This is a genomic window from uncultured Halopseudomonas sp., assembly GCF_963977355.1.
Classification (GTDB): domain Bacteria; phylum Pseudomonadota; class Gammaproteobacteria; order Pseudomonadales; family Pseudomonadaceae; genus Halopseudomonas.
Map to the genome: position 1 here is coordinate 1 of NZ_CAXBOV010000019.1, position 94,714 is coordinate 94,714.

A 94,714-nucleotide genomic window follows, 5' to 3' on the forward strand; every position below is an offset into this window, starting at 1 on the left:
GGGTCTTGATGGCATTGATTATTTGCGGTGACACCGCGGTAGGTTGGTGATCAAAGCCCACCAGACGCAGAACGCCCCTGGTAGAGCGAATCGAATACCAGTTGTCTGACAAATAATTGAGATGAATAAACAGGTAGCCCGGAAACAGCGACTCCTCCAGGCGCACACGCTTTCCGTGGCGTAAACGTTCAACCTGATGCACAGGCCGGTAGCAGATAAACCCCTGGTTCCTGAGGTTCAACTCAGCCCTCTCGTCCTGCCGAGCCTTGCACTGAATAAGGTACCACTGGGAAACTTGACGTTTGAGAGCTGGCATCCTGTCCTGCTTGCCGCAGGCGCGGCGCTGGTAAGTGAAAAAAGAATGGAGGCGAATCTTTCCTGAAACAATCATCCAAGCTGAGCAATATTAAGGTGCCACCTGTGACACTTACAAGTCTTGACACATTATTGAGAACCTATACCACTCAAATGAGTTCCGTTAAAACTGCTCTTTGACGAACATTTCATTTGCGCGGGACAATCACTGCAATTGTCTTGCCAGCTTTGACTGCCTGTTCTTCAAGCAAACCGGCCAAGGTCGCCTTGGCCTCATCATCACCGTGCACCAGGCGCACCTCCTGTGGCCAGTGGCGCATGCCGGTAACAAAGCCGACCAACCCTGCCTGGTCCGCGTGGGCTGAATAGCCACCCAGTGTATGAATACCCGACTTGACCTCATATCGATCGCCATCCAGGTCAACGTAGCCGCCCTGCGGGCCGTATTGCTGAAGCTGGGCCCCAGGCGTACCGCGTGCCTGATAACCAACAAAAACAACATTATGCCGGGGGTCGCCCAGCATGGCCTTGAGGTAATTGATGACGCGACCGGCGGTACACATGCCGCTGCCAGTAATCACGATGGCGGGTTGGCGGGTCTGAGCAAGGCGATTAACCATGGCCGTATGTTGTGCGTGGGTTTCAACCGTTAGTAGTTGCTCAAAGCCCAGGGGGCGGCGGCCCCTGGTAACGCGCTTCAGGGCTTCGGCATCCCACCAGGGCTTGAGTTGACGGTACAAAGCAGTGAAGCGAGTGGCCAGGGGTGCGTCCAGGATGATGGGGATTTTCTGCCAGGGATTGATGGACGGAGTCCGTGCATTCTGATTCCCGACGGGGCCGTCGGTCCCACCAGATCGAGGGCTGCCCGTGGCCCTGGTTATGATGTCTTCCAGTTCGTAGAGCAGTTCCTGAGTGCGGCCTATGCTGAACGCCGGGATGATGACGGTACCGCCATCTTGCAAAGCGTGCTCTATGACCTTCTGAAAACGCACCCGGCGAGTGCGACGGTTTTCGTGGAGACGATTGCCGTAGGTGCTTTCAAGCACAACCACGTCTGCTTTGTAGGGTGGCTTGGGCGCAGGGAGCATTGGGGCATGGGGTGCGCCCAGGTCGCCGGAGAATACTATTCGCCGAGTACGCTGCTCCTGAGGGTAGAGCACCTCGCATTCCACGTAGGCGGAGCCAAGGATGTGACCGGCACGCTGAAAGCGGATACGACAAACCAGATCCTTGCGCTCGATCAGCGTGACCCAGGTTTTGTAGGCATGCCCGTGCAGGCGCGGGGCTACCAGGTCAATAAACTTGGCAGCCAGCCGCTTGTCCCGCTTGACCCCAACCAGAAAGGCATCCTCCAACACGGTGGGCATGAGCAACGCGGAGGGCTCGGTGCAATGGATATCGCCCTTGTATCCGGCTGCGAGCAACCACGGGATACGGCCAATGTGATCTATGTGCACGTGCGTGGCGACCATCGCCCTGACACTGTCAAGCGCGAATTCGAGGGCCAGATTGTTCGCGTTGGCGCCCTTGCCTGAGCCCTCCCCGCCCTGGAAGAGCCCGCAGTCGATCAGCAGACTGTCTTGTGCGGTCAACCAAAGCTGATGACAGGAGCCCGTGACGCCCTGCACTGCTCCATGGTGTTCTATATGGGGATATTGCTTGTTCATTCGCACTCCTTTGCAATTTAACTTGCTTTTTGCTCACTAATTACTTTTACTTGAGCGCATACTAATCAGATCAGTCAGCTGACGACGTGATCGAATACTCATTTTTTAGCTTGCTCTTTCAAGCAACGTTTTGCCTGCAGGGTTTCCATTAAGGGATATCTGCGTATAATCATTTATGAATTTGCAAATTCGGGAGATTTAATTATGAAAAAACAGGTTTTCGCATTGGTCGCTAGCGGCCTTCTGCTGGCCTCAGGCGCTGTACTGGCTCAAGATCCACCAACAACACCAACTAACCCACCAGCTACAGCTGCAGGTACCGGCACTGGTGCTGGAGCTGGAGCTGCTGGCGCAGCAGGTGGTTTATCAGCCACCACGCTAGTTATTGGTACTGCCATAGTTGGCGGAGCAGCAGCTGCGGCTTCCGATAGCGGCGGCACTTCTGGTACTACTGGTACTACCGGCACAACTCCGTAAGGGTTTGTTTGCAGGTAGACAAGCCACCTGAAACCTTGTTTTAGGTGGCTTTTTTATGTTCGATTCCAAATTTCCAATAAAGACTCCATACGATGACCAGATTCCCGCAAATCGCTTTGGGCGCCTCAGTTCTTCTTCTGCAGGCGTGCATGTTCTCTCCCGGCATGCACATGGACACGGACCGTTTGATCAGCGACGACTCTGCTGAAGAAAGCATGGTCGAGATGGTGCAGATCACTCCCAAATTGATCGCTCAGGATCAAGCCAGCGCTGCGGAAAGAACCATGATTCCGCCAGAACTGCTCGCCTACGAGCCGGAAAACTACCGCATCGGACCGAACGATGCGCTCTTTATCACCGTATGGGATCACCCCGAACTGACAACTCCCGGCGGCCCCCAGCAGACCGATGCAGCCAACGCGCGTGTTGTTCGAGATGACGGCACGCTGTTTTATCCATTTGTGGGTAACGTGGAAGTAGCTGGGCTGACCCTTGAAGAGCTGCGCGAGATCATAACCAAGCGTCTGGCCCGCTACATTGAACAACCCCAGGTTGATGTAAACGTACTGGAGTACAACAGCCAGAAAATCATAGTCAGTGGCGCCTTTGAAAATGCGGGTTTCCTGCCTGTGGACTCACGCCAGTTAACGCTGCTTCAAGCGGTAGGCATGGCCGGCATCGACCAGCAACGGGCCGATCTTTCCAATCTTTTACTGATTCGCGATGGCGTGACTTACAACCTGGACTATGACCGACTGAGCAGCAACGATAGCCGCATCGGGCAGATCTACCTGCGCGCAGGTGACAAGCTGCACCTGGGTCTTAACGATGCCCGCAAGGTATTTGTGATGGGCGAAGTACGCATACCCGAGTCCATCCCCTACCGTACCAGCCGCATGACCCTGACCGAAGTGCTGGGTACTGTTGGCGGACCCCTGCCTACATCCGCCAGCGGCAAGGATGTCTACGTGATTCGGGGTGTCGAGAATCTGGCCACCGAAAAAGCAACTGTTTTCCAGCTTAACGCCGCATCACCTTCGGCCTTTATTCTGGCTAACAAGTTCGAAATGCAGCCACAGGATGTGGTATTCGTGGGCGCCGCGAACATTACACGTTGGAACCGCTTTATCAGCCAATTGTTCCCATCAGCCAATATCCTGCGTACGTCAGTGCTGATCAACGAAGACATCGGCAACAACGGCAACTAATCAAGGGAATGACCGCGTAGTGAATAACCTGTCCCGCCTGGGCGCCTGTTGCCTGGCTGCTTTACTGCTGCCAGGCTGCAACTCGCTGATGAACGACTCCTACCAGACAATCAAGCTGGCGATCAGCGGCCCTGAGCCACTGGTCACCGCCGAGTACGTCAACACCCTTGGCAGGCCTGGGTTGGTGGTTCGCCTGGCGCAGTCCGAGGCGCTGCTAGTACGTGCAGCCGAAAACCGCGGTGTTGCCGAATGGCATGGGTTGGAACAGATGCTGGTGACTCACAACGGCCGCGTGGTTCAGGGAGCTGGCCTGCCTGACGCCAGTGACCTTGTTGCCCCGCTCACAGCCAACGATCCCTTTAGTAATGATTTGCGTCAGATTGGGCTTACTGAAGTGGTACGGCTAGTGGATTTTCCTGAACGATTTCTTACCGGCATTCCGCAAATTTCAACTTATGAGCTTGGGCCTCTGGAAGGCGTCGAGGTAATGGGCGCAGAGTTGCAACTGCAACGCCTTGACGAATATGTTTCCATGCCAGCCATCGGCTTTTCTGCGACCAATTTTTACTGGTTTGAGCCTGCCACCGGCAGGGTAGTAGCCAGCCGCCAGCATCTTGCCCCGGGGCTACCCCCCATGCGTCTGATTGAAGTGCGGCCTGTGGGGTTTGAAGAATGAAGTGCCTTTTATCGAGTCTTGCCGGCGCGGTACTTGCTGGCCTCATGTGCAGCCAGGCGGTAGGCCAGCCTGAGTCTGACAATCTTGTTGTGCATATTGACGGCCAGGTACTTAACCCCGGCAGCTTTGCCTTCGCGCCAAGCGCCCGACTCAGCCAGGCAGCCGCCACCGGTCAGGTCAGCTCCAGTGCCTGGTTTCTGGGTGCAGCATTGCTGCGTGAAAGCGCTATCGAACCGCAGGTTCGACTGAAGGCTGGGGTTATTTTCGAGCTTGAGGTCAATGCGGTGCATGCAAAAGCCACGGGCAACACGGCATTGCTGGAGCTGGCTCAGCGCCTGCATGCGCTCGTCGCACCCTTTCCGATCACCGGCAGGGTGGTGGCCGAGATGAATCCTCTCAAACAACTGCTGCTGCCCAACAACGAGCTGCTGGAAAACGGTGACCGCCTCTTGTATCCCCTGCGAACTGATCAAGTGCGGGTTGTAGGAGCCGTTGAAAAGAACTGCATTCTGCCCTATGTGCCGGGCATGCAGCCTGTCGAATACCTCGAGAGCTGTCCCAGGCACGTCATGTCTGACCCCAGCAATGTCTATCTGGTGCAGCCCAATGGAACAGTAAACCTGGCGCCTGTTGCCGCCTGGAATCTGCGCCCTGCCAATGTGGCTACCGGCGCCATTATCTATGTACCCTTGCGCAGGAAAATGTTATCCCCAGAGGCCACCGGGCTGAATGAAGATATGGCTGCGCTACTGGCGACCCAATACCAGCTCGGGGGGCGCTTTGATGAGTAAAGCTACCCTCTCTCAGCTGGCCTTGACCCTTGCGATCACTGGACTGGCCTTGCCCGGCCTTGCTATTGCAGACCGCTATAGCACCTCTCAACATGACTTTGGTGGCGTAGGTTTGCTGCAGACGCCTACGGCGCGAATGGCGCCCACCGGTGAGTTCAGCTTCAACGCAATCAGGGTAGCGCCCTACAGCCGCTACAGCATCTCGGTCCAGCCTGTTGACTGGGTTGAAGGTACTATTCGTTACAGCACGATTACCAACCGGGACTACGGCCCGGAAGCATTCAGTGGCGATCAGAGCTTCAAAGACAAGGGCGTCGACCTCAAGGTCCGTCTCTGGCAGGAAAATTACTGGTTGCCGCAAGTCGCGCTGGGCTTTCGAGATCTCGGGGGTACAGGCCTGTTCTCGAGCGAATACCTGGTTGCTAACAAGCGCTTCCATGATCTGGACCTGAGTCTTGGCGTGGCGTGGGGTTACATTGGCAATCGGGGAGACATGGATAATCCATTGGGATTGATTGCCGACCGGTTTGATGATCGTGGCGAAGTGACCGCTAACGTTGAACAGGCCGGCCAAGTCAGCACCAACAAGTATTTTCGAGGGCCAATCGGCTTTTTCGGCGGCGTTGAGTACCAAACACCCTGGGAACCCCTCAAGCTCAAACTCGAGTTCGAGGGCAATGACTACAAGTCAGAGCCGCTACTTAACAACCAAACCCAGGATTCGCCTATCAACATAGGCGCAGTTTACAAGTTCAGCGACACTATCTCCTTTAGCGCGGGCTGGGAGCGCGGCAATACCGCCATGTTCGGTATTACTCTGCGTACCAATTTGACGGATGCTTTACCTCCGAAAGTGCTGGATCCCGAGTTGGAGCCGCGCAAGGCACTCCCCGCCGGTGTAAGTGCTAAAACTGTGGATTGGACAAACGTAAGCGAGCGCCTGCGTGATAACGCTGGTTTCGCGGTGGAGTCCATCGAGCGCAAGGACCGTGAGCTGATTATTACTGGCGAACAGACAGTCTTTCGCAACGAAGCCAAAGGCGTGGCCCGTGCCAGCCGCATCCTCGATAACAGCACCGACGAAGGCACCTATGACTGGTACACACTGGTCAACAAGCCACGCGGCATGGCGGTTACCGAAACCAGTATCGATGCCAGCAAGCTGCGCGATCTGGAGCAGAACCGTATCGACATGGCTGAAATGCGCCGGTCCGTGGTCAGTGCCACGCCCAGTGTTCTGGATACCGAGGTGCTGCATACCGAGCCTCTGGACAAATTTACGTATGGGCTGTCGCTAGGTTACAACCAGAACGTGGGTGGCCCGGATGGTTTCATTCTTTATCAGTTCCTGGCGCGGGCGACCAGTCAGTACCGTTTCAACCGTAACGCCTGGGTCAATGCCAGCGTGGCTGCCAACTTGCTGGATAACTTTGACAAGTTCCGCTTTGATGCGCCGAGCCAGTTGCCGAGGGTACGAACCAATATTCGTGAATACCTGACCAGTTCGGATGTGGTGCTCGAGAACCTGCAATATACCCAGACCAAGCGCGTGGACCGTGACTGGTATGCGATGGGTTATGGCGGCATGCTGGAGAGCATGTTTGGAGGCGTGGGTGGTGAAGTGCTGTTCCGTCCGCATAACCAGAACTGGGCAGTGGGCGTGGATATGAACTGGGTACGTCAACGCGGATTCAAGCAGGATCTCAGCTTCCGTGATTACTCGACCCTGACCGGTCACGCCACCGGCTACCTGCAAACCAGCTTCTATGATGTACTGGCCAAGGGCAGTGTGGGGCGTTATCTGGCAGGCGATTATGGTGCCACGCTGGACCTGTCCCGTCGCTTCAAGAATGGTATTACCGTCGGGGCCTGGGTAACCCGGACGAACGTATCTGCTGAGGAGTTTGGTGAAGGTAGCTTCGACAAGGCTGTGTACTTTACCTTCCCGTTCGATGCGTTCTTCGCCCGGTCAACCACTTCCACTGGCACCATCGCCTGGAACCCGCTGACCCGTGATGGTGGTGCACGCCTGGCACGCCGCTACCAGCTTTACGATATTACCAAGGCCGCTGACATGAGCCATTTCAACGATGGCTTCAGCAGCTTAAGGGAATAACCGTGCACTTATGTGGGTAATGCTGATGCGACAATGGGCGCGGTACCGCACGGTGTTCAAGGTCTTGTTTTTTGCCGTGCTCGGGTTAGGTCTCTACCTGGGCATGAGCCCCACTCCTCCCCCGGTAACGGCCAGTTGGCAGGCCTATTTCTACCATTCCGGGGGACTGTTTGCCTGCACTATCCTGAACTTCCTGGCCTTCCCCAGGTGGTATTGGTGGGTGCGCGGACTACTGATGTTTATGGTAGGGGTGGCCGTGGAGTACGTGCAGAGCTTTCACCCGACGCGGTCTGCTGATCTTAACGACATTTATGCCAATACCGCTGGTGTGCTGGTGGGATTGGTGTTGGTTGGGTTGTTTCAGTGGTGGCGCAGACGCAATGGATTCCCGCGTTCGCGGGAATGACAGGGGAGTCAATACGTCATCCTCGCGAATGCGGGGATCCAAGCGGTCTATAAGAAAAACACTACCTCCAGACCCCAGGACCAGCGCCTGGCTGTCAGACCGGTTGCCCTCTCATATCCCACCCAACACGTTCAGCTGCGCTTCTTCGGCGGTGCCAGCCCGTCTGATGTGGTCACTACTTGGCCCTGGGGCGCGGCGGGCTTGCGTTTGGCGGCAGGCTTACCGGTCTTGGGGCGTTTCTTGCCGTCTTTTTTCTTGTCGTCTTTCTTTTTCTTGCTGCCTACCGGCTTGCCGGAGGCTTTGGTTTTCTTCGGGCCTTTGTAGCTGCCGACCAATTCCTTGATCGTGCGACGCTCAAACTGCCTGCGCAGGTAGCGCTCGATGCTGCACATCAGGTTCCATTCGTGGGGCGCCACGAGGGAAATGGCAATCCCTTCCGCCCCTGCCCTACCCGTGCGGCCAATACGATGCAGGTAATCATCGCCACTGCGCGGCATGTCGAAGTTGATCACCAGGTCGAGCTCGTCGATGTCCAGGCCGCGGGCGGCAACGTCGGTGGCGACCAGTACGCCAACATGACCCTGCTTGAGGCGCTCTATGGCCAGCTTACGGTCTTTCTGGTCTTTCTCCCCATGCAGCACATATACCCGCATATCCATGGCCCTGAGCACGCCGTTGAGGCGGTCAGCCATGACACGGGTATTGGTAAAGACGATGGCCTTGCCGGGGCTTTCGTTAGTCAGTATCCACTTGAGCAGCGCTTCCTTGTGGCCCTGATCGTCGGCGGCGATGACTTGCTGGGTAATCGCCGGCGTGTCATCGCGTACGGTGTTGAGCTGCAACAGGCGCGGGGTACGCTGGACTTCTTCGACTACGCGCCGGAGTGCGGCACTGCCCTTGGTGGCCGAGAACAGCAGGGTCTGGCGCTCTGGCGGGCAGGCATTGGCGAGCTTCATGACGTCTTCGGTAAAGCCCATGTCGAGCATACGGTCAGCTTCGTCGAGGACCAGGACCTGAATGTCGGATAAAATCAGGCTACCGGCGGCCAGATGTTCGAGGGCGCGGCCTGGGGTAGCAATGATGATATCGGGGTTCTTGCGCATCTTGGCAGCCTGGACCTTGAAGTCCTCGCCGCCAGTAATGAGCTCGGCCTTGATAAAGGTGAACTTGGCAAACTTCTGCACCTCACTGATGATCTGCCGGGCAAGCTCACGGGTGGGCAGGAGGATCAAGGCGCGAGGCGCCATGGCCTGGCTATCGTCGGTCATCAGGCGCTGCAGGAGAGGCACTACAAATGCCGCTGTCTTGCCGCTGCCGGTCTGGGCAATCACATGCAGGTCATCGCCGGCAATCGCGGGCGGGATCGCTGCCTGTTGAACCTCGGTGGGTGTGTCGAATGACAGTTCTTCAAGGCCTTTGAGCAGACGTTCGTGCAGGGCAAATTCGCTAAACAAGGGTGCTTCCCTCTGGGACGGCGGTGATCGGGTTTGATGGCGGGTAGTGTAACACTGTGCTGCCAAAGTCACCGTCATCCTCGCGCACGCGGGATCCATTCGGGTTCAAAAAGCGCTTTCCAGCACGATGTAAATGGGGCCCGATCTGCGAGAACGACGAATACCAGACAAAAAAAGGGACATCCGAGGATGTCCCTTAAATACCAAACGTACTACTTGAGCAGCTTTACACCTTAACGAATACCCGAGGAGCGCAGGGCTGCCGGAGTAAACTGGTTGTAGCTTGGCTCGAAGTCAAACTGCGGTGCAGAGACTTCTTCGGTGTACATGCCCAGGGCGATGTAACGACCAGCCAGAAGGTCATACAGGGTCTCGATTGAGTAACCTGGGATCTTCTCGTTGTAGTTGAAGGCGATGTGACCTTCACCTACTCGCCACAGGGTGCCACGACCGTCATAGTGATCAGCCAGGTTGATCATCCACGAATCTTCGTCCATGAAGAAGTTACGCTGGGCGTAAATGTGGCGCTGACCGGCTTTCACGTTGCCCTGCACTTCCCACACGCGGTGAAGCTCGAAGCGGGTGTGCTCGGGATTGATGTGGCCTGCTTTCAGCACGTCGTCATAGGTCACTTCGCGCTGAGTCATCTTGTAGCTGTTGTACGGTACGTAGATTTCCTTCTTGCCAATCATCTTCCAGTCATAGCGGTCTGGTGCACCGTTATACATGGCGAAGTTGTCAGAAGTACGCATACCGTCAGAAGCGGTACCTGGACCGTCATACGCTACCTGTGGTGCGCGACGTACGCGACGCTGGCCAGCGTTGTAAACCCACGCCATGCGTGGCTCTTTCAACTGATCCAGGGTGTCGTGTACCAGCAGTACGTTACCCGCCAGACGTGAAGGCGCATTTACACGCTGCTTGAAGAACAGCAGGGTGTTAGGAATTGACGACTCATCGACGTCATCCATCAACTGCGGGTAACCCACTTCCTCTTCAAGCTTGATGAGGGTGTAGGAACCGTTGGTCTGAGGCATGGCTTGCATGTACCAGCGCTTGATGTTCACACGGTAGCGAGTGTTGTGGTTCCAGACGACTTCAGCACCCGATTTTGGAATCGGGAAGGCAAAGGTGCCGTGGGAGAAGTTGTCGAGACCATCACCACCGTTAACCAGCTTGGCCTGACCGGCAGTCTGCTTGACCTGGTCATAGACAGCTTGCTTGTAACCTACAGAGCGGTGTGTTTCGTACACCGGGATCTGGAAGGTTTCAGGATAACGCTCGAACATCGCGATATGCCCTGGGGTCAGGTTCTCGCTGTACTGCTGATAGTTCTGCGCAGTAATGATGAACTGAGGCTGCTCGTTGGCGTACGGATCCGAGGAGAAGTTATCGGCCAGATCCTGACCTGCATCCGGTCCCAGACCACCTGTCCACTCCGGAATAGTACCCGCTGCGTTACCGGCTTTTTCGGCACCGATTGGCGTCAGGTTGTTACCCAACTGATTGATTTCGTCCTGCGTCAGGGTCTGCGCCATAACGCTGGATGCCAGGAGGCTTAAAGCCAGACCGCCGGCACCTAATAGAGTTTTTTGCATACGCATCATTATTTTATCTCTCCAGTTGCCAGTCTTAGAACGTTACGCTGAGGCTTGCCGATACAAAGTCGCGATCGACGTTGGTGTTGTACTTACCATCGAAGAAATCGGTGTAACTCAAGCTGGCGCTGTACTTGTTAGCGTAATCAGCACCTAGGCCAATGCTGATAGCTTTTGCATTTTCAGTGAAGTTAGGGCCGTAACCATCAACATCGTGTGACCAGGTCAGGCTCGGGCTGAGGTTGATACCGGCAAAAACGTTGGAGTAGTTCAACGTTCCACGGAGGCGATAGCCAGAAGACCATTCAGTATAGAAACCATCGTCTTCACACCAGCTAGCTGCGTTAGGCGAACCACCAACTGGAGTACCTTCGTTGGAAGCACACTGACCAGGAGTCAGAGCACCAGCACTATCACCTACCTGTACGGGGCTTTGACCGAAGAGTGAATCACGGCCAAATTTGGTGGTATCACCCAATCCACCGATGTAGTTCACACCAGCTTCACCCACCAGGGCAAGGCGGCTAGCACCTAGCACACGCTCAATGAAGTGAATAGCGGTTACCTGAACCTGATAGAACTCTTTGCGGACGTAGCCCGGGATTTCACTGCCGATCCCACCCAAACCAACGGTCAGACCGCGGTGAGTGTTGTCCTGTGTGGTAGCAGGATTGACAAGCGCTGTACGGCTTTGGTCACCAGTGTTGATCTGCATTGGCATATTCGGACGATAGCTCATCTCACCACTAACAGCGGTACCACCAATGTTGGTTGCGAAGCTAACGCCATACAGGCGGATATCCTCTGGATATTCAAAGAAGTAGCCTGCAGGGCCGAAGTTACCGTCCAAACCCTGGATAGGGTTACCCACGCCTGGCGGCAGACCAGCGATACTGGAGTACAGGGGTGCGCGGCTATGGTAGTTCATACCATAGAAACCAAACTCGGTATCATTCAGGGCTGCGGCATAGTAACGGAAAGCCACACCGAACTGACCACTGTCCTTCGCGTCCTTGTCCTTTTGCGCACGCACGATAGTCAGCGCAGATGGCTGTTGACCTTGTGGGTTATCAACGCCCGCAACAACCAGACGATCGTTACAGCCGGTAGCCAGTGTGTCGGCTCCGAAGAAGGTGCCGCAGTTATCGATTGCGAATGGCGCCCATTTCAGCTGGTAGAACGCTTCCATCGACAGGTTATCTGTCAGGCCCTGGGAGACATAGAGCATCTCAACCGGCAGCAAGCCTTCCTTGATTTCTGCACCAGGACGACGGAAAGCCGCTACGTCAACCGGGTTGATCGAGTTGATCGAGTTCTGGATAAAGGTACTTTCACCCCAGCTCACAACCTGGCGACCTAAACGAACGTTGCCTGGGTTATTACCGATGGTGTAGTTGTGATAGACGAATGCATCAAGAAGAGCAGTGCCTGCGCCTTTCACCAATGGTGGACGGCCATCATCATCAACATCGTAGAAACGCTGGCTGCCGTCTTTGATCTCGGCGTCGTACCAGTACTTACCACGGAAGAACGCACCGGAGTCACCGTAGCTCAGCTCGAGGTCATGAACGCCGCGGAAGATCTTGGAAAAGACGTCTCCGGCTTCATAGTTCTGACGACCATCGTCAGTTGTCCTGGCTGCTGCTTCGCCACCGTTGGCAACACCGATGAAGCGCTTGTCAGCACTCTGGGTTGACATACTGGCGCCAATGGAAAGCTGGGAGTCAAACTGCGCCTGGACATCACCAATGTTGAAAGCTACTGCACCTGCTGAACCCGAGAAGCTGGCCAGACCGATTGCCAAAGGCAACGCTGCGAGCGACCAAGCATGCATTTTTTTTGTCATTGTGCTGCTCCGTTAGATTGAATCATGGATACCAGCAAGCCCGGAGGCGTCTGGCATCGGACATAAGTCTGTCACGGAGAATGAATTTGATTTGTCCGAAAAGGACTAATTTTTGGCCCCAGAGGGACATTCACTTGATGAATGTCCTCTCTAAATCACCTGCAATTATCTGTTCCATTGTTTTGCATAATAAGCTGTTTTGGCATATGTTGACCCAAGAAAGACCCAATGTGAGACAAAAAATACAAGAATAAAGAACAAGAGACTCCTCAGCATGAACCAGAATCTCCATCCGCTACCGTGCGCACGGTTGCAAGAACGGGCTTTTTGGGCTCAAGGCATAGGCCAGACCCTTGCTAATGAATATGGCAAATCCATAGCTGACTTGCCGGACGACTTGCAGCAGTATCTCGAGCCGACAGATCTCAGCGCGGTGCAAATCAGTCAAACGGATATGAATCGCCTATGGCACGCCGCAGCCGAACTGGCCAAGGACGACTGCTTTGGGCTTCAAATGGGGCAGGCATACTGTTCCAACACACTCAAGGTGCTTGGTCTGGCGGCTGTGTCGAGCGCTACAGTGGGCGAGGCCGTGCAGCGTGTTATCCGATTCTTTTCGGTGTTCAGCACCCAGGTCCAGCTTTACTCGGTAGAGGACGACCAGCACGTGACGGTCTACTTCCAACCCAGAGGCACTCCCCATCCAATGCACATGGAAGCTTTACTGTCTCACTGCCAACACATCTGGGAAGCCCTGGAGCCAACCAACAGGCCGATGGTGATTGAGACACGGCTGATTGGCGACCATGAAAAGACCCGTACGACCTGCGAAAGCATCTTTGGCAAACGTATCCGTCCAGGCAGCAAGCGCATCGCAGTGAAGTTCAACAAGCAGACGATGAATATTCCGCTCACGAACGCCGATGCTTTTCTGGCCAAGCGGCTGGATGCAACCCTGGAAGATATGTTGAGCGCCGTGCCCAATGTGGATTTTGCAGAACAGGTCAAACAGCGTATCCGCGTGCTGGTATCAGAACGCGAAGTATCAGAGGACCTGGTAGCCACCCCATTCAATATGAGCCCTAGGCATCTGCGCCGCAAACTCAGTGAGACCCAGACAACATACGAAAAGCTTCTGGATGAAGTGCGCATGGAACTGGCGATTCGTCTGATTCAGGACGGCAAGCTGAACCTCGGGCGTATTGCATTCGAGCTGGGCTTTCTGGACCCCAGCAGCTTTACCCGCGCCTTCCGACGCTGGACCGGCATGAGCCCCACCGCCTTCAGAACCCAGTCGCGCTCGGGTGGCAGTGTTAGTGCTTGAGAATGGGTGGGCGATAAACGAGATGCAGCTGGGTTAAATCATCATTCTCAATCCAGTTGCTCGCGATGGCGGGGCTGGTAGGTATTCGGCAAAAGTAGACAGCCCAACTGAAAGTCCGCTTGGATCCCCGCGTTCGCGGGGATGACGATGTATTTTTAACTCTCGGTGCCTTTACAAGCTTTCGCTGCCATCCCCCTCCTCGTCATTCCCGCAAATGCGGGAATCCATTACTCCACGCCCCGTCATCCTCGCGAACGCGGGGATCCATTGCCCTGCTCCCTGTCATCCTCGCGAACGCGGGGATCCATTGCCCTACTCCCCGTCATCCTCGCGAACGCGGGGATCCATATAGGTTAAAAAACGGTTTTCAGCATTCAGCTTGCAGAAAATACAGACAAAAAAAGGGAGCCTTTCGGCTCCCTTTCTTATTGCCCGAAGGCGACCAGCTTAGCGGATACCCGAGGAGCGCAGGGCTGCCGGGGTAAACTGGTTGTAGCTTGGCTGGAAGTCGTACTGTGGTGCAGAGACTTCTTCGGTGTACATACCAAGAGCGATGTAACGACCAGCCAGCAGGTCGTACAGGGTCTCGATGGAGTAGCCCGGGAGTTTCTCTACGTAGTTGAAGCCCACGTGGCCTTCACCTACGCGCCACAGAGTGCCACGACCGTCATAATGGTCAGCCAGGTTGATCAGCCACGAATCTTCGTCAACGAAGAAGTTACGCTGGGCGTAGATGTGACGCTGACCTGCCTTGACGTTACCCTGAACTTCCCACACGCGGTGCAGCTCGAAGCGGGTGTGTTCGGGGTTGATGTGACCGGCTTTCAGAACGTCGTCATACTTCACTTCGCGCTGAGCCATCTTGTAGCTGTTGTACGGTACGTAGATTTCCTTCTTGCCAATCATCTTCCAGTCATAGCGGTCTGGTGCACCGTTATACATGGCGAAGTTGTCAGAAGTACGCATACCGTCAGAAGCGGTACCTGGACCGTCATACGCTACCTGTGGTGCGCGACGTACGCGACGCTGGCCAGCGTTGTAAACCCACGCCATGCGTGGCTCTTTCAACTGATCCAGGGTGTCGTGTACCAGCAGTACGTTACCCGCCAGACGCGAAGGTGCGTTTACACGCTGCTTGAAGAACAGCAGGGTGTTGGGCATGGTCGACTCGTCCACATCATCCATCAACTGCGGGTAACCCACTTCCTCTTCCAGCTTGATGAGGGTGTAGGAACCGTTGGTCTGTGGCATGGCCTGCATGTACCAGCGCTTGATGTTCACACGGTAACGAGTGTTGTGGTTCCACACGACTTCTGCACCCGACTTTGGAATCGGGAAGGCAAAGGTGCCGTGAGAGAAGTTATCAATACCGTCACCGCCGTTAACCAGCTTGGCCTGGCCCGCTGTGCGCTTGACCTGGTCGTAAACAGACTGTGGATAACCGACTGAACGGTGTGTCTGATAGACCGGCATCTGGAAAGTTTCCGGATAACGCTCGAACAGTGCGATCTGACCAGGGGTCAGGTTTTCGCTGTACTGCTGGTAGTTCTGAGCGGTGATAACGAACTCAGGCTGCTCGCTGGCATAGGGGTTGGACTGAAAGTTGTCACCAACCATGCTGCCCGCATCCGGACCCAGACCACCAGTCCACTCGGGAATGGTGCCTGCAGCGTTACCGGCACGCTCGGCGCCCACTGGAGTCAGGTTGTTACCCAGCTGGTTGATTTCGTCCTGCGTCAGGCTCTGGGCCATAACGCTGGATGCCAGGAGGCTCAAGGCCAAACCACCGGCACCCAACAGAGTTTTTTGCATACGCATCATTATTTTTATCTCCAGTTGCCTGTCTTAGAAATTCACACTAACACTGGCGGATGCGAAGTCGCGATCCACGTTGGTGTTGTATTTGCCATCGAAGAAATCGGTGTAGCTAAGGCTGGCAGTGTACTTGTTGGCGTAATCGAAGTTCAGACCGAAGCTGACTGCCTTGGCGTTTTCAGTGAAGTTCGGGCCGTAACCTTCAACGTCATGCGACCAGGTCAGGCTCGGGCTGACGTTTACGCCGGCAAATACGTTGGAGTAGTCCAACGACGCACGAGCGCGGTAACCCCAGGACCATTCGGTGTAGAAGCCATCGTTCTCACACCAACTTTCCGAGCGCGCTCCACCTGCTTGCTCTACTGCAGTATTTGAAGCGCATGTACCTTCAACACCGGTATCGCCTTCAACATAAGGACTCTGACCGAACAGGGAGTCACGACCAAACTTGGTGGTATCGCCCAATCCGCCAATGTGGTTGACGCCAACCTCACCGACCAGTGAGAGGCGACTTGCACCCATTACACGGTCAATAAAGTGAATGGCTGTAACTTGCGCCTGCCAGAACTCCTTGCGTACGTAACCGGGGATGTAATCGCCAGGATTAACGTTGCCTTCCAGCCCGCGGTGGGTATTGTCACTACCAGGTACAGCAAAGCCACCCGGAACGACGGGGATGCTAGCAGCCAACAAAGCAGTACGGCTCTGGTCGCCTGTGCTGATTTGCATCGGCATGTTCGGACGATAGCTGATTTCACCACCAACTGAAGCTGGACCAACCATAGTCTGGAAGCTCATGCCGTAAAGGCGGATATCTTCCGGGTACTCGAAGAAGTAACCAGCTGGGCCGTTAGCTCCATCGATTCCCTGCACGGGTTGCAAGGTGCCGAAAACGCCAGGTCCAAAGACACCGGAAACAGCATTAGGACCCAATACCCGACCAGCGATGCTGGAATAGAATGGCGTGCGGCTGTGGTAATTCATGGCGTAGAAGCCAAACTCGGAATCATTAAGCTCTGGTGAGAAGTAGCGGAAAGCAACACCGAACTGGCCATCATCGCTAGCTTCTTTATCTTTACTAGCACGTACTATGTAATCCGATACGCCGAGTCCACCCAAAGCACCTGCCTGCAAAGTAGGATCACCCTGTGGGCGATCTGTGCCAGCCACGACCAGACGATCATTACAGCCAGTTGCAAGAGTATCCGAACCGAAGAAGGTACCGCAGTTATCGATTGCGAAAGGTGCCCACTTGAGCTGATAAAACGCTTCCATGGACAGGTTGTCGGTCAGGCCCTGGGAGACATAAAGCATCTCAACGGGAAGCAGACCTTCCTTGATCTCCGCGCCGGGACGACGGAAAGCGGCTACGTCTACTGGGTTGATCGAGTTGATCGAGTTTTGGATGAAGGTACTTTCACCCCAACTAACTACTTGGCGACCCAGACGTACGTTACCGGGATTATTGCCAATCGCGTAGTTGTGATAAACGAAAGCATCGAGAAGCGCCACACCCGCGCCTTTAACTAGCGGTGGACGGCCACTGTCGTCAATGTTGTAAAAATCCTGGCTACCGTCTTTAGTTTCAAAGTCATACCAGTACTTGCCACGGAAGAAAGCACCGGAGTCACCATAAGTGAAGCCCAGGTCGTGCACGCCACGGAAGATCTTGGAGAAAACATCACCCGCGTCGTAGTTCAGGCGACCGTCATCAGAGGTACGGGCTACAGCCTGACCGTTCTCGCCCGGAGTTTGGTAGTGGATGAAACGATCGTCGGCGCTTTGAGTCGACATGCTGGCGCCGATAGAAAGCTGCGAATCGAACTGACCGCGCACTTCACCCATGTTGAAAGTAACTGCGTTAGCTGAACCGGTAAAACTGGCCAAGCCGATTGCCAGTGGCAAGGCCGCGAGCGACCAAGCATGCATTTTTTTTGTCATTGTGCTGCTCCGTTTGGGTACATGAACCTGTGTATCTGAAGACACGTTCAGGACGGGAGCAGTCTGGCATGCACTCCCCGTTGAAGACTTGACTTTGCAGGCCAATTTAATTGACTCTACCGGCCATTCAACGGATGAATCCGAATAAAATTTGTGCTTTCATGCCTTGACATTCAAGGTCTTGGAAAAGAAACCGCTTCACGTGCCATTGGACCCCATGAAATCTGATGGAGCCTTCTATGGCGGGTGTTTCGAAAGGTAACACCTTGTTCAGGGAAACGGGAGTAACTCTTTAAAGCTTCTTATCAGAGGCTAACCCAAACGGGTTAGAAGATGAAAACAGCAATCTGTGAAATCATGCTTGATAGTTCCGCTTGGCGGAATGCAATTTCATGCAGTTGGCAGCTAAAAACTCAAATATATTAATCGGGAAAAGGCAGTTTTGACTGCCAGTTTACCGATTATCTACTACCCACCAGGAACTGAACATGCTGGACGGCTCGAACACGCAGACAAGCGCTAGAACAGGTGAAAGGGCTCTCTGGGTGCCGTTGATTAATCAGGCCCTGCGTCAGTACGAATCTTCCCTTGCCGAATCCAGCGTGGTGCAAAGTCTGTTCGGAGGATTGCCACCCTCTTCCGGCTTTATAGACCAGGCTTCATGCTCTCTGCTGTGGACAGAAGCCGTACAACTGGCCGACGACCCCCTCTTCGGCATGCGTATACACCGACTGTTCAATCCCACCTCCCTGAATGCAATTGCCTTGACCAGCCAGGCGAGCCCAACGCTGGGAAGCGCCCTGAATAATCTGATTCGTTTTTTCCCGATTGCCAGCACTCAAATAAGGTTGGAGACCCGCAAGGGTGAGGATGCCATGCTGCTGGTGTTACGCGCCCAGGGCGAGCCCCATCAGCAGCATGTCGAGGCGCTGATCGGCTATCTATGCCGCTTGCTGCATCAACTGGATCAGGACAACCTGGGATTGCTCAAGGGGGTGGCGCTAATGCGCAGCGATTCCAACGAACTGGAGCAATGTACGCGGCTGCTTGGCTGCCCGGTCAGTGAAAGCACCCAGGGCTGCTATCTGATGCTGGAGGAAACTCTGCTCGCCAAGCCCTTGGCCAGCGCAGATTCGTTCTTGCTACCGCGATTTGTTGAGGCCATGGAGGATCTGCTGGCGAACATGCCGAGCAACGATCTGGTAGAGCAGGTCAAGCGGCGCATTCAGATGTTGCTGGGATCGGGGGACATGTCCGAGGAACGTGTGGCAGTACCGATGAACATCAGTCCGCGGCATTTGCGCCGCAAGCTGAATGCCGAGGGCACCTCGTACGAGCTTCTGGTGGACGAGGTTCGCAAGGAAGGCGCCATCAGAATGATCAGCCAGGGACAACTATCCCTGACCAGCATCGCCTATGAACTCGGCTTTCTTGATCCCAGCAGCTTTACCCGCGCGTTCCGCCGCTGGACCGGAATGAGTCCCACCGCGTTCAGATCAATGCAGCGCGGCGCTGACGCCAGCCAATCCACCGGTAGCTGACAGCGAATTTCAGCAATTATTCCGGCTTGACGAACAGGAGCGTCATCCGGTCGCTCTCGCCAATCCCCATATACTCAATGCGGTTATCGTTGCCTTCTCGCAGGGTGGGAGGCAGGCTCCATACGCCCTCGGGATGGTCGCGTATATCCTGGGGGTTCTGATTGATTGCACTGCGCGAAACAAGTTCAAAGCCCGCTTCCAGCGCCAACTCAGTGATCAATTCCTCTGACACATAGCCGGTATCGATCATCTCCTGCAGGTCTACACCGGGTCGCGCCCGATGCTCTACCAGACCGAGCATGCCACCGGGCTTGAGTACATCGAACATCTTGGCAAAAACGGTGCGGGTTTCATCCATGCCGACAGCGAGCCAGTTATGCACGTTACGGAAAGTCACCACACGATCTGCGCTGCCTGACTCGGCTATTGGGTTGCCGGGATCGTAGTCGAGGGTGGCCATCTCTACTGCGTTGTATACATCACGGCGGGTGAGCAGGCGCTGATAGTCGGCACGCGATTTCTTGAAAAACTCGACGTCGCTATCTTCCGGGAAGTGCGCGGCGATCAGCTTGCCGTCTTCATGCAGTAGTGGCGCCAGGATCTCGGTATACCAGCCCTGACCAGGCCAGATCTCTACCACTGTCTGGTCTGCGCGAATACCGAAGAATTCCAGTGTGGCCTGCGGATTACGGTGCGCGTCACGCATGATGTTCGAGATGGAACGGGTAGCGCTGCCCACGGCATCGCGAATGGCTGCTGTCTCTTCAAAACTCAGAGCCGGCGCCTGCGTGGTGGACAGCGTGACCGAGCTGGTGTCGGCCGTCTGCGCCATGACCGGAGCAATACCCGACGCCACACACACACATGCAATTCCAACTAAAAGATGACGCATTATCTTCTCCTGCCTAGTAACGTTTTATCCGAAGCCTAACAGTTGGATACACAAGGTTCATGTTTGCCATGGGTTTTTTGCTACCAAGCTGTAACAATCATCCCAATTGTGTATCAAAGAAATATGCCCGGGCTGACAGTTCAAGGGCAACTCATTCAAACGGAGCCTACTGTGCGCGATACGTTACCGCTTCTGGACAATCTATCGTTCCCGGCGATTGCCCGCTCAGGCTTGCAGACCCTGCAGGTCAATCTCACTTACACCTGCAATCAGCGCTGCCTGCATTGCCATGTGAACGCCGGCCCTACCCGCACCGAGGCCATGAGCGATCAGGTGCTGGCTACCCTATATGACGTCATAGATGCTCACTCGGTTCAGATTCTCGATCTCACTGGTGGTGCGCCCGAAATGCATCCACGGTTTCGCGAGATTGTCGCCCACGCCCGTCGCGAAGGCCTGCAGGTGATCGACCGCTGTAATCTGACCATTCTGACCGAGCCCGGTTATGAGGGCTTGGCAGAGTTTCTGGCCGAGCATCAGGTGATTGTTTCTGCCTCCCTGCCCTGCTACTCCCGCGACAACGTCGACAAGCAGCGTGGAGATGGCGTGTTCGAACGCAGCATTCAGGGCCTGCAGATGCTCAACGCGCTGGGTTATGGGCAGCCGGAGAGCAATCTGCAGCTCAATCTGGTTTACAACCCCCAAGGCCCGAGTCTGCCGCCACCCCAGGCAGCTCTGCAGGCTGATTATAAAAGCCACTTACATGAAGACTTCGGCATCGTCTTTGATCAGTTGCACACGATCACCAACCAACCCATCGCCCGATTTGGCAGTACGCTGGTCAGCAAGGGGCAGTTCAACGATTACATGCAACTGCTGCGCGACAACTTCAGCGAGCAAAACATGGCATCCCTGATGTGTCGGTCGATGGTCAGCGTGGACTGGCAGGGTTACCTGTATGACTGCGACTTCAATCAGATGCTCGATCTGCCGATGAATCTGCTGGCAAGTGACCGTAGCCACCTGAGTGACCTGCTGGACAATGATGTGGAAAACAACCCCATCGTTACCCGCGACCATTGCTTCGCCTGTACCGCTGGTCAGGGCTCGAGCTGCGGCGGCGCTCTTGGTTGATGGCTTTAACTAACAAAAACTAGCGACGGACGCAGCATGCAATTGACCAGTTGGACGGGCCTGTTTTTTTGGGGTTTTCTGGTGGTGTACGGGGCGATGATGTATTGGATGTCGCCACGCACAGTGACCATTGGCGGCTTCTTCAATGGAGAAGACAGCGCCGGCGGCAAGGCGTCCCCTTTCCTGCTGACCACCAGTATTTTCATCAGCTGGATTTTCGCCAAATCAGTCACCAACGCCGCTAACCTGGGTGCCGAGTTCGGCCTGGTCGGCGGGTTGGCCTATGCCACCTACTGGTTGTCGATTCCTTTGTGTGGCGTGGTCATCTACCGTTTGCGCCGCCACTTCGGCGCCACCGGCATGGTGCAGTTTCTGACCTCCCAGTACGGCCGTGCCGCGGCGCTGGCCTTTACCGCCGCCATCCTGATTCGCCTGTTCAACGAAGTCTGGAGCAATACTGCGGTTGTCGGCGGTTACTACGGCGAAAGCGGCAGCATCGAATTCATAGGTGCTGCCCTTCTGTTTACGGCGGTGACCCTGGCTTACAGTCTGCGTGGTGGACTGCGCAGCTCCATCCTTACCGATGCCGCCCAGGCAGCCATATTTGTCGTGGCGCTGGTCGCTGTACTGGCTCTGGTATTACCCCAACACTCCCCGACCGAACTGGCCAGCACCAGTAACTGGGCCCTGAACGCCGGTGTGGATCTGCTGCTGGTCGCCTGCCTGCAACTGGTGAGTTACCCCTTTCATGATCCGGTCCTGACCGACCGCGGTTTTATCAGTGAAGAGCGCGGTATGCTCAAGGCCTTTGGTGTCGCCGGGGTGCTGGGATTCTTCGCCATTCTCGCATTCAGCCTGATCGGCGTGCATGCGGATCTGATGGGCATGGCGGCTTCAGGGAACGTGCCGGCCGATCTGGCTCGCGCCCTGGGACTGTCTGCGCTGGTAGTAATGACTATCGTGATGATTTCCGCCGCCGGCTCGACCCTGGATTCGACCTTCTCCAGCCTCGCAAAGCTGGTCGGACGCGAGCTTCCCGCGCTGGCAGGCAAGGATCTGGGCCGCAAGGCATTGGCAGTAGGCATGAGCGCGATGGTGCTGTTTGCCCTGTTCGGTAATCTGCCAATGCTGGCCGGCACCGACATTCTCAAGGCCACGACTATCAGCGGGACCATGGTGATGGGGCTGGCACCGGTATTTGTGCTGCACGGCTTCGTCACGCCCACACGCGCAGGCTTTCACCTGAGTTTCTGGACGGGTCTGGCACTCGGCATTGCGCTCACCATAAATTGGATACCCGCGAACTGGGCCATTGGCGATGGCAAATACGCGCTGTTGCTGGGCACAAACCTGTATGGCCTGTTGCTGTGCACCGCCCTGTACTTGATTGCCGGTTGGCTGCAGCGCCCTGGCAACAGGAGCCTGGCATGACTGCTGGACGCACCTGCCCACTGGATTACCGTCTGCCACCGGACAGCTTCGCCGGCGAAACGCTTTTCGAATGCCAGGTGCTGTATGTGATCGGCGGTCTGTACGGCAATCGTCAGGCGCTTACTGCACTGGAAAAACGCCTGGCAGCCGAGCCTGGTGCCAGGGCGGTGTTCAATGGAGATATGCACTGGTTTGATGTGGAGCCCGCTCTGTTTAGCGATATCGAAACGCGACTGGCAGCGCACACCCTGCTGCGCGGCAACGTCGAAACCGAGCTCGCACGGCCCAATGACAGCGCCGCCGGCTGCGGTTGCGGCTACCCGGAAGACGTGGACGACCACACCGTCGAGCGCTCCAATCAGATTCATGCGAGCCTGTGCGATACCGTCCTCCAGTTACCCGGCATGACCCAGCGTCTGGCCGAGCGTCCTGCCACTGCGGTGATCAGCGTTGCGGGCAAGCGCATTGCGATCACCCATGGGGATGAAAGCGCCCTGGCCGGCTGGGCCTGCTCGCGCTCAGCCCTCCTTGAGCCAGCCCGCCAGCTGGCATTGCAAGCCTGGGCTGCAACCAACCTTATTGATGTATTGGCCACCAGCCACACCTGCGCGCCAGCTGCATTGGCTTTACCTGGACTCGCCGTTATCAACAACGGGGCGGCTGGCATGCCGAATTTCAACAATGGCCGTTACGGTCTGGTCACCCGCATCGCCACCCATGCCCACCCCTCTGCGATCTATCGCGCGCAATTGAATGGTTTGGTCGTGGAAGCGCTCGCGCTTAACTATGCACATGACGGGTTTCTTGAGGATTTTGATCGGCAATGGCCGGCTGAAAGCCCCGCCGCGTTGTCCTATCGGGAACGACTGTTAACCGGCACTGATGACGCACCCGCAGAAGCGATGCTGGGCGGCTTCAGCCTGGGACAGACCCTGTGCGCCTTGGCGGCGCTGGATTGATCACTCGGGCTCAGCTGTCATTGCCCTCGGCTGCGTCCGCACTGCGGCGAACAACGTCGTGATATATCTGCTCGGCAGCCTGCTTGAGCTGTTGAGCCTGCTCCAGTGTCATGCTGGTCATGCAAAAGAGTTTCAAGGGGATGTCACTGGCCTGTTCACGCATTTGTTCGCCGGGGCCGGTTAGTGCAATCAGCCACTGGCGCTCGTCATCAATGCTCTTGTGCCGTTGTACCAGCTCTTTTTGCTCCAGGCGCTTGAGAATCGGCGTCAGGGTACCGGCGTCCAGACGGGTGTCTTCGACAAGTTGTTTTATGGGCACTGCGTCGTGCTCCCATAGCGCCAGCATGACCAGGTACTGCGGATAAGTCAGACCCAACGGCTCTAAAAGGGGTCGATAGGCCCGTACCATCGCATTGCTTGCGCTGTAGAGCGAATGACAGAGCTGATTTCGTAACAACATCCGGCTGTTGGCATCTGATAGAGGAGCGCTTGGGTGTGAGTCGGACATGAAACGTCTCGTGCAGGTGGATACAGGATTTATTTTGCGCACAAGGTATTGACCCGTCAATAGCTGTCGCCTATTGTTTTGCGCACAAGATAGTTTACGCGTTCACACTTTCAAGGAAGCACTAATGAAGATATTGATAATCATCGCCCTGGTACTCGTCACCCTGATCGCTATCGCCTTCGGATTTATCTACTGGCAGAACAGCCAGGTGCCGGAGCTGGGGCATCAGGGCGGACAACTCACGCCACTGAGTGATAACCCCAATGGCGTATCGACCCAGACTGATAACGCAGGAAAGGCCGTTGCCCCCTGGCCGTTCAAGTCGGATCGTGCCGCGACCATGCAAGCCATCAAGAACGCCGTAGCGGCCCATGGTGGCGCCGAGATAGTGCGTGAGGAGGAGGATTATCTTCGCGTCGTGTTCGTTACGCCTAAAATGCGCTTCCGTGATGATGTCGAGTTCTATCTGGATCAAACGGCCCGTCAGGTGCACTTTCGGTCCGAAAGCCGTGCTGGCAAGTCGGATATGGGCCTCAACCGCCAGCGCTACGAACAGCTGACCACAGAGTACGCCCGGTAAAATCAGTCCCCTTTTATTTTCGCAGTCTGGAGTACCCGCAACATGAAAACCGGCAAGATCATTGTTCTACTCGTCATCGCCGCGTTGGTCGCGGGGTTCTTCCTGTTTGACCTGAACCAGTACTTCAGCCTCGAGGAAATCAAAGCCCAGCAGGCGACACTCAATGCCCAGGTCAGCGCCAATCCGTGGCTGGCTGGCGGCATCTTCTTTGCCATCTACGTGCTGGTAACCGCGCTATCGTTGCCTGGTGCCGCCCTGATGACCCTGCTTGGCGGGGCGCTCTTCGGCATTGGTTGGGGTCTGTTGATTGTCTCCTTCGCCTCAACCCTGGGCGCCACACTGGCGATGCTGATCAGCCGTTTCCTGCTACGGGACTGGGTACAGGAGCGCTTTGGCAGCAAACTCAAGCCGATCAACAGGGGCATGGAGCGTGAGGGTTCCTTCTATCTTTTTGCCCTGCGCCTGGTACCTGCCTTTCCGTTCTTTGTGATCAACCTGGCCATGGGCCTTACGCGTATCAAGGTCGGCAGCTACTGGATAGTCAGCCAGATCGGCATGCTGCCGGGCACGCTGGTATTTGTAAATGCGGGCCGTCAGTTGGGGGAGCTGGAGTCATTGGGCGGCATTTTGTCGGTCGATCTGATCGGGGCCTTCGTGCTGCTGGGATTATTCCCGCTGATCGCACGCAAGATCCTCGATCTCGTCAAGGCACGTCGGGTTTACACCGGCTGGACCAAGCCCGCGCAGTTTGACCGCAATCTGGTGGTGATCGGCGCTGGTAGTGGCGGTCTGGTAAGCGCTTATATCGCTGCGGCGGTCAAAGCCAACGTCAGCCTGATTGAAAAACATGCCATGGGTGGCGACTGCCTCAATACCGGCTGCGTGCCCTCCAAGGCTCTGATCCGTTCGGCCAAGCTGGCCGCCGAGGTTAATCGCGCCCATGCCCTGGGCTATAACGAGGCCAGTGCGAGCGTGAACTTTGCTCGGGTGATGGATCGCATCCAGCGGGTCATTGGCGATATCGAACCCCATGATTCGGTGGAGCGCTATACCGGTCTGGGCGTCGAGGTACATCAGGGCGCAGCAACTATCCTTTCGCCTTGGGAGGTCGAGGTAAACGGGCAAACCCTGACCACACGCAACATCATCATCGCCGCTGGTGCACGACCGTTCATGCCGCCGATACCGGGCCTGGATAAAGCCAACGCCTTCAACTCGGACACTATCTGGGGCCTGCGCGAGCAACCCAAGCGTCTGTTGATTCTGGGTGGCGGCCCGATTGGTTGTGAGTTGTCCCAGGCCTTTCAGCGCCTGGGCAGCCAGGTCATTCAGGTGGAACGCGATACGCGTCTGCTGGCCAAGGAAGACCCCGATGCGGCCGAGGTAGTAACCAGGACGCTGCGCGAAGAGGGTGTTGATCTGCGTCTGCAGCACAATGCCGAGCGCTTCGAGAAGGTCGACGGGCAGGATCAACTTGTCGCGCGCAATCTGGAAACCGACGAGGAAGTCACCATTGCATTTGATGCAGTACTGGTTGCCGTCGGCCGCAAGGCCAACACCGAAGGTTATGGCATCGAGAAACTGGACCTGGTCAAGCGCGAGAATGGCACCCTGGATACCGATGAGTTTCTGGCCACGCGTTACCCGAACATCTACGCCGTAGGTGATGTGACTGGACCCTACCAGTTCACCCACGTATCAGCGCATCAGGCCTGGTACGCAGCAGTCAATGCGTTGTTTGGTACATTCAAGCGCTTCAAGGTGGATTATCGCGTCATCCCGCGGGTGACCTTTACCGACCCCGAAGTCGCCACCGTAGGCCTGACCGAGGCCGATGCGAAAGAACAGGAGGTGAAGTACGAGATCACCCGCTATGGTATCGACGACCTGGACCGGGCAATCGCCGATCAGGCTGCCGAGGGTTATGTGAAGGTGCTCACCGTGCCGGGCAAGGACACCATTCTGGGTGTGACCATTGTCGGCGCCCACGGTGGCGAACTACTGGCCGAATATGTACTGGCGATGAAGTACAACCTGGGTCTGAACAAGATACTCGGCACCATCCACAGCTACCCGACCATGGCTGAAGCCAACAAGTTCGCCGCCGGCGAATGGAAACGCGCCCACGCACCGGAGAAACTGCTGCAATGGGTAGCCAAGTTCCACCGCTGGCGTCTGGGCAACTGAATGCCCTGGTTGTCGGTTGTTGTACCCGTACGTAATGAGGCTGCTGGCATCGTTCAGGTGCTGGAGCCATTGCAGGGGTTACGGGGCGAGATCGAGATCATTGTGGCAGACGGGGGGAGTGAGGACGGCACTGTTGGACTGGCTGGACCGCTGGCGGATCAGGTTATTGGTTCCGCCCCAGGGCGGGCCCTGCAGATGAATGCGGGGGCTGCGCTGGCCAGCGGTGAGGTGTTGCTGTTTTTGCACGCGGATACGCGTTTGCCTGAGGGGTTTTTGGGGATGATTCGGGCCGTAATGCCCGAATCTTTACCTGTCACTTCCGTCCCTTCCTCCGTCATTCCTAACTATTCGACTGCCATTCCCATATCTTCCCCCGTCATTCCCATATCTTCCCCCGTCATTCCCGCGAACGCGGGAATCCATACCGACCCTCAGACAACACCGAGCCACAAACAAGAATCCTCAGCCCAACCTGACCCCAGCATGGACCCCCGCGTTCGCGAGGATGACGTTAAGGGGGGGCCCGATTCCCGCGCGCACACCAACTGCGAGACAGCCCAATGGGGTCGTTTCGATGTTTGCCTGTCACCCTCCTCCCCCGCGCTCAATGTGGTCGCCTGGATGATGAACCAACGCTCACGTCTGACCGGGATCTGCACGGGGGACCAGGCCATATTTGTGCGGCGTGACCTGTTAAACCAAGTGGGTGGCTACGCGGACATCCCGCTTATGGAGGACATCGACCTCTCCAAACGCCTGAAACGCTTCTCCCCACCTGCCTGTATCCGCACTCCTCTCAGTACATCCAGCCGTCGCTGGCAACAAAACGGCGTGATCAGAACGATCCTGTTGATGTGGTCGTTGCGTCTGCAGTACTGGGCTGGTGTTTCCCCGGTGCGACTCGCGGAAAAATACTATCCTGCCCGGCAACTCGAAAAATGAGCGTGCAATGACCGCAACCCGTCCGCTAATAATATTCGCCAAAGCCCCGGTTCCGGGGCAGGTAAAAACCCGCCTGATCCCCGCCCTTGGGCCTGACGGCGCCTGTGAACTGTACGAAAGATTGCTGCGGCACTCACTGGAACAGACCCGAGACTGGCCTGGCGAACGCTTGCTCTATTGCGCTCCGGATACCATCCACCCGGTCATCCAGACATTGGCCCTTGAACACAAATTGATCTTGCGCCAGCAGCAAGGCGAGGACCTGGGCCAGCGTATGGCCAATGCCCTGGCAGATCATTCCAATGGCGCTCTGCTGATCGGTACCGACTGTCCACTGCTCGACTGCAAACATCTGCACGCGGCCGACCTGGCTTTGGAGCAGAACGATATCGTCATCATCCCCAGCGAAGACGGTGGTTACGTTCTGATCGGTGAGCGCACACCGCATCCGGCACCGTTCAGCAACATGACCTGGAGTCACGCCGATGTCCTCAGGGACACGGAAACTCGCATCGTGCAGGCTGGTCTGAGCCTTTGGCTGGGTCCGGTGCTCTGGGATCTGGACGAGCCGGAGGACCTGCCGAGGCTATCGGAACTGAGCATCCCGTTTGGGCACGATCCCCGCTGAGTCATCCATCACAACTGTTTATGCAACTGCATTCCATCTGCGGGACATAGTTCCGCTCCCCAATCCGTGACTATATGGTCAGGCTTTGCCGTTGCGCCCTGACGCGTGATGGTCCATTGCCCTAGCACCCGACCAGACAAGGATAACCATGTTCGAACTCAGCCCCCGCGTTCAGGACCTCAAAGAACAACTCGAAAGCTTCATGGACGAGCACATTTACCCCAACGAAAAGCTCTTCTACGAGCAGGTGAAGCGGGACAAGTGGGGAGCGCCGCCGATTCAGGAAGAACTCAAGGCCAAGGCGAAAAGCATGGGGCTGTGGAACCTGTTTTTGCCCCACAGCGAGCGTGGTGCAGGGCTTAACAATGAAGAATACGGTCACCTGTGTGAAATCATGGGCCGCTCCTCCATTGCGCCCGAGGTGTTCAACTGCAGCGCGCCGGACACAGGCAACATGGAAACCATCGAGCGCTATGGCAATGAAGAACAGAAGGAACAGTGGCTCAAGCCCTTGCTGGCCGGCGAGATTCGCTCCTGCTTCTCGATGACCGAACCTGATGTGGCGTCTTCCGATGCTACCAACATCCAGTGCGAGATCCGCCGCGAAGGCGACGAGTACGTGATCAATGGTACCAAGTGGTGGTCCTCTGGAGCCATGGCTAACAGCTGCAAGATTGCTATCGTGATGGGCAAGAGCAATCCCGATGCACCCAAGCACCTGCAGCAGAGCATGATCCTGGTGCCACTTGACGCGCCCGGCGTGACCATCGTGCGTGACCTGCATGTGTTTGGTTACGACCACGCACCCCACGGCCATGCCGAGATCAAGTACGAGAACGTGCGCGTACCGGTTTCTAATATGTTGCTGGGTGAAGGTCGCGGCTTCGAGATCGCCCAGGGTCGCCTCGGGCCGGGCCGGATTCACCACTGCATGCGCAGTATCGGCGTCGCCGAACGCGCGCTGGAAGCCATGTGCCGCCGCGCCGCCGATCGCGTTGCATTCGGTAAGCCGCTGTACAAGCACGGCAGCACCTCCGAGAACATCGCCAAGTCCCGCTGCGAGATTGACCAGGCGCGTCTTTTGACCATCATGGCCGCGCGTAGCATGGACCAGTTCGGCAACAAGATCGCACGCCAGCAGATCGCGATGATCAAGGCCGTCGCCCCGACCATGCTCTGCAACGTGCTCGACCGCGCCATCCAGGTCCACGGCGCCGCAGGCGTTTGCCAGGATACCTTCCTCGCCTCAGCCTACGCCAAAGCCCGCACCCTGCGCCTGGCCGACGGTCCGGATGAAGTGCATTTGGGCACCATCGCGAAGCTGGAGATGAGCCGGTACCTCTAGATCGTACTCCGGCATCACTGCAATCACCCTCACGTCATCCCCGCGAACGCGGGGATCCATTCGCGGGGTTGGGTGCACTGAGTCTTGTCAATTGAGCCTGGTGGGGACGGCGAGTCAGTATGGATTCCCGCGTGCGCGGGTATGACGGATAAAAGATACGGCGTCTCCGCCAACACCCTTACATCATCCCCGCGAATGTGGGGATCCATTCGCGGGGTTGGGTGCACTGAGGCTTGTCAATTGAGCCTGGTAGGGACGGCGAGTCAGTATGGATTCCCGCGTGCGCGGGAATGACGGGGGAAAGCAACGTCGTGCGCGGGATTGACGAGGAAAATTACGTCATCCGCGTGAACGCCCGAGAGTCATCCCCGCGTGCACTCTACGTCATCCCCGCGAACGCGGGGATCCATGCTGACTGTCGTTTACAGCACCCAACCAAATACCCAGACAATCAACGCCAACAGAGAACAACATGAGTACATTATTTGACCTGACCGGCAAGGTAGCCGTCATCACCGGTTCCACAAAAGGCATCGGCAAGGCCATCGCCGAGGAGTACGCCAAGGCCGGTGCCAGGGTGGTTATCTCCAGCCGCAAGGCTGATGTCTGTGAGCAAGTCGCCAACGAACTCAAATCCAAGGGCTTTGACGCCCTGCCCATCGCCTGCCACGTGGGCGACAAGGCGCAGTTGCAGAACCTGGTCGACAAGACCATCGAGGCCTGGGGCAGGATCGATATTCTGGTCTGCAACGCAGCGACCAACCCAGTCTACGGCGCCACTTCCACAGTGAGCGACGAGGCCTTCGACAAGATCATGGGCACCAACGTCAAGGGCACCTTCTGGCTCTGCAATATGGTCATTCCGCAGATGGTCAATCTGGGTGGTGGTTCCATCGTACTGCTCTCAAGCATTGCCGGTATCCGCGCCAGCGCCAACATCGGCGTGTATGGCATGTCCAAGGCTGCCGAGGCAGGTCTGGCGCGTAACCTATCGTTGGAATGGGGGCCGCATAACATCCGCGTCAATTCCATTGCACCTGGCCTGATCCGTACCGATTTTGCCCAGGCCCTGATGGACGATCCTGACCGCCTCAAGCGCATCGAAGAAAAGCTGCCCCTGCGCCGCGTCGGCGAACCCGTGGATATCGCGGGTGTTGCGCTATTTCTGGCTTCTGCCGCAGGTGCCTACGTCACCGGCCAGACGATCGTGGCGGACGGTGGCGATACCATTACCTGAAAAAAGTCCTGGGGTTGTGCAGGATTGCTGCGTATTCAGCGCAGCAATACCCCGGCCGTACTGCAAGACAGCCGCATCCCCTTTCGTCCAGAATACCTCTACTCTTGATCAACGATTCCAATAACAGGTTACCTGCAGATGAGCGAAGCCATCCTGATTGATGTTTTACCCGCACACCAATTCGACCAAGATCGCCTTACCCGGTACCTCACCGGACACTTGCCAGGCGCGGAATCCGGAATGAGCGTCAAACAGTTCCAGGGCGGCCAGTCCAATCCGACCTATTTGCTGGAGATCGGCGGCAAGCGCTACGTACTGCGTAAAAAGCCACCAGGCAAGCTGCTGCCGTCGGCCCACATGGTTGAACGCGAATATCAGGTGATCAATGCACTGGGTGCCACTGACGTGCCTGTGCCCAAGGCACGCCTGCTGTGTGAGGACCCTGAGATCATTGGTACTGCGTTTTACATCATGGATTACGTGGAAGGTCGGGTGCATACACAACCCCTGCTGGAAGCCGTCGAGCAGAGCCAGCGCGAACCTATCTATCACTCGATGATCGAGACCATGGCCAAGCTGCACAATGTCGACTGGAAAGCAGTCGGCCTGGAAAGCTATGGCAAGGCCGAGGGCTACATTCCCCGCCAGATCAAACGCTGGAGCGGCCAGTTTGAAGCGAGCCGCACCGGCGACATGCCCGCCATGGACGAGCTCATGGCCTGGCTGCCGAAGAACATGCCGGAGAAAGATGAAACCACTATCGCCCATGGCGACTTCCGGGTCGGCAATCTGATTCTGCACCCCACCGAGCCCAGGGTCGTATCGATCCTCGACTGGGAACTGGCAACCCTGGGCCATCCCCTGTCTGACCTGGCCTATTGCTGCCTCCCCTACCACCTACCCGCAGGCATGAACGGCGTGAAGGGCATGCTCGGCGTAGATCTCAAGGGTATGGGCTTGCCGGAGGAACAGCAGGTACTGGACTGGTACTGCCAGTACACCGGCCGCAGCGAGATCCCGAACTGGAATTTCTTCGTCGCGTTCTCACTGTTCCGCCTGGCGGCCATTGTGCAGGGTGTTTACCACCGCGCATTGCAAGGCAATGCCAGTAACGCTGATGCGCTGGAAGTGGGTAAGCGCGCAGGTCTGCTGGCCCAGCGTGGCTGGGAGATAGCGCAGGGGAAATAAGTAGTTTCGGCACCAACATCCTTGGCGACTGGAAGCGGAAGCCAAGGTCAAAATGGATTCCCGCGTGCGCACGCCACCGTCATCCTCGCGAACGCGGGGATCCATTGTCGTGTTCAGAAACGCTGATGTTTCGCGTTCCCGACTCGGTGTTGCTGAAAGGTCAGAATGGATTCCCGCGTGCGCGGGAATGACGGGAAAACGAGAGAATGACGCCCCCCACCATCATCTTCGCGAACGCGGGGATTCATTGTCGGGTCAGGAACAACACACCATATTTCAGGAGAGAGCTAGATGTCCAAACCGATCAAACGCGTACTGCTGACGAACGACGACGGTTGGCGCGGTCCGGGGCTGAAAATCCTCGAAGATATAGCCGAGCAGATCGCCGACGAGGTCTGGATCATTTCCCCCGACCTGGACCAGAGCGGTGTGTCCATGTCCATCACGCTGCATTCGCCACTGCGCGTTCACCAGTTCGAGGAGCGACGTTTCAGCATCAGCGGCACACCCAGTGACTGTGTGTTGCTGGCAGTCGGCGAACTCATGCCAGTCCCGCCCGACCTGGTGCTGTCTGGCGTGAATGCCGGCGCCAATATCAGCGACTCGGTGGCCTATTCCGGCACGATCGGCGGCGCGCTGACAGCTACGCTGATGGGCATCCCTTCGATTGCCCTGTCCCAGGCCTATCACAAGGGCAACGAAATCCACTGGGAGACGGCCAGCCAGTTTGGCGCGGGCATCGTGCGCCAGCTACTGGAAAAAGGCTGGCCGACCGATTGCGCGATGAACGTCAATTTTCCCGCTACGCCTCCAGGTGAGGTCACCGGTATTGCCACCTGCCGCGCCCGTGCCGGCAGCATCGGCGGCATCAATATCGAAAGCCGAAGGGACACGCGCGACATTCCCTACTACTGGCTTGGATTCCAGCGCCAGACTGAGCGCATTATTGGCATGGATACGGATGTTGGTGCCCTGCGCGCCGGTCGTATCAGCATCTCACCACTGCGCTTTGAACGCGATATCGCTACCTGGCAGCTCGACAATCAGGCGATCTCGGAGAAGCTTGGCATCAGCTACCAAAGTGACGAGGCCTTGGCCGGCGCTGGAACTGATCCGAGCATTGATCACTGAGCCATGTGAAAGGCTGAACGCTTGAAGCCAATGAAATTCAAATCTATCCAAACAGCCCGGCGCAGAGCCAGATGATCTGCGCTGACTGGTTATTTTAATTTTGTTACTAACAGGGAGAGACCATCATGCAACGCTATGAAAATAAAGTCGTTCTGATCACCGGTGCAGGCAGTGGTATTGGCAGAGCCACCGCCAAGCGTATGGCCAGTGAAGGCGCCCATCTGATGCTGGTAGATCGCAATGAGGAAGGCCTGAATCAGACGCGCGATGAGCTGCCCGCCGGCACCAAGGTACTCCTGCAGGCCATGGATGTGTCTGACGAGAGTGCGGTTGAAAAGTGCGTTGCCGATGCGATCGCGCATTACGGTCAGTTGGACGTCCTGTGCAACAACGCCGGCATCGCCGGTGGCGATTACGGTACCGCGCCAGAACAGAATCTGGAGACTTGGCAGAAGATCATCAGCGTCAACCTCTACGGCGTGATGCTGTTTACCAAATACGCCTCCAGGCAAATGATAGAACAGGGCAAGGGCGCCATTGTGAATACCGCTTCAGTAGCAGGTATCCGCTCCGGCGCAGGTGGCAATGCGTACAGCGCGTCGAAGGCTGGTGTGATCAACTTCACCATGACATCGGCTTGCGACCTGGGTGGCTCCAACATACGGGTCAATGCTGTTTGCCCAGGCCTGGTGGAAACCGGCATGACCAAACCCGTGTTCGACTACGCCCGGTCCAACAACAAGGAGCAGAAGCTCGGTGCCCGCTGTGAGCTCCGCCGCTACGGCCGCCCCGATGAGATAGCCGCCGCGATCGCCTTCCTCGGCAGCGACGATGCCAGCTATGTAACCGGTCAGGCGCTGGCGGTGGATGGCGGCAATACCGCCTCGTTGAACCTGCCAGGCATGAAAGTCTAAGGCCTTCGTGAGGGCTGAAGAGGATTCCCGCGAACGCGGGAATCCATGGACCGGCGCGGGCGCGCCAAGACGTTGCATACGTTAACTAAGTGTTTACTGAAAAACCGCTTGGATTCCCGCCTTCGCGGGAATGACGGGGTGTGTTTTTGGAATGACCGTGTATTTGGGGAATGACGGTGTACTTAAGGAATGACGGGGTGTTTTGTCAAACGCACGTGCATGGCGTTAACATGGCTACTTATCCAATAGCCATCGATAGGTTCATGAACCAGACCCCCGACCTCTTCGCTCCCACCCCTGCCCTCCGCGAGCCCATTGACGATGGTGCCTGGTTGTTACGTGGTTTCGCGCTGGATCAGGCGGACCATTTGCTCGAGGCAATCCAGCAGGTTGCCGCCCAGGCAGCATTCCGCCATCAGGTCACGCCCGGCGGACATACCATGTCTGCAGCCATGAGTAGCTGTGGTCTATTGGGCTGGGTAACCGATCGCTACGGTTACCGCTACGGCAGCCGTGACCCACTGACCGACCAACCATGGCCGGAGATGCCTCCCATTTTGCGGCAGTTAGCGGTCGAAGCTGCAGAGGCTAGTGATTACGCGCATTTCGAGCCGGATGCCTGCCTGATCAATCGCTATGAAACCGGGGCAAAGATGGGCCTGCACCAGGACAAGGACGAGGAAGATATGGACGCGCCTATTGTCTCGGTATCACTGGGCGCGCCTATCCGTTTTTTGTTTGGGGGTTTGGCGCGGACGGACAAGGCCGAAGGCTGGAAGCTTGAGCATGGCGACGTGGTGGTCTGGGGCGGCCCCAGTCGATTGTTCTTTCATGGCGTCGCGCCCCTTGGCAAGCGCGCTGAACATCCGGCAACGGGGGCTATGCGGTATAACCTGACGTTTCGGAAGGTGCGGGCCTGAGGTGACGCGGACCATCAAAAAACCCGGATCTGAACGAACAGACCCGGGTTTTCTTTCAGCTTCAAGCTTGTTGCTTAAAGCTACGCCTTACAGAACTTCAAACAGACCCGCAGCACCCTGCCCACCACCAATACACATGGTGACGACAACGAACTTGGCGCCGCGGCGCTTGCCTTCGATCAGCGCGTGGCCGGTCAGGCGGGAGCCGGTTACACCATAGGGGTGACCGATGGCGATGGAGCCGCCGTTGACGTTGAGTTTTTCCATTGGGATGCCCAGCTTGTCGCGGCAGTAGACGACCTGCGATGCGAAGGCTTCGTTGAGTTCCCACAGATCAATATCGTCCATGGTCAGACCGTTGCGCTTGAGCAGCTGCGGAATCGCATAGACCGGACCGATGCCCATTTCATCAGGCTCGCAACCGGCAACGCTGAAGCCGCGGAAGATGCCGATAGGCTCGACGTTCTGTTGCTCGGCTGCGGTGCTGTTCATTACAACGCAAACGGAAGCGCCGTCGGACAGCTGGCTGGCGTTGCCAGCGGTGACAAAGTGCTCTGGACCACGGACCGGCTGCAGGCCCTGGAGGGCTTCCAGTGTGGTACTCGGACGGTTGCACTCGTCCTTGACCAGGTTGACTTCCTGCTCGCTGACTTCACCGGTTTCCTTGTCCTTGACCAGCATCTTGACGGTGTAAGGCACGATTTCGTCGTCGAACTTGCCGCTTTCCTGGCCGGCTGCAGTGCGCTGCTGGCTGATCAGGGAATACTCGTCCTGCGACTCACGGCTGACGTTGTAGCGGGCGGCTACGATGTCGGCGGTCTCGATCATGGACATGTACAGGTCGGGCTTATTGTTCTTGATCCACTCGTTGGTGCCGTGGAACATGTTCAGCTTGTCGTTCTGGCACAGGCTGATGGACTCAACGCCGCCGGCGACGATGGCTGGAATTTTCTCGCTGACAACACGCTGGGCAGCAATCGCGATGGACTGTAGCCCGGAGCTGCAAAAACGGTTGATAGACATGCCTGCGGTAGTCACGGGCAAACCAGCGCGGATCGCGGCCAGGCGAGCCATGTTCTTGCCCTGGGCGCCTTCGTGGAAGGTAGCGCCAAGGATGCAGTCTTCAACCAGCGAAGGGTCAATGCCAGCACGCTTGACGGCGTGCTCGATGACGTAGCCGGCCATGTCGACACTGTGGGTGTTGTTCAGCGCGCCGCGATAGGACTTGCCCAGTGCGGTACGGGCTGTGGATACAATAACTGCGTCAGTCATGTTGTAGCTCCTGTTTCAAAAAACCATCTGAAAAGCGCCCGGACTGGCCGGGCATCCATGTGTCGGATCAATTTTAGGCGGGCTGCCGTTCGCCCCACTGCTCGAGCGTCACCCGGCTTTCCCTGTAGGGCTTCAACCCCATCCATAGAAACAGGATGGCGGCGGAAGTAGCGACGCTGGCGACGATGAACAGAGAGTAGCGTATTGCATCATCGTAGCCAAAGACGTAATCGGTCACCAAAGCCACGGCGGTCGGGCCAATACCCAGGCCGATAAGCGTGACGACGAACAGATAGATCGCCGATGCCTGACCACGCATGGCGTTGGGCATGACTTCCTGAATTGCCGCCGGCGCCACGCCAAAGGGCATGGCGATGGTAAAGACATTGAAGACCATCAGCGCCCAGACCATGTTCAGGTCACCCAGCAGGAAAACCACGTTGCAGGGCAAAGTAAGAACAGCTGCCAGCACACCAACACGCATGTTGGCGTCCTTGTGACCCTTGCGCGCCCAGTGGTCCGCCAGGCGGCCCCCGAAGACAATGCCCAGGGAGCCTGCCACCGCAACAATGGAGCCGTAATAGATACCGACTTCGCCAGCGGTCAGATCGTGGGTGCGGATAAAGAAGGTCGGAATCCAGGCCGAAGCACCGTAGGAAGCAAACGACAGGAAAGCAAAGCCGACGTTGTGGCAGATAACAGTCTTGCGGATGCTGACCAGGTAAGCGCCTACATCCTTGAGTGGCACGCTGATGCCAGCACCGATGCCCTTGCGCATGGGTTCCTTGAGCGCCAGCAGGACGAAGCAGAATGCGATACCCGCACCACCAATGATCAGAAAGATCATCTGCCATGGGCGCACCGTGCCCAGGATCGGCAGGATCATGTCGCCCTGATTGGACGCGAAGGTCACTACTATGCCGCCCAGCAAAAAGGCGATGCCCGCACCCAGATAAATACCCATCGAGTAGACACTGATAGCCGTGGCGCGTTTTTCCGGCGGGAAACTGTCGGCTAGCAGCGAATAAGCCGCGGGCGACAGGGCCGCTTCACCGGCACCTACGCCAATCCGGAAGATCACGAAATGCCAGTACTGACTGGCCAGGCCGCAGGCCGCGGTCATCAGGCTCCAGACGAACACGCCCGCGCCGATCAGACCTTTGCGGCTCTTGCTGTCTGCGATCCGGCCCATCGGAATGCCGCAGATAACGTAGAAAATAGCGAAGGACAGGCCCATCAAGAGGCTCATCTGCGTGTCGGAGATATTCAGATCCGCTCGGATGGGTCCTACCAGCAGGTTGAGGATCTGCCGGTCAATAAAAGACAGGATATAACACAGCAAAAGGATGAATACGGTCAACCACGCGCGACCCGAGGTGGGATAAAGGCTATTGTTATTAGACACACTTACTCCGTACAGGCTAGAAAACTGCGAAAAAAGAGATTATCAGGTTCGCAGAGCGAAAGGCGATTTCGTTTATGGCTATCATCAAGGAGCATGCGGCTCCATCAGCATCGGCTATCTGAAACGACCAACTACTCGGGGTAACCTCATGACCACAGCTGTTTCTCCACTTGTTCTTGCTGGTGCAGGCCACGCGCATTTGGTGGCCATGCGTCAATGGATAGACCGCGGCTACCGGGCGCCGGAGGGTGCCGTACTGATCAGCCCCACGCCTCAGGCCTGGTATTCAGGCATGATGCCTGGGCTGATCGCCGGACGCTTTTCCGAGCAACAATGCGCAATCGAGTTGGCGCCCCTGTGCCGCGCCTGTGGACTCGAGCTGATTATCGGCGAGGTCGCGCAACTTGACGCCCACGGGCAGATTCTGACCCTGACGGGCGGACGAACTCTGGGCTATGAATATCTTTCATTGAACTTGGGATCGGTGCCGCCGCAACCCAGAAACCCTGACTACAGCGTGGTCATGGTGCCCGCCAAACCCTTTGCACCTTTTGCCAACCAATGGCAGTCATGGCGTAAAAGATCCGGCGCCATGGAGCTCGCCGTAGTGGGTGGCGGGCCCGCAGCTTTCGAACTGACACTGGCGCTGCACAAAAGCCTGCCCCATGCGCGCCTTTCGCTGATTTGCGACAAAACCCTGCTGGAAGGCCTGGCTCCCGAAGCCGCCCGGCGCGCGCGTAATTTATTGGTCCATCACGCGATCGAACTACGCGAAAACACGCGCATCGAACGAGCCTCTGGTGGCTGGCTGATGAGTGAGTCTCACCGGGTTCAGAAAGCCTCCGCACTGGTTATTGCCACTGGTGCAGGGGCCCATGCTTGGCAGGCAAATTCAGGGTTGGACTGCGATGATTTCGGGTTTATCCGCATCAATGCCAATTTGCAGAGCATCAGCCATGACCGCGTGTTAGCCAGCGGTGATTGCGCAGCTCTGCCAGATACCCCCCATTCGGGCGTCTATGCCGTGCGTCAGGGAGCGATACTGGCCGAAAACATCACGGCTCTGCTCGCCGGACAGCCCTTGCGCGATTACCAGCCGCAGCGACGGGCTCTGGTGCTCATGGCCACCGCCGATGGCGGCGCGCTAATGAGTTATGGCCGCTGGGCTGCCAGTGGACGCTTGCTCGGTCTATGGAAGGACCGCCTGGATCTTGGCTTTATGCGTCGCCACCGAATGGAATGAAGTGCGTGTTGAATTTTTCCTGTCATGGGAACTCGAATGTCTACGGGTCAATTATCCGTATTCATTCACACAGGAAGATGGAGACAGACCATGGTTGCAGCACACGATCTATGTCAGGACCTGGGGATCACTCAGGATGACCTCAGCCAGCACCGCAAGAATGATCCCAAGCTGAACAAACTGGTCGCCGACTACGAGGACGTGGACAAGCGCACCGTCGATGCAGAGCAAACCAACGCCGCTATCATAAGCGATGAAGAACTGGTGGCTCTAAAGGAGGAACGCCTCAAAATCAAGGATCAGATCACGCAGCGACTGCAGGATTCTCAAGCCTGAAACTGATCGGATCCGGGTGCGTCTCCCGGCGCAATTCGTCGAAGAGCGATTGCGCCTGGGGGTAGCCGCGGGTCAGGAGTGATAGCCACTGTTTGATCCGCCCCGGCGAATGCCGATCTACCATGCGCTCGCGGGTCTGTACGAAGAATTCCGCGAGCCACGGCTGCAGCGCTTCCCAGCTCATGGGTTCAAGTGCCGCGCCCGCCTGATACCGACGAATCTGCCGCGCCAGATCAGGCCTGACGACCAACCCCCGACCAATCATGACCGCCATGCAGCCACTGAGCTCACGAATGCGCTGGTAGTCCTCCAGCGTCCAGACCTCGCCGTTGGCGATCACCGGTACCGCTACCGCCTCACGTATGCGCGCAATCCACTCCCAATGGGCTGGCGGCTTATAGCCTTCCATTTTGGTACGCGCGTGCACGGCAATCTCTGCTGCCCCGGATTCGGCCAGCGCCTGGGCGCAATCCAGGGTCAGACTGGTGTCACTGTAACCCAGACGCATTTTGGCCGTCACAGGGATACCAACGGGGGTTGCAGCGCGCACAGTGGCAACGATCCTGGCCAACACCTCAGGCTCGCGCAAAAGACTTGCTCCACCCCCATGGCGATTGACGGTCTTGGCCGGGCAGCCAAAGTTCAGATCGACAGCAGGCGCGCCCCAATGAGCGAGCTGCGCCGCATTGACGCCCAGCCAGTGGGGATCCGAGCCAAGCAGTTGCGGATGTACTGGTACACCAGCGGCGGTCTTCCAACCCCGATGCATTTCCGGAATAAAGCGCTCCACCGTAGCCAGGTTAAGTGCTGTGTCGGTAACCCGGATGAACTCACTGACGCAGCGGTCTACGCCGCCGATACGGGTAAGAATGTCGCGCATGGGCGGATCAACCAGGCCCTCCATGGGCGCCAGTATCACGCTGGGCATTGACCGCAGGAGCCCGGGTTTCACGTTGTCAGTTGCCATACACCGACAGCCTGTTGCGCCCCGCCGTTTTGGCCTCATAAAGCGCTTTATCGGCGTTGACCAGCAAGGTTTCGGCATCCACATCCATACCCGGTCGGTATTCCGCCACGCCTATCGAGATGGTGACACTGAACTTGGTGCCCTCAGACGAAAATTGCAGGTCCTGGAAACGTTGCCGAAAGTCCTCAAGAACCGCCTTTGCAGCCGCCGCGTCACAATTGGCCATGAGCACAGCAAATTCCTCACCTCCGTAGCGGCCGAGAATGTCAGTGGCACGCAAACGCTGGCGCAGCAGTGTCGCTACGGATGCAATGACCTCATCCCCCGTAGCGTGACCATAGCGATCATTGACCTGTTTGAAGAAATCAATATCCAGCATGGCTACGCAAAATGTTTCGCCCTTGCGCTTGGCCATGGACCATTCACGGTTGATCACGTCCTTGATGGTCGCGTGCTTGAGCAGACCGGTCAGGCTGTCCTTGGTCATCAGTTCCAATAACTGGCGCGAGCGCACTACTCGGGACTTCACCGCGGTAATCAGATGCGCATCATCCACGGGCTTGGTCAGAAAGTCGTCGGCACCTTGCTTGAGGGCCTTGAGCTGCTGGTGGGGGTCGTGCTCGGCTGATAGATAGACAATGGGCAATCCAACCCACTGCTGGTACTGGCGGACCACTGCCGCCAGGTTCTGCCCGCTGATGCCAGGCATCTGCAGATCCATCAGGACCAGGTCAGGATACTTCTGCTCCAGAACCTCAACGATACGTTCAGGCTCCTGCAGGATCTCGGCTTGCATACCTGCACCAATCAGAAGCTGCTGATAGTAGCGCGCGAGCAGTTCATCATCATCAACAATCAGCACTCGACCCTCGGGCGCATTCAAACGCGTCAAAACCTGTTCCACTCGGGTCACAAGCTTGGGTATATCAAGCGGCTTGATGAAGAAACCCTCTGCCCCCAGGGAGGCTGCCTGCAAACGCGCGTTAAAGTCGTCCTTGGCGCTGATGAATATCAAGCGCGAGCGTGCATCCTTCAACAGGCCACTGTCCTGCAGAAAATCGACAGAGCGACCTTCCGTACCGAGCATGACATCCAGTACCAGCACCTCGGGTTGCTGCTTGGCAAAGGCTTCGGTCAGCTGCGCGTAGGACGTGAACAGTCGCGCGGTAAAATTGAACGCCTCCAGATGTGCCAACAGGCTGGAGCCAAGTAGCTCATCATCCTCCAGCAGCCAGACTTCGGAGGTCAGAACCGGTCCCGTTACAAGCGGCCCAGAGAGTACTGGTCGCGCTCCGGGCAAATGTTCTGGCGCAGAAAAGCGCTTCAAGTCATAAAGTTCGGCCTTGAGCAGTTTGCATTCTTTGAGGTACCCATCAGAGCCAGAATCGGCCCCCATTAGAGCCTCAACTTTCTTGTCCAGCAGCGCAGCCTGGGTGCTCAGGGCGGGTAGACCAAAGGTCCCGGCAGAACCTGCGAGTTTGTGCAGTTGTTCAGCAAGAACTTCAAGATCATCGATCTTTTGTTCGGCAGCAACCAGCGAATCTGCAAGTCCCCGAATCTGGGCGAGAATACCTGGCAGTTTCTCAGTGTATTGCTGCTGCAATGCCAACAGCTGCTCATTAAAACTCACGAACTACCTCGCTCAACTGCGGAGCGCCATAAAGTCCTGACTTGCTGAGCGAGCGTCATCGGATCAAAGGGTTTGGCGATAACACCCACCGCCCCAAGACTTTTGAAATGCTCTACCTCATGGGCTTGCACCTTGGCTGTCATGAAAGCTATCGGCACATGACTGAGCTGTGGCTGGTCACGCAAGGCTTTAAGCGTGCTGGGACCGTCCATCCCGGGCATCATTACATCCAGCAAGATCATTTGTGGATCAAAACGCTCTGCCTGTGCAACCGCCAGATCCCCTCGCTCACACAGGCTCACAGTCAGTCCACCTACCACTTCGAGCGCCAGTTGGGCCACCGCACGAATATCAGGTTCGTCTTCAACGTACATCACGCGTTCCAACTCAGCCATCAACACGCTCCTCATCAGGTTGCAATCTGCCGGTCAGGTGATTGATGCGTTTCAATAGATCAGGAACACTCAACGCCGATTTCAACACCGCAGCATCGACCCGCAAGCGCAGCTGCGGCTCAACACCATGTCCGGTTAATATCATAATGCTACAGCCTGGGAAATACTCTCGCACCTCTTCAATCAAATCCGCACCGTCTCCGTCGGGCAGCTCAATATCGAGCAGAAGCAGATCAGGCACCTCTTTCTCTAGCGAGATGCGCGCCTCATCCACGGTGGTCGCGAGTCGGAAGCTGAATCCATCCCCCGCTGACTGACGGATAACCTGATATAAATCAATATCATCCTCTACATGCAACACCTTGACCTGCCCGCTCGAAGCCCGCAAAGCCTTGTCCGACCCCAGTGGTTTATCCATTGCATCCCGACAGGGCAGGTCTATCCAGAAGGTGGACCCCTCGCCCAGGATCGAGTCGAACCCAAGCTCACCGCCCATGTGTTCAACAAGCTCCTTGCTGATCGCCAGCCCCAGGCCAGTGCCACCCTTTTTGCGCTGATCAGAGGAATCGGCCTGGGCAAAACGTTGGAAAATCTTGGCCTTGAATGCCTCGGCAATACCCTCTCCATTATCGGAAACAGAGATACGTACGCGATCACCGAGCAGCCGTGCATCAAGGGCGACGCGACCGCCCTGGGAGGAAAACTTGATGGCATTGGACAGCAGATTGATCAGCACCTGTTGCAGCCTCTGAGGATCTACATTGATCAGAACCGCTGGCACCTGCCCAGGGGGGACCAGCGTTACTTGCTGATCGGGGGCGTATTGCACAATGGACACAAGCGCCTGATCCAACTGCTCTGCGAGGCCTAGCTGCTGATAATCAAAATGCAACTTGCCCGCGGCAATTTTTTCGATATCCAGCAAATCGTTGATCAGGTTGGTTAGACGCTGACTATTATTGTACGCCAGCGCTACCATTTCCCCTGCCCGCTGCGGCATGCCGTCCAGCGCACCTGACCTTAGCATGCCCAGCGCGCCAGAAATCGAGGTCAGCGGTGTACGCAACTCATGACTTACCGTGGAAACGAATTCGCTTTTTATCTGCTCCAGGTGTTTGCGTTCGGATACATCCTCAGCAATACCCAGATAGCCTGCGATGCCACCTTCGGCGTCGCGTATGACAGAGGTTACAAGTCTCACCGGTACACGCTGGCCGCCGCGCGTTATGTAGGTCCATTCACGCGGGTTCCGCTGGCCCTGCTCCGCCTCGTGTACGAAGACCCTGAAGCCCTGGATATCGAAACCATGCTGCGCTGTCAGCTCTTCACCTACCCGCGCGACCTCTTCAGGATCATGCAGCAGAGCGGGTGTTTCCCTCCCTACCACCTGTTCCGCCGGGTAGCCCAACAGGCGCTGCGCACCGGTATTGAATAGCGTAATGACGCCCTGGTTGTCAGTGGCGATAATACTGAAATCTTCAGCTGCATCCAGTACCGAAGACAGCAGTCCATTAGTGTCGGCCAACTCCCTGGTCCTGGCCGCAATATTCTTGACCAGTCGCCCCCGAGAGTCGTGCAGCACCTGTACGCTTGATGCTATCTCACTGCCCAGATGATTCAAGGACGTGGACATCTGATCAAACTCTTGCACGATGCTCCCCGATACGGGCGCGAACTCACCGGTTCGAACACTCTGCTCGATAATCTGGCTGGCATTGGCCAGCCGAACCACCGGACGACTCAAGAGCCGACTGATCAGCCAGGCCAACAGGATCGACAACATAAAAATGCCCGCAAGCAGGGAGAACTTTGAAAGACGTTTGGCTTCCATCAGTTGCACAAGTGGGGCTGCAGAGTCCTCAATGCGCACTTGCCAGCCAGGCGAGCCTTCCAGAGGTCTTCGTATCCAGTAGTACCCCTCCTTCCAGCGCTGCATCGCGTTGTACTCACCCGCTGGCAACCAGATCCGCAACCCATCCAGGGAACTGCGATACTCAGGAACCAGAGCAGGAGTAGTCGAGCGCAGCTCGCGCCCGACGGTGACGATATCCTGATCGTCACTCTCCAGGGCAATAGTCACGGAGGGGAACATACTCTCCATGCGCGAAAGATGATGATCCAGATTCGCTGTCCCGGCAGGATCGGACTGCACCCTGTTTTCGAGAATCGCTGCTATGCCGTTGAGTTTCTCCTGCACGGCACTTTCCAGCGCATGACGCTGAGCGTGTGCGTCGACGAGCACCGGTGTCATGCCCGCTAACAGGATCGCCGACAACATGCATTGAAAAAGAATCCAGGAAAGCGACATCGAAGCCAGTTGCTGACGCTGATAGCTGATCAGCAGTATGACCAGTCCGGCAAGCAGGGCATTGAAAAGCCCGTTGACTGCCTGCTTCAGGGCGATGAGGGTAACAACTGAGCTCGGCATACCGGCTATCGCCCAGTAGACGATAAATACCACCGGGATGCCTATCACTACCCAGTACAAAAAATCCGCTATGACCAGATTCTGCAGGTGGCGCCGGTGATACATCCAGGCTACCAGAAGCCCCTCAAGTACAAACCCGGGAATGGCCACCGGTTGCCCCCACAAAACCAGGGTATAAAGTGAGCCAACCAGCGCTACTAACCCGGCCGCCCATATGCCCAGGTATACAACCGCCAGCATGACGGCCGCCGAACCAAAAATCAGATCGACACCAAATAACAGAGGTATGTTTAACCAGTTCCCAAACAGAGCCAGCGAGCATAGCGCCAACAACCCGCATCCTTTGCCAAAAAACCGGCTGGAACTACTCGGTAGTGCAAACATTCTCTGCCCCCTTGCACTGGCGGAACTCCACCCAGAAACAACTTCCCCCTGGAATCGCGGATTCGAAGCCAATTTGCCCGTCCATCTGCTCAGTCAACTCCTTGCTGATGGCCAACCCCAGGCCGGTACCCGCCTGACGTCGATTATCACTGCCATCGGCCTGGGCAAAACGCTGGAAAATATGCTCGTAAAAGCTTGGTGGTATCCCCGGACCCTGGTCGGTGACGCTGATTCGTACATATTCTGACATCTGGCTGATGTTGACTTCGACCCGGCCACCAGCGGGTGAAAATTTGATGGCATTACTGAGCAGATTGGTCAGCACCTGCTGAAAGCGCGAAGCGTCTACCTGTATGTGGGGGGCAGGAACTGAATTGCTGATTATCTCAACCTGCTGCTGGTCTGCCATCGCCTGGATATCATCAATGCTGCTTTGCACCAGATCCGCAACCGCATGGGGCGCGGGGTAGAGGGTTATCCGCCCCGCCATCAGTTTTTCGATATCGAGCAGATCATTGACCAGTTGCGACAAGCGCCGGCTGTTATTCAGCGCAATATCCATCATGGGCTGTAATGCGTCAGGGACCGCACCGAGAGAGCCGGAGCGCAACAGACCTATGGCGCCGGCAATCGCTGTCAGTGGGGTGCGCAACTCATGACTGACCGTGGAAATAAACTGATTTTTTAAAGTCTCGTTACGTAATCTATCGCTTATATCTTCCGCGACGCCCAGATAGCCACGGAAATTACCATCGCCGTTTCTGATTGCGCTGACCACCACCTGCACCGGAATCAATCGCCCTTCTCGATGCCTGTAATGCAACGTAAGAACTTCTTCGACCCCCTGTTGTGCACGCAGGGTAAATACTTCGTCACCCACCAGGGGTCGTCCCAACTCAGACTCCATGGTTCGCGCCCGTTCGCGTATTTCATCGGCCAACAGGAATAAGCCTGGCTTCTGATTACCCACCATCTCTTCAGCTGGGTAACCCAACATCAGCTCAGCACCCTTGTTGAAAAGCATGATGGTCCCTTCGGCGTCAGTGGCGACGATAGCAAAGGAACGCGCCGCGGCAAGAACGGAGTCCAGGAGGTCGTGACTATGACGTAGCTCTGCAGTGCGCTTTCTAACCTCCAAATCAAGCTGATCAAGCAAATTGCGTTGCCAGACAAGTCGCACCAGCAATCCCAGTAGTATGGCCAGAAAAAGGGCTATGGATACTTCCAGAGCCCGGAACCAACCCAGTTGGCCCGGGAGCGATTCGGGCGCCTGAATCGCCATCTGCCACTGGGCACCTGGCACTCTTATCGGGAATATCTCCAATGGTTGGTCAAACACGGTCGGGGAACCAAAAAAGACCTCACCTGGCACACCGTCGCTCCCTTCATGTCGCAAGGCCAATTCGGGGGCAAGTTCGCCCGCAGCAGAGCGCAGATAATCAAACAGGCTATTGGCGTCGATCACAGTACTGAGCAGTCCCCAGTATGTATCCTCGATAAAGATCGGCGCACGATAGATCAGGCCTCGGCCACCCTGAACCAATTGCAATGGACCGCTCAGCATGCCCTCCCGGGTAATCTGCATTTTCTCGATAGCGGGCCACTGGTCGGGCAGGTCTGCATAGTTCAGGCCGATGGCACCCTCGTTACCCTCAAGCGGGAACACCCACGTAATGCGATTGCTCGGCGCTATACCGATGTTACGAAAGTGACGTCCACGGTCATATACCAGCGACAGGATGCGCTGTATCTCCCGCGGATCAAGAACACCCTCTCGGGCCACGATATAGGACTCGACGCCGGTCGCCAGAAATGCCGCATTGTTGATCTCGGACTCAAGCAAGGCTCTTACACGACCAGCCTCTTCCAGCGTGGCACGCACCTTGTCGTCCGCCTCTGCGTTTCGATACATCCGCAGGCTATACTCCAAAGGAATCAACAGGCACACGAAAAACCCGGCTACCAACAGCCAGAAGGTCCGTGTCCTGAAACCCTGCTTGGTTGTCGCCACCATCAAGCGCTCAAGCCAGCGGGAGACTGAGCGGGCAAATCCACATGGAAGCGCGACCCCTTGCCCAGTTCGGTGTCAAAGCTGATGTTGCCTCCCATCTTGTAAACCAGCTGCTGCGTGATGGCCAGCCCCAGTCCAGAACCGCCCCGCTTCCGGGCATCGGATGCGTCCGCCTGGGAAAACTTGTCGAAAATCCGATCCCGAAATTCGGGGGCTATGCCCTCGCCCCGATCGGCAACTGTCAGTCGAATGTACTCGCCGTGACCCTCGCTACTTACTATCACCTGAGCTCCGGCAGGCGAGAACTTGATAGCGTTGGACAAGAGGTTGGCCAGCACCTGTTGCAACCTTGCGGGGTCAACGCATACTTGCGCTCCCTGGGTATGATCCACACCAAGCAGGGAGACGTCGTATTGACTCGCATAGGGCTCGTTCTCCCGCACGGACATCGCAACCAGAGACTCCAGGGTGTGCCATTGCAGATCAAAGCTCATCTTGCCGACCAACAGTTTCTCCATATCCAGTACATCGTTGATCAGCAACAACAGACGTTGGCTATTCCTGTCTGCCACACTCATCATGTCTTGTGCCGTTTCTGGCAAGGCCCCCAACACGCCAGATGCGATCAGAGCGATAGCTCCACGCAGAGCCGTTAACGGCGTCCGCAATTCATGACTGACCGTAGAAATAAACTCATCCTTCATGCGCTGCATGCGCTTGCGCTCGGAAATGTCTTCTATGATCGACCATATGAGTTTCTCGCCGCTGGCATCATGCACCACCATGCCATTGAGCAAGACGGGATAACGGCTACCATCCTTGCGGATATATTCCTTTTCGTAGGGACCGTAACGTCCGGTTTCCTGCATGCTGCGCAACTGATCCTGTTCCTGGGGAGCATATTCCTCTGGCGTTACCTCCCAATAGCTCAAGGTCGCATATTCCTCGCGGGTATAGCCAGTGGGCAAAAGCAGAGCGGGGTTAACGTCAATAAAGGCGCCGGTCTCGAAATCGTTCAAGGCTATGCCATAGGGCGACAGCTCGAACAAACCGCGCAGCCTGGTCTCGCTCTGGCTCAGGGCCAGTTGGGCATGAATCTGCTCGCTAGCATCGGCATGGGTACCTGCCATCCACAACGGCTGACCATCCGAGGTCCGGCTGAGCAGACGCCCACGGTCATGTACCCAGACCCATTGCCCGTTCTTGTGACGCATTCGGCAATGCACATCATAGAAATCTGAATCGCCCTTGAAATGGGCCTCAAGAGCCTGGGCCGATGCCTCCAGGTCGACCGGGTGAGCAAGCTCCATCCAGGTATCAATACTGACGGGGGACAGCTCATCGAGGGTATATCCGGCGATTTCTGCCCAGCGCTCGTTGAATACGGTCTCACCGGTCTGCACGTTCCATTCCCATGTACCTATATTGGTACCTTCAATAACCGATGCCAGCCGGCGCTCCGCCAGCTCGGCACGCGCTAATTGGGCTTCCAAACGTGCCTGGCGTATCTCGAGCTCCACCAGGTCAGCGAGATCACGCAAGGTCTGGTGATCCTCCACAGACAATATCCGTGGACGGGAATGGATCAGACACAAGGTACCTACTTTAAGACCTTCACCCTCATGTCCTTGATCCGCACGCAATGGCGCTCCGGCGTAAAACCGGATGTGGGGGGCATCGACGACCAGGGGGTTATCGGAAAATCGCTCATCTTTTGCGGCGTCTGGCACTTCAAAAATATCTTCATGCAGGATCGCATGCCCGCAGAAGGATACTTCCCGGCTAGTTTGAGTTACGTCCAGGCCCTGGCGGGATTTGAACCACTGAAAATCGTCCGCAATCAGTGAGATAAGCGCGATATCAACCCCGAAGATTCGCTGTGCCAGGCGAGTAATACGATCAAACCGGGGCTCAGCTGCGGAAAACAAGAGCTGGGTATCTTGTAGTGCCTGCAGACGCGATGCCTCGTTTTCCGGCTTTTCTGGTGACTGCATTAAAGCCTCATAGGCCAATAGATTTATTGAAGCTGTCAAAGCAGATTAAGCGTAAAGAAGTCTGCTTACCAGATAAGCCATAAAAATCAGGGCTATCAATAAATAACGATGTTGGGTCAGAACAGCATCAACCTGCAGATTCAAAATGTTGCTCGATTTTTTCAGGACAGGCATTTTGAAGCTGCGGATTTCTCATTACGCTATCATGTCAAAGTGACATTGTTTTTATGAAGAGGATGACGATGGTTTTAGAGCATGCTGGTGCGCCTTACCCTGAACAGGAAACTGAACGCCAAGGGCGAGTGGACGAGCTCTGCCTTACTAGCCAGAACCAGGATGCGGTTTTTGACCGATTGGTTCAACTGACTGCGGCATGTTTGAAAGTACCCATCGCTTTGGTGTCGATTCTGGACAATAAACGCCAGTGGTTTCTCGCCAGAGCCGGCCTTGATATCCAGGAAACCCCCAGAAATCAGTCCTTTTGCGGCTACGCTATTCTGCAATCATTCCCGCTGCAGGTGCCTGACGCTCTGGCAGATCCGCGCTTTCGCGATAATCCCTTGGTCACCGGAGAGCCCAGAATCCGCTTCTACGCCGGTATTCCATTGATAACCGAAGACGGGCTGGCCCTTGGGTCGCTTTGCATAATCGATACCGTTCCGCGCCCTGAATTAAATGCGTCTGAATTAGCAATACTGCAAAAGCTCGCCGACCTAGTCATGAGTCGCATAGCGTCGTTACGCGAAAGAAGCTATGTAGACTCCACCACCGGTCTGTTCAACAGCGCCAGACTGAGTAGAGACATTTCAGAACAGCAGAAACGATTCACGCAGGGTCATGTGATAATGATCGACGTGTTTGAACTGTTATACGTCAAGGACATGGTCAAGGCTTTAGGGTACGGTTTATTTAACGACTTACAGGTTGAAACCACGCATACATTAAAGGCGCTATTGCCTCCAGATGCTCAGCTTTACAAAGCCAGCCCTACCCGATTTGCAGTTTGGCTTGAGAACGCTTCAGCGGGCGTTTGCGCTAAGCTAAGTGGCCGGTTGCTGGAGACCTTGAAGCAGCCGATCATCTGGAAAGACATTCCAATTCAGACGCAGGTGGCGATCGGAATTTTGCCGCTGAATTCGAGCCTGAGCAATCAAGCTAACTGGCTACGACGCAGTATCAGTACTGCTGACTACGCACGCGGTCTCAGGGAGCGTATTGCATGGTTTCAGCCTGAGCTGGAGAGCGCCCATCAACGCACTTTTGCCTTATTGGGCGGCATCGCGCCTGCCCTGCTGGCTGACGACCAGCTCCGCCTGGAGTACCAACCCAAGATCAGCTTGAGCAGCGGCCGATGTACTGGACTAGAGGCTCTTCTACGCTGGACACATCCAGAGCTGGGGCGTGTTGGACCTGATGAGTTCATACCTCTGGCGGAAAAGACCACGCTGATTCATGAGCTGACACTTTGGGTCGTGAACAAGGCGGTACTGCAACTCAAGGAATGGCAGTCCCAAGGACTGAACTTGACCGTATCGATCAATATATCAGCAGGGGACCTTGAAACGCCTTTGTTTGCAGAGCAGTTACTCGAACAAATGCAGCGCCATGGCATCCAGCCAGGAGAGATTGAGCTGGAATTTACCGAGAGTGTTTTGATGAGTGACCCACAAGCTGTAAAAGAGCAGCTGGAGCGTCTTACACAGCTCGGTATTAACGTTGCAATTGATGACTTTGGAACGGGCTACAGCAACTGGGCCTATCTGCGGCAGTTACCCGCTTCAACACTGAAAATCGACAAATCATTTATCGATGGCATACAGAAACATGAGGCTGACAGACTCATGGTCACGGCAATCATTGAGTTAGCACACAAACTAAACTACAAAGTGATCGCCGAGGGTGTTGAAACCCAAGAAGACTTTAACCTCCTTGCTGAGTGGGGCTGTGATCAAGTGCAAGGTTATCTTGTAGCCAAACCAATGCCGCCTGACGCTTTGCCAAACTGGCTAGCTAAAAGAGCCGAGCCAGCCAACAGCAAATAGGGTTGCCGCGGATACTGAACGGCACCGGGAAATCGAAGACGCGTCAGCGGTCTGAAGACTCAAAGCGCCACTCCGTTTTTTGCCAGTAAATCCAGCAGGCCCTGTTCATCCAGTACGGGCACATTCAATTGTTCGGCCTTGGCCAACTTGCTTCCCGCACCCGGGCCGGCTACCACACAGTGTGTCTTGGCTGAGACGCTACCTGCGACCTTGGCGCCAAGACTTTCCAGATGATCCTTGGCCACATCCCGTGAGAAGGTTTCCAGGGTACCCGTCAGCACCCAGGTCTGACCCGTCAGGGGCATACCTTCGCTTTGGGCGGCACGGGGGCTGTCCCAGTGCATACCAAAATCCTTGAGCTGCTGCTCGATCCTGAGCGCATGCTCACGCCTTGAGCTATCGGCAAAGTACTCGCGCAGACCCGACTGTGCCTTTTCGGTAAAGCGCGCGACCGTTTTCAGCTCTAGCCAGTCGGCATCCATGATCGCGGCGAGGCTGTTGAAGCTGGCTGTAAGACGCTCGGCACCGGTTTTCGCGACGCCAGGTATTTCCAGACGAGTGATGAATTCAGCCAGACTGACACTGGCCGCCAGGTCAGGGCTTAGGCCAGCCTCTTCCTGTAGCTTGATGCCACGCTCGAGCAACTGACCTATGACTGTCTGGTTGTGCTCTTCGGCAAAGAACGAATGAATCTCGTGGGCAACTTCGGCCCCCACATCCGGCAGGTATACGAGTACGTCGGGCAACGCCTGGCTGATACGCTCCAGAGACCCCAGTGAGCGTGCCAGAAGCTTGGCAGTCTCCTCGCCCACGTCGGGAATGCCCAGGGCGAAGATGAAGCGTGCGAGGGTCGGCTGCTTGCTCTCCTGAATCGCGCCGAGCAGATTTTTGCTGGATATCTCGGCAAAACCTTCCAGCGACAGTACCTGCTCGTAGGTCAGTAGATACAGGTCTGCGGGAGAGCCAGCCAGACCGGTGTCGACCAGTTGCTCGACAATCTTTTCGCCCAGCCCGTCAATATCCAGGGCGCGCCGCGATACGAAGTGAATAATCGCCTGCTTGAGCTGAGCCTGACAGGTGAGCCGGCCGACACAGCGATACACTGCACCCTCGCTGATGGTTTCCCGGCCTCTGGTACGTTTGACCAACTGCGTGCGTTCTACGTCCGAACCACAGACCGGACATTGCTGCGGTATGTCCACCGGCTTGGCGTCGGCTGGCCGTCGCTCGGCTACCACCTGCATAACCTGCGGAATGACATCACCGGCGCGGCGGATGATCACGCTGTCACCGATCATCAGCCCCAGGCGCTGGACCTCATCCATGTTGTGCAGTGAGGCATTGGATACGGTTACCCCTCCCACCAGCACCGGACGCAACCGTGCAACTGGAGTTACCGCACCCGTGCGACCAACCTGGAACTCCACATCCAGCAGTTCGGTGACTTCTTCCATAGCGGGAAACTTGTGGGCGATCGCCCAGCGCGGCTCGCGTGCACGAAAGCCCAGCTCACGCTGATAGGCCAGCCTGTTGACCTTGAACACCACTCCGTCGATCTCGTACCCCAGCGCAGCTCGGCGCTCACCGATGTCGCAGAAATATTCCAGGCACTGATCCACCCCCACCGCCAGCTTGAGTTCCTTGCTGATGCTCAGCCCCCAGTCTCGCAACCTGTGCAGAATACCGACCTGAGTATCCGGCAGATCACCGTTCACCTGTCCGATGCCATAGCAGCAGAACTCCAGGGGTCGAGCTCGAGTGATAGTGGGATCCAGCTGGCGCAGGGAACCGGCAGCGGCGTTGCGGGGATTGGCAAAGGTTTTGCTGCCCGTTTCGCGGGCGCGGTCATTGAGTGATTCAAACCCGGCCTTGCTGATAAAGACCTCGCCTCGCACTTCAAGGACAGAGGGCCATCCCTCGCCGCGCAATTTCAATGGCACGTTGCGAATGGTGCGCACATTGCTGGTGATATCCTCGCCAGTACTGCCATCACCCCGGGTAGCGCCTCTTACCAACTGGCCTTTTTCGTACAACAGGCTAACCGCCAGCCCATCGAGCTTGGGCTCGCAACAGTACTCGACCTCCTTGCCCTCATCGAACAAGTCGCCCACGGGCAGATCGAGACCTTCACGCACCCGCCGATCAAAGTCGCGCATGCTCTGCTCATCGAAGGCATTGCCCAGACTGAGCATGGGGACGTCGTGGCTCACTGTGCCAAAGGCAGACAGAGCTTCCCCACCCACCCGCTGGGTGGGTGAATCCGGCGTAATCAGGTCCGGGGTGGCCTCTTCAATGGCCCTGAGCTCGTTGAACAGCCGATCGTATTCGGCGTCGGGAATCGACGGCTCATCGAGCACGTAATAACGATGATTGTGAAGATCAATCTGCTCACGCAGCTCAATGGCGCGAACAGCCGGGTCCTGGGTCTGGGTCATGGTATATATCGGTCGGGAAACGAACCGCGATTGTACCCAATGGCGCATGGCGCGTCAGGCGTAGGTTGGACGTGAGGGCCGGGAGGCTTTGCGATAGATCTTTTCGTGGCGGGGCCGCCACTCCCACAGGGTCGCCGATCCTAACGGGGCCGCATATACCTGATGGGAGCCGCGGCGCTGCGGCTAAGAAGTCTGAATACTTCTCAGCGTCTTACCGAATAGTGTTTACGCTCGAACTCGGCGATGCGCAGGCGATAATGTTCGATCGTCTGGGCTGTCAGGACGCTGCGCTGTTCATCCTTGAGGTCGCCACCCAGTTCGTGGGACAGCTTGCGGGCTGCGGCGATCATCAGGTCGAGTGCCTGCTTGGGGTGTCGCGGGCCGGGAAGCCCCATGAAGAAGCTGACCGCGCGCACTCGACTGCTATCCAGTTCATCAAGATCAAAAACACCGGGCTTGAGGGCGTTGGCCATTGAGAACAGGACATCTCCATTACCGCTCATGCTTTCATGGCGATGGAAGATATTCATGTCGCCATGGCGCAGGCCGCTCTCCAGAATGCTCTGATGTAACGCAGAGCCAGCGAAGCCCTCTTCATCGCGGGCTACGACGTTGATGACCAGCACTTCCTGAACAGGTGCCTGCTCCTTGGGCGGCGCCTCCGCAGCAGGTTCGGCTTTGGCGGTCTTTTTCTCGTAGCGGCTGAATGGCTTACGCTCGGCTTTATCCTTTGGGCTGCGCTCGGCAGAACTCTCAGCAGGACTTCCATCAGCCAGGGGATCCAGCAATACCGGCACAGGCTCTTCGAGATCCAGGCCCACTTGCTCGGGCTGACGCCGGGCGCGCGGTTCGCGCACTTCATCGTCTGCCTGGATGATTGGCAAGTCGTCGTCAAAGGAGGGCTCGGCACGTTCGTGTTTGCCGAGTACCCTCGGCGGCCCCAGTAGTTCGTTGCTATCTGCGTCTTCAGGCAGATCCTGCAGATTGCGCTCGAGCTTGAAGCGTATCCGCGACCGGCCGCCCATACGCCGCCAGCCATCAAACAGAATACCTGCGATCACCAGAAGGCCAATAATGATAAGCCACTCACGCAAACCGAAATCCATGAATATCCTGATCCTGTCTACTAAATCTGAACTGAAGCCAGCCACCTGGAAGGCCTCATATTAACCGTCGACACTAGCATGCTCTAGCGCAACATTATAGCGCTGCCAGGGCCGCGGCCTCCTCTACATCCACTGTGACAAGGCGGGAACAACCAGGTTCATGCATTGTCACGCCGAGCAACTGATCGGCCATTTCCATCGCTATCTTGTTGTGCGTAATGTAAATGAATTGTACGCGCTTAGACATCTCTTTAACTAATCGTGCATAACGCCCGACGTTGGCATCATCCAATGGTGCATCAACCTCATCAAGCATGCAGAAGGGTGCCGGATTAAGCTGGAAGATCGAGAATACCAGGGCAATGGCCGTCAGGGCCTTTTCCCCACCAGACAGAAGGTGGATGGTGCTGTTCTTCTTGCCCGGCGGGCGCGCCATGATTGTCACGCCAGTGTCGAGCAGGTCGTCGCCGGTCAGCTCGAGATATGCATGACCACCGCCGAACACCTTGGGGAACAGCGACTGCAGGCCATGATTGACCTTGTCGAAGGTTTCCTTGAAGCGGCTGCGGGTTTCCCGGTCGATCTTGCGGATGACCTGCTCAAGGGTATTCAGGGCTTCTTCCAGATCGGCGTTTTGCGCATCCAGATAACGTTTACGCTCTGACTGCTGCTGATACTCATCGATGGCAGCCAGGTTGATAGCGCCAAGCCGCTGGATGCGTGCGTCCATTTGCGCCAGTTGCTGCTCCCAGCCTGCCTCGGTTGCGTCGTCGGGCAGCAGTTCGAGTACCGACTTGAGGTCGTAGCCAGCTTCGAGCAGTTGCTCCTGCAAACCCTGCCGGCGGGTTTGCAGATCACGCGCGGCAAGACGCTGCTCATCCAGCTGGCCGCGCAGTACCTGGGCTTGCTGTTCGGCCTGGGTGCGACGACGGTCCTGATCACGCATCAGTTGATCAACAGTCTCAAGCGCCTGGCGGGCATTGCCCAACTCCTGCTCTACCTGCACGCGTTGCTCAAGGAGGCTCTCCAGCTCGATACGCTGGTCATCCTCGGGCGCCTGACTTTCTTCCAGAGTCATGCGTAACTGCTCACGGCGCTCGGACAGGCGCTGGACCTGAACGCCCAGGCGTTCCAGCCCCTGACTGGTGGAGTCGTGCTGGGCACGCAAGGACTGCACGCGCAACTCGAGCTGGTGCAGCTTGTCCTTGTGCTGGCGGGCGTGTTGCCGCGCCTGATCCAGACTCTCGCGTACCTGATCACGCTGGCGCAGCAGCTCTTCCCGCTGGCCGGCATCCGCTGCCATATGATCCAGTGCGGCCTGCAGGGTCATCCGCGCTTCGCCAATCTGCTCCTGCTCCTCGGTGCGCTGGGCGCGAATATCCTCGAGGTCGTCGGTAATCCGTTGGCGCCGGGCGTTTACCTGCTCGAGACGAACCTGACGCGCCGACCACTGGGCTTTCAGGTCGCCCTGCTCACGACTCTGGCTGGCCAATCCTTGCTGCAGACCGTCACGCTGTTGCTCCAACAGACGGATGCGCTCACGCAACTCCTCAACACGCAGATTTTCCTGCTCGAGCCGTTGCTCCTGCTCCTCGACGTTAGCCAGCAGACCGTCGATCTCCTGCTGGCGCGCGAGTACACCAGACTGATTCTCTTCACCGCGCTGATAGCGCAGCCAGTTACGCCCCAGCCAGTGCCCGGCGGGGGTGATGATGGATTGGTGATCGGCAAGCTGACCACGCTCCGCGAGTGCCTGATCCAGCGTCTCAGCGGTGCGGATATTGGCCAGCCAGGGAGACATATCGACGGAGCAACGGACCCTGGCATGCAGCGAATCGCTATGAGCGGCAGCGGACTGATCATCAGCGGTGCTGGCCTCTATAAGCCGCAAGCTCCCCTGATCAAAACCAGCAAGGCTTTCTGCCATGCTATCGATGCTGTCCAGCCTGACTGCCTGCAGGTCGTCAGCCAGGACCGTCTCTACTGCCAGCTCCCATCCGCTATCGACCTGCAGTTGGCCGGCGAGCTGGGGCAGGTCCTGCAGTCCCTGCTCGCGCAACCATTGCTGCACGCCCTGCCCCTGATCCAGTGCGGCCTGCTGCAGCGCTTCAAGGGAGGCCAAACGACCACTCTGACGCTGGATCTCGCCGCGGCGAATATCCCGCTCCTGATGCAGCGCATGCAGGGTTTCGCGCTCCTGCTGCAGATTGTCGCTGATATCAGTCAGTTGTTGCTGTTCGGTTTCGCTGCGCAGCTCCATCTCGGCCAATTGTTCGGCCAATTCAGCAAGCTCCTCATCCAGTGGACCGGAACTCAGGCCGCTGCGCTCGTCCTCAAGACGCTGAATTCGCTCACTGAGCCGTTCAATAGCTTGCTCGAGATGGCGGATCCGTGACTGTTCGACCTCGGCCTGCTGACGCGGCGCGGCGGCCTGCTGATTGAACTGGTCCCAGGCGCCCTGCCAGGCCTGCATGGCTTCTTCGGCGGTGAACAACTGCTCTGCAGTGTCTTCATCGGCGGCGCCAGCCATCTCCAGGTCCGGCTCGACTTCAGCGAGCTCGTTCTGTAGATCCGCGAGCAGTGCCTGGTCCTGACCGAGGTGGCTCTGCGCTTCCTGCCAGGCAAGTTCGGTTTCGTCGATGTCGTCATGCAACTGGCGCTGGCGATCACGATTGAACTGCAGCACCTGCTCGATGCGGCTGATGTCCGCACCCACGCTGTAGTAACGCGCCTGAACCTGATTGAAGGTTTCCGTCAGATCAACATGCTGGTCACGCTGCTTCTCGACTTCACTATCGGCATTGCGCTGCTCTGCAATCAAGGCTTCCATAGCGATCTCGAGATCGCGCACACGATGCTCGCGCTCAGCGGTCTGGCCGTCCAGTGTCTGCCAACGCAGCGCCTGCAACTGGGCCTTGAGCTGGCGCTCCTCAGCCTTGAATTCCTTGTACTTTTCCGCCGATTGGGCCTGGCGCTGCAGATGGGCCAACTGGCGTTCAAGTTCCTCGCGCAGGTCTGTCAGGCGTGCCAGATTATCGTGGGTACGGCGGATACGGTTTTCGGTCTCCCGGCGCCGCTCCTTGTATTTGGAAATACCGGCAGCTTCTTCAATAAACAGGCGGAGCTCATCAGGTTTGGCCTCGATCAGCTTGGAGATCATGCCCTGTTCGATAATCGAGTAGCTGCGCGGACCCAGGCCCGTACCCAGAAATATATCGGTGATATCCCGGCGGCGGCACTTGGTGCCATTGAGGTAATACTGGTTCTGCGCCTCGCGGGTCACTCGACGGCGGATGGATATCTCGTTGTATCCGGCGTACTCGCCCTTGAGCGTGCCGTCACTGTTGTCGAAGATCAGTTCAATAGAGGCCTGGCCAACCGGCTTGCGGCTGTTGGAACCGTTGAAGATAACGTCGGTCATCGACTCGCCACGCAGATTCTTCGCGGAACTTTCGCCCATGACCCAGCGCACGGCATCGATGATATTGGATTTGCCACAGCCGTTCGGCCCGACCACAGCGCCCATATTGGTCGGGAAGAAAACGGTAGTCGGGTCCACAAAGGACTTGAAACCCGCCAGCTTGATGCACTTAAGTCGCATTCAGTCGCCTGTTACAAGCTCCAGCACAAACACGCACTTAGACAGCGATCCCTGTCACAGGACTTGCCGTATCGGGTGTTTGTGCACAATAAGCAGGCATTTTTACCCGCAAAGGCCCTCCATGAGAAGCCCTGAGTCTGAAATACCCCGTTACCAGCTTTACGAAGTGCCCTGTCCGATACTGGCCAAGCATCAGCCAGTGCTGCAAAATCGCGGCCTCGACCCTTGAAAACGGATGGACTCATGGCGCTGCAACCGGATATGGACCAGCTATACGACCAATTGGTTGAAGAGGAGGATACGCGGGTCTGCAAGGATATTCCCGAGTCAGCTTGCAGCAACGTGCCCGCAAACTTCTTCCGTCAGGTTGCGGCCATTGTGCTTACCGGGCTGGGCGACACTCTGACCAACCCGAAGACCACCCTGACCTGGCTGCTCGGAATTGTCGGTGCTCCTGCGGCGATGATTGCCTGGCTTGTACCTATCCGCGAGTCGGGCTCCATGCTGCCGCAAATGTTCATCGCCTCCTTCATACGTCGCCAGGCATTGCGCAAGCCACTTTGGGTCGCAGGTAGCCTTGGACAAGCCGCTGCTTTGCTGGCTATGGGCGCAGCAGCCTGGCTGACCGAGGGCCTGCTGGCGGGTCTGCTGATTCTCGGCTGTCTGGTTCTGTTCAGCCTGGCACGCAGTGTCTGTTCGGTGGCCATCAAGGATGTGATGGGCAAGACGATTCCGAAAACCCGTCGAGGCCGCATGCACGGTATGGCTACTACGGTCTCAGGCACCCTGGTGCTGGCGTTCGGCGTTTATATGATGCTGCTGCCACCGGCGGACGACGACGTATTGTTCTATGCCCTCTTGCTGGTGGGTGCGGCAATGCTTTGGGTCGGCGCCGCCATTCTCTTCCAAAGGGTAGAGGAAACGCCTGGCGCGACCGAGGGTGGCGCTAACGCCATCAACGAGGCTATCAGCAGAATCAGCCTGCTGCGCGATGATGCGCCATTCCGGCGATTCGTCATTACCCGCGCCTTGCTGCTGTGCTCGGCATTGTCTGCCCCCTACTACGTGGTTCTCGGCCAGGAGGTGGAATCTTCACTGGGTATGCTGGGCGCCTTTCTGGTCGCTAATGGGCTAGCCAATAGCTTGAGTGCGATGATCTGGGGACGCATGGCCGACCTGTCCAGCAAGCAGGTGCTGACCCGTGCGGGTCTGTTAACGAGCCTGGTTGCGCTGCCGGTCGTGGGCCTGCACTGGTGGGCCGATTTGCCTGCCAATGTGCATGCCTGGCTGTTTCCCGTGGCTTTCTTCGTTCTTGGTATCGCCCATGCCGGCGTACGGGTGGGTCGCAAGACCTACGTTCTGGATATGGCTGGGGGCAATAAGCGCACGGATTACGTTGCCCTGAGTAATAGCCTGATCGGACTACTGCTGCTGAGCACCGGCTTTCTCGGATTGTTGACGGCGCTCATTGGGCCGGGTGGAATGCTGCTGCTCCTGTCCGGCCTTGGACTGTGCGGCGTTCTGATGTCCCTTGGCCTGGACGAAGTTCAGAGCTAAGGCACCCAGAACACAGGGTTATTCATTTTTCTCACTACTTGCGTCTTGATCGGTGCTGGACAAGCAGCCCAATGAGCTCGCGCTACGTGCTACTGGGCTAGCTCTTTGTGGCCTTTACTGCACTGCCTGATCAATAACCAGTATTACCTGCTCGGCGTCGCCTACAGTGACCTGATCAATGTGGCCTTCGTGACTGCCCTGCATCACATCGCCTGTTGGGGACAGACGAGCATTGAGCTGCAGTGTCTGGCCCTCGGTGAGCTTCACGTCCGGCAACATGGCATCGGAAGAGCTGAGCACGATGTCCGCTGGTAGCTGACTGATCTGCAGACGGCGTGCAACCAGTGGCATGGGTGGTCCTTGTGCCTCGCGGGCGAAGATGAACACGATCGCGTCCGGGCCGACTTCATCGGCCAGACCGTCAGCCAGTTCCAGACGCACACGAATCACAGCATTGCCAACCGGTTCCTGCACCTGTTCAACCGGCTCGCCCATACGCTCACGTGCCCTGGCGATACCACCTTGAATCGCCTGAGCGCCCGCCCCCTGGGGTGGCATCCCTACCAACAGACGCTCCCAGAAGCGGATGGCGCCGGGATAATCTCCGCTCTCAAAGGCGGCGATACCCAGCAGACCCAACGCAGTAGGCTCATTGGGATCAAGCTCCAGGGCCTTGTCCAGCGCGGCAACCGCTGCGCTGTCCAGCTGATTGCCGCTGGCAAAGAAACGCGCCTGACCCAGCTGAGCAAGAACTTCAGGCCGATCCCCAAGCCGTTCGAGACTTTCGCCGAATGCCTGGGCGGCTTCCGCGGGCCGCTGATCAGAGAGATAGGCACGACCGAGCATGTACCAGGCCTCACCACTTTCGGGCTGCACCTGGGTAATTCGCTCCATGCGTGAAATCATTTGCTCGACGCTTTCCGGCTGACCGCCCTGCTCCATCTCTCGAGCCAATGCCAGACCGTCAGGATTACCCCAGGCAAAGTACAATGCGATAACCACAGCAGGCAGCACCGCTGCAGAACCTACCAGTACCCAGGGAGCACCGCGCCGCCGCTGACGCCGCTCGGGCTGATCGGTATCGGATAACAACAGACGACTGGCCTCTTCCAGGGTCGCATCCCGTTGCTCGGAACTGATTTCGCCCGCAACAACCTGAGCATCAAGCTCTCTGATGCGCTCCTCGTAAAGGGCAACGTTCAGCGCGGTGCGATCCACACTCGCGTGCTGGCGGCGACGCCACAGGGGCCAGAGAACGGACAACATGCCCAGAACAACCAGAACACTACTTGCTAACCAGAAATCAATCATCGCGGTCTTTCTTCTCCAGCAGGGATTTCAGTCTTTGCTGTTCTTCGGGATTCAGATGCTCGGTTTCACCCGACTTGTAGGTTTTCTGGCGCCGCCGCAGCATGACCACCAGCGCAAGCAGACCCAGAATCAGGAAAACCGCAGGCGCGAACCAGAGGATGGCGGTTTGGGTAGTCAATGCCGGCCGATAACGAACAAACTCGCCATAGCGAGCGACCATGAAATCAACAATCTCATCATTGCTGCGATCTTCTTGCAGCATGCGGTAGATTTCCCGCCGCAGGTCATTGGCGATCGGCGCGTTGGAGTCGGCGATGTTCTGATTCTGACACTTGGGACAACGCAGTTCGGTGCTCAGATAATAGAAGCGGGCGCGCTGTTCTTCGCTATCGAATTCGTAGGTATCGATAGCAGCGAAACTGCCCACACTAACCAGCAACATGGCAATCAGGGTCAGGACACGAATCATGGCTGTGCCTCGTCGAACAGGGCCTGATAACGCGCGGCCAGATCGCTTTCCCAGATTCGCTCATCGATTACACCGATGAACTTGTACCGGATCACGCCCTGCGCATCGACAAAGAAGGTTTCCGGCGCGCCGTACACGCCCAGATCCAGTCCCAGCAACCCCTCAGGATCACTGATATTCAGCTGGTATGGGTCATGCAGATCCTGCAACCATTTGCGCGCGGCCTCGGTGTCATCCTTGTAATTGACGCCGTGGATGACCACGCCTTCGGCCGCCAGCTTGTTCAGGACTGGATGTTCCACTCGGCAGGCCACACACCAGGTCCCCCAAACATTGACCAGCGACGGCTGACCCAACAGAGCCTGCTCGGTAATCGGTGGCTCTCCCGCCTCAACCGAAGGTAGATTGAATGCAGGGAAGGTTTTACCTACAAGCACTGAAGGCAGATCGTCGTTATCCAGATACAGCCCCCTGAACAGGAAGACCAGCATTAGCAGGAAGAGCGCCAGGGGCAGCAATAACAGAGCGCGTTTCATCAAACCGTCTCCTGGGCCACGACCGCTGCCTTGGTTTCACGTGCACGCAAGCGATAGCGTTTGTCGCTGGCGGCAAGCAACCCGCCAAACATCATGAGCAACGCGCCTCCCCATATCCAGCGCACAAAGGGCTTGATATGCACACGCATTGCCCAGGCATCGCCTTCCAGCGGCTCGCCCATGGCCACAAACAGATCGCGGGTGAAGCCGGGGTGAATGGCCGCTTCGGTCATGATCTGATTCTGCACGGTATAAAGACGCTTGTCCGGCCTGAGGGTGGTGACCTGCCGGTCACCACGGAACACGACCATGGTGGCGCGATCAGCCTCCCAGTTGGAGCCCGAATAGTGCTCGGTACCCTCGAATACAAAACGGTACCCGCCGAGTTCTACCTGATCACCGGGCGCCATGCGCAGGTCGCGCTGGCTATCGAACAGGCTTGCACCGACCACACCGACCGCACACACGGCCATGCCAATGTGCGCCAGGGTCATGCCCCAGTAACTGCGCGGCAATGCTGAAAGCCCGCGGGCCAGACCCTTGTTGCGAGTCTTGTGGAGCATATCGCGAAAGCTCATGCCCACGACCCAGAACACCAGCACCAGCATGCTCCCCACAGCCAGGTGGTGCTCGCCAATCCATACCGCCAGACCAATGGCCGCGATCGCCGACAAGAGCAGAACCCATTTCAACTGATCGAACAGCCAGCGTGTTGGCGTGTCCTTCCAGCGACTGACCATGCCTACTCCCATCGCAGCCAGCAGCAGTGCCATCAAAGGCAGGAACAATGCATTGAAGTACGGAGGGCCAACCGACACCAGAGTGCCGCTGATCGCGTCCAGAGCCAGAGGGTACAGCGTACCCAGCAAGATCATCAGCGCAGAGACTACGAGGATCACGTTGTTGACCAACAGAAAGGTTTCCCGCGACCAGAGCGCAAAACCGATTTGACTCTTGACCACCGGTGCGCGCAGCGCATACAGGGCCAGTGAGCCGCCGGTGACTACCAAAAGAAACCCTAGAATGAATACGCCGCGCTCGGGGTCGGTAGCAAAAGCATGCACCGAAGTAAGTACACCGGAGCGCACCAGAAAGGTTCCCAGTAAGCTCAATGAAAAGGTAGCGATTGCCAACAGTACCGTCCAGCTCTTGAACACGCCACGCTTCTCGGTCACCGCCAGCGAGTGAATCAGCGCGGTGCCCACCAGCCAGGGCATGAAGGAAGCGTTCTCCACCGGATCCCAGAACCACCAGCCACCCCAGCCGAGCTCGTAATAGGCCCACCAGGAGCCCAATGCGATGCCCAGGGTCAGGAAGGCCCAGGCGATGATGGTCCAGGGCCGCGACCAACGCGCCCAGGCGGCATCCAACCGGCCGCCAAGCAGAGCAGCAATAGCGAATGCAAAGGCGACCGAGAAGCCCACATAGCCCATGTACAGCATCGGCGGGTGCACGATCAGACCAAAGTCCTGCAGCAGCGGGTTGAGGTCATTACCGTCGGCCGGATGGAAGGGCAGCTGCCGGTCGAAGGGGTTGGAGGTCATGAGCATGAACAACAGAAAGCCAACCGCAATCATGCCCATGACTGCCAGCACGCGGCTGAGCATTTCCGGCGGCAGATCACGGGAGAAGATCGCCACAGCGAAAGTCCATAGTGACAGGATCAAGGCCCACAGCAGCAGTGAACCTTCATGCCCACCCCAGACTGCGCTCACCCTGTAGTACCAGGGCAACGCGGAATTGGAGTTGAGCGCAACGTAGGTCACGCTGAAGTCGTTGGTGACAAAGGCCTGTACCAGGCAGAGGAATGCAAAAAACACAAAGAGGCACTGTGCAATCGCGGCTGGCTGGGCAAAGCCCATCGCCAGGGTATCGCCCCGCCATGCGCCGTAGAGCGGTACGGTTGCCTGCAGCAATGCCAGTACCAGCGCAATGATCAGGGCTAACTGGCCAAGCTCGGGAATCATCTCATCTCCTCAATAACCGGACGCCGAATCGGCGTCCCGTTTCATCTGTTGGACCTTTTCCATCGCCTGGGCCACCTCCGGCGGCATATATTCCTCGTCATGCTTGGCCAATACTTCGTCGGCTATCAACATGCGATTTTCATTGAGCCGTCCCAGCGCAACGATGCCCTGCCCCTCACGGAACAGGTCGGGGAGAATTCCGTCGTAGGCAATGATGATCTGCTTGCCGCCATCACTGACCGCAAACTGCGTCTCCAGGCTCTCACTCGAGCGTTTGACGCTCCCTTCAACAACCATACCGCCAGCACGGATGCGGGCATCCGTGGGTGCCTCACCATTGGCTATCTGACTCGGGGTATAGAACAGGTTGATGTTCTGCTGCAGGGCGCTAAGCGCCAATCCGACGGCAATACCGACCCCCAATACTACGAGCACAATTAGAATCAGGCGTTTTCTGCGCTGAGGGTGCATCACGCTACCTCCCTGCGCCGACGACGCGCTTCGACACTGACCAGACGCCGGCGAGCCAGCCATGGTTGCACTACGTTGAGCAACAACACCGCGAATGTAATCGCATAGGCGGACCAGACAAAGGGTCCGTGGCCATCCATGGCGAGCAATTCGGGCAGACTATTCATCAGTTTTTCTCCAGGACGTCGCGTACCCAGCGGGTCTTGTGCTCACGGCGCAGGACTTCCAGGCGCATGCGCATCAACAAGCTGACTGTAAAAAGGGCATAGAAGCCCAGCACCATCAGCAACAGGGGGAACCACATTTCCACCGGCATGGCCGGCTTCTCGGTAATCTTGAACGTGGCAGGCTGATGCAGGGTATTCCACCAGTCCACCGAGTATTTGATAATCGGGATATTAACCACGCCGACAATGGCCAGCACGGCGGTGGCCTTGGCCGACGTATCACGGTTACTGATCGCCTGGCTGAGGGCGATGATGCCGAAATACAGGAATAGCAAAATGAGCATGGAGGTCAGTCGAGCATCCCAGACCCAATAGGTGCCCCAGGTCGGCTTGCCCCAGATGGCTCCGGTAACCAGAGCAATAAAGGTCATCCATGCCCCGATAGGCGCAGCGCAGCGCAGCGCCACATCTGCCAGCTTCATGCGCCAGACCAGAGTGACAATACCGGCGGCAGCCAACATCACGTAACAGGACTGGGCCAAAAAGGCCGCGGGCACGTGGATATAGATAATCCTGAAGCTGTTGCCTTGCTGATAATCCTCGGGAGCAAAGAACAACCCCCAGATTGTCCCCACGCCAATCAATAACACGCTAGCGACCGCGAACCAGGGCAGCCAGCGACCGCTGATATCATAGAACCACTTGGGTGAACCCAGCTTGTGAAAAAAACTCCAGTTCATCGCATGCTCTCTTTGCTAGTCATTCGCTAACCCCTATGCGCAGGCCCGCCGCTATCGCCACTGGAGCGAGGCTCATGGACAGTACTGCCAGGCACCCGAGCCACAACGCATAGCCGGTAGTGGGCAAGCCCTGCACTGCCGCCTCCACTGCGCCAGTTCCCAGAATCAGAACCGGAATGTACAGGGGAAGGATCAACAGGGCCAGCAACACACCGCCACTTTTCAGTCCTACAGTCAGCGCCGCCCCTACGGCGCCAAGCAAACTCAGTACGGGTGTGCCGAGCAGCAGGCTTAACGCCAGAATCGGCAGCACCTTGGCAGGCAGCGACAACATGAGGCCGAAGAGTGGCGAGAGCAAAACCAACGCCAGACCGCAGACCATCCAGTGATGCAGCACCTTGACCAGCACCATCAGCGCCAGGGGATGTGGCGAGAGCACCCATTGCTCAAGCGAGCCATCCTCATAATCGCTACGAAACAATCCGTCGAGGGACAACAGGGTAGCCAGTAACGCAGCGACCCAGATAACACCCGGAGCCATGGTGCGCAGCATTCCCGGCTCCGGACCCACCGCAAGCGGAAACAGACTGATCACGATGGCAAAAAATACCAGAGGATTGAGCAATTGGCCGGGGCGCCGCCAGGCCAGACGCCACTCCCGGGTAAAGAGTAACCAGACAATCTGCAGCATCAGGCGACCTGCCCCAGATCCAGGGAGCGCAAACCAGCAAGATGCTCCAGGCTGTGGTGGGTGGTCAGCACGACGATTCCGCCCTTGGCAGCATGGGCCAGCACATGGGCCTCAAGCGTGGCAACACCGCTGCGGTCGATGGCGGTGAAGGGCTCATCGAGTATCCAGACCGGGTGCGCTTCGAGATACAGTCTGGCCAGTGCCACCCTGCGTTGCTGGCCTGCGGACAGGTGGTCACAGGGCACGTCCTCGAAACCGCGCAGACCGACCATCTGCAAGGCCTGCCAGATCAGCTCGCGGGATACCGGCTGACTCAGTGCACAGAGCCAGCTGAGATTCTCCTCCGCGGTCAGCGCGCCTTTGACCGCTGGTGCGTGGCCTATGTACAACCGGCTCTGACGCCAGGCATCACGACCAACACCGCTGAACACGGAGGCATCGCCGTAATGCACATCCCCGGCGGCGGCGGGGAGCAATCCAGCCAATATACGCAGTAAACTGGTCTTGCCCGACCCGTTGGGTCCGGCCACCTGCAGCACATCACCCGGCTCAAGACGCAGCGTCACGTCATCGAACAGCTCGCGCTGATCACGCTCGCAGGCCAACTGTCGGATGTCGATAGGCTGTGATTTCACCGGTTCTCCACACTGGTTGGCGGATATCGCCGCACAGGATTCATGTTTGTCTGCCCAAGGCCGCTATACTGCATTGAGGTCGCCAAGATGGGTGCAAAACCCGACCTGCAAGGCGCCAGGGCGCAGCTTTCATAAAGCTTGGCCATTATACATACCGCCCCCCGAACGGGGCCCGTGATTTACATCAATATGTGACCCCATGGCATCTGATTTCCGACTACCACCAGCACTCGCTACACCGCCTAGCACGGGGCCTGTAGCGAAGCCTCAAGATACCGCAGCAGTCGCGCTGAAGCTGCTGCGTCCGATTGACGCACTGTTGCTGCCGCCAGGCCAGACCAGCCGCGCGGAGGTAGTCAGCAGCAGTAGCAATGGTGGCCAGTTCAATCTGATTCTGCGCATGTCACAGCAAAACACTAATCAAAGTGGGCCCCGTGCCGAGATAGCCGCCACAAGCCCACGTGCCATTGCCAGCGGGACTCAGGTTCTGATTCAGGCGATCAGTCAGACCCAGCTGATGGCGATCATGCAGCCTGCCGACAAAGCCCCCGCGGGTCCTGCTGCGACCCTGACGCGACTCGATCCGGCCCAGTTCCCGCCGGGCACTACGGTACAGGCCCGGGTGATCAGCCAGCAACCGATTGATCAGACCCGTTTCGCGGTATTGGCCAAGGTGCTTCAAGGGGCCAACAGTGGCATGAATCTGAGTCTGACGACCAACAAGCCGTTGGAGCCAGGAAGCTTGCTGACAGCACGCGTGGGTAGCCAGGGTGAGCTACGGGTGCCCGATCCGGGCCGGCAGGTATTACAACAGGCGCTCTCCCAGGGTTTACGAGAGACATTGCAACGTCAGGGCTCAGCCGAGCCACTGCTCAATCGCTTGCAGCAGCTCGCCACCGCAGTAACGGCGTCTACCGCAGGGCAGTCGACACCAACCAATGCGGCACAGGGCGCGCAGAGTTCTTCACTGGCAACAGCCAGCACCACACCCGGCACCCCGCTGCAGACGAGCGCAAGTGTCGAGAAACTGGCGGCTCAGGTACAGAGCGCCGTGCGCCAGGTATTGCAGCAGGTAGCGACCCCGGCCCAGCTTATGACACCCAGCGGCGTCGAGCAGGCCGTGCAACGTAGCGGACTCTTCCTGGAACCCAACCTGACCCAGCTGGCCGATCTGCTCAAGGGTGGACAAGCGCCCGCCGGGGGACGCGAGGCAGCCCCGGCGGGCACTGCACCACTTCCCCAACCAGCCCTGGCCAAGTTGCTTTCGGCCCTAGCGGCACTGCCAGTGACGCCAGGAGCCCCTACCCTGCCTGGTGCTGACCTCAAAGCAGCGCTGATTAATCTGCTGGTCAATGTGCAGCAGCAACTGCCACCTGCTGCATTGACTGCCTTGGCCTTGCCACCCGGTCCCTGGGCTCAGGGCATGGGCCCACAACGTGGCGGCTTCCCTCTCCCGCCTCGGGCCATGCAGGCGCTGGCTGACACCCCGGATCTGGGGTCGCTGCTGCGTCTTACCGCTGCCCTGTTATCGCGAATCCAGCATCATCAACTGCAGAGTCTGGGGCAATCACAAACCTTTACCGATGGCAGCACCCAGACTACCTGGCAACTGGAAATCCCCCTGCGTGATGGCCAGCAATTCAACCACGTGCAGGTACGGATACAGCGGGACGATGAGGCACCAAGCAAGAAAGCAGGAGAACAGACTCCATTCTGGGAAGTACGCCTGGCCTTCACACTGGACCACCTAGGGGCACTACAAGCCATAGCCAAGCTGTACAAGGGGCGAGTGAACACCCAGTTCTGGGCCGAACAACCCCATACCCTATCCTTGCTCAATAGTGAGCTGGCCTTGCTGCGCGACCGCTTACTGGCAAAGGGCCTGGAAGTGGGCGAGATCAGTTGCCATCAGGGCACGCCGCCTCAGCCCAATCAGGCGCTGCAGCAACGCTGGATCGATGAGGTGACATGATGGGCAAGAACCGCGAAGCTATTGCATTGGTTTACGACGGCGATCAGGCGCCTACCCTGACAGCCAAGGGTGAGGGCGATCTGGCAGAGCAGATCATTCAACTGGCCATGGAATATGAAGTTCCGATCTATGAGAACGCGGAACTGGCAAAGGTGTTGGCACGCCTGGAGTTGGGCGATCAGATACCCGAGGCGCTATATCGCACCATTGCTGAAATCATTGCCTTTGCCTGGTATCTCAAGGGCAAAAGTCCGGAGGGGTTTGTGCCGCCTGAGCAGTTTGACCCGGAGTAGACAGAATCAGGGCTTGCGAGCAGCGTGCAGCTTGGCCACCAGCTCCGCTTCGGCCTTGGACAGACCGCAGGACTGGGTAAGGTCTTCGACGCTTGCCCCAAGACTGACCAGCCTGGCGGCCTGGTTGTAGGGAAGCGACTGCGGATCATGCTGTTCAATGCGCTGCTGCTTGTCTTCCATGCGCTTGAACTGCTCGCGCAGCGCAAGCAGATCCTCGCCCATGCGAATACTGCCCTGCTGGAAGGTATTCACTTCATTCTTGAGCTGTTGCAAACGCTGAAGTTGACGTTCTTCGAGCGCCTGGACCTGGCGCGCAACTCGCCGATTGGCAAGATACAGCGCCAGCAATACAGCGACCAGGACACCGAGACCCAGTCCCACGAACAGCATCAACAGGGCACCAGCATCGATCATGCTGTTCAGAACCCCTGCAACTCTGCCCACTCGTCTTCGGTCATCATCTTCTCGAGGTCGACCAGGATGAGCAATTCATTATTCTTGTTGCATACGCCCTGGATAAACTTGGCGGACTCGTCAGTACCCACATTCGGCGCTGTCTCGATCTCCGACTGGCGCAGGTAGACTACCTCGGCGACGCTATCGACCAGGATACCCACCACCTGCTTGTCAGCTTCAATGATCACGATCCGCGTGTTGTCGGTGATAGGCGCCGGTGTCAGACCGAAGCGCTGGCGGGTATCGATAACCGTAACCACGTTACCGCGCAGGTTGATGATGCCCAGTACGTAGGAGGGCGCGCCGGGAACCGGTGCGATTTCAGTGTGGCGCAACACTTCCTGCACCTGCATCACGTTAATGCCGTAGCTCTCGTTATCCAGACGGAAGGTAACCCATTGCAGGATCGGATCTTCAGCGCCCTGTGCGGTATTGTTTTGCATTGTCTCGGTTCCCGATCTTCATATAAGCCAATCCCGCTGAGTGGCAGCGGAACGCCGGTTTGCTACGTTAAGTCCATCATACTCCATGGCAGCGCTATACCAACGCCCTACCGGATTTGCCCTTGCGCTTCTCATGTTCGCCCTGCCCGGTGGCAATCATTTCTGCCAACGCAGCCACATCAACCAATGCACACATCTGATCGATCACCGTGCCAGCCAACCAGGGTCGCTTACCCTGCTGCGAGCGCCATTTGACCTGATCGGGCGTCAGCTTGATTGATCGACTTACCCCGTGAACTGCCAGCCCCCAATCATACCCTTGCACTGAAATCACAAACCGCAGCCCCTCCTGCAGGGCATCGGTGTAGCGCTCGGGCATGACCCACTTGGCGGTGTCCAGTACCTTGAGATTGCCTCCCACCGTGGGCAATATGCCCAAAAACCAGTCAGGCTGACCGAACAACGGTGTGATTTCAGCCTCCAGGGCATGAATGGTACCTAGCGAGACCAACGGCACGGCCAGCGTCAGACCAGCCACATCGAACAGCAAAGCCTCGAATTCCTGTTCGCGCCAGAGCGGGCTGGTAGCCTTTGCTGGCTCGGCAACAGGCTCGACTGCAGCGACGGGCGACTGCTCCTCCACCGGTGCCGGAGGCGTTTCCACCCGGGCGGGCCGACGCTGCCCGATCATTCGATCGGCTATGCGTGATCTCTTCTGCACTGCAGGGGCCGCGGGCTCAGGCTCAACCTGCGGCGTCGGCGTATCCAGAGCCTCCGCCGTCGGCTGCGCTAGGGCCTCATCCTGCTGAACCTCAACAGGCGCCTGTTCAGCCAGCAGCAGCTCACTGGAAGCATCCTGCAGCAAGGCATCCAGATAACTCTGGATTGTCTGCTGAGGAATATATTGCTGGACGGGCAAGGGTTTATTCATAGATAGCTTGTCTTGTTGCAACTCTTCGGCGTGCCTGAAACAGCAGCCCTGTGTCTTTGTATCGGCCAGGTCTGGCCAAGCATTAGTCGCGTTTGCACTCAGGCAACCTTGTTACGGCGGGGCAATGACTGCGCGAGCAGATAGCGCAGCAGCGCGCGGTAGGCCAAAACGCCCCGAGCGGTATTATCCAGACGCGACGGCACCAGGCCAGCCAGACTTGCATCACGCAATTTGGTATCTATTGGAATATAAGCCTGCCACAGGTGATCGGCATAATCATGCCTCAGGGCTCGCAGGGTACTCAGCGATGCCTGGGTGCGTCGATCAAACAGGGTGGGCACGATGGTGAAAGGTAATGCCTGTTTACGCGAGCGATTGACCATATCCAGGGTATGCACCATGCGCTCCAGCCCCTTGAGGGCAAGAAACTCGGTTTGTACCGGAATCACCAATTGCTCGCAGGCCGCCAGAGCATTGATCATCGAGACTCCTAACAACGGAGGACTGTCGATCAACACAAACTCGTAGTCATCCCATAGCTGGGTCAACGCACGGGAAAGCACCAGACCATAGCCGCCCTGCATGGCAGACTGCCGCTCCAGTGTTGCCAGAGACGTACTGGAGGGCATCAGTTTGATTTTTTCATGGGATGTATCAAGCAGCAATGCAGCGGCGAGACCCGCTGGCACCTGCCCCTTGTGCTGGAAAAGGTTGAATACACTACTGGTCAGACTGTCAGGATCATGACCGAAGTAACTGGTCATCGAACCATGGGGGTCCAGATCGACCACGAGCACACGCTGCCCCTGGTCAGCCAGCAAACCGGCCAGGGCTACCACGGTGGTCGTCTTACCCACGCCGCCCTTCTGATTGGATACCGCCCAGACTTTCATGCCCTTCCTCCGACAACAGATTGACGCGATACGCGTACCGACAGACTCTCAAACCTATAAAGCAGGAGTCGTGCCAGATGTACTGCCTGCCCCGGCCGCAGCGCCGGACTCAATCCGCGCTTCACGCATAGAATCCACTTCATTTGCCTCATTTCCGGCAAAGGCTTCATGACGTTTATCGGTAAAGCGTGATACCAACAATACCACCCTGCGGTTGGCACGTCGTCCGGCAGCCGTTGTGTTATCAGCTACCGGACGATATTGACCATAGCCAACCGCCGCCAGTCGACCCGCATCGACTCCGCCGTTGTCGAGCATACGCACCACGCTGGCGGCCCTCGCAGCAGAAAGTTCCCAATTGGTCGGATAGGCCCGTGAGCGCATTGGTATATTATCGGTAAAGCCCTCGACATGAATCGGATTCTCGTAGGGCGCCAGGATTTTGGCAATACGTTCGATCAACGGAAACGCGGCATCCAGCGGCAATGCATCCCCGCTGGGAAACAACAAACCGGAGTTCAACTCGATCTCGATCCACAACTCGTTGCCGCGCACCTCAAGGTCACCCGCACTAATCATGTCACCAAAGGCTGAGCGCATGGCGTCGGCAATATTCTCGAGGGCGTCGGCGCCCTCACCCGCGCCATCATTACCTGCTGTACCGGGTTGCTCACTGGTGTCGATACCACGCGGAACGTTGTCCCCGACCTGGATAGGATCGATGGTCCGCTGGGGTTGATTGAACGCGCCGACCAGTGTGTCGGAAAGAACCTTGTATTTACCCTCGTTAACCGAGGAGATCGAATACATGACGACAAAAAAAGCGAACAGCAGGGTTATGAAGTCGGCGTAGGACACCAGCCAGCGCTCATGATTCTCGTGCTCTTCCTGACGTCTGCGACGCATGCTGGACTCCTGCTGTTAATCGAGGAAGCCTTCCAGCTTCATCTCGATGGAGCGCGGATTTTCGCCTTCGGCGATCGACAGGAGGCCTTCGACCAGCATTTCCCGGTAACGGGATTGTTGCAGCACTACTGACTTGAGCTTGTTGGCAACGGGCAGCAGAAACAGGTTGGCCAGCGCGACGCCATAAATGGTCGCAACGAAGGCGACAGCAATACCGGTACCCAGCATTGACGGGTCCGCCAGGTTGCCCATCACATGAATCAGGCCCATGACCGCGCCAATGATACCGATGGTAGGCGAGTAACCGCCCATGCTTTCGTACACCTTCGCAGCCATCAGATCGTGGCTTTCACGGGTAAGCAGATCGACCTCAAGAATACTGCGCAAGGCTTCCGGCTCGCTGCCGTCGACCAGAAGCTGCAGCCCCTTGCGAGCAAAAAGATCACGCTCCATCTCGGCTATCTGCTCGAGCCCGAGCAGGCCCTCCTTGCGTGCGATAGTGCTCCACTCGATCACTTGATTGATGCCTTCACGCAGCTGATTGGCTGGCGGCACGAAAATCCAGCGGGCGATGACCAGGGCGCGCTTGAACACCTTGAGCGGCGTCTGAATAAACGCTGCGCCCAGGGTTCCGCCAAACACGATCAGGGCCGCGGGCCCGTTGATAAGCGCCTCCGCATGCCCGCCCTCCAGGTAGTTACCTCCCAGAATAGCTACAAAGGCGAGAATAACGCCGATGATGCTGAGAATATCCATCAGCTAAGCTCTGCCAGGTGACGGCCAATCTCATCCAGGCTGTAGATCCCATCGGCCAGATTGGCCTTGGCGATAGCCATTGGCATACCGTAGATCACACAGCTGGCCTCATCCTGGGCCCAGACATCACTGCCAGCCTGTTTGAGCATTCGTGCACCCTCCCGGCCATCGGCACCCATGCCAGTCAATACGACAGCGAGTACCTTGTCGCGAAACACCTTGGCCGCCGAACCAAAGGTGACGTCTACGCTGGGCTTGAAATTGAGTCGATCATCGCCGGGCAGAATGCGCACCACTCCGCGGGCATCAACCATCATTTGCTTGCCCCCGGGTGCGAGCAATGCAACGCCAGCTCGCAGGGTGTCGCCATCTTCGGCTTCCTTGACACTGATACGGCAGAGTTTGTCCAGTCGCTCGGCAAAAGCCTTGGTAAAGGCCGCAGGCATATGCTGAATCAACAACAATGGTGAGGGGAAGCTGGCCGGTAGCTGCGTCAATACTTTCTGCAGTGCCACTGGACCGCCTGTCGATGTACCTATGGCAACCAGTTGGAAGTGCTTGCGTCGGGGTGGCGGACTGTTCCGCGCGGGCGCTGGTGCTGGCCGTTGCACTACCGGATCAGCAGGTCGCAAACCGGGACGTGCAGTGCCGGTATTAAGAGTCGGCGCCGGCGGCGTAGGGGCCACAGGTGAAGAAACACCGGAACCTCCAAGACCAAGTGAGCGACGATTGGTGCGGGCCAGCGCATGCACTCGCTCGCAGAGCAGTTGTCGGACCTTGTCAGGATTACGAGAGATATCCTCAAAGTTCTTCGGCAGGTAGTCTGCCGCCCCTGCGTCCAGTGCATCCAGGCTGACCCGGGCGCCTTCGTAGGTCAGCGAAGAGAACATCAGAACGGCGGTGGGGCAACGCTGCATGATTTCACGTACAGCTGTGATGCCATCCATCACCGGCATCTCATAGTCCATGGTGACCACATCGGGACGAAGCGCCAGAGCCTGGTCCACAGCTTCGCGCCCGTTGGAAGCGGTGCCGACTACCTTGATCTGCGGGTCGCCAGCCAGGATTTCCGTCACTCTGCGACGGAAAAATCCGGAGTCGTCCACCACCAGCACCTTGACTACCATAGGCTATCTGCTCTCCTTAAACTTGACGGGCACACCGCCGGGCGGCGGTGTGCAGATATCCATTTTATTTGCCGCTATGCCGATTAGCCGCGGCGCGCGTACCGCTTGAGCAGACTGGGAATATCCAGAATCAGCGCAATACGGCCGTCACCGGTAATGGTCGCTCCGGACATGCCCGCAGTTCCCTGCAGCATACGTCCCAGGGGCTTGATGACAACCTCTTCCTGACCGACCAGCTGATCGACCACGAAGCCGACGCGCTGAGTCCCAACAGAGACAATGACCACACTGGCGGCAGAGCGGTCCGAGGTATCTTCGACACCCGGCATCAGCCAGCGCTTGAGGAAAAACAGGGGCAAGGCCTTGTCACGAACAATAATGACCTCCTGGCCGTCCACCACATTGGTACGCGACAGATCCAGATTATAGATTTCGTTGACGCTGACCAGCGGCAAAGCAAAGGCCTGATCATTCAACATCACCATGAGAGTAGGCATGATAGCCAGGGTCAGCGGCACCTTGATCGCGATTACGGTGCCCTGGCCCTTGGTAGAAGTGATGCCAATGGTCCCGTTGAGCTGGGAGATCTTGGTCTTGACCACATCCATACCCACACCGCGGCCGGACACATCGGAAATTTCAGTCTTGGTGGAAAAGCCCGGTGCAAGAATCAGATCGAAGCATTCGCTCTCGGTCAGACGATCGGCAGCTTCCTTTTCCATCATGCCCTTCTCGACGGCCTTGGCGCGCAAGACCTCGGCGTCCATACCACGGCCGTCGTCGGTAATCGTCAGCAGGATATGATCACCTTCCTGCTCCGCAGCCAGTACGACTTTGCCGGTGCGGGGTTTACCAGCCTGTTCCCGCTCGGCTGGCAGCTCGATACCGTGATCGACCGAGTTACGTACCAGGTGAACCAGGGGATCGGCGAGCGCCTCTACCAGGTTCTTGTCCAGATCGGTCTCTTCACCGACCATGTCCAGATTAATTTCCTTTTTCAGGCTGCGTGCCAGATCCCGTACCACGCGTGGAAAACGACCAAAGACCTTCTTGATCGGCTGCATCCGCGTCTTCATCACCGAGGACTGCAGATCCGCGGTGACAACATCAAGGTTGCCGACGGCCTTGTTCAGCTCCTCATCACCTACGCTTACGCCGATCCGCACGAGGCGATTACGCACCAGTACCAGCTCGCCGACCATGTTCATGATTTCGTCGAGACGGGCTGTATCAACCCGCACCGTGGTTTCGACCGCGGGAGCGTCAGAGGCGACTGCCCCTGTCTTGTCCTTGGGCACAGCAGGAATGGACGGTGGTGTCGGTGGAGCTGCAGCATCGTTAGACTTGGATGGAGCCGGGCTGGCCGCCTTGGCTGCAGACTTGGCTACCGGTTTGGCTGCTGGCTTGCTGGCAGCGGCAGGCTGGACCGGGGCTTCGACTGGAGCTGCATCAGTGGCTGCCGGTGGTTTGCCGTCACCATGCAGCTGGTCGAGCAGCGCTTCAAATTCGTCGTCAGTTATATGATCAGAGGTTTGCGCTTCAGGCTCCGGTGCCGAGGTCGCCGCCGGGCTGGAGGACGCAGCTAGACCGGGAGCTGATCCTTTGCCGTGAAGCTCATCCAACAGGGCTTCGAATTCGTCGTCATTGATCTCATCACCAGCGGCAGCGGAGGTTGCCGCTGGTCCCGGCGACGGGGCCGCCGAAGCAACGGCACTGGCCGCTGCCGTTGAAGCATCCTTGCCGTGCAGTTGATCAAGCAGCGCCTCGAATTCATCGTCAGTAATTTCATCGCCCGAGCCGGTAGCTGTCGGGGCGGATGCGGCGGATGGACTGGCCCTGTCCGCCGAACCATGCAATGAATCAAGCAATTGCTCAAACTCATCGTCTGTTATGTCGCCTTCGGCCACATTTGCTTCGGATGCCTGGGCCATGGGCAGCTGAGGGGCGGCAGCTTCAGGTTCTTCGTGGGTTGCAGGCGCTGGCTCATCGGCAGCTGGCGTTGCCAAACGTGCGAGGGCTTCAAGCAATGCAGGATCTGCAGGTGTTGGCGTAGTGCGTTCACGCACTTCATCAAACATGGTGTTGACGCTGTCCAGAGCCTGGAGCACGACATCCATCAACTCGGAATCGACCTTGCGCTCACCCTTGCGCAGAATATCGAAGACGTTCTCTGCGATGTGGCAGCAACCTACCAGTGCATCGAGCTGCAGAAAGCCGGCGCCACCCTTGACGGTGTGAAAGCCGCGGAAGATCGCATTGAGCAGATTGGTATCGTCAGGACGGTTCTCCAGTTCGATAAGCTGCTCGGACAACAATTCCAGAATCTCTCCAGCCTCAACCAGAAAGTCCTGGAGGATCTCTTCATCCGCGTCAAAGCTCATGCATCCACTCCCGGGTCGCGCTTGTTATTAGAAGCCCAGGCTGGACAGAAGATCATCGACTTCATCCTGCCCTGAGACAACATCTTCTCTTTTATCGGCATGAATCTGCGGACCTTCACCCTTGGGTGACACTTTTTTTGCTTCGGGGGTAACTTTCTGGTGTTCTATGCCTGCCATGCGGTCAACCTGGCCGGCCATGCGAACCAAATTCAGCAGGCTTTCTTCGACGTCGTGAACCAGCGTGATCACACGCTTGATGACCTGACCGGTGAGATCCTGGTAGTCCTGGGCCATGACAATCTCGTTCAATTGCCCACTGACTTCGGCAGCCGACGTTTCAGTCTTCTCCAGGAAATCACCCATACGCTTGTACAGGTCGCGAAACTCTCCAGCAGCCATTTCCCTGCGTTGCAGGCGCTCCCAGTCTGCTCGAAGTGCGGCAGCTTCCTGACCCAGATTGGCCACGATGGGCGCACTGGCGTCGACCAGATCCATGGTGCGATTGGCAGCCTTGTCCGTCAGCGTGACAACGTAGTCCAAGCGGTCAGAAGCGTCAGAAATACGGGTCGCTTCAACATCATCACCCAGTGCCTGGGTGGTATCGAGCTGGAAGTTGACAATGGCATTGTGCAAGGCGCGGGTCAGTTGTCCCACCTCGTGATAGAGGCCGCGATCCCGTGCCTGGTTGATCGCGTGAATGACCAGAATGGCTTCGCCGAACTGACCTTTCTCCAAGAGATCGACCAGTTGCCGCGCATTATCCTTCAGGGAATGTTCAAATTCCTGAGCGGTTGCCTGGCCGGTGTCCTTACTTAACGCCATAACCTGTACCCCGGTTGTTATTTAGCCTGGACCCGCTCGAAGATCTTTTCGATCTTTTCCTTGAGTGCCTGAGCAGTAAAGGGCTTGACCACGTAACCATTCACACCGGCCTGGGCGGCTTCGATGATCTGGTCGCGTTTGGCCTCGGCAGTCACCATCAGCACAGGCAGATGCTTCAGGCGTTCATCTGCCCGCACTGCGCGCAGCAGGTCGATGCCGCTCATCCCGGGCATGTTCCAGTCGGTAACCAGAAAGTCGAAACTGCCACTCTGCAGCATCGGTAGCGCGGAGGTACCGTCATCAGCTTCCGCTGTGTTGGTAAACCCCAGGTCACGCAGCAGATTCTTGATGATGCGCCTCATCGTTGAAAAATCATCAACGATGAGAATTTTCATGTTCTTGTCCAAGTCGACCTCCGTACACACCAGGAAGAGTGCGTTGTTACACTCCGTTAAGCTACTGGCCAAACAAGCCTTTCACGTTTTATTGACGCCAGTGTAACCGGAGTGGCTCCATTGCGCTGCCTCCGCTGACATTTGTTCGTCTTTATACCTGTTACTGCCAGACGATTACTTCAATCTGTGGGCATTGTCCGGATGTTGACCACAAAATCAATCATTTCGCCACCCGCCCAGTCTGGCACGCAGACGAGCCGCGCACTGACTATGCAATTGACTGACACGTGACTCGCTAACGCCAAGCACCGCGCCTATTTCCTTGAGATTCAGCTCTTCATCGTAATACAGAGAAAGAAGCAGACGCTCGCGCTCTGGCAAGGTATCAATCGCTTCTACCAGCGCCTCACGGAAACGCTGATCTTCCAGGCCACCGAAAGGCTCTTCGTCGCTTTGGGCGTCAGCCCGAGTGCCGGATTCCAGAAGATCATCGAAACTGAATAATTTGCTGCCCGCGGTGTCATTGAGGATTGAATAGTACTCCTCCAGACTCATTTCCAGCTCAGCCGCTATCTCCTGATCCTTGGCGTCGCGGCCCAGTCTTGATTCAACAGCGCGCACTGCGTCACTGACCATTCGGGTGTTGCGATGAACTGAACGCGGAGCCCAATCACCCTTGCGCACCTCATCAAGCATGGCGCCGCGAATACGTATGCCGGCGTAGGTCTCGAAACTGGCTCCCTTGGAGTTGTCGAACTTGCGAGAAGCCTCCAACAAACCAATCATTCCGGCCTGTATCAGATCATCAACCTGGACGCTGGCAGGCAGTCGCCCCAGCAGGTGGTAGGCAATACGCTTGACCAGGGGAGCGAACTGGTCAACCAGTCGATCCTGTGAGTCAGCGGAACCCTGTGCGCGTGTATACATGCTCACCCCACCTGCTGTTAACGTCATAGGCCTGTTCCGGTCTGCCGCACCAGGCGCTCGACAAAAAATTCGAGGTGGCCACGCGGATTGGCCGGTAGCGGCCAGGCGTCCACCTTCTGTGCTATCCCGCGAATGGCCAGCGATGCCTTGCTGCGCGGAAACGCATCATAGATCGCTCGCTGTTTCTGCACCGCCTTGCGTACGTTTTCATCGTAGGGTACCGCGCCGACATACTGCAGAGCTACGTCGAGGAAACGATCTGTGACCTTGGTCAACTTGCTGAACACCAGACGACCTTCCTGGGGGGTATGAACCATATTAGCCAATACCCGGAAACGCGTCATGCCGTGGTCACGATTGAGCAGTTTGATCAGCGCATAGGCGTCGGTAATCGAGGTGGGCTCATCGCAGACAACTACCAGGACCTCTTGGGAGGCCCGAACAAAACTCACTACCGAGTCGCCAATACCGGCTGCAGTGTCAACAATCAGGACATCGATGTTGTCACCGATCTCACTGAATGCCTGAATCAGGCCCGCATGCTGTTGGGGATTGAGATTGACCATACCGGCAGCGCCGGAAGCGGCAGGAACTACACGGATACCGCCGGGGCCGTCGAGCAGCACATCGCGCAGCTCACAGGTGCCCTCGAGGACGTCAGCCAGAGTCGCCTTGGGTTTGAGGCCGAGCAGAACGTCAACATTGGCCAGGCCAAGGTCAGCATCCAGAAGGACAACCCGACGCCCCAAATCGGCAAGCGCGAGACCGAGATTGACTGACACGTTGGTCTTGCCAATGCCGCCCTTACCGCCGGTGACCGCAATAACCTGAACCGGATGTTTGCTGCCCATCTGCGTTAATTACCTTCTTATAAGTACGGTTAGCTTGCCCGCTGGGTGTGTAGTATACCGGCAAACACATCTGCCATGGCCTGATCTGCCGGCGCCTCGTTACCCGCCAGACTGACCGCGCGGCTGACCAGCTGATGGCCCACCGCCTTGACTATATCATCCGGAATACGCTGGCCATCTGCCAGATAGGCTACCGGTAAACCCTGCTGCATGGCCAGACCCAATGCTTCACCGAGAGTGGCTGCCTCGTCAACCTTGGTCAATACACAACCGCTGAGACCACAGACCTTGTATGTATGATAGGCGGCCTTGAGCACCTGGTACTGACTTGTCGCTGCCAACACCAGCAGTTTGCTGACACGATGACCCAACGCAGCCAGCTGATTGAGTTGACCGTGCAGGTGCGGATCCTGGGCTTGCAATCCAGCACTGTCGACCAGCACCAGACGCTTGCCGGAAAACTCCTGCAGTACATCGGCCAGGCTGTTCTGTTCATCAACCACGCGTACCGGAACGTTGAGAATACGCCCCAGGGTACGTAATTGCTCGTGGGCGCCAATACGGTAGGTATCCATGGTGACCAAGGCCACATGCTGGCTGCCATGCTTGAGCACGTAGCGCGCGGCGAGCTTGCCCAGGGTGGTTGTCTTGCCGGCCCCCGTGGGCCCAACCAGTGCAATGATGCCGCCCTGGTCAATCAGTTCTTCACGCATGACCGGGATACTGTGCGCCAGATGCGCCAGCAACATCCGCCAGGCCTGGCGGGTATTGGTTTCATTGGCGACCAGCTGCAGCAGCTTCTGGCTCAGCTCCGCCGGCAGGCCAAGCTGAGTCAGACGGCGCCAGAGACTCGCCTGTTGCGGGCGCTGCTGGTTAACCTGGCCCCAGGCCATGCTGCCTAGCTGGGCTTCAAGCATTTCACGCAGGCCAGCAATCTCATCGCGCATGGCGCTGAGCCCTGAACTGTTTTCGGGTTCGGAATGACTCTGCTGCTGAGCGGGCGCCGCCTTGGCGCGAGGTGCTTCTGGGGCGGGGTCTGCAAGTTCGTTGTTAAGCCTGTCGAGCAGCTCACGGGCAACCGGTGAACCATCACGGACGGCCTGTCGCATTGTTTCGCCAAACAGCTGGCGATTGACACTGGGCTGCTCGGTCGAGCGATCGCCCGCCTCAAGCTGGGCACGGGCGCTGACGATGCGCTCCTGGGTTTTTTTCAGCTCCTGGCTGAGGCCAGGGGTAGGTGGGGTCAGACGTGGCGCTTCGTAGTCAACCGCAGCGGTCAGCTCTACGCCGCCGATGACCCGGCGATTGCCGATGATCGAGGCGTCGGCACCCAGCTCCTCGCGAACCAGCTTCATGGCCTGGCGCATATCGGCAGCAAAGAACCTTTTTACTTTCATGGCTGACCCACCCTTCTATTCGTTTGTATTAGCCGAGCTTTTCAACTCTGGACTTTTTAACTCTGGCCTACAGTGGCAACAATCGTGACCTGCTTGCTGTCCGGTATTTCCTGGTAGGACAACACATGGGCTCCTGGGGCGGCGTAGCGGACAAACTTGGCCATCATTCCGCGGACCGGTCCTGCCACCAGCAATATCGCCGGCTTGCCCTGCACCTCCTGCCGCTGTACCGCATCGGCCAGAGAGCGCTGGAGCTTCTCGGCCATGCCCGGCTCGAGCATGATGCCGTCATCTCCACCTTGCCCGGCCTTCTGAAGACTCTGTAGCAATATCTGTTCCAACCTTGGCTCAAGAGTGATCACAGGCAGCTCCGAGTCAAGCCCTACAATGCTTTGCACGATGGAGCGCGAAAGCGCGATCCGGACCACACCGATCAGCGCGCCAGGATCTTGACTCTTGCCGGGCTGATTGGCGATGGCCTCGGCGATGGTCCTGATATCGCGAACCGGCACCTGCTCCTGCAGCAGACCCTGCAGAACCTTTAGTAGTCCTGACAGGGAAATGATGCCCGGAACCAGCTCCTCTGCCAGCTTGGGTGAAGCCTTGGCCAGCACCTGTAGTAGCTGCTGAACTTCCTCGTGGCCAAGCAACTCATGGGCATGCTTGTGCAGAATCTGGTTGAGATGGGTTGCAACAACGGTGCTGGCATCGACCACGGTATAACCCAACGACTGGGCCTGATCCTTCTGCATGGGCTCAATCCAGACAGCATCCAGGCCAAATGCCGGATCCTTGCCAGCCAACCCCTTGATCTCGCCAAAAACCTGACCCGGGTTAATTGCCAGCTCCCGGTCGGGATACACCTCGGCCTCGGCCACGCCAACGCCCATCAGGGTGACGCGATAAGAATTCGGAGACAGATCCAGGTTGTCGCGAATATGCACGGAGGGCATCAAAAACCCCATGTCCTGGGACAGCTTCTTGCGTACGCCCTTGATTCGCGCCAGCAGCTGCCCGCCCTGATTGCGATCGACCAGGGGAATCAGCCGGTAACCGACCTCCAGGCCGACCATATCGACGGGGGTGACATCGTCCCAGCCAAGCTCACGGGTTTCCGGGCGCGCAAGGGCAGGCACCTCGGACTCCTGACGCTGAACTTCTTCAGCCTCAACCAGTTTCAGGCGCTGTCTGTTGGCGATGTAGTAAGCCGCACCAGCGGCCAGCGCGCCCAGGCTCAGGAAAGAGAAATGCGGCATACCGGGAATCAAACCCATGACGATCATGATCGCCGCGGCAATGGCCAACGCCTTCGGCGAAGCAAACATCTGACGGTTGACCTGCGACCCCATATCCTCGGACGTGGATACGCGGGTCACCATGATCGCAGCGGCGGTCGACAACAGTAATGAAGGAATCTGCGCCACCAGACCGTCACCAATGGTAAGCAGCACATAAATACGGCCGGCTTCTGCGAAGCTCAAGTCGTGCTGAGCTATACCGATTGCCAGGCCACCAATGACGTTGATAAACAGAATCAACAGACCGGCTATCGCGTCACCGCGGACAAACTTGCTGGCACCGTCCATGGACCCGTAAAAGTCGGCTTCCTGGGCAACTTCCTCACGACGAAGCTTGGCCTGCTCCTGATCGATAATGCCGGCATTCAGATCCGCATCGATAGCCATCTGCTTGCCCGGCATGGCATCCAGGGTGAATCGCGCGCTCACCTCGGAAATCCGTCCGGCACCCTTGGTTACAACGACAAAGTTGATAATCATCAGGATCGCAAAGACCACCAGACCAACTACGTAGTTGCCTCCGATCACAACCTCGCCAAAGGCCTGAATCACTTTACCAGCCGCATCCCCCCCCTCGTGGCCATAGAGCAACACCACCCGCGTGGAAGCTACGTTCAAGGCCAGGCGCAGTAACGTGGCAACCAGCAGAATGGTCGGGAAGACGGCGAAATCGAGCGGTCGAAGGGCATATGCACCCACCAGCAGGACCACCAGCGCCAGAGCAATATTGAAGGTGAAGAGCACATCCAGCAGAAAGGGCGGCACCGGCAACATCATCATGCCGAGCATCACCAGCAACAGAATGGGCACACCCAGGCTGCCGTGGCGCAGTCCCGCCAGGTTGCTGCGCATGTTCCCCATTACTTCTGTGCGATTGACTGCCATGCGTTCGTCATTCCCGATCAAATATTTGACGCCAAATGCGGCATAGAATGACCCTACGCAAGTTCTGTTCCAGCCTGGGGGTTTTTTGTCACAGAATCACACAGCTTTCACAACCAGGGGCACAGATGACTGCTAGAATTTCCATGCATTAACCATGCGGGCCACGCTTTTGCTGATCCTGCCTGCCTTTCCATCCAGTTCAAGGCCCAGCATATGAAAGCGACCATGAAGCTGCCCGGCAATATGCCAACCCAGCGCCTGATCATGGTAGTGCTGAGCCTGCTCGTCGTGCTTTTCATTATCGGCATGCTGCTAATGTCACGTCTGAACCTGGATTTTGCCCAGCAGGCCATGTCAGATCTGCGCCAGCGTCAGATTATCGATACCTTTGAAGCCAACTTGGATCGAATCAACGCCCACCATCAGAAGATGGAGCAGAATACTGTCGGACTGGCCCGTACCGGCGAGCTTTTCCATCGGCTCGCGCAACGGGGCAACAGCAACGCGGCACAACTTGAATCGATGCTTCGCGAGGGACTGGTTGATTTTCCGGACGCTTACGGCAGCGGCGTGTGGTACGAACCAGGCGCCTTCGCAGACAAGCCCGTGGGCGTGGTTGCCTATCGCCAGGGGCCGGAGATCGTCACCACGAGAGCCAGCGCCGAGTTCGTCAACCGCGACTGGTACCGGAGATTGGTAGACAACCTGGACAACGCCAAGGTGTCAGGCCAGACGCGCCGCTTCTACTGGACAGCAGCCTATTTCAAACGTCGGATCGATGACGTGGTGATCAGCCTCAGCACCACCATGCGAGATGCGTCTGGTCGCAGCATTGGCACCGTTTCAACTGACTGGCGTGCCGACGACGTGATCCGTCTGGTCAGCGATGTGGAAATAACGCCCGGTACTTTTTCTTTTCTGCTAGATAGCGAAAACCGCAACCTGTCCAGCCTGTCACAGGCAGATGATGTCGAACGCGCCCAACAGTTGATGGGAGCCATCAGTGACGCGCAGCTGCAGCAAATGGTACCGCAGACAGTCGGCAGGCTTACCAGCGTGACGATCCCGATGGAGATGCAGACCCTCGAGGCCGCTGGCGAGGATTTTGCTCTGTTCTACTCTGCCACCCAGGCTGGCATGGTTTTCGGCATTGGCGTTCCCCAGGCGGAGATCGATGCTGTCCTCTTGCCAATGCGAGCCAGCAATCTACGAATTGTGATCCTGATCGGCAGTATCCTGATCGTGCTGTCGGCGTTGATTCTATACATGATCGCCGGCACCCTCAGACAACTGCGCAATTTGTACACCGACCCCCTGACCCAGCTGCCCAATCGCGAGCGCTTGCTGGTGGATTTGAGACGTCGACCCACAGCCTCGCTGGTACTGCTGAACATCGATGGCTTCAAGGAAATAAACGATTTTTACGGTCACCAATGTGGCGACCATGTCATTGTTACCCTATCCACCCAGCTACACGCCTACCTGCAGGCCAGACCGCTTTCTCGTAGCGGGCGACTCTATCGCATGCCGGGTGACGAACTGGCAATCTGGCGGCCGGGACAGGCCGATGAGGCAGCGCTCGTTGGTTTGGCGAATGAGCTCCAAGCCTTTGTCAGCTCGGTACGTACCACGTGGGAAGATCACGACATTACTCTGCATGTCAGCATGGGACTGGCCAGCACTCGCTTGCGCAATGGCGAAAAACTGGCTTGCGAACACCTGCTCCCCTCAGCCAACATCGCCCTCGAGCACGCGCGGGTAGCCCAGGCGGGTTACATGTTTTATGACCCTGCCGATCGCGCGCGTGAGAACTATGAGCACAATCTTATCTGGGCGAACAAGTTAAAGCTGGCACTTAAGGAAAACCGCCTGGTGCCGTTCTTCCAGCCGATCATGAACGTTGCGACCGGCCGGATAGAAAAATATGAATGCCTAGTTCGGATGCTCGACAGCCAGGGTGAGCCGATCAGCCCCGCCATGTTCCTGCCCATTGCCCGAAAGATCCGACTTTACCGCTCGGTCACCCGGCGGATGATCGATATGAGCCTGCAGTGGTTCGCCAACAACGATTATGAATTTTCCCTCAACCTGTCCTCTGAAGACTTACTCGACCCCGAGCTGCACGTATTCATAGTTGAGCGCCTGCAGGAAAGATCTCTGGCCGAGCGAGTCATTTTCGAGGTGCTGGAATCGGAAAGTATCGAAAACTACGAACCCGTACGCCTGTTCATTGACCGGGTGAAAGCGCTGGGTTGCCGCGTAGCGATCGATGACTTCGGTACCGGATACTCCAACTTCGAACATCTGCTGCGCCTGAACGTTGATCTGATCAAGATTGACGGCAGTCTGATCCGACAGCTGGACACCGACACCAATGCAATGACGCTAACCCGCGGCATTGTCCAGTTCGCAAAGGAGCTGGGATTGCAGACCGTCGCTGAATTTGTGCACAGCCCGGCGGTTCTGGCCCAGGTTCGCTTGCTGGGTATCGATTTCGCTCAGGGCGCCTGTATCGGCATGCCAGCCAATGCGCTGATTACCGACATTCTGCTGGTAGATACAACGGCCGATGGAGCGAGAGGGAAGGAATCACGATCGCAGCTATAAAGTGATTGGACAAGGCATTGAACCCGGCTATGCTCCTACGTGATGGCGCAGTGCCTTAGTTCGATCAGGAGACATCATGCACGTATTTCCGGCCACCCTCGTTGTTGGCCTGCTCGCGTTTTCGTTGAGCGGCTGCAGCAGTTTGCCGGACCGCGAGCAGGTCTGGTCACGCTCCAGCGAGTTTTTCAGCCAATCAGCCGAGGTTCTCAAAGCTCAGCGAAAACGGCTGGCTAACTTCGCCGGTAGTCTGGTAACCAGCAAGGATGACGAAGCACGCGACGAAGAAGTTAGCGCGCTTTTTGCTCAACCCTACATAGATCCCTTGACCCGTTACCTTGAAGAGCGCTCGGACGATGACCGCTTCGCTGCCCAACTCGCGCGCGTCGCCGAAGAACGGGGCCGTCGCTGCGAAGAGGTCGCCGATACCTATGCAGACCGTGCAGCCACCCTCGACAACCTGCAACGCATGCGCCGCGGTTATCTCTACTCCTGCCCTACAGAGGTTCAACGCTTTGCCGCTCGTGTCGACTCAGGCAAGAACACCGACGCCAAGGTGAGTCGCCCTGGATCGAATGAAAAAACCGCACAGGCCGCCAAACGCGAAGCGCAGATTAAAAACCCCACGACCAGTCCGGTCAGTTCAGCCAGTAATGATCAGCCAGACACAGAAATGGAAGATGCGCTGAGCCGGCGGCAGCACAGTGACTGTTATCTGCTTTTCACGATACGCAACAACACCCAGGCACTTGAGGCATGTGAGCCGCTGGCAGCGGCGGGCGATGCCAAGGCGCAGCACCACATGGCTCAACTGGCCCTCATGGGCAATGACACAGCTGCAGCGGCTGACTGGGCCAGACAGTCAGCCGGCCAGAAATATGCACCAGGACAGTTGACTCTGGGCCAGATACTTCAAAACGGTCAAGGTGTAGCCAAGGACCCAATACGCGCCCATGGGTTGCTGAAAAGCGCTGCAGATCAGGGACTTGCGGAAGCTGCCTATTACACCGGCCTTAGTTTCCAGAATGGTACTGGGGTCAGCGCCAACGCAGCCAATGCCAAGACATATCTGGAACAGGCGGCATCAAGCGGTCACATACCTGCCTACTTTGCCCTGGCGGAGCTACATGAAAGCAGTGCTCCCGAGCGAGCTCGCTATTGGCTGGACCAGGCTGCCCGCAACGGCTCGGCACGCGCCCAATACCTGCTGGGGGAAAGCTATGCAAAGGGCACCCACGGAGAGATCGATCACGAAGCAGCCTACGTCTGGTACAGCCTGGCATTGCTGAACGGTCACGACCCAGCCAAAGCCGGCATTGAACGTCAGGAACAGCTGCTGACGAGCAGTCAGCTGGCTAACGCTCGATCACGCGTCGAGGACGGGATAAACGGACGATGGGACTGAAAAACCTCGCCGATATACGGATGAAGCGCCTGATCATGCTTATCCTGGCCCTGCTCACAGGGGTTTTTCTTGTGGGCATGCTGGTTATGTCATCCTTGAATCTGGACTTTTCTCAGAAGGCGATGGCGGAACTGCGCCAAAAACAGATCACCGATATTTTCCAGGCCAACCTGAACCGGATCAACGCTCACCATCAGTTGATGGAGCAAAACACCTCCAGCCTGGCCAACCTCGGCGAAATGATCTACCGCAGCCGCGAAATGGCCGACGATGACACCAACCAAACGCTCGATATCAGTCTGGAGAAAGCGCTGCGCAAGATGCCACTGGCCTACGGCGCAGAAATCTGGTTCAACGGAGCAGGTACCCCTGATCAGCGCCGACAGGATACTTCCACCTATGCCTACCGCAATGCCGCTCAGATTCGCACTCAGTCCAAGCAGAATGTGTATCACAGCCAAGACTGGTACATGCGTGTTCTCCCCGAAGTTACTACCGAGGGGCAAACCCGGGAACGCACCGGCTTTTTCTGGACGCCTGCCTACTAAAAGGAGCTGATTGACAATGTAGTGATCAGCCTCACTACGGAAATGCGGAACAACAAGGGGGAGGTCATAGGTCTGGCATCTTCCGACTGGCGTGCCGATGACATCATCAGTCTGGTCAGTGGCGTCAAGGTGACGCCAAGCACCTTCGCCTTCCTGCTTGATAACGAAAACCGCAACCTGTCGAGCCTGGCCTATGCCGATGACGTAGTGGCGGCACAGCGCAAGATCGATGCGATCATCGACTCACACCTGCCCGACCGTGCCGGCGGCTCGCGACCGGAGTCTGCGGTTATTTCCGGCAGTCTGCTGGTAGCCCCGATGCAGACCATGCCGTTAACGGTAGATGATGAAAAGCATCTGCTCTTCTTCAGCCGTACCCGGGCGGGCATGATTTTCGGAGTGGGCGTGCCTCAGGCCGAAATTGATGCAGTATTGCTGCCCATGCGCGAGAGCAATCTCAAAATAGTTGCCCTGGTCAGCGCGGTAACCCTGGGCCTGACGCTGCTGATAATGCTCATCGTCGCGCGCCTACTCAACCGGGTACAGATTCTGTATACGGATGCGCTGACCCAACTACCCAATCGCGAAAAGTTGCTGGTCGACCTGAAACGCTCGAAGGCCGCGTCGCTGCTATTAATCAACATCGACTCGTTCAAGGAGATCAATGACTTCTACGGGCACCACTGTGGTGACCATGTCATCGGCCAATTGGCGCTCGCTCTGCAGGATCTGCTGATGCAGGAACGGAGCTGGGCCGACTGCCGTCTCTATCGGATGCCGGGAGACGAGCTGGCCATCTGGCTGCCAAGTGCTGAAAGTCCCGTACAGCTGACCCACCGTGCCGAATCAATCCTGCGATTCGTCAGCTTGCTGTCGGTGAGCTGGCAGAACCAGACGATTCCACTTAACGTCAGCCTGGGAGTGGCCAGCAGCCTCCAGGCGGATGGCTCGCAAATGGCCGATGAGCAGCTACTGGCCTCTGCCAGCATCGCCCTGAAATCAGCTCGCATGGCCCATCTTGGCCACAGCATCTATGACCCGGCCCATAGAACCCGGGAAAGCTACGAGCAGAATCTGATTTGGGCAAACCGGCTCAGGCGCGCCCTGGATGACGGGCGCATCGTGCCGCACTTCCAACCGATACTGGACCTGCGCACCGGGCGCATTGAAAAATTTGAATGCCTGGCACGCATGATCGATGAAGAGGGCAAGCCGATCAGCCCTTCCGAGTTTCTGGGAATCGCCAAAAAGATCCGACTTTACCGTTTTATCACTCGAACCATGGTCACCCAATGTTTCACCAAATTTGCCGATAATGATTACGCCTTTTCCCTGAATCTGTCCTGCGAAGATCTGCTAGACCCCGACTTGACCGATTTCATCGTCGACAAACTCAGGGGCAGCCCCTCTCTGGCTTCAAGGCTGATCTTCGAGATTCTGGAATCAGAGGGCATAGAAAATTACGCTGAAGTCCGTCGATTCATCGACCGGGTCAAGGCGCTAGGATGTCGAATCACGATTGATGATTTCGGCACCGGTTACTCCAACTTCCAACACCTGCTGCGCCTGAACGTAGACATCATCAAAATCGATGGCAGCCTGATCGAGCACATCGACACGGATCAAATTGCCCTCAACGTAACCCGGGGGATTCAGCAGTTTGCTACTGGGCTTGGAATGCGCACTGTCGCTGAATTTGTGCACAGCAAATCAGTGCTCAAGTGTGTGCGCTTACTCAATATAGATGAGGTACAGGGCTATTGTATTGGCAAGCCCTCCCCTCACCTGATCACAGAGCCTGACAATGACAAACCAGCGCACAAGCTGGTTCTGATCAACAGGACCGGACAATAAGAAGTCTGGAAGCCGTCATCGGTAGATAATTGACTCGCGCATGGGCGCCAGCCGTTTCAGCAAACGGTTCTGCGCGGTGACCGGCACTCCCTCTTCAGTCATTGCAGTAATCAGATTCTCTACCAGGGCATTAAAGTCGCCCTCTGTGATATCCATACCGGCGTGGCTATCCTCCATGCTGTCGCCGGTATATTCGCAGGGTCCGCCACTTTCCACGCATATCTGCTCGACCAGTTTTTCGAACAGACGATCAATATCGGCATCAACAAAATGGCTGACGATACGTTCGTCGTCAGCAATGTTGATCAGCAACCCCTCGACGATCCGCTCGATACCCGGCTGGCCTCCCAGCGTTCGATACAAGGTATCGTCTGTGGGTGGCGGAGCGGCAGGTTGAACAGTGCAGCCGCCCAGCGTCAGGGCGGCGACCAGCATTATCAGGCAACGCATCTGGACCTCAATAGCTCAATTGCAGGGAAAGATACAAACCCGACTGGTCGTCGAGTGTCGCTACTTCGCCCATATCGGCCCAGGCAGCAACAACCGAGACCCGTTTAGAGGGGAAGTAACCAATGAACAGATCCTGCCAATCACTTTCTCCGGAGAAAGAAAGATTATCCGGCTTCTCCCGATACTCGAGGCCCACGATCCATTGAGGATTAAGTAATATGCCAACGCTACCCTCCTTGAGCAGGCTGCGATTGTCGCGACGATCGCCACCAAATCCCAACAGCCCTGTCTCGTTGGCACGGCTGTAGCGCAAGGTCCCATTGACCAACAGGTTGTAGCCGAAGGCGCCGCCAAGGAACAGGCGACTGGCTGCCAGATAGGCTTCGGTGTCGGAATCACGCTTGGCACCTACTGCCCGCGGAATAAAGAAATTGGTCTGCTTCTTGTATTGCAGACCCAGCGCCACCTGGGGCAGGTGGTCATAGACAAGATCGCCAAACAGGCGAAACTTGGCACCAAAAATATCCTGATTGAGGCTGCGCTCGGGCAATCCCGCCGCCTTGGCCAGCGCATCGATATTGAATCGCTGGCGAGCAAAGGATAGTTCGACTCGATTGGCATAGCTGAAGCTTGCACCCGCGACATCCAGACGATAGTCGCCGGAGTCGATCCGGGTTGCGAAAACATCACCGCCCCACTGCTCGCGGGTGCCGTAACCGGACATCACCGCCCAGGGTACAATGCCGCCCCCCGCCGCACCCTCTATCATGCTTGCTCCGCCAGTCGCCAGCAGGCGGTCTCCAGGGTCAGCGTTTACCAAAACAGGCATGCAGCCCAGCAGGGCTACAACAACCGCCTTTTTCATGAATGCTCCGTCTGTTTGTACGTATCCCGATTCTTTTCTAGCCAGACTTCCAGATCCAATGCCGCAATCGGCCTGCTGATATAGTAGCCTTGGGCGGTGTCGCAGCCAAGCGCCCTCAACCACTCCAGACTGACTGCGTTCTCTACACCTTCAGCAATCACCTTGAGTCCCATATTGTGGGCCAACTCAATGGTAGAGCGGACAATAACCGCGTCTTCACTACCCTCTGCCAGTTGCAGCACAAAGGACTTATCGATCTTCAGGTCTTGCACCGGCAAACTCTTGAGCATTGCCAGTGAAGAATACCCGGTGCCATAGTCATCTACCGCCAGACTGATCCCCATATCACGCAGACGATGCAGGCTGCGCAAGCTTCGCTCAGGATCAACCATCAATGCACTCTCGGTGACTTCGAAGGCCAGCTTCTCGGGGTTGAGACCGTGGCTATGGAGCACCGATGCCACCTCGTCCGGAAAGCGTTCGTCGTCCAGATCCAGGGCGGAAATATTCATCGCCACACCCAGGTCCACTCCCTGATCTGCCCAGTTGCGCATCTGGGTAGCAATTGCCATCAGAATCCATTGGGTCAACTTGTGGATGCTACCTGTTTGCTCAGCCAGCAGAATGAACTCGTCTGGACCAATGAAACCCAACTCTGAGTGGTGCCAGCGCATCAGCGCTTCCACCTGTCTGACCTCCCCGCTGGCCAAGTCGAGTTTGGGCTGATAGACCACCGAGAGTTCACGCATCTGAGCGGCAAAGTGAATGTCGCGGATAAGACGCAAACGTCGCATGTAGTCCTGATCACGCTTGGCCTGGTAAACCGATATGCGCTCAGGCCCAGGATGCGCGTCAGCAGCGGCGATGGAAACCTGGCGCAGCAGCTCGTCGGGATCATTGCTGTGATGGGGCCATGTTACTACGCCGGCTAGCCACTCAAGATTGAGCTTCATGCCGTCGGTGTCCATCGTTTCGGACAAAAGCGTAATGAGTCTGTCCGTGGTAATGACCGCCTGATCTGCTTCCAGATTATTAAGGGCCAGAAGAAACCCCTGTCCAGGGTGGTAGGCGAGTAATGAGTTGGTTGGTACCTGGGTACGGATGCGATCCGCTGAAGCGATCACCGTTCGCGAATAGAACATCTGACCTCGGGCCTTTATAAGGTCCTCGGCACCGGACAGATAAAAGGCGACCAGGGCCCCCGAGCGACCCGCAGTAAGCGAATCGGCCAATCGTTCTCGAGTCTTGGCCAGATTACCAAGACCAGTAAGCGGGTCATGGAAGGCGTTGTGCGCTATCTGTCTTTCACGTTCAGCGATGTCCTCGCGCATGGTATCTATGCTGTCGGCAAGACGCCCCAGTTCGTCACTGCGCTTGAGCGTTACCATGCCAGTGTAATCGCCCTGACCAATACGGCGAGCCGCGTCAGCAAGCAGACTGACTGGCCGGGAGAGACTTCCGGCCATGACAAAAGCAGCAAGTGAGGACAACCCCAGCGCAATCAGAGTAATCAGCAAAAGCTCGCGCTTGAGGATGTCGAATATGGCCAGCGCGTCTTCCAGCGGACTTAGAAGCTGCGCCTTAACACGCAAACCTGCCTGTTCCAGCAGCGTAATGCGCGTGGCCAGATAGACTTTCCCGTCCACATCCACAAGGGATGATTCAGGCGTCTCCAGACCCGCGATGCCATCGCCCATTGGTAGCGTACCAACGCGATCCAGTGCTTCATCGGCACGTGCGGTAATAAAGCTGACATCCAGACCGGTGAGGCTACGCATTTCCTCCGCCAGCTCCTGGGTGAGACGAAAAGCCATCGCTACCTGGCCAACCGCCAGGGGTGCCATAACGACCGCATCGACCAACAGGAAAGGCTGTTCATCAATCACCGCCAAAAGGGCGTTGGAGCTCAATGCCTGCAAAGCGCTGAGCTCGACCTGCGCGCCGCCGACCTCCATGCGACTCGAGACCTGAATATTACCCTCGGCGTCAAAAAAAAGGGCTTCATCTGCCCCAATGCGACGCGCCTGATTCAACAGAGCCGAGCGAATCGTCGGCAGATCCCCGGAAGCCACCGCCTCGCGAAAACCAAAGTCCGCGGCCAGCACCTGGGTTGCACCAGCCAGCTCCTGAGCCCTCAGCTCCAACAAGCGCCTGAATACGTTGGCACCCACCTGCAGCTGTTGGCGCGCCTGGCGCTCTGCGGAACTGTCAGTAGCGCTGTAAACCGCCACAAAGACCGCCCCCAGCGCGAGGGCCAGCAGACCGACGAGCAGAAGGATCAGGCGCGTGCGCAGCCGCTCAATTCGCATACTTTCCAGCGGCCTTGTTGAAACGCTTCTGCAACGGGGACAGTGGCTTTTCTGCGGCCGCCTCGGCGCCGACATCTACAGCTAGCGTCAGGTTTTGGCTGGAATGCAGATCCATACTGCCAAGGGTTACAGGCGGCGCATCACCGAGGGTAGGATGCCACCAGGACACCAGAACTTCACCGGTAGGCAGATGCTCAAGATCGAGTTCGCCCGCCGGATTGGATATGGCATACCAGGGACTATCGGTGACCAGAATATAGCCAATCATGGAATCATGGATATTGCATCCCAGCACCACTGGCCCTGACTGCTCGAAGGTGACCGGAGGCGCCTCGGAGCCATGAAAAAGTCTCAGCTCAAAGGGCTTTGTTGGAGAAAATGAATACACGTGGTGCCGTACGTTGTCGCCATTGGGGAACCCGACCTCGGTTCCTGCGGGCACCACCAGAACTCGTGGTTGGAACTGCAGATCGATCTGGTCCATCGATGTTGAAAGCGCAGGCCGCTGGGCGACGCCATCAACCAGGATAACCGCATCAGTAAGTGCTTTACCCTGCTGGTCTAAAACCTTCAGGCTGGCAGCCGAAACGCCGGCGCCTGATACTGCCAAAAGCAAAGCCGCGGCCATAGCCGAATAACGCAAGTAATGCATGGCAACTCTCCATGGCGTTCAAATCGGCACGCCAAAAGTTCTGAGGTCGGATAAAGCGTCCCTGTGTATGCGCCGACTCTTATAGACGTTAGCATACTGCCATTATTTGTACCTGTGCAGGAGTATCTATGTCCAACCAAACCGTTGCCCTTTCAGTACTGGACCTTTGTTCGATTCCCCAGGGAGCGACCCCCGCACAGGCGCTCATCAATGCTCGTGCCCTGGCGCAACATGCAGAAAGCCTGGGTTACAGCAGGTATTGGGTCGCAGAACACCATAATATGACCGGCATCGCCAGCGCCGCCACATCCGTGGTGATGGGCTACCTTG

At 57.1% G+C, this 94,714-nt stretch carries 79 protein-coding genes; 32 read left to right on the forward strand and 47 right to left on the reverse strand.

The genetic code is table 11. From position 1 onward, the window contains the following. The coding region (locus tag AAC076_RS11620) for a transcriptional activator RfaH (protein ID WP_339845785.1) at window positions 1-316 on the reverse strand (316 nt) is incomplete at its 3' end. 187 nt (window positions 317-503) lie between these two features. After that, the gene (locus AAC076_RS11625; protein WP_339845788.1) at window positions 504-1,982 is read right to left on the reverse strand and encodes an MBL fold metallo-hydrolase; all 1,479 of its coding nucleotides are present in this window, start codon (window positions 1,980-1,982) and stop codon (window positions 504-506) included. Between the two features lie 204 nt (window positions 1,983-2,186). Between AAC076_RS11625 and AAC076_RS11630 the strand changes: the two genes are divergently transcribed. The 6 genes from AAC076_RS11630 (at window position 2,187) to AAC076_RS11655 (ending at window position 7,656) form a co-directional block, all read left to right on the forward strand. Further along, window positions 2,187-2,459: a hypothetical protein gene (locus AAC076_RS11630; protein ID WP_339845790.1), complete on the forward strand. Its 273-nt coding sequence runs from the start codon at window positions 2,187-2,189 to the stop codon at window positions 2,457-2,459. A 92-nt stretch (window positions 2,460-2,551) separates the two neighbouring features. Next, a complete protein-coding gene (locus AAC076_RS11635) occupies window positions 2,552-3,667 on the forward strand; it encodes a polysaccharide biosynthesis/export family protein (protein WP_339845792.1) in 1,116 nt (371 codons plus the stop codon). Between the two features lie 19 nt (window positions 3,668-3,686). Continuing rightward, complete coding sequence (locus tag AAC076_RS11640) at window positions 3,687-4,343, forward strand: YjbF family lipoprotein (protein WP_339845793.1); 657 nt, start codon at window positions 3,687-3,689, stop codon at window positions 4,341-4,343. Further along, window positions 4,340-5,134 carry a capsule biosynthesis GfcC family protein gene (locus AAC076_RS11645; protein ID WP_339845794.1) on the forward strand — a complete coding sequence of 265 codons (795 nt, stop codon included), beginning with the start codon at window positions 4,340-4,342 and terminating at the stop codon, window positions 5,132-5,134. The genes AAC076_RS11640 and AAC076_RS11645 overlap by 4 nt, the downstream gene beginning before the upstream one ends. Beyond that, complete coding sequence (locus AAC076_RS11650; protein ID WP_339845796.1) at window positions 5,127-7,250, forward strand: YjbH domain-containing protein; 2,124 nt, start codon at window positions 5,127-5,129, stop codon at window positions 7,248-7,250. The genes AAC076_RS11645 and AAC076_RS11650 overlap by 8 nt, the downstream gene beginning before the upstream one ends. A gap of 25 nt (window positions 7,251-7,275) precedes the next feature. Beyond that, a complete protein-coding gene (locus AAC076_RS11655; protein WP_339845799.1) occupies window positions 7,276-7,656 on the forward strand; it encodes a VanZ family protein in 381 nt (126 codons plus the stop codon). Between the two features lie 131 nt (window positions 7,657-7,787). On the opposite strand, the gene AAC076_RS11660 is transcribed toward AAC076_RS11655, so the two are convergent. From AAC076_RS11660 to AAC076_RS11670, 3 genes are all read right to left on the reverse strand, one after another. After that, on the reverse strand, window positions 7,788-9,110 hold the full coding sequence (locus AAC076_RS11660; protein WP_339845802.1) for a DEAD/DEAH box helicase: 1,323 nt from the start codon (window positions 9,108-9,110) through the stop codon (window positions 7,788-7,790). A gap of 233 nt (window positions 9,111-9,343) precedes the next feature. Then, window positions 9,344-10,708: a DUF1329 domain-containing protein gene (locus AAC076_RS11665; protein WP_339845935.1), complete on the reverse strand. Its 1,365-nt coding sequence runs from the start codon at window positions 10,706-10,708 to the stop codon at window positions 9,344-9,346. A 34-nt stretch (window positions 10,709-10,742) separates the two neighbouring features. Beyond that, entirely contained in the window at window positions 10,743-12,554 is a 1,812-nt protein-coding gene (locus AAC076_RS11670) for a DUF1302 domain-containing protein (protein WP_339845804.1), read from the reverse strand. 274 nt (window positions 12,555-12,828) lie between these two features. Here AAC076_RS11670 and AAC076_RS11675 point away from each other — a divergent pair, with 274 nt between their 5' ends. Then, a complete protein-coding gene (locus AAC076_RS11675; RefSeq protein WP_339845807.1) occupies window positions 12,829-13,878 on the forward strand; it encodes a helix-turn-helix domain-containing protein in 1,050 nt (349 codons plus the stop codon). Window positions 13,879-14,325: 447 nt separating this feature from the next. On the opposite strand, the gene AAC076_RS11680 is transcribed toward AAC076_RS11675, so the two are convergent. Together AAC076_RS11680 and AAC076_RS11685 are read right to left on the reverse strand one after the other, a co-directional pair. Next, the gene (locus AAC076_RS11680) at window positions 14,326-15,690 is read right to left on the reverse strand and encodes a DUF1329 domain-containing protein (RefSeq protein ID WP_339845938.1); all 1,365 of its coding nucleotides are present in this window, start codon (window positions 15,688-15,690) and stop codon (window positions 14,326-14,328) included. Window positions 15,691-15,723: 33 nt separating this feature from the next. Next, window positions 15,724-17,634 carry a DUF1302 domain-containing protein gene (locus tag AAC076_RS11685; RefSeq protein WP_339845809.1) on the reverse strand — a complete coding sequence of 637 codons (1,911 nt, stop codon included), beginning with the start codon at window positions 17,632-17,634 and terminating at the stop codon, window positions 15,724-15,726. A gap of 488 nt (window positions 17,635-18,122) precedes the next feature. Here AAC076_RS11685 and AAC076_RS11690 point away from each other — a divergent pair, with 488 nt between their 5' ends. Continuing rightward, window positions 18,123-19,175, forward strand: a complete 1,053-nt coding sequence (locus AAC076_RS11690) for an AraC family transcriptional regulator ligand-binding domain-containing protein (protein WP_339845811.1) — start codon at window positions 18,123-18,125, stop codon at window positions 19,173-19,175. A gap of 16 nt (window positions 19,176-19,191) precedes the next feature. Here the strand turns inward: AAC076_RS11690 and AAC076_RS11695 are convergent, their stop codons facing one another. Further along, on the reverse strand, window positions 19,192-20,067 hold the full coding sequence (locus AAC076_RS11695; RefSeq protein WP_339845813.1) for a methyltransferase: 876 nt from the start codon (window positions 20,065-20,067) through the stop codon (window positions 19,192-19,194). Window positions 20,068-20,238: 171 nt separating this feature from the next. Here AAC076_RS11695 and arsS point away from each other — a divergent pair, with 171 nt between their 5' ends. From arsS to AAC076_RS11710, 3 genes are read left to right on the forward strand one after another with little or no spacing between them, the layout of a single operon-like run. Continuing rightward, the gene (gene arsS / locus AAC076_RS11700) at window positions 20,239-21,201 is read left to right on the forward strand and encodes an arsenosugar biosynthesis radical SAM (seleno)protein ArsS (RefSeq protein WP_339845815.1); all 963 of its coding nucleotides are present in this window, start codon (window positions 20,239-20,241) and stop codon (window positions 21,199-21,201) included. Window positions 21,202-21,237: 36 nt separating this feature from the next. After that, entirely contained in the window at window positions 21,238-22,632 is a 1,395-nt protein-coding gene (locus AAC076_RS11705; RefSeq protein ID WP_339845818.1) for a sodium:solute symporter, read from the forward strand. Next, a complete protein-coding gene (locus AAC076_RS11710; RefSeq protein WP_339845820.1) occupies window positions 22,629-23,591 on the forward strand; it encodes a hypothetical protein in 963 nt (320 codons plus the stop codon). The genes AAC076_RS11705 and AAC076_RS11710 overlap by 4 nt, the downstream gene beginning before the upstream one ends. A 10-nt stretch (window positions 23,592-23,601) precedes the next feature. On the opposite strand, the gene AAC076_RS11715 is transcribed toward AAC076_RS11710, so the two are convergent. After that, on the reverse strand, window positions 23,602-24,099 hold the full coding sequence (locus AAC076_RS11715; RefSeq protein ID WP_339845822.1) for a MarR family transcriptional regulator: 498 nt from the start codon (window positions 24,097-24,099) through the stop codon (window positions 23,602-23,604). 124 nt (window positions 24,100-24,223) lie between these two features. Between AAC076_RS11715 and AAC076_RS11720 the strand changes: the two genes are divergently transcribed. From AAC076_RS11720 to alkB, 10 genes are all read left to right on the forward strand, one after another. Then, window positions 24,224-24,679, forward strand: coding sequence for a DUF1499 domain-containing protein (locus AAC076_RS11720; protein WP_339845824.1), 456 nt, complete (start codon window positions 24,224-24,226; stop codon window positions 24,677-24,679). A gap of 42 nt (window positions 24,680-24,721) precedes the next feature. Then, window positions 24,722-26,866 (forward strand): FAD-dependent oxidoreductase, encoded by a 2,145-nt coding sequence (locus AAC076_RS11725; protein ID WP_339845826.1) that lies wholly within the window; start codon window positions 24,722-24,724, stop codon window positions 26,864-26,866. Next, complete coding sequence (locus AAC076_RS11730; RefSeq protein ID WP_339845828.1) at window positions 26,867-27,808, forward strand: glycosyltransferase family 2 protein; 942 nt, start codon at window positions 26,867-26,869, stop codon at window positions 27,806-27,808. 7 nt (window positions 27,809-27,815) lie between these two features. Further along, on the forward strand, window positions 27,816-28,436 hold the full coding sequence (locus tag AAC076_RS11735; RefSeq protein ID WP_339845830.1) for a TIGR04282 family arsenosugar biosynthesis glycosyltransferase: 621 nt from the start codon (window positions 27,816-27,818) through the stop codon (window positions 28,434-28,436). Between the two features lie 148 nt (window positions 28,437-28,584). Next, window positions 28,585-29,781, forward strand: a complete 1,197-nt coding sequence (locus AAC076_RS11740; protein ID WP_339845831.1) for an acyl-CoA dehydrogenase family protein — start codon at window positions 28,585-28,587, stop codon at window positions 29,779-29,781. Between the two features lie 472 nt (window positions 29,782-30,253). Continuing rightward, a complete protein-coding gene (locus tag AAC076_RS11745) occupies window positions 30,254-31,018 on the forward strand; it encodes an SDR family oxidoreductase (RefSeq protein ID WP_339845832.1) in 765 nt (254 codons plus the stop codon). A 138-nt stretch (window positions 31,019-31,156) separates the two neighbouring features. Then, a complete protein-coding gene (locus AAC076_RS11750) occupies window positions 31,157-32,206 on the forward strand; it encodes a phosphotransferase (RefSeq protein WP_339845833.1) in 1,050 nt (349 codons plus the stop codon). 291 nt (window positions 32,207-32,497) lie between these two features. Beyond that, window positions 32,498-33,337, forward strand: coding sequence for a 5'/3'-nucleotidase SurE (gene surE, locus AAC076_RS11755; RefSeq protein WP_339845835.1), 840 nt, complete (start codon window positions 32,498-32,500; stop codon window positions 33,335-33,337). A gap of 125 nt (window positions 33,338-33,462) precedes the next feature. Beyond that, window positions 33,463-34,251: an SDR family NAD(P)-dependent oxidoreductase gene (locus AAC076_RS11760; RefSeq protein WP_339845837.1), complete on the forward strand. Its 789-nt coding sequence runs from the start codon at window positions 33,463-33,465 to the stop codon at window positions 34,249-34,251. 263 nt (window positions 34,252-34,514) lie between these two features. After that, on the forward strand, window positions 34,515-35,171 hold the full coding sequence (alkB, locus tag AAC076_RS11765; protein WP_339845941.1) for a DNA oxidative demethylase AlkB: 657 nt from the start codon (window positions 34,515-34,517) through the stop codon (window positions 35,169-35,171). An 87-nt stretch (window positions 35,172-35,258) separates the two neighbouring features. On the opposite strand, the gene AAC076_RS11770 is transcribed toward alkB, so the two are convergent. Together AAC076_RS11770 and AAC076_RS11775 are read right to left on the reverse strand one after the other, a co-directional pair. Beyond that, window positions 35,259-36,443, reverse strand: a complete 1,185-nt coding sequence (locus AAC076_RS11770; RefSeq protein ID WP_339845840.1) for an acetyl-CoA C-acyltransferase — start codon at window positions 36,441-36,443, stop codon at window positions 35,259-35,261. A 73-nt stretch (window positions 36,444-36,516) separates the two neighbouring features. Next, window positions 36,517-37,848, reverse strand: coding sequence for an MFS transporter (locus AAC076_RS11775; RefSeq protein ID WP_339845842.1), 1,332 nt, complete (start codon window positions 37,846-37,848; stop codon window positions 36,517-36,519). 148 nt (window positions 37,849-37,996) lie between these two features. On the opposite strand from AAC076_RS11775, the gene AAC076_RS11780 reads away from it, so the two are divergent. Together AAC076_RS11780 and AAC076_RS11785 are read left to right on the forward strand one after the other, a co-directional pair. Continuing rightward, on the forward strand, window positions 37,997-39,091 hold the full coding sequence (locus tag AAC076_RS11780; protein WP_339845844.1) for an FAD-dependent oxidoreductase: 1,095 nt from the start codon (window positions 37,997-37,999) through the stop codon (window positions 39,089-39,091). Window positions 39,092-39,181: 90 nt separating this feature from the next. Next, window positions 39,182-39,427 carry a DUF465 domain-containing protein gene (locus AAC076_RS11785; RefSeq protein ID WP_339845847.1) on the forward strand — a complete coding sequence of 82 codons (246 nt, stop codon included), beginning with the start codon at window positions 39,182-39,184 and terminating at the stop codon, window positions 39,425-39,427. Here AAC076_RS11785 and AAC076_RS11790 read toward each other — a convergent pair. The 6 genes from AAC076_RS11790 to AAC076_RS11815 are packed head-to-tail and all read right to left on the reverse strand — an operon-like array spanning window position 39,396 to window position 49,236. Continuing rightward, window positions 39,396-40,394 (reverse strand): tRNA-dihydrouridine synthase family protein, encoded by a 999-nt coding sequence (locus tag AAC076_RS11790; RefSeq protein WP_339845848.1) that lies wholly within the window; start codon window positions 40,392-40,394, stop codon window positions 39,396-39,398. The two genes, AAC076_RS11785 and AAC076_RS11790, sit on opposite strands and share 32 nt — an antisense overlap. Next, window positions 40,384-42,024 carry a diguanylate cyclase gene (locus AAC076_RS11795; RefSeq protein ID WP_339845850.1) on the reverse strand — a complete coding sequence of 547 codons (1,641 nt, stop codon included), beginning with the start codon at window positions 42,022-42,024 and terminating at the stop codon, window positions 40,384-40,386. The genes AAC076_RS11790 and AAC076_RS11795 overlap by 11 nt, the downstream gene beginning before the upstream one ends. After that, window positions 42,021-42,419 carry a response regulator gene (locus AAC076_RS11800; RefSeq protein ID WP_339845852.1) on the reverse strand — a complete coding sequence of 133 codons (399 nt, stop codon included), beginning with the start codon at window positions 42,417-42,419 and terminating at the stop codon, window positions 42,021-42,023. The genes AAC076_RS11795 and AAC076_RS11800 overlap by 4 nt, the downstream gene beginning before the upstream one ends. After that, a complete protein-coding gene (locus tag AAC076_RS11805; protein ID WP_339845854.1) occupies window positions 42,412-45,231 on the reverse strand; it encodes an ATP-binding protein in 2,820 nt (939 codons plus the stop codon). Before AAC076_RS11805 ends, AAC076_RS11800 begins: the two co-directional genes overlap by 8 nt. Next, window positions 45,212-47,245, reverse strand: a complete 2,034-nt coding sequence (locus AAC076_RS11810; RefSeq protein ID WP_339845856.1) for an ATP-binding protein — start codon at window positions 47,243-47,245, stop codon at window positions 45,212-45,214. The genes AAC076_RS11805 and AAC076_RS11810 overlap by 20 nt, the downstream gene beginning before the upstream one ends. Beyond that, a complete protein-coding gene (locus AAC076_RS11815; protein WP_339845858.1) occupies window positions 47,245-49,236 on the reverse strand; it encodes a PAS domain S-box protein in 1,992 nt (663 codons plus the stop codon). Before AAC076_RS11815 ends, AAC076_RS11810 begins: the two co-directional genes overlap by 1 nt. A gap of 242 nt (window positions 49,237-49,478) precedes the next feature. On the opposite strand from AAC076_RS11815, the gene AAC076_RS11820 reads away from it, so the two are divergent. After that, the gene (locus tag AAC076_RS11820) at window positions 49,479-51,278 is read left to right on the forward strand and encodes an EAL domain-containing protein (protein WP_339845861.1); all 1,800 of its coding nucleotides are present in this window, start codon (window positions 49,479-49,481) and stop codon (window positions 51,276-51,278) included. 59 nt (window positions 51,279-51,337) lie between these two features. Here the strand turns inward: AAC076_RS11820 and ligA are convergent, their stop codons facing one another. The 3 genes from ligA to smc form a co-directional block, all read right to left on the reverse strand. Continuing rightward, complete coding sequence (gene ligA, locus AAC076_RS11825; protein WP_339845863.1) at window positions 51,338-53,713, reverse strand: NAD-dependent DNA ligase LigA; 2,376 nt, start codon at window positions 53,711-53,713, stop codon at window positions 51,338-51,340. Window positions 53,714-53,916: 203 nt separating this feature from the next. Continuing rightward, window positions 53,917-54,819 carry a cell division protein ZipA gene (gene zipA / locus AAC076_RS11830; protein ID WP_339845865.1) on the reverse strand — a complete coding sequence of 301 codons (903 nt, stop codon included), beginning with the start codon at window positions 54,817-54,819 and terminating at the stop codon, window positions 53,917-53,919. 94 nt (window positions 54,820-54,913) lie between these two features. Then, window positions 54,914-58,420, reverse strand: a complete 3,507-nt coding sequence (gene smc, locus AAC076_RS11835) for a chromosome segregation protein SMC (protein ID WP_339845867.1) — start codon at window positions 58,418-58,420, stop codon at window positions 54,914-54,916. Between the two features lie 243 nt (window positions 58,421-58,663). On the opposite strand from smc, the gene AAC076_RS11840 reads away from it, so the two are divergent. Beyond that, window positions 58,664-59,977: an MFS transporter gene (locus tag AAC076_RS11840; RefSeq protein ID WP_339845870.1), complete on the forward strand. Its 1,314-nt coding sequence runs from the start codon at window positions 58,664-58,666 to the stop codon at window positions 59,975-59,977. Window positions 59,978-60,091: 114 nt separating this feature from the next. Here the strand turns inward: AAC076_RS11840 and ccmI are convergent, their stop codons facing one another. From ccmI to ccmA, 9 genes are read right to left on the reverse strand one after another with little or no spacing between them, the layout of a single operon-like run. After that, window positions 60,092-61,288 carry a c-type cytochrome biogenesis protein CcmI gene (gene ccmI, locus AAC076_RS11845; RefSeq protein ID WP_339845872.1) on the reverse strand — a complete coding sequence of 399 codons (1,197 nt, stop codon included), beginning with the start codon at window positions 61,286-61,288 and terminating at the stop codon, window positions 60,092-60,094. Next, window positions 61,281-61,757 (reverse strand): cytochrome c-type biogenesis protein, encoded by a 477-nt coding sequence (locus AAC076_RS11850; protein ID WP_339845875.1) that lies wholly within the window; start codon window positions 61,755-61,757, stop codon window positions 61,281-61,283. Before AAC076_RS11850 ends, ccmI begins: the two co-directional genes overlap by 8 nt. Beyond that, window positions 61,754-62,293, reverse strand: a complete 540-nt coding sequence (locus AAC076_RS11855) for a DsbE family thiol:disulfide interchange protein (protein ID WP_339845877.1) — start codon at window positions 62,291-62,293, stop codon at window positions 61,754-61,756. The genes AAC076_RS11850 and AAC076_RS11855 overlap by 4 nt, the downstream gene beginning before the upstream one ends. Next, a complete protein-coding gene (locus AAC076_RS11860) occupies window positions 62,293-64,260 on the reverse strand; it encodes a heme lyase CcmF/NrfE family subunit (protein WP_339845880.1) in 1,968 nt (655 codons plus the stop codon). The genes AAC076_RS11855 and AAC076_RS11860 overlap by 1 nt, the downstream gene beginning before the upstream one ends. Window positions 64,261-64,269: 9 nt before the next feature. Beyond that, complete coding sequence (gene ccmE / locus AAC076_RS11865) at window positions 64,270-64,731, reverse strand: cytochrome c maturation protein CcmE (RefSeq protein ID WP_339845943.1); 462 nt, start codon at window positions 64,729-64,731, stop codon at window positions 64,270-64,272. After that, window positions 64,731-64,898: a heme exporter protein CcmD gene (gene ccmD / locus AAC076_RS11870; RefSeq protein WP_339845882.1), complete on the reverse strand. Its 168-nt coding sequence runs from the start codon at window positions 64,896-64,898 to the stop codon at window positions 64,731-64,733. The genes ccmE and ccmD overlap by 1 nt, the downstream gene beginning before the upstream one ends. Further along, a complete protein-coding gene (locus AAC076_RS11875) occupies window positions 64,898-65,638 on the reverse strand; it encodes a heme ABC transporter permease (protein ID WP_339845884.1) in 741 nt (246 codons plus the stop codon). Before AAC076_RS11875 ends, ccmD begins: the two co-directional genes overlap by 1 nt. Window positions 65,639-65,657: 19 nt before the next feature. Then, window positions 65,658-66,329, reverse strand: coding sequence for a heme exporter protein CcmB (ccmB, locus tag AAC076_RS11880; RefSeq protein WP_339845886.1), 672 nt, complete (start codon window positions 66,327-66,329; stop codon window positions 65,658-65,660). Then, a complete protein-coding gene (gene ccmA, locus AAC076_RS11885) occupies window positions 66,329-66,964 on the reverse strand; it encodes a cytochrome c biogenesis heme-transporting ATPase CcmA (protein ID WP_339845888.1) in 636 nt (211 codons plus the stop codon). The genes ccmB and ccmA overlap by 1 nt, the downstream gene beginning before the upstream one ends. Window positions 66,965-67,163: 199 nt before the next feature. Here ccmA and AAC076_RS11890 point away from each other — a divergent pair, with 199 nt between their 5' ends. After that, window positions 67,164-68,936: a flagellar hook-length control protein FliK gene (locus AAC076_RS11890; RefSeq protein WP_339845889.1), complete on the forward strand. Its 1,773-nt coding sequence runs from the start codon at window positions 67,164-67,166 to the stop codon at window positions 68,934-68,936. Next, the gene (locus AAC076_RS11895) at window positions 68,933-69,229 is read left to right on the forward strand and encodes an EscU/YscU/HrcU family type III secretion system export apparatus switch protein (protein WP_339845892.1); all 297 of its coding nucleotides are present in this window, start codon (window positions 68,933-68,935) and stop codon (window positions 69,227-69,229) included. The genes AAC076_RS11890 and AAC076_RS11895 overlap by 4 nt, the downstream gene beginning before the upstream one ends. A 6-nt stretch (window positions 69,230-69,235) precedes the next feature. Here AAC076_RS11895 and AAC076_RS11900 read toward each other — a convergent pair whose 3' ends face one another. The 14 genes from AAC076_RS11900 to flhA all read right to left on the reverse strand — a co-directional run bounded on the left by AAC076_RS11900 (window position 69,236) and on the right by flhA (window position 83,697). Continuing rightward, window positions 69,236-69,643 carry a DUF2802 domain-containing protein gene (locus AAC076_RS11900; RefSeq protein WP_339845894.1) on the reverse strand — a complete coding sequence of 136 codons (408 nt, stop codon included), beginning with the start codon at window positions 69,641-69,643 and terminating at the stop codon, window positions 69,236-69,238. 5 nt (window positions 69,644-69,648) lie between these two features. Then, entirely contained in the window at window positions 69,649-70,128 is a 480-nt protein-coding gene (locus tag AAC076_RS11905; protein WP_150278617.1) for a chemotaxis protein CheW, read from the reverse strand. Window positions 70,129-70,222: 94 nt separating this feature from the next. After that, the gene (locus AAC076_RS11910; protein ID WP_339845896.1) at window positions 70,223-71,059 is read right to left on the reverse strand and encodes a chemotaxis protein CheW; all 837 of its coding nucleotides are present in this window, start codon (window positions 71,057-71,059) and stop codon (window positions 70,223-70,225) included. A gap of 98 nt (window positions 71,060-71,157) precedes the next feature. Next, window positions 71,158-71,952, reverse strand: coding sequence for a ParA family protein (locus tag AAC076_RS11915; protein WP_339845898.1), 795 nt, complete (start codon window positions 71,950-71,952; stop codon window positions 71,158-71,160). A 54-nt stretch (window positions 71,953-72,006) separates the two neighbouring features. Then, on the reverse strand, window positions 72,007-72,858 hold the full coding sequence (gene motD / locus AAC076_RS11920; RefSeq protein ID WP_339845899.1) for a flagellar motor protein MotD: 852 nt from the start codon (window positions 72,856-72,858) through the stop codon (window positions 72,007-72,009). 15 nt (window positions 72,859-72,873) lie between these two features. Then, window positions 72,874-73,614: a flagellar motor protein gene (locus tag AAC076_RS11925; RefSeq protein WP_339845900.1), complete on the reverse strand. Its 741-nt coding sequence runs from the start codon at window positions 73,612-73,614 to the stop codon at window positions 72,874-72,876. Further along, window positions 73,614-74,741: a chemotaxis response regulator protein-glutamate methylesterase gene (locus AAC076_RS11930; RefSeq protein ID WP_339845901.1), complete on the reverse strand. Its 1,128-nt coding sequence runs from the start codon at window positions 74,739-74,741 to the stop codon at window positions 73,614-73,616. Before AAC076_RS11930 ends, AAC076_RS11925 begins: the two co-directional genes overlap by 1 nt. An 83-nt stretch (window positions 74,742-74,824) precedes the next feature. Next, entirely contained in the window at window positions 74,825-77,122 is a 2,298-nt protein-coding gene (locus AAC076_RS11935; RefSeq protein ID WP_339845902.1) for a chemotaxis protein CheA, read from the reverse strand. 27 nt (window positions 77,123-77,149) lie between these two features. Next, a complete protein-coding gene (locus AAC076_RS11940; protein ID WP_339845903.1) occupies window positions 77,150-77,944 on the reverse strand; it encodes a protein phosphatase CheZ in 795 nt (264 codons plus the stop codon). Between the two features lie 17 nt (window positions 77,945-77,961). Further along, a complete protein-coding gene (locus AAC076_RS11945) occupies window positions 77,962-78,339 on the reverse strand; it encodes a chemotaxis response regulator CheY (protein WP_201765121.1) in 378 nt (125 codons plus the stop codon). 216 nt (window positions 78,340-78,555) lie between these two features. Beyond that, entirely contained in the window at window positions 78,556-79,293 is a 738-nt protein-coding gene (locus AAC076_RS11950) for an RNA polymerase sigma factor FliA (protein ID WP_339845906.1), read from the reverse strand. Then, window positions 79,290-80,117, reverse strand: coding sequence for a flagellar synthesis regulator FleN (fleN, locus tag AAC076_RS11955; protein ID WP_339845907.1), 828 nt, complete (start codon window positions 80,115-80,117; stop codon window positions 79,290-79,292). Before fleN ends, AAC076_RS11950 begins: the two co-directional genes overlap by 4 nt. Window positions 80,118-80,146: 29 nt before the next feature. Beyond that, window positions 80,147-81,514, reverse strand: coding sequence for a flagellar biosynthesis protein FlhF (gene flhF, locus AAC076_RS11960; RefSeq protein ID WP_339845909.1), 1,368 nt, complete (start codon window positions 81,512-81,514; stop codon window positions 80,147-80,149). 56 nt (window positions 81,515-81,570) lie between these two features. Further along, a complete protein-coding gene (flhA, locus tag AAC076_RS11965; RefSeq protein WP_339845911.1) occupies window positions 81,571-83,697 on the reverse strand; it encodes a flagellar biosynthesis protein FlhA in 2,127 nt (708 codons plus the stop codon). Between the two features lie 213 nt (window positions 83,698-83,910). Between flhA and AAC076_RS11970 the strand changes: the two genes are divergently transcribed. The 4 genes from AAC076_RS11970 (at window position 83,911) to AAC076_RS11985 (ending at window position 90,108) form a co-directional block, all read left to right on the forward strand. After that, window positions 83,911-86,304, forward strand: coding sequence for an EAL domain-containing protein (locus tag AAC076_RS11970; RefSeq protein ID WP_339845915.1), 2,394 nt, complete (start codon window positions 83,911-83,913; stop codon window positions 86,302-86,304). A gap of 76 nt (window positions 86,305-86,380) precedes the next feature. Further along, on the forward strand, window positions 86,381-87,706 hold the full coding sequence (locus tag AAC076_RS11975) for a tetratricopeptide repeat protein (RefSeq protein ID WP_339845918.1): 1,326 nt from the start codon (window positions 86,381-86,383) through the stop codon (window positions 87,704-87,706). Then, window positions 87,697-88,254 (forward strand): hypothetical protein, encoded by a 558-nt coding sequence (locus AAC076_RS11980; protein WP_339845920.1) that lies wholly within the window; start codon window positions 87,697-87,699, stop codon window positions 88,252-88,254. Before AAC076_RS11975 ends, AAC076_RS11980 begins: the two co-directional genes overlap by 10 nt. A gap of 42 nt (window positions 88,255-88,296) precedes the next feature. Continuing rightward, a complete protein-coding gene (locus AAC076_RS11985) occupies window positions 88,297-90,108 on the forward strand; it encodes a bifunctional diguanylate cyclase/phosphodiesterase (RefSeq protein ID WP_339845921.1) in 1,812 nt (603 codons plus the stop codon). 15 nt (window positions 90,109-90,123) lie between these two features. On the opposite strand, the gene AAC076_RS11990 is transcribed toward AAC076_RS11985, so the two are convergent. The 4 genes from AAC076_RS11990 to AAC076_RS12005 are packed head-to-tail and all read right to left on the reverse strand — an operon-like array spanning window position 90,124 to window position 94,384. Beyond that, the gene (locus AAC076_RS11990) at window positions 90,124-90,558 is read right to left on the reverse strand and encodes a group 1 truncated hemoglobin (RefSeq protein ID WP_339845923.1); all 435 of its coding nucleotides are present in this window, start codon (window positions 90,556-90,558) and stop codon (window positions 90,124-90,126) included. 7 nt (window positions 90,559-90,565) lie between these two features. After that, window positions 90,566-91,423 (reverse strand): DUF3034 family protein, encoded by an 858-nt coding sequence (locus AAC076_RS11995; RefSeq protein ID WP_339845925.1) that lies wholly within the window; start codon window positions 91,421-91,423, stop codon window positions 90,566-90,568. After that, on the reverse strand, window positions 91,420-93,732 hold the full coding sequence (locus tag AAC076_RS12000; RefSeq protein WP_339845927.1) for an EAL domain-containing protein: 2,313 nt from the start codon (window positions 93,730-93,732) through the stop codon (window positions 91,420-91,422). The genes AAC076_RS11995 and AAC076_RS12000 overlap by 4 nt, the downstream gene beginning before the upstream one ends. Continuing rightward, window positions 93,722-94,384 (reverse strand): methylamine utilization protein, encoded by a 663-nt coding sequence (locus AAC076_RS12005; RefSeq protein ID WP_339845929.1) that lies wholly within the window; start codon window positions 94,382-94,384, stop codon window positions 93,722-93,724. Before AAC076_RS12005 ends, AAC076_RS12000 begins: the two co-directional genes overlap by 11 nt. A gap of 128 nt (window positions 94,385-94,512) precedes the next feature. Here AAC076_RS12005 and AAC076_RS12010 point away from each other — a divergent pair. Further along, on the forward strand, window positions 94,513-94,714 hold a 202-nt coding region (locus tag AAC076_RS12010), incomplete at its 3' end, for an LLM class flavin-dependent oxidoreductase (RefSeq protein ID WP_339845932.1).

What these genes read in the sequence shown, in the direction of transcription:
- AAC076_RS11625 (WP_339845788.1), bottom strand. Translation starts at nt 1,982, where the DNA reads ATGAACAAGCAATATCCCCATATAGAACACCATGGAGCAGTGCAGGGC.
- AAC076_RS11630 (WP_339845790.1), top strand. Translation starts at nt 2,187, where the DNA reads ATGAAAAAACAGGTTTTCGCATTGGTCGCTAGCGGCCTTCTGCTGGCC.
- AAC076_RS11635 (WP_339845792.1), top strand. Translation starts at nt 2,552, where the DNA reads ATGACCAGATTCCCGCAAATCGCTTTGGGCGCCTCAGTTCTTCTTCTG.
- AAC076_RS11645 (WP_339845794.1), top strand. Translation starts at nt 4,340, where the DNA reads ATGAAGTGCCTTTTATCGAGTCTTGCCGGCGCGGTACTTGCTGGCCTC.
- AAC076_RS11650 (WP_339845796.1), top strand. Translation starts at nt 5,127, where the DNA reads ATGAGTAAAGCTACCCTCTCTCAGCTGGCCTTGACCCTTGCGATCACT.
- AAC076_RS11655 (WP_339845799.1), top strand. Translation starts at nt 7,276, where the DNA reads ATGCGACAATGGGCGCGGTACCGCACGGTGTTCAAGGTCTTGTTTTTT.
- AAC076_RS11665 (WP_339845935.1), bottom strand. Translation starts at nt 10,708, where the DNA reads ATGCAAAAAACTCTATTAGGTGCCGGCGGTCTGGCTTTAAGCCTCCTG.
- AAC076_RS11670 (WP_339845804.1), bottom strand. Translation starts at nt 12,554, where the DNA reads ATGACAAAAAAAATGCATGCTTGGTCGCTCGCAGCGTTGCCTTTGGCA.
- AAC076_RS11675 (WP_339845807.1), top strand. Translation starts at nt 12,829, where the DNA reads ATGAACCAGAATCTCCATCCGCTACCGTGCGCACGGTTGCAAGAACGG.
- AAC076_RS11680 (WP_339845938.1), bottom strand. Translation starts at nt 15,690, where the DNA reads ATGCAAAAAACTCTGTTGGGTGCCGGTGGTTTGGCCTTGAGCCTCCTG.
- AAC076_RS11685 (WP_339845809.1), bottom strand. Translation starts at nt 17,634, where the DNA reads ATGACAAAAAAAATGCATGCTTGGTCGCTCGCGGCCTTGCCACTGGCA.
- AAC076_RS11690 (WP_339845811.1), top strand. Translation starts at nt 18,123, where the DNA reads ATGCTGGACGGCTCGAACACGCAGACAAGCGCTAGAACAGGTGAAAGG.
- AAC076_RS11695 (WP_339845813.1), bottom strand. Translation starts at nt 20,067, where the DNA reads ATGCGTCATCTTTTAGTTGGAATTGCATGTGTGTGTGTGGCGTCGGGT.
- AAC076_RS11705 (WP_339845818.1), top strand. Translation starts at nt 21,238, where the DNA reads ATGCAATTGACCAGTTGGACGGGCCTGTTTTTTTGGGGTTTTCTGGTG.
- AAC076_RS11710 (WP_339845820.1), top strand. Translation starts at nt 22,629, where the DNA reads ATGACTGCTGGACGCACCTGCCCACTGGATTACCGTCTGCCACCGGAC.
- AAC076_RS11715 (WP_339845822.1), bottom strand. Translation starts at nt 24,099, where the DNA reads ATGTCCGACTCACACCCAAGCGCTCCTCTATCAGATGCCAACAGCCGG.
- AAC076_RS11720 (WP_339845824.1), top strand. Translation starts at nt 24,224, where the DNA reads ATGAAGATATTGATAATCATCGCCCTGGTACTCGTCACCCTGATCGCT.
- AAC076_RS11725 (WP_339845826.1), top strand. Translation starts at nt 24,722, where the DNA reads ATGAAAACCGGCAAGATCATTGTTCTACTCGTCATCGCCGCGTTGGTC.
- AAC076_RS11730 (WP_339845828.1), top strand. Translation starts at nt 26,867, where the DNA reads ATGCCCTGGTTGTCGGTTGTTGTACCCGTACGTAATGAGGCTGCTGGC.
- AAC076_RS11735 (WP_339845830.1), top strand. Translation starts at nt 27,816, where the DNA reads ATGACCGCAACCCGTCCGCTAATAATATTCGCCAAAGCCCCGGTTCCG.
- AAC076_RS11740 (WP_339845831.1), top strand. Translation starts at nt 28,585, where the DNA reads ATGTTCGAACTCAGCCCCCGCGTTCAGGACCTCAAAGAACAACTCGAA.
- AAC076_RS11745 (WP_339845832.1), top strand. Translation starts at nt 30,254, where the DNA reads ATGAGTACATTATTTGACCTGACCGGCAAGGTAGCCGTCATCACCGGT.
- AAC076_RS11750 (WP_339845833.1), top strand. Translation starts at nt 31,157, where the DNA reads ATGAGCGAAGCCATCCTGATTGATGTTTTACCCGCACACCAATTCGAC.
- surE (WP_339845835.1), top strand. Translation starts at nt 32,498, where the DNA reads ATGTCCAAACCGATCAAACGCGTACTGCTGACGAACGACGACGGTTGG.
- AAC076_RS11760 (WP_339845837.1), top strand. Translation starts at nt 33,463, where the DNA reads ATGCAACGCTATGAAAATAAAGTCGTTCTGATCACCGGTGCAGGCAGT.
- alkB (WP_339845941.1), top strand. Translation starts at nt 34,515, where the DNA reads ATGAACCAGACCCCCGACCTCTTCGCTCCCACCCCTGCCCTCCGCGAG.
- AAC076_RS11770 (WP_339845840.1), bottom strand. Translation starts at nt 36,443, where the DNA reads ATGACTGACGCAGTTATTGTATCCACAGCCCGTACCGCACTGGGCAAG.
- AAC076_RS11780 (WP_339845844.1), top strand. Translation starts at nt 37,997, where the DNA reads ATGACCACAGCTGTTTCTCCACTTGTTCTTGCTGGTGCAGGCCACGCG.
- AAC076_RS11785 (WP_339845847.1), top strand. Translation starts at nt 39,182, where the DNA reads ATGGTTGCAGCACACGATCTATGTCAGGACCTGGGGATCACTCAGGAT.
- AAC076_RS11790 (WP_339845848.1), bottom strand. Translation starts at nt 40,394, where the DNA reads ATGGCAACTGACAACGTGAAACCCGGGCTCCTGCGGTCAATGCCCAGC.
- AAC076_RS11800 (WP_339845852.1), bottom strand. Translation starts at nt 42,419, where the DNA reads ATGGCTGAGTTGGAACGCGTGATGTACGTTGAAGACGAACCTGATATT.
- AAC076_RS11805 (WP_339845854.1), bottom strand. Translation starts at nt 45,231, where the DNA reads ATGTTTGCACTACCGAGTAGTTCCAGCCGGTTTTTTGGCAAAGGATGC.
- AAC076_RS11810 (WP_339845856.1), bottom strand. Translation starts at nt 47,245, where the DNA reads ATGGTGGCGACAACCAAGCAGGGTTTCAGGACACGGACCTTCTGGCTG.
- AAC076_RS11815 (WP_339845858.1), bottom strand. Translation starts at nt 49,236, where the DNA reads ATGCAGTCACCAGAAAAGCCGGAAAACGAGGCATCGCGTCTGCAGGCA.
- AAC076_RS11820 (WP_339845861.1), top strand. Translation starts at nt 49,479, where the DNA reads ATGGTTTTAGAGCATGCTGGTGCGCCTTACCCTGAACAGGAAACTGAA.
- ligA (WP_339845863.1), bottom strand. Translation starts at nt 53,713, where the DNA reads ATGACCCAGACCCAGGACCCGGCTGTTCGCGCCATTGAGCTGCGTGAG.
- zipA (WP_339845865.1), bottom strand. Translation starts at nt 54,819, where the DNA reads ATGGATTTCGGTTTGCGTGAGTGGCTTATCATTATTGGCCTTCTGGTG.
- smc (WP_339845867.1), bottom strand. Translation starts at nt 58,420, where the DNA reads ATGCGACTTAAGTGCATCAAGCTGGCGGGTTTCAAGTCCTTTGTGGAC.
- AAC076_RS11840 (WP_339845870.1), top strand. Translation starts at nt 58,664, where the DNA reads ATGGCGCTGCAACCGGATATGGACCAGCTATACGACCAATTGGTTGAA.
- ccmI (WP_339845872.1), bottom strand. Translation starts at nt 61,288, where the DNA reads ATGATTGATTTCTGGTTAGCAAGTAGTGTTCTGGTTGTTCTGGGCATG.
- AAC076_RS11850 (WP_339845875.1), bottom strand. Translation starts at nt 61,757, where the DNA reads ATGATTCGTGTCCTGACCCTGATTGCCATGTTGCTGGTTAGTGTGGGC.
- AAC076_RS11855 (WP_339845877.1), bottom strand. Translation starts at nt 62,293, where the DNA reads ATGAAACGCGCTCTGTTATTGCTGCCCCTGGCGCTCTTCCTGCTAATG.
- AAC076_RS11860 (WP_339845880.1), bottom strand. Translation starts at nt 64,260, where the DNA reads ATGATTCCCGAGCTTGGCCAGTTAGCCCTGATCATTGCGCTGGTACTG.
- ccmE (WP_339845943.1), bottom strand. Translation starts at nt 64,731, where the DNA reads ATGCACCCTCAGCGCAGAAAACGCCTGATTCTAATTGTGCTCGTAGTA.
- ccmD (WP_339845882.1), bottom strand. Translation starts at nt 64,898, where the DNA reads ATGAATAGTCTGCCCGAATTGCTCGCCATGGATGGCCACGGACCCTTT.
- AAC076_RS11875 (WP_339845884.1), bottom strand. Translation starts at nt 65,638, where the DNA reads ATGAACTGGAGTTTTTTTCACAAGCTGGGTTCACCCAAGTGGTTCTAT.
- ccmB (WP_339845886.1), bottom strand. Translation starts at nt 66,329, where the DNA reads ATGCTGCAGATTGTCTGGTTACTCTTTACCCGGGAGTGGCGTCTGGCC.
- AAC076_RS11890 (WP_339845889.1), top strand. Translation starts at nt 67,164, where the DNA reads ATGGCATCTGATTTCCGACTACCACCAGCACTCGCTACACCGCCTAGC.
- AAC076_RS11895 (WP_339845892.1), top strand. Translation starts at nt 68,933, where the DNA reads ATGATGGGCAAGAACCGCGAAGCTATTGCATTGGTTTACGACGGCGAT.
- AAC076_RS11900 (WP_339845894.1), bottom strand. Translation starts at nt 69,643, where the DNA reads ATGATCGATGCTGGTGCCCTGTTGATGCTGTTCGTGGGACTGGGTCTC.
- AAC076_RS11905 (WP_150278617.1), bottom strand. Translation starts at nt 70,128, where the DNA reads ATGCAAAACAATACCGCACAGGGCGCTGAAGATCCGATCCTGCAATGG.
- AAC076_RS11910 (WP_339845896.1), bottom strand. Translation starts at nt 71,059, where the DNA reads ATGAATAAACCCTTGCCCGTCCAGCAATATATTCCTCAGCAGACAATC.
- AAC076_RS11915 (WP_339845898.1), bottom strand. Translation starts at nt 71,952, where the DNA reads ATGAAAGTCTGGGCGGTATCCAATCAGAAGGGCGGCGTGGGTAAGACG.
- motD (WP_339845899.1), bottom strand. Translation starts at nt 72,858, where the DNA reads ATGCGTCGCAGACGTCAGGAAGAGCACGAGAATCATGAGCGCTGGCTG.
- AAC076_RS11925 (WP_339845900.1), bottom strand. Translation starts at nt 73,614, where the DNA reads ATGGATATTCTCAGCATCATCGGCGTTATTCTCGCCTTTGTAGCTATT.
- AAC076_RS11930 (WP_339845901.1), bottom strand. Translation starts at nt 74,741, where the DNA reads ATGGTAGTCAAGGTGCTGGTGGTGGACGACTCCGGATTTTTCCGTCGC.
- AAC076_RS11935 (WP_339845902.1), bottom strand. Translation starts at nt 77,122, where the DNA reads ATGAGCTTTGACGCGGATGAAGAGATCCTCCAGGACTTTCTGGTTGAG.
- AAC076_RS11940 (WP_339845903.1), bottom strand. Translation starts at nt 77,944, where the DNA reads ATGGCGTTAAGTAAGGACACCGGCCAGGCAACCGCTCAGGAATTTGAA.
- AAC076_RS11945 (WP_201765121.1), bottom strand. Translation starts at nt 78,339, where the DNA reads ATGAAAATTCTCATCGTTGATGATTTTTCAACGATGAGGCGCATCATC.
- AAC076_RS11950 (WP_339845906.1), bottom strand. Translation starts at nt 79,293, where the DNA reads ATGACGTTAACAGCAGGTGGGGTGAGCATGTATACACGCGCACAGGGT.
- fleN (WP_339845907.1), bottom strand. Translation starts at nt 80,117, where the DNA reads ATGGGCAGCAAACATCCGGTTCAGGTTATTGCGGTCACCGGCGGTAAG.
- flhF (WP_339845909.1), bottom strand. Translation starts at nt 81,514, where the DNA reads ATGAAAGTAAAAAGGTTCTTTGCTGCCGATATGCGCCAGGCCATGAAG.
- flhA (WP_339845911.1), bottom strand. Translation starts at nt 83,697, where the DNA reads ATGGCAGTCAATCGCACAGAAGTAATGGGGAACATGCGCAGCAACCTG.
- AAC076_RS11970 (WP_339845915.1), top strand. Translation starts at nt 83,911, where the DNA reads ATGAAAGCGACCATGAAGCTGCCCGGCAATATGCCAACCCAGCGCCTG.
- AAC076_RS11975 (WP_339845918.1), top strand. Translation starts at nt 86,381, where the DNA reads ATGCACGTATTTCCGGCCACCCTCGTTGTTGGCCTGCTCGCGTTTTCG.
- AAC076_RS11980 (WP_339845920.1), top strand. Translation starts at nt 87,697, where the DNA reads ATGGGACTGAAAAACCTCGCCGATATACGGATGAAGCGCCTGATCATG.
- AAC076_RS11985 (WP_339845921.1), top strand. Translation starts at nt 88,297, where the DNA reads ATGCGGAACAACAAGGGGGAGGTCATAGGTCTGGCATCTTCCGACTGG.
- AAC076_RS11990 (WP_339845923.1), bottom strand. Translation starts at nt 90,558, where the DNA reads ATGCGTTGCCTGATAATGCTGGTCGCCGCCCTGACGCTGGGCGGCTGC.
- AAC076_RS11995 (WP_339845925.1), bottom strand. Translation starts at nt 91,423, where the DNA reads ATGAAAAAGGCGGTTGTTGTAGCCCTGCTGGGCTGCATGCCTGTTTTG.
- AAC076_RS12000 (WP_339845927.1), bottom strand. Translation starts at nt 93,732, where the DNA reads ATGCGAATTGAGCGGCTGCGCACGCGCCTGATCCTTCTGCTCGTCGGT.
- AAC076_RS12005 (WP_339845929.1), bottom strand. Translation starts at nt 94,384, where the DNA reads ATGCATTACTTGCGTTATTCGGCTATGGCCGCGGCTTTGCTTTTGGCA.